This window comes from Pseudomonas sp. Irchel s3b5, from assembly GCF_900187435.1.
Lineage (GTDB): Bacteria > Pseudomonadota > Gammaproteobacteria > Pseudomonadales > Pseudomonadaceae > Aquipseudomonas.
Window position 1 is genome coordinate 115,344 of record NZ_FYDY01000001.1, and the last position, 114,800, is coordinate 230,143.

A 114,800-nucleotide genomic window follows, 5' to 3' on the forward strand; every position below is an offset into this window, starting at 1 on the left:
GTCACTCAGGGCAATCGACGACTGCGTACGACGCTGTGCCCGCAGGCTGCCATTGCGCACACCGGCGCACTGGCGGCAGTTGCAGTTCCACTGCGGAAAACCACCGCCAGCGGCGGAACCGAGAATACGGATGTGCATGGCGGATGCTCCAGAAGGCAGGCCCGGCCAACGCAGCGGCTGGCCGGGTGATCAATCAACGGTTGGCGAAATACATCGTCACTTCGAAGCCAATGCGCAGATCGGTAAACGCGGGTTTAGTCCACATGGGTCATTCCTCTTCTTGTGCCCGGGTGATTCCGGTAGAGCCATTAATGCACGGGGCGTTGAGTGCCCGAATGCTACTTTCGAAGGAGTTGGCGGGGTGATTTGGTAGGGGGTATGCGCGGTGTCAGATACAGCCATTCGCTGGCAAGCCAGCTCCTACAGGTATTGCGCATTCCTGTAGGAGCTGGCTTGCCAGCGAACGCCGTTACCCGATTTCGAGTCGGGTTAGAAGAAGCCCAGCGGATTGATGTCGTAGCTCACCAGCAGGTTTTTGGTCTGCTGATAGTGATCGAGCATCATCTTGTGGTTTTCGCGACCGACGCCGGACTTCTTGTAGCCGCCGAACGCGGCATGCGCCGGGTACAGGTGGTAGCAGTTGGTCCACACGCGCCCGGCCTTGATCGCCCGGCCCATGCGATAGGCGCGGTTGATGTCGCGGGTCCACAGGCCGGCGCCAAGGCCGAACTCGCTGTCGTTGGCAATCGCCAGGGCTTCGGCTTCGTCCTTGAAGGTGGTGATACCGACCACCGGGCCGAAGATTTCTTCCTGGAACACACGCATCTTGTTGTGTCCCTTGAGCAGGGTCGGCTGGATGTAGTAACCGCTGGAGAGGTCGCCCTCAAGACGTTCGGCGGCGCCGCCGGTGAGCAGTTCGGCGCCCTCCTCCTGGGCGATGGTCAGGTACGAGAGAATCTTGTCGTACTGCTGCTCGGACGCCTGGGCGCCGACCATGGTCTCGGTGTCCAGCGGGTTGCCGCGCTTGATCTTGACGATCTTCTTCATCACCTCGGCCATGAACGGCTCGTAGATGGATTCCTGAACCAGCGCCCGGGACGGGCAGGTGCAGACTTCGCCCTGGTTGAAGAACGCCAGCACCAGGCCTTCGGCGGCTTTTTCGATGAACGCAGGTTCGGCGTTCATGATGTCTTCGAAGAAGATGTTCGGCGACTTGCCGCCCAGCTCGACGGTGCTCGGGATGATGTTCTCGGCGGCGCAATGCATGATGTGCGCGCCGACCGGGGTCGAGCCGGTGAAGGCGATCTTGGCGATGCGCTTGCTGGTGGCCAGGGCTTCGCCGGCTTCGCGACCGAAACCCTGGACGATGTTCAGCACGCCCGCTGGCAGCAAGTCTGCAATCAGTTCGGCGAAGACCATGATCGACAGCGGCGTTTGCTCGGCAGGCTTGAGCACGATGCAGTTACCGGCGGCCAAGGCCGGGGCGAGTTTCCAGGCGGCCATCAGCAGCGGGAAGTTCCACGGAATGATCTGCCCGACCACACCCAGCGGTTCGTGGAAGTGATAGGCCGTGGTCAGTTCATTGATCTCGGCAGCGCCGCCTTCCTGAGCGCGGATGCAGCCGGCGAAGTAACGGAAATGGTCAGCCGCCAGCGGCACGTCGGCGTTCAGGGTTTCGCGCACGGCCTTGCCGTTGTCCCAGGTTTCGGTGACAGCGAGCACTTCGAGGTTCTGCTCGATGCGGTCAGCGATTTTCAGCAGCACCAGCGAGCGGTCCTGGGCCGAAGTCTGGCCCCAGGCATCTGCAGCGGCATGGGCGGCGTCGAGGGCCTTTTCAATGTCTGCGGCGCTGGAGCGCGGGAATTCGGCGATGACTTCACCGTTGACCGGCGAGGTGTTGGTGAAGTACTCGCCATTGACCGGGGCGACAAACTCGCCACCGATGAAGTTGCCGTAGCGCGGTTTGAAGGTAACGATGGCGCCTGGTGTTCCGGGTTGTGCGTAGATCATGGTGGGCCTCTGTCTGGGTCGATGCCTGTCGTACTGACAGGCGATGAACCGATACTAGAGAGCCCCGCGCGCCGAACGAATGCATCGTTGGCAGGAGGGGCTCTCGTTATTTAGTAGGAGCCGGCTTGCTGGCGAAGGCGTTTCATGGGCGATGCATGACTGAAGGGCCTCTTCGCTGGCAAGCCAGCTCCTACAAGGTATGTTGCGTACCATCAGTGCTTGGCCACGAGGTCCTTCGGCAGTTTGAAGGTCCAGAGCATGCCGCCCTGGTTGAAGTCCTTCACGCGTTTGGCCACTTCGCCACCCCACAGCGGTACCGCGCCGCCCCAACCGGAGAGCACCGAGACGTACTGTTCACCGTCCATTTCCCAGGTCACGGGCGAGCCGAGTACGCCGGAACCGGTCTGGAATTCCCAGACCTTCTCGCCGGTCTTGGCGTTGAACGCCTGCAGGAACCCTTCCGGCGTGCCGGTGAAGACCAGGTTGCCCTTGGTGGTCAGCACCCCGCCCCACAGCGGCGCGTAGTTCTTGTGGCGCCAGACTTCCTTGCCGGTTTTCGGATCGATGGCGCGCAGCACGCCGATGTAGTCTTCGTTCAACGGCTTGATGGTGAAACCGGCACCGAGGAATGCCGCGCCTTTCTTGTAGGCGATGCCTTCGTTCCAGATGTCCATGCCCCACTCGTTGGATGGCACATAGAACAGCCCGGTGTCTTTGTTGTAAGCCATCGGCATCCAGTTTTTCGCACCGAGGAATGCCGGTGCGACGAAGACCGAACTGCCCTTGACTTCGGAACCCGGAGCACCGGGACGGCCGGCTTCGTTGTAGATCGGCCGGCCGTTCTTATCCAGGCCGGTGGCCCAGGTGATCTTGTCCACGAACGGGAAGCCACGGATGAATTTGCCGTTGGTGCGGTCGAGCACGTAGAAGAAACCGTTACGGTCGGCAGTGGCCGCTGCCTTGATTTCCTTGCCGCCTTCGCTGTAGTTGAACGACACCAGTTCGTTCACGCCGTCGTAGTCCCAACCGTCGTGAGGCGTGCTCTGGAAGTGCCATTTGATAGTGCCGTCGTCCGGGTTGAGCGCCAGGCGCGACGACGAGTAGAGGTTATCGCCTGGGCGCAGGTGCGAGTTCCACGGCGCCGGGTTACCGGTACCGAACAGCAGCAGGTTGGTTTCCGGGTCGTAGTAACCGCCAAGCCAAGGGGCTGCGCCGCCGGTTTTCCAGAGATCGCCCGGCCAGGTCTTGCCCGCCTCGCCGCCGGAGATACCGTTCTCCACCGCTTTGCCGTCCTTGTAGACGAAGCCCATGTGGCCTTCGACCGTTGGACGGGTCCACAGCAAATCACCGTTTTTCGGATCGTAGGCTTCGATCTTGCCCACCACACCGAACTCGCCACCGGCCACGCCGGTAATCAGCTTGCCGTTGATCACCAGCGGTGCGGCGCTGATGGAGTAGCCTTCCTTGTGGTCGGCGACTTTCTTGCTCCACACCACCTTGCCGGTGTCCTTGTTCAACGCAACGAGCTTGGCGTCGAGGGTGCCGAAAATCACCAGGTCGCCATACAGCGCGACGCCACGGTTGATCACGTCACAGCACGGACGGATGTCATCGGGCAGGCGCGCATCGTATTGCCAGAGTTTCTTGCCGGTGCGTGCGTCCACGGCAAACACCCGCGAGTAGGAGCCGGTCATGTACATCACGCCGTCCTTGACCATCGGCTGCGCCTGCTGGCCGCGCTGCTTTTCGCCGCCGAAAGAAAACGCCCACGCCGGGCGCAGTTCCTTGACGTTGTCGACGTTGAGAATGTCCAGCGGGCTGTAGCGCTGCCCCTGGACACCCAGGCCATTGGTCACGACCTGTTCGGGGTTTTTCGGGTCCTGGAGAATGTCCTGGTCGGAAACCCCGGCCAATGCCTGGCCGGACAACAGCATGGCACTGAGCAGCAGGCTCAAGACGAAGGGCTGGCGACGTGCGGGTTGGGTCATGACGGCTTCCTCTGCGGTTTTTTGTTATTTCCGGAAAAGTTTCCCGGTGTGGAGCAGATTCTTGAGCGCCGCCGCCCTGGCAACAATTGCCCGCAATGAGGAGATTGCTAGTTCCTTGGTACAGGTTCGGATGAGATAGACGCGAGATTTTGTGAACGGCACCGCCCCCCCCTGTAGGAGCGAGCCTGCTCGCGAAAAACGTCAGGCCACCGCGTTCTTCCAGGCAGCTTGCGTTATCGTTGACGTCCATCGCGAGCAGGCTCGCGCCTACAGAAAAGCATCATTTGCCGGCACTGGAATCCACCCGCGTCATCCGCTCACGCTCGTAGCGCGGGTATAGATGGCTGATGCTGCGGATCAGTTCGTAGCGGCTCAGATTGATCCCGGCGAAACGCTCAGGGATGGGGCTGCGGATCATCTCGGCCATGTCGCTGCCATTGGCGGCGCCGTCGCGCATCAGCTGATCGAGCCAGGTCAGGTAATCGCGCATCTGCTCGAAGGGTTGTGAATCGCTCGCCACCGGGCCATGCCCCGGCACAACCTGCGTCCAAGGCAAGCCTTGCAGGGTGGCGATGTCCGCCAGCCACACTGCCAGCCCGGGACTGTTGGGCGTGGTCAGCGCCCGCTGATAAAACACCAGGTCCCCGGCAAACAGCACGCCGGTTTGCTGGTCGAGAATAGCCAGATCCGCGCCCGTATGCCCACCCAGGCTCAGCAAGCGCAAATCATGATTCCCAAAACTTTTCACGCCCGGTGTCAGCGTCTGGGTGGGTAACACCACTTCGGTGCCACGCATCCAGTCGCCGACCATCCGGTACATATTCTCGGCCATGGCATCGCCTTGCTGATGCAACAGCTCGGTGGTGCCGGCCAACGCGCCGATCGGCACGTCGGCGAAAGCTTGATTGCCCAGCACATGGTCCGGGTGGTGATGGGTCAGCAGGACCTCGATCACAGGTTTATCCGTCGTGGCGGCAATCGCCTTGCGCATCGCTTCGCCGTAACGCCTGGATGGCCCGGTGTCGATCACCACCACCCCGCGTTCGGTGACGATAAACGCGGTGTTGACGATGTTGCCGCCGTTGGCCTTGGCGAAATTATCCGTGCTGCCTTCCAGCAGCCAGGTGTCCCGGGCGATCTGCCGGGGCTTGAGTGTGTACTCGAGATCGGCCAGGGCCGGCAGACTGACGCTCAGCACCATCAACAGGATCCAGCGCATGCCACGCTCCTTGGGGTCAGGGGATCGACGCATCGAACTCATTACCGCTGTTGTCCCGTAGCAGCAGGCGCGTTTGCCCTGCCCCTTCGATGTCGAAGGCCAGGTTGGGGTTTTCGCTGACCGCCGGAAACAGCTCCAGCCGGGTCAGCACTTGCTCGTTGCTATCGCGCAGCTCCGCATGGTTGATGAAGAATTCCGGAATGCCGCTGACCATGCCGTTGTCCATGGGATGCGCCACCTGCAACCGCAAACGGCTGAATTCACCCCGGGGATAACGACCGCCCAGCACTTCGCCGATGTGTTCTTCCCAACCCGGTTGCGTGCGCACCACGCTCGGCGCGGTGCAACCGCCACCTGCGGCGTCGATCAGGGTCGAACCGACATGCCACACGCCATCGCGGGTCAACACCGCCGCGCGCAATGGCGTCGCTTGTTCGATGCGGATGCGCAGCGACAGCCACGGTAAAACCGAATTCAAAGGCTGGAAGTCGACGATTTTCGGCAATGGGTTGAGCTCTGCCCAGGCGAGGATCCTCACCACCTCGCCCTTGAACGCACGGGCATCGATTTCCAACGGCACCTGCCGGGCATCTTCGGCAAATGGCGGCGCCAGCAACTTCACCCGGTCATCGAAAACGAATGGCGCATTGCCCAGAAACTGCTGTTGATAGAAGGCCCACATCACCGATGGGACCGGGTCTTTACCGGGATCGATAGCGCCAGCCTGTGCCGCCAGGCTTAACCAGCAAGCCAACAGACAACTCCCTCGCCATTTCATCGCCTGCTCCTTATTGATACATCTCGGGCACGTCGTATTGCAGGCCGTAATGGCCGTAGATGATCTTCACCGAACCCTCGCGGATCAGCGCTTCCAGCGCCTCTTCCACGGCATAGGCCAGTTGCCGGTTGCTTTCGTGCACCGCCATGCCGATTTCCCAGAGCTGCTTGCCCATGTTCGGATAGGCGTTCTCGGCCAGTGCCAGTTGAGGGTCAGCCGCCTCATGGACTTGCCAGTCGATCTCGCCGCGCATGGCCATCACCGCGTCGACCTCACCGGCCTTCATCGCGGCAAACGCCTGTGGCACGCCAGGATAGTGATGGGTCTTGCCAGCGAGCATGCCGTTGAACACCGAAGTCAGGTAGAACGACGGCACGCTGTCGACCTCCACGCCAATCGGGTGATGCTCGAACACCGCGACGCTGGCGACTTTGTCCAGCCGCCGACGGTCATAGGCCACCTGCCATTGTTCGTTCTGGTACGGACCGAACATCACCACTTGGCCGTTGACCAGTTCGCCCAACTCGTTGCGCCTCTGCGCGTAGTCACGGTCGTAGGGCACACGCATCATCAGGTCGGCCAGTTGCTGATGGTGCAAGGCACTGGCGCGCCAGATGTAGTCGCGCAGGTCGTCATCGAGTTTTTCCCCGGCCGGTGCCCAGATCAGCGTCAGGCGCACGCCAAGTGCCTTGGCCAGGGCCTCGGCAAGTTCGACATCGACGCCGCGAGGCTGGCCGGCACTTTCAAAACTGTAGGGGGCGAAGTCCTTGTAGACCGCCACCTTCAGCTCTCCAGCGGCGATCATTTCGTCGTAGTTGCGTACTTGCGCCTGCGCCGCCTGGCAGCACAGCCACACAGCACTGATCAACACCGCGAGCAGGCGCATGGGTCACTCCTCGACGCGGACAGTGTCCAGATAGGTGCGCACCGCCCACAGGGCTTCCTGGCTCAGGTAGTCAGCCATTTTCGGCATGTACACCCGACCGTCGCGCACCGCGCCATGGCGCACCCGCTCGGCAAACCACTCATCACCCGACTCACCGACATCGAGCATGCGCAAATCGGGGGCAATGCCACCGGACTTGGCTTCCAGGCCATGGCAGGCCGCGCAGTTCTGGGTGTAGGCCGATGCACCGATTTCCACGGCTTTGTCATGCTCTGCGGCGGTGCGATATGGGTTCACCGCCGCCCAGCCATCGGCATCGAGCTGCACACCGGCGTCCTTGATCGGGGTCAGCCCCGGAGTGGCCACGGCTTGTGGTACCACGTTGCCATGGGCCCAGACAGAACCTGTGCTGATCAAACCGGCCAATAGCCCGGTCACGAGCAAGGCGTTGCGTATTGTTGTCATTGTTATGCCCTCTGGATTGCACGCAAAACCTCTTGGCAGAGGCTATGGCAGCCATCTTAGAAAGCCTTTCGCGCAGCCCCCATGCTGCTTTGGTGGTCGCTATCTACTCCCTTGGTCGTAGGGCGATCGTTGGACACGGGACGCGGGCCGTGGAGCCGGTCGACGCCGATCAGGGTCAGGATCAACAGGAACGGCAGGAGCAGTGCTTTGACGATACGCATGGTCAATCCCCTCCAGATCAGTGGCCGTGGTTACCCATGCTAGAACCGCGCCGTACGTGGCGAGCTACTACCTTGGTACTGTCTGTTCGGTACTTTCTGCATATTTTCACTGCACCACTGGCTTCCTATGCTGGCGCTAACGGTCATGGAGAGCCTTATGCGCCAGCTTGCCCCTTACGCCTTGTTCTACCTGCTGGCGATTGCCTGTGCCGCCGGCCTGGCCACCCAAAGCCAGGCTGCCGATGCGCCCTTGCAGGTGCGGATCGGCTACCTGGGTTATCGCCCCGCCCCCGGCCCGCTGCTGTCGAACGTTATCCCCGAGCCGATCGATGCCGGGCTGCGCGGTGCCGAACTGGCGATCACCGACAGCAACAGCACCGGCCGTTTTCTCAATCACGGCTACAGCCTGGTCAGCGCCAGCGTCGACAGCCCCGAGGCCTTGCTCGATGCGGCAAAGGCGCAGCATGAACAAGGCCTGCGCCTGTTTGTGGTGAATGCGCCCGCGACCAGCCTGCGCCAATTGAGTGCAGCGATGCCCGATAGTCTGCTGTTCAATGCCGGCACTCCCGATGACAGCCTGCGCACCACCGATTGCCTGCCGAACGTGCTGCACACCTTGCCGAGCCGGGCGATGCTCGCCGATGCACTGGCGCAGTTTCTGGTACTGCGCAAATGGCAGCGAGTGCTGCTGATCGTCGGCCCGACCCCGGACGATCAAGCCTATGCCGCCGCCCTGCGCCGCGCCGCCAAGCGTTTCGGCCTGCAACTGGTGGCAGAGAAAACCTGGAGTTTTGATAACGACCAACGCCGCAGCGCGCAGGCCGACATGCCGCTGTTCACCCAGACCGCCGAGTACGACGTGGTACTGGTGGCCGATGAGCGCGGCGACTTCGGTGAATACGTGCCTTACCAGACCTGGTACCCGCGCCCGGTCGCCGGCACCCAAGGCCTGACCCCGGTGGGTTGGCACAAGACCGTGGAAACCTACGGCGCCGCGCAGCTGCAAAAACGCTTCGAAGCCCTGACCGGGCGCTGGATGAATGACCGCGATTTCGCCGCGTGGATCGCCGTGCGCAGCATCGCCAGCGCCGTGAGCAAACTACGCCAGGCCGAACCAATGGCAATCCGTGCACTGGAAATCAGCGATCAACTGCCGCTCGACGGCTTCAAGGGCCGCAAGCTCAGCTACCGACCGTGGAACGGCCAGTTGCGCCAGCCGATTCCCATCGTCCAGCCGCGAGCGCTGGTCAGCACCTCACCCCAGGACGGCTTTCTGCACCCGTTCAACGAGATGGACAGCCTGGGCTACGACAAACCCGAGGTCAGCTGCCGTTTTCCCTGATCCGATCATCACAACAACAAGGAATCCGCCATGCGCCGCACCCTGCTTTCATGCGCCCTGCTCCTCGCCGCCGGCCATGCCGTTGCCAGCACGGCATGGGTCTCCAACGAAAAGGACAACAGCCTGAGCCTGATCGACCTGCAGACCCTGCAAGTCACCGACACCCTGCCCGTCGGCCAGCGTCCGCGCGGCTTGTTGCTGTCCCACGACAACAAATTGCTCTACATCTGCGCCAGCGATTCCGACCGGGTCCAGGTGATGGACGTGGCCACGCGCAAGATCATCAAGGAGCTGCCCTCGGGCAAAGACCCCGAGCAATTCGCCCTGCACCCCAACAACCGCTGGTTGTACGTTTCCAACGAAGACGATGCGCTGGTCACGGTGATCGACACCGAGACGTCCAAGGTACTTGGCCAGATCGAAGTCGGTGTCGAACCCGAAGGCATGGCCGTCAGCCCTGACGGCAAGTGGGCGGTCAACACCAGTGAAACCACCAACATGTTGCACTGGATCGACACCAGCACCCAGACCCTGGCCGACAGCACGCTGGTGGACCAGCGCCCGCGTTTCGTCGAGTTCTCCCCCGATGGCGCAAAACTCTGGGCCTCGGCGGAAATCGGCGGCACCGTGACCATTCTCGATGTCGCCAGTCGCCACGTACTCAAGACCTTGACCTTCCAGATCAAGGGCGTGCACCCGGACAAGGTCCAGCCGGTGGGCATCAAGCTTAGCGCCGATGGCAAGTACGGTTTCGTTGCCCTCGGCCCGGCCAACCATGTGGCGGTGATCGATGCCAAGACCTTCGAGATTCTCGATTACCTGCTGGTGGGTCGACGGGTCTGGCAGATGGCGTTCACCCCGGATCAGAAGCAATTGCTGGCCACCAACGGCGTCAGCGGCGATGTCTCGGTGATCGATGTCGACAGCCTCAAGGTCAGCAAATCGGTGAAGGTCGGGCGCTATCCCTGGGGCGTGGTGGTGACGCCATGAACGCCCTTGAAGTCCGCGACCTGAGTTTCGCCTACGGCGCCCGAGAGGCCTTGCGCAAGGTGAGTTTCAGCCTGGAGCCCGGACGTTTCGCTGCCCTGCTGGGGCCTAACGGTGCTGGAAAATCAACCCTGATCGCCTTGCTGACGCGGCTTTATGACGTGCAGCACGGCGATATCTTCGTCGGTGGCTGTTCATTGCGTCATGCGGTCCGCCCGGCGCTCAAGCAGTTGGGCGTGGTGTTCCAGCAAAGTACGCTGGACCTGGACCTCAGCGTCGAACAGAACCTGCGTTATCACGCCGCGCTGCACGGTTTGTCCCGGCGCCAGACTGACCTTCGGGTCGATGCCGAACTGGCCCGCCAGGCCTTGACCGACCGCCGCCGCGAACGGGTACGCGAACTCAATGGCGGCCATCGTCGCCGGGTGGACATTGCCCGTGCCCTGCTGCATGAGCCGCGTCTGTTGCTGCTCGATGAAGCCAGCGCAGGCCTCGATCCGGCGAGTCGCCTGGCGCTCAATCAGCACATCCGCAGCCTGTGTCGCGAGGAGCGCATCAGCGTGCTCTGGACCACCCACCTGCTCGACGAAGTGCAACCCAGCGATGACTTGTTGATCCTGCATCAAGGCCGGCTGGTGGCCAGTGGTCAGGCCGATGTCCTGAGCCTGGAACACGGCGGTGATCTCGGTTCGGCGTTCACCCGTCTTACGACTTCAGGAGCGATGCAATGACCGCCTACTGGCAATGCTTGCGCGGTATAGTGCTGCGCGAATGGCTGCGTTTTGTGCTGCAACGCACGCGTTTTCTCAGCGCCTTGGTGCGGCCGTTGCTCTGGCTGCTGGTGTTCGCCGCCGGTTTTCGTGCAGCGCTGGGGATCGCGATCATCGAGCCCTACGACACCTACATCCCGTATGAGGTTTACATCATTCCTGGGTTGGCCTGCATGATCCTGCTGTTCAACGGCATGCAGGGCTCACTGTCGATGGTCTACGACCGCGAGATGGGCAGCATGCGCGTGCTGCTGACCAGCCCCCTGCCCCGCACCTTTTTGCTGTGCAGCAAACTGCTGGCCACGTCGCTGATTTCGTTGTTGCAGGTGTATGCGTTTCTGGCGATTGCCTGGGTGTACGGCGTGAGGCCACCGGCCATGGGCCTGTTACTGGCGTTGCCAGCCTTGCTGCTGGTGGCGTTGATGCTCAGCGCCCTGGGCCTGTTGCTGTCGAACGCGATCCGCCAGCTGGAGAACTTTGCCGGGGTGATGAATTTCGTGATCTTCCCGTTGTTTTTCCTGTCATCGGCGCTGTATCCGCTGTGGAAGATGCGCGAGGCCAGCGAGTGGCTGTATTGGCTGTGCGCGGTAAATCCGTTTACCCATGCGGTGGAGCTGGTGCGTTTCGCCCTGTATGAACGCTTCAATCCGCTGGCGCTGGCGGTGTGCACGGGGCTGACGCTGCTGTTCGCCCTGTTCGCCGTGCTGACCTTCAACCCGCAGCACGCCGCCCTGCGCAAATCCAACTAACCCCCCCTGTAGGAGCCGGCTTGCTGGCGATCCAGACAACACGGTCTATCAATTGCACCGCGTCGCCTGGATCGCCAGCAAGCCGGCTCCTACTTTAGTACTGGTTCTACCTGTCTATCGTCGCATTCCCAATGTCCCCCGACTGGCATGTAATAGGTCCATAACTATAAGGACTGTATCCATGCCGCGTGCCCGACCTCGCCTGCTGCACCTTACTTTCAGCGCCCTGTCGCTGAGCCTGCTGCTGAGTACTGCGCAGGCCGACACCCCGCTGTTCTCCGCCGATGGCTACCGCGTCGACCTGTACCGCAGCCCGACGCCGCAACAACTGCAAGGCGCAACCATCGTCGACACCCCTGCCCTGCAAGCCCTGCTGAGCCAAAACCCGCGTCCGGTGCTCATCGATGTCTATCGCCGCCAATGGCTGAACGGGCAATTCATCGAAGACCAGCCCCACGAAAACCTGCCCGGCAGCCATTGGCTGGCCAACACCGGTGACGGCGACCTGACGCCGGACTGGCAGGCATACTTTGCGCGTCACCTGAAAACCCTCACCGCCGGCAATCTGGCGCAACCGCTGATCTTCTATTGCCGCTCCGACTGCTGGTTGAGCTGGAACGCCATCAAACGCGCGGCCACCATGGGCTATAAGACGTTGTATTGGTACCGCGATGGTCTGGACGCCTGGCAAGCCGCCAATCTGCCGGTTTCACTCGCCCAGCCCGAGCCCTTTCCCTGAGCTTTACGCGTGCACGTTGTTGCCACACCATAATCAAAATAATGAGGTGAAAGGCTATGTACAAAATTCTGATTGCCGACGATCACCCGCTGTTTCGCGAAGCCATTCACAACGTCATCAGCGATGGCTTTGCCGGCAGCGAAGTCATGGAAACCGCCGACCTGGACAGCGCCCTGGCCCTGACCCAGGAACACGACGACCTGGATTTGATTCTGCTGGACCTGAACATGCCCGGCATGCACGGACTCAATGGCCTGATCAACCTGCGCAATGAAGCGCCGACCATTCCCGTAGTGATTGTCTCCGCCGAACAGGACAAGCAGATCGTCCTGCAAGCCATCACTTACGGTGCGGTGGGTTTTATCACCAAGTCTTCACCACGGGCCCAGATGACCGATGCGATCCAGCAGATTCTCAACGGCAACGTCTACCTGCCGCCCGATATCATCCGCACCGCCAAAAGCAGCACCCACCGGCGGATGAACGACACGCCGAGCTTCCCTCCGGAACTGCTCCAGGCCCTGACCCGCAAGCAATTGCAGGTATTGGAACGTATGACCAAGGGTGAGTCGAACAAACAGATCGCCTACACCCTGGAAATCGCCGAAACCACGGTCAAGGCCCACGTCTCGGCGATCCTGCGCAAGCTCAACGTGCACAACCGGGTGCAGGCGATCCTGAGTGCCGGGGACATTGATTTCGGGTCTTATTTGCGGCGTTGAGGGTTTACCCGAGAGGCCGGGTCGCCCCTATCGCTGGCAAGCCAGCTCCTACAGAATCACCGCAATCCTGTAGGAGCTGGCTTGCCAGCGATGGGGCCGTCCCATGCAGCGGAAAGATCAAGGCCTGCCAAGCAAATGACTCATCGCCGTCTTCAGCTTCATCGGCCGCACCGGCTTGTGCATCAGCGTGTGGCCCAGCTCGCGGATCTGTAGCTTGAGTTCATTGCTGTAGTTGGCGGTGATCATCATTGCCGGAATCGGTGAGGCACGACGGGCATTGATCCTTGCCACCGCATCGACACCGTTCTGATCGTTATCCAGGTGATAGTCGGCGATCAGCAGATCCGCCTCGGCGTGGTAGTTGTCCACTTGCCGCGCCAGGTCCTCCTCCGACAACGCCGTCACCACCCGACAGCCCCAGCCCTCCAGCAGCGTGCGCATGCCAGCGCAAATGGTCGCGTCGTTGTCCAGCACCCAGACTCGCGCCCCGCGCAACCGTTCCAGCATCGGTTCGCTCATCAACAGGCCCGGCGAAGGCTTTGGCGCCGTGGCGCTCAATGGCACTTCCACCGAAAACACCGAACCCTTGCCCGGCCACGAGCGCACATGAATGCGGTGCCCGAGGATGCCGGCAATCTTCTCGACAATCGCCAGGCCCAGGCCCAATCCGCGATCCTGATCGGGGCGCTGCACGTCACCGCGCTTGAACTCCTGGAAAATCTCCTCGAGGCGATGCTCGGCAATGCCCATCCCGCTGTCCCAGACTTCGATCGACAAGCGCTGACGATGACGTCGGCAACCCAGCACCACACGGCCGCTGTAGGTGTAGCGAATTGCGTTGCTGAGCAAGTTGCGAAGAATCCGCGCCAGCAACTGGACGTCGCTGCGCACCAGTGCCGAACAGGCAACGAAATGCAGTTCAAGGCCCTCACTGCGCGCCACCTCGGTGTATTCGGCGGCTAGGTTATCGAGCAACTCACTGAGGGCGAACGGCGCGATGTCGGCCTTGATCACCCCGGCATCGAGTTTGGAAATATCCACCAGGGTGCCCAACAGGTTTTCCACGTCTTCCAGAGAATTGCTGACATTGCGCACCAGCACCTCGTTGGAACCAGGCTCGCGTCGTTCCAGCAATGCACTGGTAAACAGCCGGGCGGCATTCAGCGGTTGCAGCAGGTCGTGGCTGACGGCTGCGAGAAATTTGGTTTTCGACAGATTGGCCTGTTCGGCTTCTTGTTTGGCTTCGCGCAAACGTAACTCGACCCGGCGACGCTCTTCGATTTCACGCAACAACTGGCCGTTCAGGTTGGTCAGTTCCGCCGTGCGTTCACGGACCCGCAGTTCAAGATTCTGATAAGCCTGGTGCAGCGCTTCCGCCGTGCGCCGACGTTCGGTGATGTCGCGGATCAACACGAAGATCCCCACCACCTCGCCATTCGCCAAGCGATTGGGCACATAGGAACGCAGCATGTAGCGCTCCTGATTGTTGACGTTGGTTTCGGCGAACTCGAACGTCACGCTTTCGCCGGCCAGGGCTCTGTCCACGTAAGACTCCAGCCGCTGGTAATGCTGTTCGCTGTGCACTTCGCGCAGGCTCTGGCCGAGCATCACGCCACGGGGCCAGCAGTACCATTCTTCATAGACCTTGTTGGTGAATTCGTAGACCAGATCGGCGTTGAGATAAGCGATCAACGCCGGCACATGGTCAGTGATCAGGCGGATCCAGCGCTCGCTTTCGCTCAGTGCCTCGGCGTGCTGGTAGCGCTCGGTAATGTCGGTGAAGGTGTTGACGAAGCCACCGGTGGGCAGCGGATGGGTGCGGATTTCCAGGACCCGGCCATCGTAGAGGCGCTGTTCGCATTCCTGCACCGGACGGCCGTTGCCATCGCGGGTGGCCGGCGTCAGCAAGGTCAACTCGCTGTCGGCAATCACTTCGGCAAACGGGCGATGCGCTGCCACGGGCGCCAGACCGCTCAATTCCAGAAAGCGTCGGTTCCACAGTTCCAGAATGCCCTCGGCGTTGACCATCGCCACCCCTTGGGACAAGTTGTCGACCGCCCGTTGCAACAGATGCGACTTCTGCGCTACTGCCTGCTCGCGGCGTACAGTTTCGCTGAGTTTGACGTCGGTGATGTCGGTGAACAGGATCACCCGCCCGCCTTCCTGGGTCGGTCGTTCGCTGACTTGCAGCCAGCGCCCGTTCTGCAGGCGATACACCAGGTTCTCGTCGGCGTGCCCCCGAGGTTCTTCGGTGAACATGCCGTTGCTCATCATCAGGCGCTTGACCTCGGCCAGGCGCATCCCCGCGTTGATGCGTACGCGACTGTTGCTCCAGAACGCCTTGAAACGACTGTTGAACAACACGATGCGCTGCTCGGCGTCGAACAGCACAAAGGCGTCGGATATGCTTTCGATGGCATCAATCAAGTGTTGATGGGCGGTTTCCGCACGCAGGCGCGCTTCGCTGAGCAAATGATTGCCGGCCTTGAGCTCGGCCATGGCCTGGTTCAGGGCATCGGTTCGCTCGCGCACCTGCTCGGCCAGCACCACCGAATGCTGGAACGCCGCGTACGGGTCGTTGCCACGGGTCACCCCGGACTCGACGCGCTCGATCAACGCGCCATTGATGCGCTGCAGCTTGTGGTTTTCATGGCGCAGGCTGGCCAGTTCGGCCTGTAGCTCAGCGATGTCCGGGGGCACGGCCGCGGGCAATGGCAACGCCGGTGAAGGTCTGGTTGATGTGCATGCCATTGAACTGTTCTCCGTAGGTGTTGAAACCCATCACCCGCTGCTCACGCAAAAACGTCCCGATCTGTTCAAGACGACCGTCGTCTTCAAGCTCCAGGCGCCGCAGGAAACAGTCGCAGCCGATGGTCAGCAGCAAATCCCCAAGGCGCTCCTGCAACCCTTCGAACAGGCTTTGCAGGTTCGGCAGCATCGGGCCCGGCGTCATGGCGGTGAGAACGATGCCGTTCTCCACGGCGCAGTAGAAGCTCAAGCTGAGGTCCGGGTGCACTTGCTGAATGGCACGCACGTAATACTGCTGATTGACGCGCACGGCCAACGGATGCGCCGCGAAGACCCGGTGATCGAGTTCAGCCACGGGCACGCCGATGTGTCGGGCATATTCGGCGGCCGCCGGTTCGGCATTGAGTTCAAAAACCCGGCGCAGCGCGCTGTCGGCGCCCGTGACCACCAGTTTGTCGGCGTTGGGCTGCATGTGGTGGGTGGTGAACACTTCAAAATCCAGCCAGGTATTGACCAGCACCACCACGGCCGCGCCGCTGTGGAACTCGCCATCGAAGTACACGTGGGTATGGGTCAGGTAATTGTCGTCGCCGGCCGATCCGCCGAAATGCGGTATGTCGCCCAATGCCGCACTCAAGGCGGCCAGCACCATTTCTTCGCGGCTGGACAGGCCATCGAGCAAGGTCAACGCGAAGCTGTTGCCCTTGATGGGCGCCAGTGTGTTGCTGCGGCAGCCACTGACCAGTCGCTCGACCATTTGCTGGGCGTCAATCAGGCTGAAGTGTTCCATTTCATCGATCAGCTCGACCGCAATGGAAAAGTGCCGATGATCGAAACCGACCGCTGTCACGCAATTACGGCCGTAGCCCAACGGGGTGATTTCCCCGGCGCTGGTGCAACCCACCAGGCGAATGCCGCCAAAGCTTTGCTGCAAGGCCTGACCCAAGGCCTGCAGGTCGTACTCGGCGGAACAGAAGAACAGGACCAGGCCCAAATGCGGATGCAACAACTGCCGTGCCAACTCCTGCGCGACCTGCCGGGCATCGCTGGCCTGGGACATTGCACTGACGACGCCTTCGCTCTGCTGCATCCTTACCTCCCGCAGGTGCGTGTGTATGAGGCACGAGTGTACGAAGTCTGTGGGGTGCGACGAATGCTACTTGGGTAGCGGGTAGCCGCTTCGATGGGATGAGAGTGTTTGAGGAGGTGAGGACTTGAAGGCTATAGCTGGAGATGTGAAGCACGCGCGTTGGTGGCGAGGGAGCTTGCTCCCGCTAGACTGCGTAGCAGGCCCAAAACCGGCCGATGCGCGACCAGAATCCGGACCTCTACGCGCTCCAGCGGGAGCGAGCTCCCTCGCCACAGGGAAAGGATGAGCAGACCGGCTTTATTACCAGGTCAGCACCGCGCCCACGGCGAAGGTGTCGGTGTCTTCGTTCTGCTCGTCGGTGTCATGACCGTTGATTTCGAACTGGTTGTACTCGGCCACCAACTTGAGGTTGTCGTTCACGTCATGAAACAACGCGACCCCGCGAGTCTCGTAATCCGCGCCGCTGCCGACCACGCCGTTGCCATCGTCATTGGTCTTGCCGTAAGACAGGGCCAAGCGGTTCTTGCCCAGTTTGTAGGAGCCCTGCAACAGGTAACCGTCACTGTCGACGTTGCGCAGGGTCGGTTCGCCGGCATTGTTGGTGAAAAACGGGTTGATACCCTTGGCCTGGAAGCCGGAACCGGTGAGTGACAGGCCTCCCATTTTCGCCTGTACGCCATAGCCGACACCCTTGGAGGTCACGGTGTCGACCGTAGAGTCCGTGTTGTCCGAGCTCTGGTAGCTGCCGTTGAGCCAGCTGTAGATCTTTGCCCCGGCCAGGTCGAACTGGTAGGTGATCTCGCTCTCGGTACGGGGGTTTTCCTGATAGGCCTTGCCCGTCGGGCTGCTGTCGTTGGTATCCACCGGGTCCATGATCCCGACCGCTACGCGCAAACCGTCCAGCACAGGCGTGCGGTAAGTGATCTGGGAAGTCGGGAACGGATACGGGTAACCGGTGCCGATGTTGCCGAACGACACGCCGCCACCGTCGACCAGCCCCAAGGTATCGCTGACCTGGCCGTAACCGGCGAGCATTTCGTCGAGCAGAATGTTGGAGCGGGCAAACAGGCCGAAATCTTTACCGATCAGCACTTCACCCCACTCCGGGTTGGCCACAGTGCCGTAGAACTGCCTTACGTCGATGGCGGTGTCGGTGCCGTTGGTTTCACTGTCGTTGATGGTGACCCAAAAGGAAGAGCGGGCACCCAGCTTCAGGTCATCAACCTGCTTGCTCATGTTGAAACCCAGGTAGTTGGGCAAAAAGCCCATCTTCACCCGCGACTGGCGGCGGTCGTATTGATCGCCAGCGCGATCCACATCGCTGTTCACATAAAAGGCATTGATATAGCCGTCTGTGGAGAACGTGGTCTGGTCCTTGTCGTACAGCATGATGTCCGCCTCGGCCAATGGGACCAGGCCGAGTGAGGACAGGCTGGCAATGAAGGCCGGCAGAAAACTATGCGTGAAGTTCTTATTGTTGTGCATGGCGCGCTCCGAAACGGGGGACGAAGTGTCGGAGGCGATTATCGAAAGCTGACGGGCGGCGCCATACGCTGCCTTGGGGGTGGTTTGCAGGTGCTTTGGAAGGGACGACTGCGCGCGATAACTAAGGCGTACGACCGCTTGTTGGCAGGGCAAGCCACTAAAGTTGTAAAGAACCGCTTTTCGTAGGAGCCGGCTTGCCGGCGAAGGCGCACTTGAAGCCGGCTCCTACAGGTCAAACGCTCGCTTTTATCAGCATGTAGGCGGCGACCACGACGCAGATGCTAGCGAACCCGACCTGCAACGCCCGCGCCGGAACCCGGCTGCACAGCCTTCGGCCAATGATCATGCCGACAATGCTGGCGCCGATGAAGGTTGCACCGACGCTGTCGATACGCACCCCCGCCTGAAACGCGCCGAACACGCCGATGGCCGAAATCAGGCTGATGACCATCAGCGAGGTGGCGACGATTCCGCGCATCTGCACGTCGGTCAGTTGCTTGAACGCCGGCACAATTAGAAAACCGCCGCCGACACCGAGTAACCCTGACACCACGCCGGTGACCGCACCCAGCGCCGCGAGGGTCGCAGTGCATTTGGCGGTCCAGGAGAAACGCCCGGTCTGTTGATCGAGCATGCAGTTTTTCTGGCCCCAGTTGGCCTGACCGTGGTCGCTGGGGCCCTCCTCCTTGCGCTCACGTCGCAGCATCCGCCAGGCCACCATGACCATCAGCAGGCTGAACAGGATCATCAGGATTTTTTCCGGCAACTGATGGGCGAAGTAGATGCCCAGCGGTGAAAACACTGCACCGAGGGCCGCGATCAGCAGCGCCGCTCGATAGCGCACCAGCCGATGACGCAAACCGTCGAGGGCGCCGACCGCTGCCGCGCTGCCGACGGCAAACAACGCCACCGGCGCGGCCTGGGTCATGCTCCAGCCCAACCCCAACACCAGGGCTGGTACTGCAAGAATGCCGCCCCCGGCACCGGTCAAACCCAGCACAAGGCCCATCACCAAACCAAACAGACTTGCCAGCAACATAGGGAGTTCTCAGTCGACCTTGGATACACGTGTCAGCCACTCGCGGCCCTTGAGCATGCCGTTCCAGTAGAACCACGGTAGCAGTGTCGCCTTTAGCCACCACGCCGAGCGGCGCGGGGTCGTCGGATCAAGGGGAAAGGTCGGCAGCAACTTGCCCGCGTAACCGAACTCGGCAAGGATCACCTTGCCCTTCTCCACCGTCAGCGGACAGGAGCCATAACCGTCGTACTTCAGCGGCAGCGGCTGTTGCTTGCGCAAGGCCAGCAGGTTTTCGGCCACCACCACGATCTGCTTGCGCACCGCCGCGGCGGTTTTTGCGTTGGTAGTGCCGCAGATATCACCCAGCGCAAAGACGTCGGGATAACGCGGATGCTGCAGGCTGTGGGGGTCGACCTCGCACCAGCCGGCGGCGTCGGCCAACGGGCTACGGGCGACGAAATCCGGGGCCACCTGAGGCGGTACGACATGCAGCAGGTCAAAGGTCTTTGCCTGGCGGGTGACATTGCCATCGGCATCCTTGACGTCGAACCACGCGGTTTTCGCCGGGCCGTCGACCTTGACCAGGTTCGAGTTGAACGCCAGCCGGGCGTTGTACTTGTCGATGTATTTCATCAGTGGCGGGACAAAGGTCGGCACGCCGAACAGCGCTGCGCCCGCAAGATTGAATTCGACGTCGATGGTGTTCAGCACACCGGTCTTGTTCCAGTGATCGCAGGACAGGTACAGCGCCTTTTGTGGCGCACCGGCACATTTGATTGGCATGGCCGGCTGGGTGAACAGCACCTTGCCGCTGCGAAGTTTCTGCACCTGATCCCAGGTGTAGGTCGCGTACCGGTAGCTGTAATTGGAGGTCACACCGTGCTGGCCAAGGGTGTCCTCCAAGCCTTCGATTTTCTCCCAGGCCAGGCGCAGGCCGGGGCAGACCACCAGGTTTTGATAGCTGACCGTACGCGCATCACCGAGGGTAAGTTGGCGTTTGTCCGGATCGATACCCGTCACGGCAGCCTGCAGCCAATGGGCCCCGCGTGGCATCACCGACGCCATCGGCCGCACGGTATTTTCCACGTTGTAGGCGCCGCCGCCGACCAGCGTCCAGGCCGGTTGATAGTAGTGCCGGGAGTCGGGCTCGATGACGGTGACGTTCAGATGCGGGCTACGCTTGAGCAGGCTGGCGACAAAGCCGATGCCCGCCGTGCCGCCGCCGATGACCACGATATCTGCACTGATGGATGGGCCCCAGTGTTGATCGTTCATTGCTTGTTCCTTTTGCTGCACGCAAGGATTGATGCTAGTCCAGACACATAAGCCAATGTGGGAGTGAGCCTGCTCGCGATAGCGGTGGGTCAGTCACATTGATGTTGAATGTGCCCCCGTCATCGCGAGCAGGCTCGCTCCCACAGGTTCTGAGTGTTGGCTTGCATTCAGGGTTGAACCCAGCTTTTAAGCACCGCCCCGCAATAAAGCCCGGAGAGGGTTTTCATCACCTGGATCACTTCGTGACTGGCGAGACCGTAAAAAATGTACTTGCCTTCACGACGGGTGGCGACCAGTCCTTCATCGCGCAGGATGCCCAATTGCTGGGACAGGGTCGGTTGGCGCACACCGGTCATTTTTTCCAGCTCGCCTACGTTGCGCTCGCCCTGGGTCAACTGGCACAGGATCAACAGACGATCCTCATTGGCCAGGGCCTTGAGCAGCGCACAGGCCTTGGAGGCCGAGGCGCGCAGTTGGGCGACTTCACATTCGGTCAGACTGGATTGCATTTGCAGGATGCCTTCAACGTCACTTAAGCTGCGAACATTATGTCTTTAGATAAAGTGTTGCAACCGATGGCTGACTTTTCCTCTTCTGACTTTTCTACCCCTGCACAGGTTCGTGTCCATGCCCGCACTGATTGAAGCTTTCCTCGACCCCGCCTCCTCGACCTACAGCTACGTGGTCTACGAGGCTGATGGTGGGCAGTGTGCGATTGTCGATCCGGTGCTCGACTACGATGCAGCCGCCGGGCGTACCGCGACCACCCAGGCCGACAGGATCATCGCCTTCGTTCGCGCCCATCATTTGCAGGTGCAATGGCTGCTCGAAACCCACGCCCATGCCGATCACCTGTCCGCCGCGCCGTATCTGCGCAAGGAGCTTGGCGGCAAAATAGCCATTGGCGAATCGATCAGCAAGGTCCAGGACGTGTTCAAGACGCTGTTCAATCTCGAGCCATCCTTTTGCGTCGATGGTTCCCAGTTCGATCACCTGTTCGCCCCCGGCGAATCGTTCATGATCGGCAACCTCAAGGCGACCGCCCTGCACGTACCCGGCCATACCCCGGCGGACATGGCGTACCTGGTTGGCAATGACGCGATTCTGGTGGGTGACACGTTGTTCATGCCGGACGTAGGCACCGCGCGCTGCGACTTTCCCGGTGGCAATGCCAACCAGATGTTTGCCTCGATCCACAAACTGTTGGCCTTCCCCGCCAGCGTGCGGCTCTACGTTTGCCATGACTACCCGCCCGAAGGCCGAGAACCGTCCTGCATGACCACGGTCGGTGAACAACGCCAAAGCAACATTCATGTGCGTGACGGCATCGACGCAACAGCGTTTGTCGAGATGCGCACCCGGCGCGATGCCGGGTTGGGGATGCCGACGCTGTTGCTGCCGGCGATCCAGGTGAACGTGCGGGCGGGGAATTTGCCGCCGGCCGAAGACAACGGCGTGACCTACCTGAAAATTCCCCTGAACAAGCTCTGAACACAAAAACTTGAAATGCTGAAAGCAGCCTGCGGCCTTTCGCTGGCAAGCCAGCTCCTACACAAGGTTTGCGCACAGCCGAGGCCCCTGTAGAAGCTGGCTTGCCAGCGAAGGCTGGCGTATCAGGCGATAAAGATGCTTGTGTCTAATTGCCAAGGGTCAAGCCGTTTGCCGGCAACGGCAGCGCGGTCTTGTAGCGCACCTGCTTGAGCGCAAAGCTCGACCGAATATTCGCCACCCCCGGCACCTTGGTCAGAAAGTCCATCATGAAACGCTCCAGCGACTGAATGGTCGGCACCAGCACCCGGATCAAGTAATCCGGGTCGCCGGCCATCAGGTAGCACTCCATCACCTCGGGGCGATCGGAAATCGCCTCTTCGAAATGCTGCAACGCCTCCTCTACCTGCTTCTCCAGACTGACGTGGATGAACACGTTCACGTGCAAACCCAACAGGTCAGCATCCAGTAGCGTCACCTGCTCGCGAATCAGCCCCAACTCCTCCATGGCCTTGACCCGGTTGAAGCACGGCGTCGGCGACAGATTCACCGAGCGCGCGAGGTCGGCGTTGGTGATGCGCGCATTCTCCTGAAGGCTATTGAGAATGCCGATATCGGTACGGTCAAGTTTGCGCATGAGACAAAAACACCTGTTTTTTATGTTTATGCAGATTTTTTATCTGCAAATGATCTTGAGCGCAATGAAACAGAGAGAAATATTCTTCTTGGCCGGGCCTATGATTGTTGTAGGACAAGATTTCTTTTACCGAAGATTCCTGTCAGCTCACTACAAGAAATTCACAAGATCGAGCGTAGAAGCCATGACCCAAGCGTATGAACCGCTGCGCCTGCACGTCCCTGAACCCTCGGGCCGCCCAGGCTGCAAAACCGACTTCTCCTACCTGCATCTGACCGATGCCGGCACGGTGCGCAAACCCCAAATCGACGTTGAACCGGCTGACACGGCTGACCTGGCCCGTGGCCTGATTCGCGTGCTCGACGACCAGGGCAATGCCCTCGGTCCCTGGGCCGAAGGCGTCTCCAGCGAGATTCTGCGTAAAGGCATGCGCGCCATGCTCAAGACGCGGATCTACGACAACCGCATGGTGGTCGCCCAGCGTCAGAAAAAAATGTCGTTCTACATGCAGAGCCTCGGCGAAGAAGCCATCGGCAGCGCCCAGGCCCTGGCGTTGAACATCGACGACATGTGCTTCCCGACCTATCGCCAGCAAAGCATCCTGATGGCCCGCGAAGTACCGCTGGTGGACCTGATCTGCCAACTGCTGTCCAACGAGCGCGATCCGCTCAAGGGGCGCCAGCTGCCGATCATGTACTCGGTCAAAGAGGCCGGCTTCTTCACCATTTCCGGCAACCTCGCCACCCAGTTCATCCAGGGTGTGGGCTGGGGCATGGCCTCGGCAATCAAGGGCGGCACCAAAATCGCCTCGGCGTGGATCGGCGACGGCGCCACCGCCGAATCGGACTTCCACACCGCCCTCACCTTTGCCCACGTTTACCGCGCGCCGGTGATCCTCAACGTGGTCAACAACCAGTGGGCGATCTCCACCTTCCAGGCGATTGCCGGTGGTGAAGCGACCACCTTCGCCGGTCGCGGCGTCGGTTGCGGTATTGCCTCCCTGCGGGTTGATGGCAACGATTTCTATGCGGTCTACGCCGCCTCCGCCTGGGCTGCCGAACGTGCTCGCCGCGGTCTCGGCCCGACCATGATCGAATGGGTCACCTACCGTGCCGGCCCGCACTCGACCTCTGATGATCCGTCCAAATACCGTCCAGCCGACGACTGGAGCCACTTCCCGTTGGGTGATCCGATTGCGCGCCTCAAGCAGCACCTGATCAAGACCGGTCACTGGTCCGAAGAGGAACACACCGCCGTCAGCGCCGAACTGGAAGCCGAAGTGATCGCTGCACAAAAAGAAGCCGAACAGTACGGCACCCTCGCCGGTGGCCAGATTCCGAGCGCCGCGACCATGTTCGAAGACGTCTACAAAGAGATGCCGGAGCACTTGAAGCGCCAGCGCCAAGAGTTGGGGATCTGACATGAACGATCACAACAACAATATCGAGTTGGAAACCGCCATGACCACGACCACCATGACCATGATCCAGGCCCTGCGCTCGGCCATGGATGTGATGCTTGAGCGTGATGACAACGTCGTGGTGTTCGGCCAGGACGTTGGCTATTTCGGTGGTGTGTTCCGCTGCACCGAAGGCTTGCAGAACAAGTACGGCACTTCGCGGGTGTTCGACGCGCCGATCTCCGAGAGCGGTATCGTCGGCGTCGCCGTGGGCATGGGCGCCTATGGTTTGCGTCCGGTGGCCGAGATCCAGTTCGCCGACTACGTGTACCCGGCCTCCGACCAGATCATTTCCGAAGCCGCCCGCCTGCGTTATCGCTCGGCCGGCGAGTTCACCGCACCGATGACCCTGCGCATGCCCTGCGGCGGCGGCATTTACGGTGGCCAGACCCACAGCCAGAGCATCGAGGCGATGTTCACCCAGGTCTGCGGTCTGCGTACCGTCATGCCGTCCAACCCGTATGACGCCAAAGGCCTGCTGATCGCCTCCATCGAAAACGATGACCCGGTGATCTTCCTCGAGCCAAAACGCCTGTACAACGGCCCGTTCGATGGCCACCACGACCGCCCGGTCACACCGTGGTCGAAACACCCGGCCGCGCAAGTGCCGGACGGTTACTACACCGTGCCGCTGGACGTCGCCGCCATCACCCGTCCGGGCAAGGACGTGACCATCCTGACCTACGGCACCACCGTGTACGTGTCGCAAGTCGCCGCTGAAGAAACCGGCATCGACGCCGAAGTCATCGACCTGCGCAGCCTGTGGCCGCTGGACCTGGAAACCATCGTCAAGTCGGTGAAGAAAACCGGCCGTTGCGTGGTGGTCCATGAAGCCACCCGCACCTGCGGTTTCGGCGCCGAATTGGTGTCGCTGGTGCAAGAACACTGCTTCCACCACCTGGAAGCGCCAATCGAACGCGTCACTGGCTGGGACACCCCCTACCCGCACGCGCAAGAGTGGGCGTATTTCCCTGGCCCGTCCCGAGTGGGCGCGGCTCTGAAACGGGTCATGGAGGTCTGAATGGGCACGCACGTTATTAAAATGCCGGACATTGGCGAAGGCATTGCAGAAGTTGAATTGTCGGTATGGCACGTCAAGGTCGGCGACATGGTCGTCGAGGATCAGGTACTGGCCGATGTCATGACCGATAAAGCGATGGTCGATATTCCGTCGCCAGTGCACGGCAAAGTCATTGCACTCGGTGGCCAGCCAGGCGAAGTCATGGCCGTCGGCAGTGTGCTGATCAGCATTGAAGTCGAAGGCGCCGGCAACGTTAAGGCGTCGGCGCAACCGGCCCCTGTTAAAGAAACGCCGGTTGCAACGCCGACAGTCGAAACCGCCGTGGAAAGCAAACCGGTGGCTGCCGCAGCACCGAAAGCGGCCGTTTGCCAAGGGCCGATAGTCGCCCGCGAAGCCGATGAACGCCCGCTGGCCTCCCCGGCCGTGCGCAAACATGCGCTGGACCTCGGCATTCAATTGCGGCTGGTGCGTGGCAGTGGCCCCGCCGGGCGGATTTTGCACGACGACCTCGAAGCCTATCTGGCCCAAGGCCAATCGAACGCTTCGGCTCCCGTCGCTGCCGCTTATGCCCAGCGTCACGATGAAGAGCAGATCCCGGTGATCGGCATGCGCCGCAAGATCGCCCAGCGCATGCAGGACGCGACCCAGCGTGCCGCGCACTTCAGCTACGTCGAGGAAATCGACGTGACAGCTGTGGAAGAGCTGCGTGCGCACCTGAACGAAAAACACGGCGCAACCCGTGGCAAGCTGACGTTGCTGCCGTTCCTGGTCCGCGCCATGGTCGTCGCCATGCGCGACTTCCCGCAGATGAACGCCCGCTACGACGACGAAGCCCAGGTCATCACCCGCCCCGGCGCGGTGCATGTCGGGGTTGCGACCCAAAGCGCTGTCGGCCTGATGGTGCCAGTGGTGCGTCACGCCGAAGCCCGCAGCCTGTGGGACAACGCGGCGGAAATCGCTCGTTTGGCCACGGCTGCGCGCAATGGCAAGGCCAGCCGCGATGAACTGTCCGGCTCGACCATCACCCTGACCAGCCTCGGCGCGTTGGGCGGCATTGTCAGCACTCCGGTGCTGAACCTGCCGGAAGTGGCAATTGTCGGCGTGAACAAGATCGTCGAACGGCCGATGGTGATCAAAGGCCAGATCGTGATCCGCAAGATGATGAACCTCTCCAGTTCCTTCGATCACCGCGTGGTCGATGGCATGGACGCGGCGCTCTTCATCCAGGCCATTCGCGGCCTGCTCGAACAACCCGCCACCTTGTTTGTGGACTGATTTTTGTTGGAGAGCTCCATGCAAACTCTGAACACCACGCTGCTGATCATCGGCGGCGGCCCTGGCGGTTATGTGACGGCGATCCGTGCCGGTCAGCTGGGCATCCCGACCATTCTGGTGGAAGGCCAATCGCTGGGCGGCACCTGCCTGAACATTGGCTGCATTCCCTCCAAGGCGTTGATTCACGTCGCCGAGCAGTTTCACCAGACGCAACACCACAGCCAGCATTCGGCGCTGGGCATCAACGTTTCGGCGCCGACCCTCGACATCAGCAAGAGCGTCGAGTGGAAGGACGGTATCGTTGATCGCCTGACCACCGGCGTTGCAGCGCTGCTGAAGAAGAACAAGGTCCAGGTCATTCAAGGCTGGGCCAAGGTGGTTGACGGTAAAACCGTGGACGTTGGCGACACGCGCATCCAGTGCGAGCACCTGGTGCTGGCCACCGGTTCGAAAAGCGTGAACCTGCCGATGCTGCCGATTGGCGGGCCGATCATTTCTTCCACCGAAGCGTTGGCGCCGACCTCAGTTCCGAAACGACTAATCGTGGTCGGTGGCGGTTACATCGGCCTGGAACTGGGCATTGCCTATCGCAAGCTCGGCGCCGAGGTCAGCGTGGTGGAAGCGCAGGAACGCATCCTGCCGGCCTACGACGCCGAACTGACCCAGCCTGTTCACGACGAACTGAAAAGACTCGGCATGAAGCTTTACTTGAAGCACAGCGTGCAAGGCTTTGATTCACAAGCTAATACATTGCAAGTACTTGATCCAAGCGGTGACATCCTGAACCTGGAAACCGATCAGGTGCTGGTGGCCGTCGGTCGCAAGCCGAACACCCAAGGCTGGAACCTCGAAGCGCTGAAGCTGGACATGAATGGCTCGTCGATCAAGATCGACAACCGTTGCCAGACCAGCATGCGCAACGTGTATGCCATCGGTGACCTCAGCGGCGAACCGATGCTCGCGCACCGGGCCATGGCCCAGGGCGAAATGGTTGCCGAGCTGATCAGCGGTAAATCCCGCGAGTTCAACCCGACCGCCATCGCCGCCGTGTGCTTTACCGATCCGGAACTGGTGGTGGTCGGCAAGACCCCGGACGAAGCCAGTGCCGCAGGTCTGGATTGCATCGTGTCGAGCTTCCCGTTCGCCGCCAATGGCCGGGCGATGACGCTCGAGTCGAAAAGCGGCTTCGTGCGTGTGGTCGCTCGTCGGGACAATCATGTGATTGTCGGCTGGCAGGCGGTGGGGGTTGGCGTGTCGGAATTGTCGACGGCGTTTGCGCAGAGCCTTGAAATGGGTGCGCGGCTGGAAGACATCGGCGGCACCATCCATGCCCATCCGACGCTGGGTGAAGCGGTGCAGGAAGCGGCTTTGCGGGCCTTGGGGCATGCGTTGCATCTGTGATTCAAAGCACGCTCTAACTCTGTAGGAGCCGACTTGCTGGCGATGGCGGTCAATCTGATACACCGCGCCGCATTGATCGCTGGCAAGCCAGCTCCTACAGGGATCGCAATCTGGGCTGCGAAATAGGCCCGGAATGAAGTATTGTTGTCCCCATCCAAAAAACGTCAGAAGCCTTGAACCGTTTCGACGGTTGTTCAGTGATAGAGGGTGTCATGGGTAACGAAAGCATCAATTGGGACAAGCTGGGTTTTGACTACATCAAGACCGACAAACGCTATCTGTCGTATTTTCGCAATGGCGAGTGGGACAAGGGCACCCTGACCGAAGACAACGTGCTGCACATCAGCGAAGGCTCCACGGCCCTTCACTATGGCCAGCAGTGCTTCGAAGGCATGAAGGCCTATCGTTGCAAGGACGGCTCGATCAACCTGTTCCGCCCGGACCAGAACGCCCTGCGCATGCAGCGCAGCTGCGCCCGCCTGCTGATGCCGCAGGTCGAAACCGAGCAGTTCATCGAAGCCTGCAAGGAAGTGGTCCGCGCCAACGAACGTTTCATTCCGCCTTACGGCACCGGCGGCGCGCTGTACCTGCGCCCGTTCGTGATCGGCGTGGGTGACAACATCGGCGTGCGCACCGCGCCCGAGTTCATCTTCTCGATCTTCTGCATCCCGGTCGGCGCCTACTTCAAGGGCGGCCTGACCCCGCACAACTTCCAGATTTCCAGCTACGACCGCGCCGCGCCTCAAGGTACCGGCGCCGCCAAGGTCGGTGGCAACTACGCCGCCAGCCTGATGCCGGGCTCCAAGGCCAAGAAAGCCCACTTCGCCGACGCCATCTACCTGGATCCGATGACCCACACCAAGATCGAGGAAGTCGGTTCGGCCAACTTCTTCGGGATCACCCACGACAACAAGTTCGTGACCCCGAACTCGCCATCGGTACTGCCGGGCATCACCCGTCTGTCGCTGATCGAGCTGGCCAAGACCCGTCTGGGCCTGGAAGTGGTTGAAGGTGACGTGTTGATCGACAAGCTCTCCGACTTCAAGGAAGCCGGCGCTTGCGGTACCGCAGCGGTGATCACGCCGATTGGCGGCATCGACTACAACGACCACCTGCACGTGTTCCACAGCGAAACCGAAGTCGGCCCGGTCACCCAGAAGCTCTACAAAGAGCTGACCGGCGTGCAAACCGGCGACATCGAAGCGCCAGCGGGCTGGATCGTCAAGGTTTGACCTGACGCCAGACGCACAAAAGCCCCCCATCGGGTGACCGATGGGGGGCTTTTTCATGGCTAAAAATCGTCCAAACGCGGCCCACTCCCCGGAGCTGCCGAAGGCTGCGATCTTTTACCATCACGCTCAATGGGCAACTCAATCCCAAACCGCCCCGCGATCTCCTTTCGTCCCAACACCGTCAATGCCAGTGCACGGCTATCGAGATCCTGCGTCACCCACTTGCGCCTGAGCGCCACTTGCAACAAAGCCGCTCCCAGCGATCCACCCAGATGCAGCCGGCGCATGCTCCAGTCCAGGCAAGGGCAGGCAAAGCGGCGACGTAGCGTGTTCAAATCCTGCACGTCAACACCCAGTCCTTCAAACATTGCCGTACCGCTGTCGCTCAAGCGATAGGCCTGTTCGTCGGTTTCCTGCAGCCACCCCGCGTCAATCAGACGGTCGTGCAACAGCACCGCCAGGGTTCCGGCCATGTGGTCGTAGCACGTGCGAGCGAATTGCAGACGGTCCGGTGTGTGCGATTTGAATGTCGGCGCGGTGTTCTGGCCGATCACCATCAGTGCTTCGAGCGCCTGGGCCACGCGCTTGTCCGCCAGGCTGTAATAACGATGACGCCCCTGTGCGTGCAAGCGGATCAGCGCCAACTCCTTAAGTTTCGCCAAATGGGCACTGGCGGTCGACGCGCTGACCTCGGCCACCGCCGCCAACTCCGTGCTGGTACGAGCGTGGCCGTCCATCAACGAACAGAGGATTTTCGTCCGTGCGGGTTCCGCAATGGCCGCAGCGACCTGCGAAACGCCGATGTCGTGTTGTTCTGCACTCATACTTCGCTCCCGGACGAATCAACGCCTTTTCCGACTGGAGATAGTAGCAACACTTTCCAACAGCAAAAGGCTGCGAACCATGGACCCGATTCTCGCCGCGACCCACGCCGACCCTTATCCCTATTACGCACAACTGCGCGCCGAGGGCGGATTGGTTTTCCACTCGCAACTGAATGTATGGGTCGCCAGCAGCGCCCAAGCGGTGGCTGCGGTACTGGAAAATCCCGTTTGCCACGTGCGGCCCTCAAACGAACCGGTGCCCCATGCGATTGCCAATGGCATGTCCGGCAAGGTATTTGGCCAACTGATGCGGATGAATGAGGGCGAACGCCAACGCTGCCCAAGGTCGGCGATTGCACCGGGTCTGAAAGGAATCGATGCGCAGGAAGTCGAGGCGCTGGTCGGCGCGCGGTTGATCACGGCGGACGCCGCAGGCCTGTACAACGCCATGTTCCGGGGACCGGCCTGTGTAATGGCAGCCCTGCTGGGGTACTCCCCCGCTCAAGGTCGAGCCATCAGCGAACTGACGAGGGACTTCGTTGCGTGCCTGTCGCCCTTGAGCACTCACACTCAACTGACCGCCGCCCACGCTGCTGCAGAACAGCTGAGCGGCTACTTTGTCGAGCTTCTGGAGGATCCCGACAACCACAGCCCTTTGCTCAGTGGCATCCGCCAGCGCTTTACCGGTGGCACGCCAGAAATGCTAATCGCCAACTTGATCGGCCTGTTCTCCCAAACCTTTGAGGCGACCGCCGGACTGATCGGCAACGCGATCCTGACACTGATAAAGAACCCATCAGTGCTCCGCGAACCCGCACAAATCGACGACCTGCTGGCCGAAGTCCAGCGCTTCGACCCGCCCGTCCAGAACACCCGACGCTTCGTCGTCGCCCCGTGCGAAATCAACGGCATCAGCCTCAAGACAGGAGACGTGATCCTGGTACTGCTGGCCTCGGCCAACCGCGACCCGCAGCTCAACAACACCCCCGATGCCTTTATGCTCGACCGCCCAAACCGCCGCAGCTTCACCTTCGGCGCCGGACACCACCAATGCCCGGGGCAAAACCTGGCTTTGAGTATCGCCAGCGCGACGTTGCGACAAATTTTGAAGACAAAACCGGTGCTGGAACGGCTGAGCTGGGATTACCGGCCGTCCTTGAATGGGCGAGTTCCGGTGTTTAGCGACACAAGGCAGGTTTGATCGGCAATCAACCCAACTCCCCCACCCGCCCGGCATCCGGCCAAAACAACGCTGCCTGCCCTTTGCGCTGGCCATTGCGGTCAATCAGCGTCCACACTTTGCCTTCATGAATCATGAAGGCATTGCCCGCCTTGTCTACCCGATAGCCGCTGTAACCATGGGCAATGCCGTGGGCCGTGACCTGTTCGAGCAATGTCTGGCGCATGGCACGGTCGAGCGGCGAAGCGCTGAAGCGCGACGGCATGCCGAGGAATTCGGAGCGCGGGTATTTGAAGCAGGCCAGGGTCTGTTGGTTGGCGTAGAAAAACAGCGGATCGTCTTCGGTGCCGTGGGCTAACAGACTGTAGGGCGCGTGCGCATGAAGCCAGTGCAGGCGCCCGGTCGGGCTCAATGAGTCCGGAGCCGGCAGGTTTTTCCCGGTCCAATGCCGATAGGAGGCGTCGATCAGCTCAATCGCCGCGGTGTACTCCTCGTTCAGCAACCCTTCCGGGCAATCACGATCAATCATCGCGCGTCAGCACTTCCAGCAACTCGATCTCGAAAATCAGGTTCGAGTTCGGCGGGATCTTGCCCATGCTGCGCTCGCCATACGCCAGATGCGCCGGCACCAGCAGCTTGCGTTTGCCGCCGACCTGCATGCCCGTGATGCCTTGGTCCCACCCCTTGATGACTCGCCCTGTGCCAATCACGCACTGGAAAGGTTTGCCACGGCTGTAGGAAGAGTCGAATTCGCTGCCGTCTTCCAGCCAACCACGATACTGGGTGGTGATCAAAGCGCCTTTGCTGGCGGCTTTACCGTCGCCCACCTGAAGATCAATTATCTGAAGCTCGTCATTCATTGAATGTCACTCGTATGCTCACTCGCCCAAAAGGGCCTGATGGGCGCCGTTTTCCCAGATTTGCCTGCGATTGGCAACCGTCCCGTTTCAGCCCGTAAGCTTAAGCGCAATGCTGGTGTAGCCTGAATTAGTCTTTACGTTTGCCGAACAGCTTGCCGTTGAACGTGTGGGTGCAACATTGACAGTAAGGCTGCATGTCCTGTGCATTGAGTTGAGGATTCACAATCTGCAGGCGCTTTTGGTCATCGACATACAATCCGCTGAAGTAACTTGATTCCCCCAAACAAACTACTTCTTCTCTTTCGTCCTCATGCAGGGCGACCATCCAGAACACCGGTTCAGGGCGGTCGAGACGACTGACGGCCTCACTGAAAATTTCATCCCAGTCTCCTCCTACCCGCGAAAGCAAAAACCGGAACAACGGCGTGTAATCAAACCCATGGCGACGGGTTGAGTGCATTGAACCGCGTGACGATTCATTGCGGATTTCATATTGGGTGTGCCGTTGGTGCCTATACTCACCGGTCTGCTCGTTGCGCCACACACCCCAGGTTCGAGTGTTGACCTTGCGGTAAAGGGGTTTCTTTTCCAACGAACAGCCTCCTGATATCCATCATTTCGAACACTCTGCGGGTTTTACTTGAATGCCGGGCAAAATCAATCGAGTCTTGATGATCAATTGTTTCAAACGCATTGTTGTGTGGCGGAGTCTGAATCGACCTAGCTTGCAGTGGCTCTTCTGAACGCCTAACCCTTATCCTTGACGCCCCGCCGTACCAAGTTGATGGAGTTTTTGTTCATGCCCCATGAAGGCAATCTGCTGCAAGCCGCTGTCGTGTTTCTTTGCGCGGCCGTGCTGATCGTGCCCCTGGCCAAGCGCCTGCAACTGGGAGCGGTGCTGGGTTATCTGTTTGCCGGGGTGATCATTGGCCCTTCGGTGCTGGGGCTTATCGACAATCCGCAGAGCGTCGCCAATATCTCCGAACTCGGTGTGGTGCTGCTGCTGTTCATCATTGGCCTGGAACTGTCACCGCGACGCTTGTGGGTGATGCGCAAGTCGGTGTTCGGTGTGGGTTTGGCGCAGGTGTTGCTGACCGGTTCGACGATTGGCGTCGTAGCGCTGTTTGTCTTCGGTCAACCGTTGAACAGTGCGATCGTTCTGGGCCTTGGCCTGGCGTTGTCGTCCACCGCATTCGGCCTGCAAAGCCTGGCCGAGCGCAAGGAGTTGACCAGCCCCCACGGGCGGCTGGCGTTTGCGATTCTGCTGTTCCAGGACATTGCTGCGATCCCGCTGATCGCCATGGTGCCGTTGCTCGCCGGGGGCAGTCACAGCGCCAGTGCCGCCGAAAACCTGAACCACGGCTTGCAGGTGTTGGCCAGCATCGCGGTAGTGGTGGTCGGCGGACGTTATCTGCTGCGCCCGATCTTTCGCGTGGTGAGCAAAGCCGCGCTGCCTGAAGTGTTCACCGCCACGGCGTTGCTGGTAGTGATCGGCACCGCGTGGCTCATGGAACTGGCCGGTATTTCCATGGCCCTGGGGGCCTTTTTGGCCGGCCTGCTGTTGGCGGACTCCGAATACCGTCACGAACTGGAATCGCAGATCGAACCCTTCAAAGGCCTGCTGTTGGGGCTGTTTTTCATCAGCGTCGGCATGGGCGCCAACCTGAACCTGTTGCTGAGTGCACCGATCACGGTGCTGGGCCTGACCCTGCTGTTGATCGCAATCAAACTGCCGTTGCTGTTTATCGTCGGTCACCTGGCCGGTGGCTTGAACAAGGTCAGCGCAATTCGTCTGGGGATCGTGCTGGCCGCCGGCGGTGAATTCGCCTTCGTGGTGTTCAAGATCGGTCGCGACCATGAGCTGTTCGTGCCGCAGATGTACGACCTGCTGGTGTTGACGATCACCCTGTCGATGGCCGTGACACCTCTGTTACTGCTGGTGTGCGCGCGGCTGGTCAGCCCGAAAGTGCAACCGGTCGAAGTGCCCGAGAAATTCCGTGAAATCGATACCGACGCCCCGCGGGTGGTCATCGCCGGTATGGGCCGCATGGGGCAGATCGTTGCGCGGATCCTGCGGGCGCAGAACATCAAGTTCGTCGCCCTCGACACCTCGGTGGAAACCATCGAGCTGTCGCGCAGCTTTGGTGGTGTGCCGGTGTTCTACGGCGACCCGATGCGCCCGGAGATCCTCAACGCGGCCAAAGTGGGGGAAGCCGAGTTTTTCGTGATCGCTACTGATGATCCGGACACCAACATCAAGACCGCCGAACTGGTGCGCAAGCTCTACCCTCACCTGAAAATCATCGCCCGCGCCCGCAACCGCCAACACGTGCACCGCTTGATGGACGTCGGTGCACACGCGGTGCGCGAGACCTTTTACTCGAGCCTGGAAATGAGCCGGCAAACCCTGATCGGCCTCGGGTTGACCCAGGCTCAGGCCGATGCGCGGATCAAGCGCTTCAAGCATCACGATGAGCAGGTGCTCGAAGCCCAGCATGCCGTGTATGACGACGCGGCGAAGGTTCTGCAAACGGCACAGGAAGCGCGGGCGGAACTGGCGCGCTTGTTTGAGTCCGATGAGCTCGAAGAGCGAGCAGGAAGCAAAGAAAGGACACCTCAATGAGTGACGCTGACTCGTCTTCGCACGCGCTCAAGGAAATCTTCAACGTCAAGCGCCTCGAGCACATCGCCACCGAGATGACGGCGGTCTATCCCGGGTTCGACGCCAAGGCGTTCCTGACACTGACCCAGTCCGGCCTGGCGGACCTGAGCGTGATGCAGCGCATGGCCCGGGTCAGCGAATGCCTGCACGCGGTGTTGCCGCTAGATTACACAGCATCGCTGGAGGTCCTGCGCGCCCTCGCCCCGCGTCTGAACAGCGGCTTCGTCAGCATGTGCCTGCCGCACTACGTCGCCCGCTACGGCGGCCATGCGTTCGAGCAGTCGATGGATGCGCTCAAATATTTCACCTGCTTCGGCTCTTCGGAGTTTGCGATCCGCTACTTTCTGCGCAGCGACTTCGAGCGTTCGCTCAAGCGGATGCATGACTGGTCGCTGGATGACAACGAACACGTGCGACGCCTGGCCAGCGAAGGCTGCCGACCGCGCCTGCCTTGGTCGTTTCGACTGGAACAGGTCCAGGCTGAGCCACGCCTCGCCGTCAAAATCCTCGACAACCTGAAGGCCGACACCAGCCTTTACGTACGAAAATCCGTGGCCAATCACCTCAACGACATCACCAAGGACCATCCCGAGTGGGTGCTGGAGCTGATCGAAGGCTGGTCGCTGGATAACAAACACACCGCGTGGATCGCCAAACATGCCTTGCGCAGCCTGATCAAACAGGGCAACCCGCGCGCGCTGGCGATTATTGGTGCGGGCGGCAAGCCTGAAGTGGACATCAGCGAGTTACAGATCAATCCGCCGGTGATTGGTCTGGGGGAAAAGATCACCCTGTCCTTTGTCGTCAAATCCACGGTTGAGGACAGTCAGCGTCTGGTGATCGATTACGCCATCGATTACGTCAAAGCCAACGGCAGCACGTCGGCGAAGGTGTTCAAGCTCAAGACGCTGACACTGCCCGGCATGGCCAGCGAAACCGTCAGCCGGGGACAACAGATCAAGGAGCTCACGACGCGCCGGCATTATGCGGGCGTTCATGCCGTGCACATCATGGTGAATGGGGAGCGGCTGGCCAGCACGCAATTCGAGATCGTTTGACTGCATTTCTTCGTTAGAACCGGACCTGTAGGAGCTGGCTTGCCGGCGAATGGGCCTTGAACATGATGAAAACCTTGAGACCTCTTCGCCGGCAAGCCGGCTCCTACAGGGGATTGGGGGGCAGTAGCAGGGCTTGCTCCCGCTCACACAACTCCACCACATAATCCCACAGCACCCTTAGCCGCACAGACTTGTGCAGCTCGCGGCGGGTGCTGATCCAGTAGCTGCGCTGGATGCTTTCGTCCGGCAACAGCGGCACCAGCCCCGGATCGTCGCTGGCCATGTAACACGGCAGCACCGCGATCCCCAACCCCGACCGCGCCGCTTGTTGCTGGGCGATCACGCTGGTGCTGTGGAACACCACCTGCGGGTTACGGCAGAAGCTGTTGAGGAACATCAATTCCTGGCTGAACAGCAAATCATCGACATAACCGATCCACGCGTGGCGCCCCAGGTCTTCGCGGCTGCGCAGCGGTGGCGAACGGTCGAGATAAGCCTGGCTGGCATAGAGCGCCAGGCGATAGTCCGTGAGCTTGCGGGTGACCAGCATGTCGGCGGACGGGCGTTCGAGGTGGATGCTGATCTCCGCCTCACGGTTGAGGATGCTGACAAAGCGCGGCACCGCCACCAGTTCCACCTCCAGCCCCGGGTAGCGCTCGAACAAGCCGTTCATGCGACTGGCGAGAAACATGATGCCCAGCCCTTCCGTCACCCCGACACGGATCTTGCCCAGTGGCGCCGTGGACTGAGTGATTTCCTCCTGCGCCAGCAACGCGACGTTTTCCATGGCCTCGGCGTGTTTAAGCAGCGCTTCGCCGGCCGGGGTCAGTTCATAGCCTTGGGCGTGTTGAACAAACAACGCCGTGCCGAGGCTCTTTTCGATGGCTTCGATGTGCCGCGCCACGGTGGCGTGCGTCGTGTTCAACCGGCGTGCCGCCGTAAGCAAACGCCCGCTGCGCTGCAATTCGAGGAAAAACCGCAAGTCATTCCAGTCAAACATGATTCGTCCCTGGTTGTTCGCTGTGGATGGCGCTGTTTAAAAACGCACAGCCGCTGCGCAAAAACTAACATTCTTTTGACGAAAGCTAACAACTAGGATGACAGGCAACAAGAACAACAAACGAGGTCAGGGATGCAGACTTCCCTTGATGAATACGACTACATCGTGGTCGGGGCCGGGCCGGCCGGGTGTTTGCTGGCCAATCGACTGTCGGGCGATCCGCAGCACCGCGTGCTGTTGCTCGAAGCCGGGGGCCGCGACAACTATGCGTGGATTCACATCCCCGTGGGTTACCTGTTCTGCATCGGCAACCCGCGCACCGACTGGTGCTTCAAGACCGAGGCGCAACCGGGCCTGCAAGGCCGCGCCCTGAGCTATCCGCGCGGCAAAGTACTGGGCGGCTGCTCTTCGATCAACGGCATGATCTACATGCGCGGCCAGGCCGGGGACTACGACGGCTGGGCGGCCGATGGCAATCCAGGATGGGCCTGGCAGGACGTGCTGCCGCTGTTCAAGAAAAGCGAAAACCATTTTGCCGGTGATTCTGAGTTTCACGGCGCCAGCGGCGACTGGCGTGTCGAGCGCCAGCGTCTGTCGTGGCCGATCCTCGATGCCTTTCGTAACGCCGCCGAACAAAGCGGCATTGCCAGCATCGATGATTTCAACCAGGGCGACAACGAAGGTTGCGGCTACTTTCAGGTCAATCAGAAGGCCGGTATTCGCTGGAATGCGGCCAAGGCGTTTCTCAAACCGGCTCGGCATCGACCCAATCTCACCGTGCTGACCGGCGTTGAAGTCGACCGCGTACTGCTGGAAAACGGCCGGGCGGCGGCAGTCAGTGCCCGCTGGCAAGATCAGGCCAGGACCTTCAAGGCGCGCAAGGAAATCATCCTGTGCGCGGGCTCCGTCGGGTCGCCGAGCATCCTGCAACGTTCCGGCATCGGGCCGCGTCCGTTGCTGGAGCGACTGGGGATCGGCATCGCCCATGAGCTGTCCGGCGTGGGCGCCAATCTGCAGGATCACCTGCAGTTGCGGCTGATCTACAAACTGGAAAACGCCCGCACCCTGAACCAGATTGCCGGCAGCCTGTGGGGCAAGATGGGCATGGGCCTGCGCTACCTCTATGACCGCAGCGGCCCGCTGTCCATGGCGCCGAGTCAGCTCGGTGCATTCGCCCGTTCCGGCCCGGAACAGACTTCAGCGAACCTTGAGTACCACGTGCAACCGCTGTCGCTGGAGCGCTTTGGCGAACCGCTGCATGCGTTTCCGGCGTTTACGGCGTCGGTCTGCGACCTGCGTCCGCAAAGCCGTGGCCGGGTGGAAATCCGCTCCGCCGATCCGCAGGAAGCGCCGCTGATTCAACCCAATTACCTCAGTCATCCGGAGGATTTGCGCGTCGCCGCCGACGCGATCCGCCTGACCCGACGCATCGTGGCCGCCCCGGCCCTGAAGGCATTCAAACCGGTCGAGTACCTGCCCGGTGACAGCCTGCAAAGCGAAGAACAACTGCACGAAGCCGCCGCCCGAATCGGTACGACGATTTTCCATCCGGTGGGCACCTGCCGCATGGGCAACGACGCCGCTGCGGTGGTCGATGCGCAACTGCGCGTGCACGGCACCCCCGGCCTGCGCATCGCCGACGCCTCGATCATGCCGCGCATCACCTCGGGCAACACCTGCTCACCTACGTTGATGATTGCCGAGAAAGCGGCACAGATGATCCTTAACCCAGACACAAGGAGCGTGAAGCAGTCAATGGAACTGTCAGCAAACGCCTGAACTCGGTACACAAACATGTAGGAGCCGGCTTGCTGGCGAAAGCGGCGCATCAGTCAACGTTGATGTCGACTCACGGTCGCCTTCGCCGGCAAGCCGGCGCCTACAGGGATGTCCGATGCATCGACAGCGGCACCCGCCCACAAGGCAGGTGCCGACAGTGGAACAACAAAAACAATCACTGTGAGGGATACCGGTATGTCAGAGAACGTTCAAACCCTGGAAGCCGTGCGCAGCGCGGGCACCAGTCAGGAAACCCAGAAAGTCATCTTTGCCTCCTCCCTCGGGACGGTCTTCGAGTGGTATGACTTTTTCCTCTACGGCGCCCTCGCGGCGGTGATCAGCAAACAGTTTTTCGCCGGGGTCAACGACACCACGGCGTTCATTTTTGCCCTGATGGCGTTCGCCGCCGGTTTCGTCGTGCGACCATTCGGTGCGCTGGTGTTCGGCCGGTTGGGAGACATGATCGGACGCAAATACACCTTCCTCGCCACCATCGTCCTCATGGGCCTGGCGACGTTCTGCGTCGGGTTGCTGCCGACTTACGCCAGCATCGGCATCGCCGCGCCAATCATTCTGGTGGTGCTGCGCATGCTTCAGGGCCTGGCCTTGGGCGGTGAATACGGCGGCGCTGCCACTTATGTCGCAGAGCACGCGCCCATCGGCAAGCGTGGTTTCCACACCAGCTGGATTCAGTCGACCGCGACCCTCGGCTTGCTGCTGTCGCTGCTGGTGGTACTGGGCTGCCGTTACTTCACGGGCGACCAGTTCGAAGTCTGGGGCTGGCGCATTCCGTTCCTGTTTTCCATCGTGCTGCTGGGCATCTCGACCTGGATCCGCATGAGCCTGCACGAATCGCCGGCCTTCGTGAAAATGAAAGAAGAAGGCAAGCTGTGCAAACAGCCGATTCGTGAGTCGTTCGGCAAATGGGAAAACCTCAAAGTCGTCTTGATTGCCCTGTTCAGCATCAACGCCGGACAAGCGGTGACCTTTTACGCTGCGCAATTTTACGTGCTGTTCTTCCTCACCCAGTTCCTGAGGATGGACCCGGCGGTGGCCAATGGCTTGCTGATCATCAGCGTGACCATCGGTGCGCCGTTCTTCATCTTCTTCGGCTGGCTGTCGGACAAGGTCGGGCGTAAACCGGTGTTGATGCTGGGGCTGTTACTCGCCACCGCTTTGTACTTCCCGATCTTCAAGACCCTGGCCCACTACGCCAACCCGGCCATCGACCAGGCCAGCCGTCAGGCGCCGATTACCGTGATGGCCGACCCGGCGACTTGCACATTCCAGTTCGACCCGGTGGGCAAGGCGAAATTTGATAGCCCGTGCGACAAGGTCAAGACTTTCCTGGTCAAGCAAGGCCTGCCGTACCAAAGCGCAGCGGCCCCGGCCGGCAGCGACGTGCAGATCAGTATTGGTGACGTGAAGATCGACGGCTTCGACGAAGCGGCCCTGCGCGGCGCCGTGACCCTCGCCGGTTACCCGCAGCAGGCGGACCTGCAGCAGATCAACAAACCGATGATCGTCGCGCTGATCGTGGCGCTGATCATCATTTCCGCCATGTGCTACGGCCCACTGGCGGCGCTGATGGTCGAGCTGTTCCCGACCCGCATCCGCTACACCTCGATGTCCCTGCCCTACCACATCGGCAACGGCTGGTTCGGCGGTTTCCTGCCGACCGTGTCGTTCGCGCTGGTGGTGTACACCGGGGATATTTTCTACGGGCTTTGGTACCCGGTGGTGATCACCGGGGTGAGTCTGGTGGTGGGGATGATCTGTTTGCGAGAGACGCGTAACGTCGATCTGGACAAGAACTGAGATCGACCCGAAACCTGTAGGAGCGAGCCTGCTCGCGATGGTCGTAAACGAAAACGCGTGTTGTCTGGATAAACACGGCGTTCTCGAGTCCATCGCGAGCAGGCTCGCTCCTACACGGGCAGTGCCAATGAAAAAAATCGCGTTTAAACCTCGGCGTCGAGCAACTCGAACTTCACTTGATCCGGGTAGAACGCCACATATCCTTTAATCTGATCGACAGACACCTTGGGGTTCTCATAACTCCACACCGCATTCGCACCTTCATGCCCCGGCACCTGCAAGCTGAAATAGCTGGCATCGCCCTTGAAGGGGCAATAGCTGGTGTGATCGGTGCGGGCGAAATACTTCTCGTCGATGTCCTCGCGCGGCACGTAGTACACCGGTGGGTAATTGGCCTCCAGCAGTACCAATGCCCGCGCCGAAGCGGCCACCTGGATACCGTGAAACTTCACCAACAAACAGCCAGGCTGCTCGGCGATGGTGATGACAGGGCTAGGACCGGAGCTTTTCATGGAAAACGTTCCTCATGACGGTGATGGACCTGTAGGCAAGGCTGCCGGTGACGGTGGCAGCGCCGAAACCTATGAATGCCGACCTATCAGGTATAACCCAAGTTCCGCCATTTCGACGGCTTCACAGCCGAACGGGAGCCCTGCGCTTCAAGCATTCAATTGCGCCAGATAAGTCCAGGGATAGATGCCCCGCTCGTGGCCATCGCTGAACACCAACTGCACGCCATAGCCTTGCGGGTTCAATTCGATGACCCGAACCCGTGCATCGACCATCGGCGTCAGGCCCTGCAAACGAAAGGCTCGGCATTGCGAGCACGGGCACTGGCGGCGCAGCTCGGCGTGGTCGAGCCGTTGTTCGCGACCGTCCGGCCAGTTCAGGCGCAATTGCCGAGCGCTTGTCGAATTTCCCACTGACAGCGGATTCATTGAAGTTGACTCAAGGCGATGCGCACCGCTTTGCGCACCTCAGGATCACCATCGTCCTGCGCGGCTTGCAACGCGGCGATGGCCCGCTGATCGCTCAATTCGCCCAAGGCCAACGCCGCTTCCTTGCGCAGATTGCTGATGCGGTGGCCGAGGGTTTCGATCAGCGCATCGAGCGCGGGGGCATAGCGCAAACGACCGAGACTGCGGGTGGCGCGCAAACGCACTTGCCAATAATCGTCGCCCAAGGCCTGGACCAGGGCCGGGCCGGCGTCGATGTGTCCGACCTTGCCCAAAGTGGTGGCGGCTTCTTCGCGCACTTGCCAGGCCTGATCCTGCAATGCCTGGCGCAGTGCCGGCAGCACCTGAGCGTCGGATGCCAGACCGAGGGCACCGGTAGCGGCGCGGCGGACTTCGGTGTCCGGATCATCGCTGGCCAATTGCGCCAATGCCGGCAAGGCTTCGAGTTGCTTGAGCCAGCCCAGCACGCCGACGGCTTCGCGGCGTACACCAGCGTCCTCATCGTTCAGCGCGTTGGCAGCCGCCGTAGCGGCATCGGCGCAACGCAGCTCGCGCAATGCCCGGAACGCGGCAATGCGCACACGGAGGTCGGCATGCCCGGTCCACGGCAGAATCACCCGCCCCGCCGCTGCACTTTTCAGCAGGCTGAGGCTTTGTGCCGCGGCGGCCTGCACCGCTTCGCTCGGATCGGTCAGCGCCTGACACAACGCCTGAACCACGGGCTCGTCCTCCCAGGCTTCGAGCAAGCGCGCGGCCTCGGCGCGGACCTCTTCGATCGGGTCCTGAGAGAGTCGATCCACCAGCCACAGCAGGCCGTCCGGTTCTTCAAGGTCAGCCAGTTCGATCAGGGCAATCCGGCGCACGCCGGGGTCCTCATCGGTCAGACGTGGTTGCAGGGCGAGAATGTCGGCGTTGTCGGTTACAGCAAAAAGTGAGGTCATAGGGCAAACCGCGGCAGTTTGTTTTCAGGAGGCAGTCCGAGAGGGTTCAGGCGTGGCAGCTGCCGACCGTCTTCATGACGCAGGAGTTCGAGGCAATGGCGCTTCAAGCGCGAGAATTCGTGGCTCGTCACCAATTCGGTGGTGCGAGGCCGGGGGAAATCGAGGCGCAGGTCTTCGATGATGCGTCCCGGTCGCGAACTCATGACCAATAACCGATCGGCGAGGAACAGCGCTTCGTCGATGTCATGGGTGACAAACACCACGGTGGTGCGGATGCGCGTCCAGATATCCAGCAGCAGTTCTTGCATATTCAAGCGGGTCAAGGCATCGAGGGCACCGAACGGTTCGTCCATCAGCAACAGTCGCGGACGATTGACCAGCACCCGGGCAATTTCCACCCGTTGTTGCATGCCGCCGGAAAGCTGATCCGGCCATCGCTCGGCAAAGCCGTCAAGGCCCACCAGCGCGAGGATTTCGTCGGCGGCTTTATGTCGTTCGACTTTGCCGGTGCCGCGCATTTTCAGGCCGAAAGCGACGTTGTCGCGCACCGTTCGCCACGGGAACAGCGTGTGTTGCTGAAACACCATGCCGCGCTGCGGCGAGGGGCCGGACACCGCCGCGCCATCCACCGTGAGCGTTCCGGCACGCGGCTGCAAGTGACCGGCCAGCGCGCCGAGCAACGTGGATTTGCCGCAACCGGACGGCCCGAGAATGCACACGAACTGCCCCGGTTCGATCTGGCAATCGAGGCCCTGTACGGCTTCGAACGCCGCGTGGCCTTCGCCCAGGCTGATCGACAAGCCGCGAATATCTATTCGCCCTTCAGGGTGTTGAAACGCGCTCATCAGCTTTTCCCTCGTGGACGGTGCCAAGGCGTGAACAGCCCGCCCAGGCGTTTGATCAACAGGCTGCTGCCCATCCCCAACACCCCGATCAGCAACATGCCGACGACAATGTCGGCGTAGTTCTGGATGGTGTACGACTCCCAGGTGTAGTAACCGATGCCGTACTGGCCAGAGATCATTTCTGCCGTCACCAGGCAGAACCACGACGTGCCCATGCCGATGGCGAGGCCAGTGATGATGCTGGGCGCAGCACCGGGCAAGATCACTTCCAGCAGGATTGCCCGGCGCCCTGCCCCGAGGCTTTTCGCCGAGGCGATCAGCCGTGGATCGACGCCTTCGACGCCGTGCACGGTGTTGAGCAGAATCGGGAACAACGCGCCGGTGAAGGTGATGAACACCATCGACAGCTCGGATGACGGGAACATCAGGATCGCCAGGGGGATCCAAGCCACCGCCGGGATCGGGCGCAGCACTTCCAGCGGCGGCAGCAAAACGTCTTCGGCCCATTTCGAGCGCCCGATGGCCAGGCCCAGAGCGATACCGATGATCAGCGCAGCGAGGTAACCGGCGAACACCCGGCCGAGGCTGCTGCTCAGGTGTCGGCCGAGCTTGCCGGAGTCGCCCAGCCCCAGTGCGGCCTCGATCACGGCCAGCGGGGTCGGGACGTTGGCGAAGGTTATCAGGCCGAGGTTCCAGTGGTGGCTGGCGGCGAGTTGCCAGAACAAAAGGCAGAGCAGCAGTGAAGCGGCTCTGGGTATCCAGCGTGAATAGGATCGGTACACAGTTATTCCTCTCAACCAAAAAACCCGTAGGAGCTGGCTTGCCGGCGATAGCGGTAGTTAAGTCGACATCAATGTTGAATGTCCGTCAGCAATCGCCGGCAAGCCGGCTCCTACAGGTTTAACGAACGGCGACGGCCTGAGTCGTGGCATCCGTGAAGTCGTACACCTTGCCGCCCTGCGCCGTGGCGTACTGCTGGGCCTGGCCCTTGAGCAGGAACGCACTCAAACGCCCTTTCGCATCACTGGCAAACCACGCCTGATCCGCCAGCAACTTGATCCCGCTGTCGCTGGCCTGGGCATACACCGCGCGGATGTTTTTGCCTTCTTGCTTGAGGTTGGCCAGTGCGGCGAACGCTGATTCCGCCGAGGCGTACTGGCGGACTTTCGGCTCGCCACGCACCCAGATTTCGGCCACACGGCTGAAGTCGGTGATGGCTTTGCCGCTCGCCGCATCGCTCGCCTTCAGTGGCGTTTGTGCGTAGTTGGCCAATTGCGCGGTGTAGTCCAGGTTTGAGGCTTTGAAGGCGGTGCGGATGTATTGGTCGTCGATGAAGCTGTTCAGATCGAGTCCGCGATCGGCTTTCTTCAACAGCTTGAGCGTATCGATAGCCGTGCCCACGGCCTGGCGGTATTCCGGTTTCCAGCTCAGGTCGCGGGTTTGCACACCCAGCGGACCGTGGAACAGGTAGTTGACCTCGGCATCGACGCCGGTGACCTTGGCGATCAGTTCGCTGTACTTCTCCGGTTCCGCGGCCAACAGCTGATTGGCCTCGATGCTTGCCCGCAAGTAAGCGACGACGATTTCCGGGTACTTTTTCGCGTAGGCCTGGTCGACCAGCGCGCCGTGGAATGTCGGCGCTGCGGCCTGCGAACCGTCGTAGATCTTGCGTGCGAAACCGCGGCTCGGGAACAGTTCGGCAAACGGCACGAAGTCTGCGTGAGCGTCGATCTTGCCGGCTTGCAATGCGGAGCCTGCGACTTCCGGTGGCTGGGCGATGATGTTCACATCTTTCAACGGATCCCAGCCTTGAGCCGCCACGGCACGCAGCAACATGCCATGGGCGGTGGACGCGAACGGCACGGAAATGGTCTTGCCTTTGAGCTCTGCCAGCGCTTGCACGCCCGACGCACTCGGCACCACGATGCCGTTGCCGCTGCCTTGTGTGCTGCCCGACAGCACGCTGATAAACAGGCTGTGCTTGCCGGCCGTTTCAAACGCCACGCCGTTGAAAGCACCGGGGAAATCGGCCATGGCGCCGAAGTCGAGTTTGCCGGCCACCATTTCATTGGTCAGGGGTGCGCCGCTGGTGAAGTTCTTCCACTGCACCTCGTACTTCGCATCTTTGTATGGGCCGTCGTGGGGCAGGTATTTGTCCAGCAGGCCCAGCTCGCGAATCAACAGACCGCCAGCGGCGCAGTTGATCGTGGTGTCCTGGGTGCCGATGGCAATGCGGATGGTTTCGGCCGAGGCCGACAAGGTGAATGACGCCAGTACCAGACCGGCAAAAGCTGCACGCAACATGAGTGTTTCCCCTCGAATCATTTATAGGATGTTCGTCTCCGCCACGATCAGGGCGCGGTGGGAAACGAGGGGTGTTTTTGAATCAGGCGTCCGGTGGTGGCCGGATGGCGGTTTTTTCGTTGTCTGGGCTGGCCTCCATCCCCCTGTAGGAGCCGGTTTGCTGGCGATGGAGTGTCAGCTGAATCGATGGTGACTGGCACGCCATCGCCAGCAAGCCGGCGCCTACAAGGTTCTTGTTTCAGCGTAGGAGGTACGGAATTTCGACTTTCACAGCGCCCGTCGGGCAGTCTTTTTCACAGGGCATGCAGTACCAGCATTCATCAAACGCCATGTAGGCCTTTTGCGTGGCCGGGTTGATCGCCAGCAGGTCCATCGGGCAGACGTCGACGCACACGGTGCAGCCTTTGTGGGCGATGCATTTGTCCTCGTCGACGGTGACGGGGGCGTTGGAACGGAAGAAGATTTCCTGGGCTTGATAGGCCATTTCACGGTCTCTCTCTTGGGTGATGCTCAGGCGGCATCGGCGCGGACTCGCAGTCGGTCGTAGATCTGCATTTCTTCGGCATCCAGCGCAATGATGTAAGGCTCCACGGCTTTCTTGAAACTGGTCATCAGGCCGTTTCCATCTTTCTTCAGATGGCAATGGCAAAACCAGTCGCTGTCGTCGCGTTGCGGGTGATCGACCCGATAGTGGTAAAGCCCCCAACGACTTTCAGCGCGGAACAATGAAGCGCGGGCAGCCATTTCGGCGCAGTCGCGGATCATGCTGACTTCCATCGCACGCATCAGTTCGTGGGCGTTGTGCGCCTTGATCTGATCGAGGTCACGCTGGATATCGCTGAAGCGTTGCAGACCGATCTGCATTTTCTTGGTCACTTTCGGCGGTTGCAGGTAGTCGTTGACGAAGCGCCGCAGCTTGTACTCGACCTGCGCCGGTGGCAGGCCGTGTTCACGGTCCAGCGGTGCGTAGACCCGTTGTTTTTCGGTTTCGATCTGTTCGGCATCCAGCGCAGAAAACTCGCGGTCTGCGACAAAATCCGCCGCGTTGTTACCGGCAAACCAGCCGTAGGTAAAGGCACCCAGCATGTAGTTGTGCGGCACCGCGGCCATGTCGCCTGCCGAGTACAAACCCTTGACCGAGGTCTCGGCCTTCTCGTTGACCCACACACCGGAGGCCGAGTGACCGCTGCAAAAACCGATCTCGGAAATGTGCATCTCGACCATCTGCGTCCGGTAGTCGGTGCCGCGATTGGCGTGGAACTGGCCGCGACTCGGGCGTTCGTTGCTGTGCAAAATCTCTTCGATGTTCTGGATGGTTTCCTCGGCCAGGTGATCGAGTTTGAGGAACACCGGACCGTTGCCGCTTTCGAGTTCCTGGTGGAACTCCCACATCATCTGCCCGCTCCAGTAGTCGCACTCGATGAAGCGTTCGCCCTTGTTGTTGGCGGTGTAGCCGCCCAAGGGGCCGGTGACGTAGGCGCAGGCCGGGCCGTTGTAATCCTTGATCAGCGGGTTGATCTGGAAGCACTCCAGATTCGCCAGCTCAGCCCCGGCGTGATACGCCATGGCGTAACCGTCCCCGGCGTTGGTCGGGTTTTCGTAAGTGCCCATCAGGTAACCCGAAGACGGCAAGCCCAGACGCCCGGCCGCACCGCAGGCGAGGATCACGGCCTTGGCCTTGATCACATGGAAGTCAGCCGTACGGCAATCGAAGCCCATCACACCGTTGACCGTGCCCTCTTCATCCTTCAGCAAACGGGTGCACACGACGCGATTGGTGATGCTGACCCGTGCCCGTTTCAACTGGCGATACAGGACTTTCTTGATGTCATGCCCTTCCGGCATCGGCAACACGTAGGCGCCCATGTGGTGGACCTTTTTCACCGCGTAGTCGCCGGTCTCGTCCTTCTCGAACTTCACGCCCCAGCGGTCCAGTTGCTCGATCGTTTCGAAGCTGTGGGTCGCGTAGGCGTACACCGCGGCCTGATTGACGATGCCGTCGTTGGCGATGGTGATTTCCTTGGTGTACTGCTCCGGCGTCGAGTGGCCGGGGATGATGGCGTTGTTCAAGCCGTCCATGCCCATACTGATCGCACCGCTGCGCTTGACGTTGGCCTTGTCGATCAACAGCACCCGCAGATCGCGGTTACGTTCCTTGGCCTTGATCGCCGCCATCGGCCCGGCCGTGCCACCGCCGATCACGACGATGTCGTATTCCTGCTCAAGCGTGTTTCGAGTCATGCCTGATCCCCTTTTTGCCGGTCGATCCGCAGGCGGTACTGGAACGCATCGCCACGGTAGTAAAGGTGTTCGAAATCCAGCGGCTGGCCATTGGCGTCGTGGGTCAGGCGTTCGATGCGCATGATCGGCGAGCCGGGTTCGACGTTCAGCGCCTGGGTCAGGTCGCTGTCAGCCAGTACCGCGTCGATGGCCAGGTCGGCATGACCGAGGGCCAGGCCGCAGTCGTTTTCCAGGATCAGGAAAATGTCGCGGGTGACCAGATCAGCCTTTTCGAGGCGTTCGCCGATGGCTTTTGGCAGGTAGGTGATTTCCAGCGAGATCGGTTCGCGGTTGATCAGGCGCACCCGTTTGATCTGCGCCACGGTTTCGCCTTCGGCCACCTGCAAACGCTCGGCGACCAGTTTGTCGGCAGCAATGAATTTGAAGCTGCGCAGGCGGTTGATCACCTCGTAGCCGCGCCCGGTCATGGACTCGGCCAGGCCTTGCAGGGTGCTGACGTTCTGGAAGGTTTTCGGCTTGGCGACGAAGGTGCCCTTGCCGTGGATCTTGAAGATCAGCCCTTCCTTTTGCAGATCACCCAACGCCTGGCGCACGGTGATGCGGCTGACTTTGAACAACGCGCCGAGTTCGCTCTCGGAAGGCATCTGGCTGTCTTGCGGATATTGGCCGTCGAGGATGCGGGCACGCAGCACGTCGCGCAGTTGGGTGTGCAGCGGAACACTGCTGAGGGATAGAACGTTATCGGTCATGAAGATCACTTGTTATAACGAGTTATGACGTGATCTTAGAGACGTTATGACAAGCTTGAGAAATACCGAATGAGCATAAGGTTAGATTCTAGCGACTAGCCCTGTAAGAGCCGGCTTGCTGGCGAAAACCGGTAACGCGCTAAATCTGACACACCGCCTTCGCTGGCAAGCCAGCTCCTACAGTGATCGCCCACCTGTAGGAGCTGCGGAGGCCTGCGATCTTTGGCTTTTACTCAGCCGATGCGCAGCGCACGCAAATCGAGACGGCCATCCTTGATCGGCGGGCACCAGTAGTAGCCACCCGTGATCGGCCGGCTGATGCGATACAAGCCGTCAGTAATCCCGTCTTCCAGACCGCTCATACGTCGCAGTTGGGCTTCGAAGGCGTCGAGGGAGAAACCGAAGGCCAGGAACATCAGGCCTGCGCGGTCACCTTCGATCCACGGCATCGAACGGCGCACCACGAACGCCTCGGGGGCGAAGCTTTCCTGGGCGGTGCGTTTGACGTGAGCGGAAACCGGCGCGTCATCGATCTCTTCGTTGTCGCTCAAGCGGCGGCCCATGATGTTGTCCTTGTCCTCGGACGACATCGCGTGAAAGCCCTTCAGGTCATGCTGCCATTGCTGGATCGCGGCGAAGCTCCCGCCGACCGTGCCGTCCGCGCCCTCACCCACCAGCGCCGCAGCCACGGCGGCTTCGTCGTGCGGGTTCTCGGTGCCGTCTTCGTAGCCAGTCAGGTCATGGCCGCTCATGTGGCGGAAGGTTTCGTTCATCTGCACCAGACGCAGGGCCGGTGCCAATGCCGCTTCGATGGCGTTGCTGCGGTTGAGCAACTCGCCTCGGTCATCACCGTGCAACCAGCACCAGAGCGCATGTTGAGTCGACGGGTTGTCGACGCCGACGCCGGTCAATGCCGGGAACGTGCGCAGGCCGTCGATGTGGCCGTCCAGGGCCTTGACCAGGGATTCGCCAAAGCCGATCACCGCCGACTTGCCGTTCACCAGAGCTTGCAGTTTGTCGAGCGCAGCCGGCAGTGCAGCCGCCGATTCCAGGGCGAAGAACATATGACGGGCTTGAGGCGGAACGGGGGTGGCGAGGATGCCCGGCTGGTAATAACTCATATGAACTCCTTTTGAAAGAGTCCGAAGTTTACCTCCCACACAGTCACTTGTGTGCGCTCAGGTCAAAAGAACAGACATCACCCCCTGCCGATTGCGGTCTACGCTTCAAGCACAAGATCCAGACCCTCAACCCCTCTACTCTGCCCATCAGCGCTCAATAACGGTTAAAAAAAACCGGCATTGAGGCGTATAACCTTTGAAGTGAATTTGAACGGCAGCCGCCAGCGCATGGCTGACACCACCTACGGGGTAGCGACATGACCACAGCACCGATTCTTGGCAACCTGTTTCCCGACGCCGGCAGCATCCCGGAAAAATACCGCCTCGACGGTCCGACCGAACAGCGTGAATACCTGGTCGACGGCACGCTGAGAACCTGGTCCGGCCCGCTCGCCCAGGTCCGCAGCCCGGTTTATCTGAGCGGTCCGAACGGCGATGAACAAGCCATCCTCGGCAGCACGCCTCTGCTGGATGCCGACACCGCACTGACCGCGCTCGATGCCGCCGTCCGCGCCTACGACCGGGGTCAGGGCCTCTGGCCAACAATGCGTGTAGCCGAACGCATCCAGCACGTCGAAACCTTCCTCGCCCGCATGCGCGAACAGCGTGAAGCCGTGGTCAAGTTGCTGATGTGGGAAATCGGCAAGAACCTCAAGGACTCGGAAAAAGAGTTCGACCGCACCTGCGACTACATCGTCGACACCATCAACGCGTTGAAGGAACTCGACCGCCGCTCCAGCCGATTCGAACTGGAACAGGACACCCTCGGCCAGATCCGTCGCGTGCCCCTCGGCGTAGCCTTGTGCATGGGCCCTTACAACTATCCGCTGAACGAAACGTTTACCACGTTGATCCCGGCATTGATCATGGGCAACACCGTGGTGTTCAAACCGGCCAAGCTGGGCGTGTTGCTGATCCGTCCGTTGCTGGAAGCCTTCCGCGACAGTTTTCCGGCCGGGGTGATCAACGTCATCTATGGCAGCGGCCGCGAAACCGTCAGCGCGCTGATGGCCAGTGGCAAGATCGATATCTTCGCGTTCATCGGCACCAACAAAGCCGCCAGCGACCTGAAGAAACTGCACCCCAAACCCCATCGTTTGCGTGCGGCGTTGGGCCTGGACGCGAAAAACCCCGGAATCGTCCTGCCGGAGGTGGATCTGGACAACGCGGTCAGTGAAGCGGTCACCGGCTCGTTGTCGTTCAACGGTCAGCGCTGCACCGCGTTGAAAATCCTTTTCGTCCACGAAGACGTGGTCGAGGCCTTCATCGACAAATTCAACACCAAACTCGCCTCGCTAAAACCCGGTATGCCGTGGGAAAGCGGCGTGGCACTGACACCGCTGCCGGAGTCGGGCAAGGTCGATTACCTGCATTCATTGGTGGCGGATGCTGAGGCCAAAGGCGCCAAAGTGGTCAACCCCCATGGTGGCGAAACCCGTGCTTCGTTCTTCTACCCGGCGGTGCTTTACCCGGTCACGCCACAGATGCGCGTCTATCAGGAAGAACAGTTCGGCCCGGTGGTGCCCATCGTGCCCTATCGCCACCTGGACACCGTGATCGATTACGTCCTGGAATCGGACTTCGGCCAGCAATTGAGCATTTTCGGCACCAACCCGGTGGCGGTTGGGCGCCTGGTCGACACCTTCGCCAACCAGGTCGGTCGGATCAACCTCAACGCCCAATGCCAGCGCGGCCCGGACACCTACCCATTCAACGGCCGCAAAAACTCCGCCGAGGGCACATTATCGGTACATGACGCATTGCGAGTGTTTTCAATCCGCACCTTGGTTGCGACCAAGTTCCAGGAGACCAACAAGGACTTGATCAGCGAAATCATCAGCGGCCGTAGTTCGAGTTTCCTGACCACGGATTACATTTTCTGAGGCACTGATTGAAACTTCAGGCTCCAGCCCTGTTGCATAACGGCGGCCGCCAACAGAATCGCTGCAACCCCTACCCATTGCAGCGGTTCGAGGCGGTGACCGAAGGCGAACCAATCGACGAAAATCGCTGCAATCGGATAGATGAACGACAGTGCGCCGGTCAACGCGGTCGGCAGTTTTTGAATCGCACCGTACAGCAGCACATACATCACGCCGGTGTGCACGATACCCAGCGTCACCAGGCTGGCCCACGCATCGGGGGCTTGCGGCAGCGCGGAAAAATGCGCGAACGGTGCGAGCAACAACACGCCCGTGCTGACCTGGATCAGTGCGATCAGGTGCGGCGGCGTACCGGTCAGGCGTTTGATGATCAGCGCGGCAATCGCGTACAGGAACGCAGCACCCAGCGCCAGAACGATACCCAACAAGTATTCGCCGCCACTCTCCCCTTGCCCGCCATGGGCACTGACAATCGCCAGCATGCCGAGGAACGAAACACCCAGCCAGGCCAGTTTCTGCGCGGTGATTTTTTCGTTGAGGAACAGTGCCGCCAACCCCACCAGCATGAACGGCTGCACGTTATAAACCGCAGTGCCGATGGCAATCGAGGCACGTGAATAGGACGCGAACAACAACACCCAGTTGCCGACAATGGCCACACCGCTGAGGACCGCCAACAGAAACGTCGTGCGGGTCAGAATGCCGGGGCGCAGAAAGCCGAACGCCGCGCAAATCAGCAGCAACGTGCCGGCGCCGAACAGGCAACGCCAAAACACCACATCCAGCACCGGTTGCCCGGAAACCAGCACGAACCAGCCGATGGTTCCGGAGATCAGCATGGCGGCCGTCATTTCGAACGAACCGCGACGTATTGTGTTGTCCATCATCAGACTCCTGTGTGTGTGGGCAAAGTATGCCAATGGTCTGAGGGGCATCGCCAGCGCATAAAGCAGGCTAAACTCTGAATCTGCCTTTTTTACAAAGGCGATTGTCGATAATTGCCTAATAGAGGTTTTCGCCATGACCGATGATATCGACCAGGTGCTGATCACGGCCCTGATGGAAGACTCGCGACGCTCACTCAAGGCCCTGGCGCAGATCAGTGGCTTGTCTTCACCCAGTGTTGCCGAACGCCTGCGCCGCCTGGAGGAGCGTGGAGTGCTCAAGGGCTACACCGTGGAAATCGACCCGAAATGTTTCGGTTATCAACTGCAGGCCATCGTGCGCATACGCCCGTTGCCAGGTCAGTTGCAGGAAGTCGAACGGCAGATCATGGCCATTCCCGAGTTCACCGAGTGCGACAAGGTCACCGGTGACGACTGCTTCATTGCGCGCCTGCATGTGCGCTCGATGGAACAACTGGACACACTTCTCGACCGCCTCAATACCCACGCCGAAACCAACACCGCTATCATCAAGAAAACCTCGGTAAAACGCCGGTTACCACCGATGGAATAAGTGATCTTTGACCTTGCATCATGCAGATTGGCGATCATCTCGACGAAGGAATGACGGTATGAAAGTTCAGGTTGTGCTGGTGGCAGCATTGATGCTCACTGGGTGCGGCACGGTCCAGACAGTCGTGCGCGGTGACGACGTGGCAGTGAAAAGCCTCAAGGAGCAAAAGAGTTACTGCGGTGCGGTTCCACGAATTTACAGCGGTGTGACGTACGACTTTTGCGCGTTGAACGCTCCGCTGCAGGATGGAAGGGACGACCAGAAACATGATTTTGCTCCGGCCATTGTGCTGATCGACGTCGTTGTTTCCGCCGCGTTCGACACCTTGTTGCTGCCCTACACCATCTACCGCCAGCAGGCCGATGGCAGCATTATCATCAACGAGTAACCCTGATTCTCAGGCAAGAAAAAACCCGCCGAAGCGGGTTTTTTCATTCAGGGCTGACGATCAATCATCGCGACCCATGATGCCGAACAGCTGCAACAAGCTGACGAACAGGTTGTAGATCGATACATACAGGCTGATGGTCGCCATGATGTAGTTACGCTCGCCGCCATGAATGATGGCGCTGGTCTGGAACAGAATGCAGACCGAGGAGAACAGCACGAAACCTGCGCTGATCGCCAGTTGCAGGCCGCTGATCTGGAAGAAGAAGCTGGCAACCACTGCACCCAGCAACACGAAGAAACCTGCAGTGATAAAACCACTGAGGAAACTCATGTCCTTGCGGGAAATCAGCACATAGGCCGACAGGCCGCCGAATACCAGAGCGGTCATCGCGAACGCCGAGCTGACGACTTCAGCGCCGCCCTGCATACCCAGGTAACGGTTGAGGATCGGGCCGAGCAGGAAACCCATGAAACCGGTCAGGGCAAATGCCGACACCAGGCCCCAAGCGGAATCGCGGAGTTTATTGGTAAGGAAGAAAAGACCGTAGAAGCCGATCAGCACCACGAAAATATTCGGGTAGCCAACACGCATCTGCTGGGCAACGTAGGCCATCACACCGCTGAAAGCCAGGGTCAAGGCGAGCAAGCCATATGTGTTGCGCAGGACGCGGCTAACCTCTAGCTGCTCAGCCTGCACGCTGTTATTCACTGCGTAATCCTGTTCGCGCATGGCGACACTCCTGTTGGTTTGAAACGTTCAGTCGCAAAGATCATAACAGACACCCTGTAACAAGCTATGCAGAGAGTTTGACAGTGTGTTTCATTCAGGTATTATGGCGCCCGCAACGCAAACGGAGGTGTGGCCGAGTGGTTTAAGGCAACGGTCTTGAAAACCGTCGACTGTAACAGGTCCATGAGTTCTTATCTAAGGTTCTGTTCAGTTGCATCTTGTTAAGTGCACAGTCGGAAACACCGGGGAATTGGCAGAGTGGTTGAATGCACCGGTCTTGAAAACCGGCGAACGTTAATAGCGTTCCCAGGGTTCGAATCCCTGGTTCCCCGCCACTAATTCAGAAAAATCAAGGGCTTAGGCTAAAAACCTAGGCCCTTTTTTTATTTGCAAAGCGTTTGATGTATGGCGCCCTTTGCGCTCAATCCTGCTGATCAGTGCTACTGCCCAATAAGGCACATCAACTTTGTTGCGACTTACTGCCTCTTACTGCCTCTTACTGCCTCTTACTGCACTGTGTAAGGCCGCGCTCAAAAGGTTCATGAAGCCGCCACTCCCTCGCTTAGTACCGTAAATCAGCTCCTACGATGGCCTGATCCGCTCTTCTATTCCATCAGCGACGTACACTTTTGATCACTAGGAAAATACACGAGGTAGTAATTTCGAGTCGTCAATGGCTGTCATAAGAAGACCGTAGATACCCCCAGCAACCACTTTTTTATGGAGGCACATAGGAATTGAGTAAAGGGCTTAACCTGCGCATCGGAGCGCTTGGGGAAAAGACGGTCGAATGTGAAGTCTCTCGATAGAGGAGCTCATTGTTAGTCACTGCCTTTGAGCCATGATGCAATAGGGCCAGTGGCATATAGCCACTTCCCAACTACGCTAAGGGGCCACGCCCACCTTAGATAGGGAAATCCCGCAATGCACTCCTTAAGCAAAATACACATTCAAAACTTCCGCTCGTGCAAACAAGTGATCTTGCCGCTGGGTGATTTCACCCCACTGGTTGGCCAAAATAATGCGGGGAAATCCACCATCCTCGATGCGATCAGATTAGTGCTTGCACCAAAGGCATTTGCGAAAACAGACGCGAATGACCCCAACGAGCCAATCATTATCAGCGCTTGCGTGTCTGGGATTACAGAGGAGTTGATTGAGCAAATTCCTGAAGCCAAGCATCGAGCCGCGATTACCCCCTACTGCATCAACGGTAACCTTTGGATAAGGATTTCAGCATCAGGCTCAACAAAGCCGACCACGGAAGTCTGGGCTAATGCGGATCTAGACGAGCAAGGCCTACCTGTTTCCTGGCGCTCCTATCCGACGGGCCTGCCGCAGGCCATTTCCGCATTGTTACCGGAAGCGTTGCATATCCGCGCCATGGACGATGTCCAGGAAGACTTAGGCAAAGGCAAAGCTGGCAGCACAATTCGTGGGCTGCTGGATGAAATCATGGCGCCCATCCTCATTGCTCACCAAGAGGTTCAGGATGCGCTCACAGCGGTCAGGAATATACTAGGAGCCGACGGTGATAACCGATCCCCTCTACTGACTGAGTTCGACACCAGTGCCACCAATGCCCTCTCAAGCTTCTTCCCTGGCTTGCTGTTAAACCTGGACGTACCATCAATCGACGTTAAGGAGTTTTTCAAGAGCGGTGATCTAAACGTGACCGATGAGATATCCGGTCAAACTAGACGTTTCGACACCTTAGGTAGCGGTGCGCAGCGTGCGATACAAATGGCCTTGATCAGGCTTCTGGCCGATATCCGCAAAACCCGCGACCAAGACCTTTCCCGTCGTCTCCTGCTGATCGACGAGCCCGAGATTTTCCTCCACCCTCAAGGTGTCAGAGGCCTTAGGGAAGCACTGCATGTGCTTTCAAAGTCCGGCTACCAAGTCGTGTTCACCACCCATTCGCCATTGATGGTGAGCAGGGATAACGCGCCTGAAACGGTGATAGTGCGCAGATCTCGGGAGAATGGTTCCGAGGTTCGCATTCCGATGGGCGCGGCGGTTGCGCAAGCTATGGCAGAGGCGCAAGCACAATCTCGAACCCTTTTTGAACTCGGAAATATTGCTGAGATATATTTCGCCGAAAAGGTAATTCTCTGCGAAGGCAAAACTGATCAGAGGCTACTACCACTAATCTACGAAAAGCTCTATGGCGTCAGGCCTGAGCTCGAACGTATCTGCTTTGTAGCTCTCGGTAGCTGTACTTCCATCCCCAAGGGCTTCTCTGTCCTGACGGCCATGGGTATCAAATGTGGTGTGATTGCTGACTTGGATTTTGCATTCACTCATGCCAGGGGGCCTTGGCTGCTGAAGGAATGCGAAGAGATGATTAACGTCAAATCTGTGCTTCAAGTTATCAGCCAAACAGAAGGCTTCCAGCTCGGTGGTAATGGAATGCCTCAGAACTCCAGGAACGGATCAGCAGCGGACTGCTGGGCTGCCTTTGCGAGACATACTGACGGACAAGCTCTCGCGAACGCTGCCCATGAAGCCATGAAAGGGTTTACAACTTGGGTATGGCCTATGGGGTGCATTGAGGATGCCTTGAACATTGTGGAGAAGGGAGAGGCAGCAATAATCGCGCAGGAAGATAATATCCGGAATTGGCAGGCTGAGATGATTGATCAGGAGTATCCCGTCTTCCGAAACACACTGGACTGGATGCGTGCTATTTGATGGCAACGGGTTAACTAACGCCCCGATCTCAAACCGGGGCTTTGATGTCTATCGTCGTAATGCCCCTTCGACAAGCACATGGTCAGTTTTTTACATTCCGAAAAACATCTTCCTATCCTCCTCTTTGTGCAAGTGGTGCCTTGCAACATGATAGAGTTTAGGCTCAACAACTTCCGAAAATAATGTGAATGGGAGTTCATCGATGCAAATCTCGGCCACTACTGCACTGAAATCCTTTGCATAACAATCTTGAAGGATTTTTAAATTTGTCGAGGGGAAGCTATCCTTGAATTCCTTGTTGTACTCAGGATAAAAATATCTAATTAAAGCTGCTTCGTATAGCGAGATCTTTTCAGCTTCTGTTGTGTTCTGAGCTTTGTCGAATCCCTGCTTAATTCTGGCATTTCCACTGTCGCCATTTTTGGCAAAAGGGTTCATCATGGTTATCAACTGATTACTTGGTTCGATTGCAAGCATTAACAAGGTCAGTTTATGGCCTTGAGGAGCCCCTTTTAATGCTATTTTCTGGAGAGTTTCATGCTTCAGTAGCCTATCCACTGCGTTTCTAGAGCCATCTTGCCCATAAGCTTGACCAATATACTTCACCTTGAAGGTAACCGCTTTCGTCTGATTACTTAATCTTGAGTGAAACTCCTCAGAAGAGGGCCAGAATTTTTCACCGTCGGCGTTTTGTAGATAAAGAAACCCATCTTCGTCTCTCAGCGTTAAACCTGGAATATCAAATTTAATAATATACTCTTCCTCTAGCAAACCAAACTTAACAAAGAGCGTCTGGCCGACCTGCGTCGCTCCGATAAGGTTTATTATCGGCGTATAGCCAATAATATAAATATGGCACTTCGATATGACATCCATCATCGGCGCCAATGCTTCTTTATCGTAAATTCCTTCGGCTGGGATTGTACAATAACTAAGTGCGTACATACCAAAGGCATGTTCAACGTCAAATTGAGCATTGGCAAACACTCTGCCTTCATGCCCTTTTATAATATCTTCATCCATACAAAGCACCCCAAAAAATTAATCGGCTATTTAATGAGTATTATCCAAGCTCGCCTGCTGAGAATATGTCGAAGCAAAAATAGCGAGGATCCAATTTATGGTGTTTCTTGAAACTCTTTCAGGTGCAATAGCTATCCATGTCTCATCCAGAGGGAGCAAAGCATATTGCTTGCAACAGGAACTACATTGGACTTCACGAGGTGCGCTTCTGGATGAGATCCAGTAGCACCTGGCCATCAGGCATGGGAGACATCGTGCGCAAAAACACAACATTCTTCTGCACGGTTTTTTTAATTTCGGCTGCTGAAATGGGCTTGTCCAGAATGGTGAAATCCTTCAGTCGCTGGAAATGGCACTCATTGAGGTAGCCGTCATGCGCACGCTTTTCAGTTTCCCCAGTGCCTTGGCCATAGGCGACGATCCCCTTGCCATTCTCATACAAGAAGACCACATCACCTTTCGCGATACGGTCAATGTTGTACTTCCAGGGGGCGTAGAACGCAGCAGCGCTAGCCTCTCTGAGCATGCGGTCATGGTCTTCCAAGGAGTGACGTTTGTTCGTATTGAGAATGTGGAAGCTCGAAGGCTCGAGCAACTCGATGTCTGCCGCTGCTTGCTCTTTATCATCAAGCTTCATGGCAGCCTTGGCGGCTTCTACTCCCTTCTCGAGCAGCTTCAGCATTGTCTCCTGACGGCTCAGATCAAGCTGGTCAGCCAAGCCTTCAATAAAGGAGTAGAGCTCCTTGGGCATACGGATGGACGCGGATGCCAAGTCATTCTTGGCCTTAGCCGCGTTTTCGATGAGAGAAATAATGTCGTTCATGGGGTGACCCTCCTACTTGATGCGAAGAAGCATCCCACGACTAATCTACAAAAGCAATTAATGCTTTATAAAAAAAGCACTTTTTGCTTCCTGCAGCGAAGCACGCCAAAACGCTAGACTGCTAAGCCTGTGGGTGAGCCTTCTATTCACTGCAAACCCGCTCAATGTGATCAAGCAAGTCTGATCCTGTTGATGGTCAAGTCACGCTCATTCACCCGACCCATCAGGTAGCCGCAAGCGATACCTCGTGCAGTTAGCTGGCGTTTTTCACTTGAAGCCCGGAATTTTGCATAGAAGCAGGGATTGCTCAAAGCGGCAGGCAGGTTTATGGTGAATCTCGAACCGTGGGTCAGCCGAAAGCTGAGCCACAGTGGAGGAATTCCACATATTCTGACGAAATCGGAGTTAATTCTGATGCAAACCCCTATCTACTCGACTTTGTTCTCCTGCCTTTATGATGAGCCGGAACCAGTGGGGTACCTCGGTCGAGGAACTCACTATTCGGTCTTCCGCTCCGTTGAATGGCTTGATGTAACGCGATCTCCCCTTGCAGTACCTGAAATCCATGATTTCGCGGTGGTTTGGGATGAAGACCATGACACCCGGATCATCGATGTGATCGAAGATATCTACATGGCAGGGTTGCTCTCCCCTATCCAATTCATTGGTGAACGTAAGGGGATGCTAACAGTTATCGTCGCGGCGAAATTCTACTTCAGCGGCAGTGAAACCGATCTTGAGTCATATACTCGGCTGCTGCAGAAAATTTCCGACAACCCTCGCCATGGTGACGCCTGGCCGGTTGAGGTAGGCATGTTTGATCGGTCGCCAGGGTCTCCTCACCAAACAGAATTGCTTGGCCTGATCAGCGCTAACGAACACCGAGTTATCACGTACCTCCGGAATATCGATTCGCTCTGGGCTCTCGGCACTAAGCCATTTGCACCTAAAGCCTATCCAAGTCCTCTCCAAACTCAGCCCGCTCCTCCACCCCCACCATTTTTTACCAAACCTGCGCCACTGTCCTGAGGGGAAATACTCCAAGAAGGGCGCCGGTTGTGGGGGATTGGCTGGCCTGTAGCAGCCGCCCCAGGTTCGAAAAGGCAATATCTACAAACCAAGAGATGAGTCCAGTAAACCTCGCTGTCACTTGCACTAGACCGTCGAGAGCTCAACCATTTTGATGGTAAAGCTCTGGCTCCTCATCTCTCTGCGCCTGCCCCACTCTGGATCTAGTGTCACTCTCGCTAGACACATGATGCTTCGTCCCCTACGCCCATTCACTGCGCCCAGAACACCCATGAGATTCTGGCTCACTACTGGTTAGGGGAGTTGCTGCACCACGCCCCGCCACTCGAGTGCATGCCTCAGGACATCGATGGTCGCGCCATGCGAGGCTGGCGTGAATATGAGATCGCCAATCACGTCAAAACGGCTAGGGGTTTTCCATCTCCTGGTGCTTAGGCCGGTGGAGAATCGGGTAGTGAGGCGTCTGTTGGCTCGTCCCTTGCCCTGTCCCAAAAATTAAATCGGATTACCTGCTCGAAGATGATGGTTGGTCGGATGACACTGGCATCGCAATCCCTACCAACAGAAACGAAGAGGTTATCCATGATCAAGAAGACCGTCTCCATCGCCTGGACAGCAGGTTGCGACTCCTACCACCTGCAGCAGGCTCGTAAGAAATTCTCGGAGCCCGAGTACCTGAACGCTCTGGCCCAGGCTATCCAGGATGTGAAACCAGACACCTGCTTCCGTGACGCCATGCGTCAAGCCATCACAGTGGACGAGTACACTGTCGGCGTACTCGGCGGCCAAGAACTGGGCAAACGCACTCGAGCAATCCTCGAAGCCCAAGCTCTACCGACCATCAGCCCCGTTTTTTAACCACTGCCGGTAGTCAATGATGATCGACAAAGGAGCAGCAAAGCTCGCTAGAGGAGAGCTGGCCCGAAAGGGCCGTGCTCTCCAGAGCATCAAGAACATCCTTGGTTTTACTGACCACGGATACCAAGCTTGGTTGAACAGCATGACCGAAAAGGAGCGAGCCACACACGGCGCAGAGGTCGAACAGTACTTGAAAGTTTGCACCATCATGTCCGCCGAGCTCGTGCAGTGGTCGACTCAACTCCTACTCGAAGCACCCGAGGTTGCGGATGGTAACGATCAGTCCAGCTTTATAGGCCCACTCGGTGCTTTCCTGCTCGGAGCCATCAAGGACGGTAAGCCGCTCGCACAAAACTTGCGAAAAGCAGCTGAGCAGATCGGGGACATGGCACGCGGTAGAAAACGCTTTCTGGATGAACTTTATAGCCAGCTTCGCCCGGATGAGCGAACAAAATTCGGCGACCTTCTCGGTGCTTGCACCTTTCCGCTAAGCAGCCTTCCAGAGATCAAGCTGTGGAAGCCTTTGGACTGGCTTGATCTCAGCTGGAAAAATCGTCATCAGGACATGGTAGACCGGCTAAGGCACCTGTCTGCGCCACTCATGTTTGCTCAGATACAGGCCATGCCTCCACGTGTAACTCAGCGCACTACAAGGGCTGTGTGCCATATCCTTGAAGGCTCCGAAGTAAGTAACGATTCTCTTGCTGCACGATTACTGCTGGCCAGCATGGTCAATCGTTACCACTGGGAAATGCTTGAATACGAGCGATACGAGGACACCGCAGTCCGAAGTTTGCTTCGGCTCGTAATGGGCCTACGTGCCGCTGGACGACATCGTATTCCGGCTGAGCTGAGTCAGGATGTATTCAAAGAATGGCTGACCAGCCAGTTCTCCGGTGAATTCTTCGCCGATGAACAGGAATGGAGGCCTCTTAAGGCCGTACATATCAGCAGGATCTACGCCCAGGCTGAGTGGATCTTGGGATGGGAACGAATAGATTTTGTCGAACACGAGGCCAGCGAAACCGTACTGCTAAACATGTGCGCTCTGACGCTTGCTTGGAGCTATTGCACACTTGAGAAGCACGACATTAGGGTGCCAGATGTCAAAAATTACGACTTGGTGAACCTGAGGGAGATCGAACATGCAGAACAGGTTCCGCTGACTAGGATCAAGTATCAGCAGCGGCAACTACACACGTTGCTTGGCTGCCAAGATCAGCTCAATCCTCTGCTGATAGAGGTGAGAAGTGCTCATAATCGTGAGTTGCGTCGTCAGCGAATGCAGTTCATCCGGTCAAATTTTAGGGGGATTTCGCTGGCTCAATGGAGAACGCTATCCATACGCGTGGGGGAAATAATTTTCCCTCAGTTCTCGAGATTCTAATCCCTCTATTCTTGGACTGATGTCTGCCGAACCAGGGGGCTTCGATCCCTGCCAATGGCTATACCCGAATTGCTCATCGAGTGGGACGAACACTACCCGTAGAACTCCTACGATCTTGAGTAGATTGCGATTCAACCTACCAGCCGGCAAAACTAACGTGAGCATTATCGAGCAAACAACCGAAGCAAGCGAGCGAGGCAATAGCCAAACGCCACCATCATGTTAACATCCGCTTCATTGCCCACTACAACGTGAAAACCGTATGTTTGACCCAGATAGTATCGATCCAGATTACGTTTCATTCATGTGGAGCACGTACCGCTGCCGAGAAAATCCGTCTGCAGAAGATTATCTGGAATACGCTAGACAAGATCTGATAGATGGCACCGCACCTAGAAATTTAATCAATGGATTATCAAATGCGAAGCGAGCACTTCACCTCAGAATGGAAGATGTTTGCCTTGGATTTGGTGCGGTATCATTGAACAAGCTCAAGAATTTTCATGCTCTTTCCGAATACTTGAAAAAATGCGGGCTTCCGTCATTAGGTGTGCTGGAAAAACTAAATAAGGCCCGGAACGAAACCGAACATGATTTTGCTATTCCCGAATTGGAGATGGTTGAGATTTACATTGATGTGGCCCACTTATTCTTGAGTGCCACGGATAGATGGTCAGTCAGACACCCATGTGATATCGAAACCAACGATAAAAATGAGACTGGTGACAGGAACTTGCGTAATGTTCGTTTCAATTGGGCAAAAGGTACTGTAGAGCTGCAAATCAGTTCGATTGACAGCAAAGCTTATGAATTTCCATATAGTGTCACTTACACTAACAAAGACTCTGAGTTTTTCAAATGGGTAACCTTTGCCACTAGGCATAGCACTTGACTGCATCAAGAGATTTCAATTGGCGGACTATCTCGGGCAAAGAGAAAGACCCGTCCCTGCAGCCGAAGCTCAGCTTGAGGGCAGCCGACAACCAAGCGCTTTTAGGTATTTGCCCAGATCCTGGAACCCTGCCTCATGCATCACTTGAGCGACCTTGGCCGAGCGCTTCTCAGATTTCGGCAAGAAGATCGCACATTGTTCGGTGTAAGGCCGTGGTAGAGCTTTCCAGTAGTACGTGGCCTCAAAGTTTTGCATGGCCTTGTGAAAAGCTAAATGATGGTCGGTTGTCCAAGACATCACAAACATGTCGAAGTCGCGACGCAGGCTTGCCACCGCTACCTGATTGATACCGTACATCACGTACTTTCCGGACAAAGGCACTTTGATCTCGAGGCGCTTCGCGATGTACTTGGCCGCTGCGAAGTGATGAGAGCCACCACTGTTGATGAGGAAAACTCTTCCATCCCATTCCCACGTGGCGAAATGGTCAGTGGTCTTCTCTCGAGAAATGATGCGGATCTCATCCCATCGGAGATTTTCTGCGAATTTTTCCTTCGTGACCGGGGTGATCATTGGTTCAGAGTTCCGCATGACCATGGCGTCCATGCTCTTGAAGTTTTTCAACTCGGACTTTGAAGCAGAGAACCCATGAACATCCTGGATCTCGCAGTCCCATCGTTCCTGCTCAATGACCGTGCCGAGGTTCAACAGATCCTCACGTACGACGCTTGTGCTGCCATAGTTTTGATATGAGCCTGGGCAACGCGTCCAACCACTAAGGCGTCGACGATGGAAATGATCTTCAGTCAGTAGGTTTCCGAAATCATTCCAACGAACAATCTCGAATGCGCCGATACCCTTTTCATGCTCAACGAGGTGTCTATTCAACCCGTTGTCTTCGTGTAAGAGGTTGATCAGTGAGGCCGGATAACCCAAGTTCTCAAGCAGAGAATCTCGAAGGATTTTTACAGCCTTCCTTAGCATTTCAAGCTCCTATGTCGACTCTAGTGAAGCAGCGGTGGAGTAAAGAGTGCAGAAAAAAGCGTCACAAAACCAGTGGATATTTGGTGCAGAAAAAAGACCGACTTGCATGGCGCCGCCGAACTACAAACGTCGCTCATACGCCTGTCGCCAATGACCCATCGCACGCTTGAAGTCCTCGATATTGAAGTATGGTGATCACTCCTCGTATGGCGTCGAAGACCTGCAATCCACAAGCGGTTGCGCGGCTTGAGTGAACGGTACCTACACTTCGCTCTTCTTTCTTCAGATAGGATCGTGACAATGCCAATCCTTCCTGCGGTCGATGCCAGTGATGACGAGTGGCACGCTTTTTCAGCGCAACGTTGTGATGAGCTCATACCGTACCTGGCGGAGTTCATCCTGGATCGGTTCAACTACAAGACCAGGTACGTTCAGCAACGACTCTGGAGATCATTCGGAACTGTCTCCGCTTTCACAAGGCAGTACGACCTCTACTTTCGGATGTTCGTAAAACCCCAAGAATTCTGGCCCCGTGAATGCCTTGTGCTGGCTCGCATAGGATTCAAGCAGCAACGGGTTGGTCATGGTCGGGCGTTGGTGGAGCTGCTAGTAGATTTGGCTCCTGAACTCGGCTATCGATATCTGGCGGTCGAATGCGCCAATGCCAACGCGTCAGCGTTCGCGGAGCGGCTGGGATTCACACCCTATGAAAACAGGCGTCATTGGATCGGATCGGTAATAGCCATTCAAGACGCTCTTGATCGACAGATCTGTTGATCATCTGCTTGTAGCGTTTTTTCGTAGAGATCCACTTTGTGAGCCGTGTGTTTTGCCCAGCTATCGGCCATCAAATGTGAGCGATGGGCTCAAGAAATGTTCACTGGTGCGGCAGGCCAGATTCTTTGCGATAACGCGATTGGATTGGCAACTCAAAGCGACCTTCCACGGAAGCCGGACAAGTGACCTCGAGGAACTTTGAGCTACCTCCGATGCATATCCACTATTCGACATCAGGACGCTTATGAAAGAGCTTAGAATCGTTGCAGCTGTACTTGAACGCATCAGGTCATCAGCCAACAGAGCCATTTACAGCGAGAGATTTACGGATTGGCGTATGACCTCGAAGAGCGCGTTCACACCCATGCGGTTGCGGCCATCGTGATTATCGGGCGCACCCCAATAGAAGAAAATAAACAGCGTGCCTTTGAGCAATATCGGAACGGTTTGAAGGTCGTTTTGGTGGTGACGTTCGATGAACTGCAGGCTCGACTCGAAAGCATTCATCAAGCTCTGATGCCGAAGCCCCAAGATGAACCTGAGCCAATTGAGGGCGAAGACTTACCCTTCTGAATTTGCTCGATATTGGCCTTCCATCGAACTGCCTCTCATCCGTAACGCCGAAAATAACCGTGAATATCTGGACGAACCTTCAAAGCAAAGCTCATCACAGCCATAGACTGGCGGAGAAGCACATCGCTCCTTTCTGACCCTTCGACGAAATCCGGATGACCGGCGCCGCCATCTTGATATTTCGCGCCGTGGACGAGGTTGTTCCTCACACGGCGAATCGCAACAAACAGATCCGACGTGCGCGCCACAGCATTTGTATCTTTCCACCCAAGCATCCCATCATCGAGCTTCACTTGTTTTTTGGGAGGGTTGGCTACTAGGACAGGGGCAATATCTAGCGCGAGGACATCGCTGAGGAATCTCGGCCCGAGATCTCGCGCAAATTTATCCCAATCAGGACTCACTCCATTTTCGTCGCCAATTGCATAGATGCCAGACCGCTTCAGTGCGCATTCGAATCTCGAGAAAACGACGAAGAAGTCTACTGCCAGCTTCGGGAGCTCTGCTCTGAGTGCCTCTTCAACCAAGTCCATATTTCCCCCAACAAATTGGTTAATCCTTGAGCAAGCGTTGAGTGCGGCATCATGCCGCGATCACCTTCTCCACCATGGGCCTACACCTGATTCGGAGGCAACCGTTTTATAACCATCCGGCGAAGTCACCTAACTCATCAGACACATCGCTCGCCGTCACTATCGAGAGTTGGTTCGACGGCTATGGAATGACCCGTACAGAAAAGGACTGCTGGTCAGAATAAAAGAACGCGTAGAAATGAGCCAGATAGCTACTGTCGATAAGGATTCGCAGGAGCCTTTGCCTGAAAAGCATCCAGGTAAGCTCGCAATTGGATTACCAATCGGGCTCTGGCTCTGTACCCAGATGCATCGACATAACCAGCGCACGGCGGTAATGCAGAGGGGTGGAGTTCAACTCTAGGGATAAAAGTCGGTCGGCTGCACCTACCAAGGTATCAATCCGCTCGCGAGGTACTGCTATATAAACAACCAACCGTTTCCCGCTTGCTGTCATAGACCCAATCCCTTTGGGGGGATCTTTGTCTTGCGCCAATCGAGGGTCTGCGTACAGCTGGCATTCAACCTCTGGATATTTGAAGCTTTCTGGGTAGAGCACCTCGCCTTTCAGCGTGAGTAGCATGTGTTCATCATAATGACCTTCGTTAGCCCTCAGATTATTGGGCAAGGCCAGGCTAAACGACCATGTAAAATCCCACTCCGACAGCTTGATTTGATAGAGGGTTCGTTGAGTTTCGAGCCTCGGACGGCCTCGTCGAGTGTTGGGTTTCTGCTGGGCTGTTCGAGCCATAGCGACCTCCTCCAGAAAAAAGGCCAGCGTTGTGGATAGGATTCCGAGAGACCTCAAAAGCATAGTCATAGCAAAACGCTGGAGGCTGCTCTCAGCTCTTGGAAGGAGGTAAGCGCCTGGGGGTATGTAACCCTGATCAGTTCAGCACGTTTGAGTGAAGGAAGGCCGAAATCGCTCACCCGAAAGCGCCAAAGCCTGCGCTGGCACCTTCTTGAGCAATTGTTAGAATTGCTCTGCGGTACAACAGCGTGCCGATGGAAGCGGTGGTGCTGCTAACCTCCGTCCGCTCGCGCAAGCCTATCGAGTGGAAATATCCAATTTCAGGCATAACCGCGTGCTGCCGTTGCATCATAATGCCGCCCAGCTCTATTCATAATCGTGTTACGTACCGTTTCAGCAACCGCCAAGCACCACAGGGAACTTCAAACAATGTCGCAAGCCTCTAACAATCTGGCCGCTTTCATCTGGTCATTGGCTGATTTACTCCGTGGGGATTTTAAGCAAAGCCAGTATGGCCGGATAATTTTGCCGTTCACCCTGTTGCGGCGGCTTGAATGCGTGTTGGAGGCAAGCAAAGCTGCGGTGCTGGCTGAGCATGCACGCATCCAGCATCTCAATATGTCCGAAGAAGCGCAGGAAAAGCTGCTGCTTCGCGCCACGAAACTCCCTGGTCAGTCAGACGGACTATCATTTTTCAACACCTCAAAAATGGACATGTCCAAGCTTGGTGAGGCTGGCATCAAGGCCAATTTGGAATCCTATCTGCAAGGTTTCTCCAAGGATGCTCGGGATATTTTTGAACATTTCAAATTCACCGAGTTTCTCGGCCAGCTCAACGATGCCAATCTGCTTTATAAGGTCGTGCAGCGAGTTCGGCAGACTGACTTAAGCCCCGCAGCTGTTTCCAACCACGACATGGGCTTGGTGTTTGAAGAGTTGATCCGCCGCTTTGCCGAAGGATCGAATGAAACCGCCGGGGAGCACTTTACCCCTCGCGACATTGTGCGCCTAACCACCTCCTTAGTGTTTATGGAAGACGATGATGCGCTGACCAAGCCCGGCATCATTCGCACCATCTACGACCCTACGGCAGGTACGGGCGGCTTTCTCTCCTCGGGCATGGAATACGTGCATGAGCTGAACCCGCAGGCGGTTATGCGAGCTTATGGTCAGGAGTTAAACCCTGAGAGTTATGCCATCTGCAAAGCTGACATGCTGATCAAAGGGCAGAACGTAAGCAACATCAAACTCGGCAACACGTTGTCGAACGACCAACTTTACGCTACCGAGTTTGACTACATGCTCTCCAACCCGCCCTTTGGTGTGGATTGGAAAAAGATCGAGCAAGAAATCAGTGAAGAGCACGCGCAAAAAGGTTTCAGTGGCCGTTTTGGCGCAGGTTTACCACGGGTCAGCGATGGCTCCTTGTTGTTCCTGATGCACTTGCTCAGCAAGCTACGCGACGGTTCTCAAGGCGGCGGGCGGATTGGCATCATCCTCAATGGCTCGCCGTTGTTTACCGGTGGCGCCGGCTCAGGCGAGTCGGAAATCCGTCGTTACATTCTTGAAGCAGACCTGCTCGAAGCCATCATCGCGCTGCCCACTGACATGTTCTACAACACGGGTATTTCGACCTATATCTGGGTGCTGTCGAACAAAAAAGCCCAGGAGCGTAAGGGCAAGGTGCAGCTGATCAATGCCGTGAACCTTTTCGGAAAAATGCGTAAATCCCTCGGTTCCAAGCGCAATGAAATGGACGAAAACGATATCGCCACGGTGATCCGCGCCTTCGGCAGCTTTGCCGCAGTAGATGCCTACGAACTGGACAAACAAACCGCACAAAAAAGCAATCGAGGCCGCCAGGCTGCCAACCCGAAAGTCGAGACTGCCAAGACCTTCGCTAGCAAGATCTTCAACAGCCATGAGTTCGGCTATCGCCGCATCAGCATTGAGCGACCATTGCGTCTGTCTTACCAGTTTAGTGACGAGCGAGTGGCTACCTGCCGCTTTGCCCCCGGCGCCCTCAACATCGCTATGCGTTGGGTTTACCAAGAGTTCAGCGCAGTAGAAGGCGAAAGCTGGAGCGACGGCGACAACTGCAGGCGTTACGGTGACCTAAGCGCCCATGAAGACGTTATTCGGCGTTACTGCAAGCTGCACTTCCCCGATCTAAAAGAGAAACACATTAAAGATCTGCTCAACAGAACAACATGGATGGATCAGAAGCGGCTGTTACTCAAGGCGCAAAGTCTGCAGGCCAGCATTGGCACCGTCCAGCATGATGACTTCAACATCTTTGACGAGGCAGTCAAAGCAGTCTGCAAGCAACAGGGCATTGTCCTAGACGCCAAAGACAAAAAACAAATCATCGATGCAGTGAGCTGGAAAAACCCAGAAGCGGCAAAGGTCATCAAAAAGGCGCATAAGACCAAAGAAAATCCCTTGTACGGATTGTTTGCCGTCAACGGTGAGGTGCTGGAATATCAAACCGATAGCGAGCTGCGTGACAACGAGAACGTCGCGCTCGATCCGAGTCAAAGCGTAAATTCAATTAACGAGGCTTACTTCCTAAAAGAAGTGCAGCCGCACGTGCCCGATGCCTGGATTGATGCCAGTAAGAAAGACGCAAAGGATCAGCAAGTCGGAATCGTCGGCTATGAAATCCCCTTTAACCGACATTTCTACCAGTATCAACCCCCACGGGATTTGCTCGAAATAGATGCGGATCTGGATGCCGTATCAGCCGAAATTCTGCAGCTGCTGCAAGAGGTGCATTCGTAATGGCGGTGCGATATAAGCCGTACCCTCAGTATAAGGACTCAGGAGTTGAGTGGCTTGGAGTAATTCCGAGCACATGGCCTATAGCGAGAATGGATGATCTTGCAGCCACCATAAAAGATCAGATCACTCCTAAAGAGCTAGAGTCAAAAGTTGTAATTCACTACAGCATTCCAACAGTGCAGGAAATAGGCATTGGCAGAGCAGAAGAAGGAGATACCATTGATAGCAATAAATTCATAGTTGCAGCCGGTGATGTTTTATTTTCAAAATTAAACCCACGCAAACAAACAATATCAACTGTCGCCTCGCACGCTCAAATGGCGGTAGCTTCGACTGAATTTGTAGTTTTGCGACCAATAACACAAGGTCAAAAATACCTACATTACATGCTGCACTCCAAAGAGTTAAACTCTTTCGTGTGCAGCCAAGTTGAGTCCGCAACAAAAAGCCATCAAAGAATCAATCCATCTGTAATTTCAAAGCTAAAATTTGCATTGCCTCCAGAAAATGAAAGATTAAGCATTTCTAATTTTCTCGACCACGAAACGGCTAAAATCGACAACCTGATCGAAAAGCAACAACAGCTTATCCAACTGCTGAAAGAAAAGCGTCAGGCCGTGATTAGCCATGCCGTTACCAAAGGGTTAGACCCCAACGCCAAGCTGCGCGATTCGGGGGTTGAGTGGTTGGGGGAGGTGCCGGAGCATTGGGAAGTAAAACAAGCAAAATATATTGCTGACATTACACGGGGTGCTATTTTAAGGCCGGTTGATGCGCCTGAATATTTTGATGATGAGGGTGAGTGGGCTTATTTAAATATTTCCGACGCCACAGCATGCGATAAATATTTATTTAAGTCTAAGTTGAGGCTCTCAGTGTTGGGCAGCACTAAAAGTGCAAGGGTGTACCCGGGCAATGTGATAATCACAGCCTCAGCAACAATAGGCAAGGCATTTATAAACAAAATCAAGGTGTGTATTCACGATGGATTTATTCCATTCTGCAACCTAAAAATCGACAACGGCTATTTGTATCACTATCTATCAAATCCGTTTCTTTATGCTGCCATGGGAAAGTCTAATACGCAAAAAAATATATACCTTGACGAGGTTAAAAACATGCTCGTTACAGTTCCTCCAAGCTGCGAGCAGTTAGAAATTGTTAAACAAATTGAATTTAGCTCAATGCAATTTAACTCCCTTTTAGGAAAAGCTGAAAATGCTATTCGGCTAATGCAAGAGCGTCGCACGGCCCTAATCTCCGCCGCCGTCACCGGCAAAATCGATCTAAGAGACTGGATCGCGCCACAAACAAGTCAGACTAACAAGGAAGTTGCCGCATGAGTGCATTGGGTGGCAGTAAGGCCAACGAGCTGACGTTTCAGAACGACATGCTCAAGCATTTATTGGCCAGTGGCTGGCTATTGGGCAATGCGGAACACTACAACCGTGAACTGGCCTTGTACCCCGACGACCTGCTGGGTTTTGTCAAAGAAACCCAGGTTGAACAGTGGCAAAAGTTCTGCACGCTCTACCCGAGCAACCCAGAGCGCCACTTTCTTGAACGTGTTGCTACCCAGCTGAATAAAACTGATCCCAATGCCGCCAGCAAAGAAATGCGCACCTTCGGCACGCTGGGCGTGTTGCGCCATGAACTTCGTCACCGTGGCACCCGGTTCAGTCTGTGCCAGTTCAAACCTGAACACGATCTAAACCCCGATACCTTGGCTCGCTACGCTAAGAACCGCTGCCGTGTCGTGCCTGAGGTGGCTTATTCGCCTTGGGCAAGCAAAGAACATCTCGAAAAGTCCGGCAGCAAGGCCAAAGCCTGGCGAATTGACTTGGTGCTGTTTGTAAATGGCTTGCCGGTCGCCACGCTAGAGCTGAAATCCGAATTCAAGCAGGCTGTGCATAACGCCATTAAGCAATACAAAACCACACGCTTTGCCACCGACCCAATCACCAAAAAGCCAGAGCCACTACTGACCTTCAAGCGTGGTGCTCTGGTGCATTTTGCCGTGAGCCAGTACGAGGTCTATATGGCCACGCGACTGGAAGGCGCTGAGACCTTCTTCCTGCCATTCAACAAGGGCACCACAGTTGGCGGTGCCGGTAACGATGTGCCGGAAGACATCAACCAGTACGCCACCGATTATTTGTGGAACGAAGTCTTACTGCCCAAGAACTTGCTGGCGATTCTCGGGCGCTTTGTGCATCTGCAGATTGAAGAGAAAGAAGACTGGGAAGGCCGTAAATACAAAAAAGAAAGCCTAATTTTTCCACGCTACCACCAATGGGATGTAGTGAATAAGCTGGTCACGGCGGCCCGCACCGAGGGCCCCGGCCATAAGTACCTGATCCAGCACAGCGCCGGTTCCGGTAAGTCCAATTCGATTGCATGGGTAGCGCATCAGCTATCGGCGCTTTATGACGACCAGGGCTGCAAGCAATTCAACTCCGTGATTGTGGTAACGGATCGCACCGTGCTGGATGATCAGCTGCAAGACACCATTAACCAATTTGAACACGTCGATGGCGCGGTTGGCCGCATCAATAATCAGGAAGGCGACGGCTCCAAATCGGAAAAGCTCGCAACCGCGCTGGAAAACTCACAGCCGATTATTATTGTCACCATCCAGACCTTCCCCTACGTGCTACGCGCCATCGAGAATAGCGTCAGCCTGAAAGAACGCAGCTACGCGATCATTGCCGACGAAGCCCACTCCTCGCAAACTGGTTCTACAGCGCGTCAGCTGAAAGAAGTGCTGATGATTGAGGCCAAGGCTGATGGTGAGGACGAACTCAACTCTGAGGACATCCTCGATGCCGCCGTGGCGTCACGCAAGGCGTCAAAAAACCTGAGTTATTTTGCCTTCACCGCCACGCCAAAAACCAAGACGCTGGAGCTGTTTGGCCGTTTGCCCAAGCCTGCTGAGCAACCCTCTAAATCCAATAAGCCCGAGGCCTACCATGTGTACAGCATGCGTCAGGCCATTGAAGAGGGCTTTATTCTCGATGTGCTGAAGAACTATACCAACTACAAAGTGGCCTACAACCTGGCGCAAAAAATCGATAAGGCCGATCAGGAAGTTGAGAGCAAAAAAGCGAAGGTCAAGCTCAACCAGTGGGTGCGCCTGCACGAGTACAACATCGCGCAAAAGGTGCAGGTTATCGTAGAGCACTTCCGCAGCAACGTCATGGGCCTACTAGGTGGGCAAGCCAAAGCCATGGTGGTCACCAGCTCTCGCAAAGAAGCTGTGCGCTACAAGCTGTGTTTTGACAAATACATCGTCGATAAGGGCTACAAAAAAATCCATGCCATGGTGGCGTTCTCGGGCGAGGTGGAATTTACCGATAAAGACCCGAACGCCGTCGCGCTACTTGGCACCAAATATACCGAGAGCAACATGAACCCCAACCTCAAAGGCCGCGACATGCGCAAAGCCTTTGATAGCGATGATTATCAAGTGATGATCGTTGCCAATAAATTTCAGACCGGTTTCGACCAGCCCAAGTTATGCGCGATGTACGTGGACAAAAAGCTCGGCGGTGTGGAGTGCGTACAGACCTTGTCGCGCTTGAATCGTACTTATCCGGGCAAGGCGGAAGTTGGCACCTTCATCCTGGATTTCTTCAACGAGCCGCAGGAAATCCTCGACTCATTCCAGCCGTATTTTCAGACGGCAGAGCTGGCGGATGTCTCAAATCCAGACTTGATCTTCGATCTGTTTGAGAAGCTCAACGCGGCGGGCATTTATAAGTCGAGCGAGGTTGAGCAGTTCTGCGCAGCATTTTTCGTCAAAAACAAAAGCAATGCGGCGATTGCCAACATTTGCAAGCCAGCGGTCGAACGCTGGACGAAAAGCTACAAGCAGGCGGTTGAGGCCTATGCGCACTCGAAAGAAATATTTGAGCGGATTAAAAAGACCCAAGATGCGGTGTTGATCGCCAACGCGGAAAATGACCTGAAGGAATGCAAGCAAGCCAAGGACGCCCTCGACATCTTCAAAAAGGATCTTGGTACCTTCGTGCGTTTCTATGAATTCATGTCGCAGATCGTCGATTACGATGACAAACAGTTAGAAAAGCTCAGTCTGTACGCGCGCAACCTAAGTCCAATGCTGCGCGAAACCGCTGTGGACGAGGATGATATTGACCTCAACAGTATCGTGCTCAGCCACTACCGCGTTTCGAAAATACGCCAGCAAGACCTGAAGCTAATAGAAGACTCGACCGACCATAAACTGGTACCAGGAGAGGGACTTGGCTCAGCAACGGCAAAGGACATCAAGGAAGAGCTGCTTTCGCAAATATTAGAAAGGCTCAATGAGCTGTTTGTGACTGATCAGCTGACTGAGAAAGACATGGTGAATTACGCCTACACCATCCGCGACAAGGTCAGTGAAAACCAATTGGTCATGCAGCAACTGGCCAACAATACCGCTGAGCAAGCACTGCTGGGGAACTTTGCCAACGCGGTAGATGACGCAATAATGGACAGTGGCGATGCTCACCAGAATCAGATGATGCAACTGTTATCTGATCCAGCTAAAGCCAGTAAATTTGCGAAGGTGGTTTTTGACCTGCTTAACCTGACAACGTAATTACAGGCTCCACTATTTGAGAAATGGCTTTTTATGGGCGTAACAGGGCACTCAACGGGACATCCGCTGACGAGACAGCCGATTAACGTCGGCGTTAGGCCTCACGAAGATACACTGATTCCACGGAGAAAATTTTCATGCCACGAAAAAGTAGACCACTTGCATGTGAATTAGAAGACTTCAAGAACATACCTATCGAAGTTCGCAGTTTTGCGAAGGCTTTTCACGATTTTTCTGCTGCAATGTTGGCGTTGATGCGATTTTGACCCTAGCTACCGGAATTCATTGACCCGCCCGAACACTCAGTGATGTCCTTGCGCAGGATTTCAGAGGCCGCATATAGGTCAGTCAAAATCAGCAGCCTGGGTCAAAATCGCATCCGCCCCAACACCTAAGCCTTTGGAGGCACGGAAGGTAGGCTTTACCTAAGCCAACGTGTAGCGATTATGATGATCTGACCTCGCCAGCCAAGTGAAGGCCCGTTGACAATGGCGGTATGATGGCATGATACTTTCTGCGTGAAGCTTACAGGCAGATTTTTTGCCGCGTTTCGCGGCATTTGAAACCATCGTGTCGGAGATTGCTCCTACGCGACTCACAAGTTGGCGGTTCGGAATACCCTGCCGGGACGCATTTGAGTGCCTGTAAGCTTCCGCTCCCAAACAAGGATGTTGCATGTCAAAGCTGCATCAACTTCAGAAAGCAACCTCGCTTCATGATTTAGCGGCCATCCTCAATTACACGCCAAGCGCATTATCATACTTGGTATATAAGAGGCCCGGTAAGTACACTCAGTTTTCAATTCCCAAAAGCAATGGCTCACCTCGATTAATTAGTGCTCCATGTGATGAGTTAAAAGCTCTTCAGAAGCAGGTAAAAGTTCTTTTAGATGAGTGCTTGGCCACTATCGAGAAAGTTGGGGCCGAACGAGGAGCGATATCTCATGGCTTTAAAGACGGCTATTCGATAGTTACCAATGCGGAAGTCCATAAAAAACGACGTTTCGTATTTAATGTCGACCTTCAGGGGTTCTTTGATAGTATCCACGGGGGCAGGGTACGTGGGTTCCTCATAAGCAATAAAGATTTCAAGCTTCATCCCAAAGTGGCAACCGTTTTGGCGCAAATCATGTGTCATGACGACAAACTACCCCAAGGAAGCCCCACCTCACCTGTCGCGTCCAATCTAATCGGCCACTTACTGGATTTGAGACTCGTCCAACTATCAAAAAAAAATGGTTGCTCTTATTCTCGTTACGCGGACGATTTGACATTCTCAACGAATAAGAAGATTTTTCCTGCGGAAATTGCTTCTTCCGATAACGGCAGTAATCCATGGGTAGCTGGCCCGGCTCTTGCTAAAATTATTAAGAAGAGCGGGTTCAAGCTTAATCATGATAAAACACGGATGCAGTACAGAACCAATAGACAATCTGTCACCGGCCTCACAGTTAACCAGATTACCAACACGCCTGTTGAGGTTCGGCGAACCGTGCGAGCAATGGCTCATTGCTTATTTAACAACGGCTTCTATTTCGTCAAAGACAAAGCCTCAGTGTCTGACAAAAAGAATAAGCCCGAAATAAAAGATCACACCCAGCTGGAAAAGATTGACGGCTATTTTAGCTACATATACATGGTCGACCAATTCAATCGTAAAAAAATAGTTGATAATAGCAGTGTAAAAATAGAATCAATCAAAAAAGCCGCTCTAGAGAAAATTCACGGCGACTTCTTGTTCTATAAGAACTTCTATGCTTCTTCTCAGCCGACAATTTTATGCGAGGGTAAAACAGATAACGTTTATTTAACCTGTGCAATGAAGTCTTTGATGGACAGGTTTCCTCGCTTATGCAAACCAAATAAAGATGGTAATCCAGCTTTACGGGTTCGCTTTATTAACTATAGCGAGCTTACACACAGGGTGCTTGATCTGAATGGTGGATCTGCAGATCTCGCTGCGTTCATTCGCTTCTACGCAAAAAATTGCGCTAAATATAAGGCGCACCCACCTCTACATCCAACCATCATAGTAGTTGATAATGACAGCGGCTCAGACCCAATATTCAAGGCAATAAAAGAGTCTACTGGTAGTCGTTACTCTATTGCGAACGGCAAAGGAACAGTTCTGGATAAATCTCAAACAATTTACTATATCGCTCAGAACCTATACGTTGTTTTAACTCCCTTGAAGGGTGGGCAGCCGACCATGATGGAGGATTTTTTCCCTTCGTCTACCTTGCAAAAAGTATGGGAGGGTAAAACGTTTGAGGTTCTGAGCAAACCATCCAAGACCACATATAACAAAAACACATTCGCACAAAGAATCGTGAAGGCCAATCGTACCGATATTGAATTTAAAAGGTTTGCGCCAGTTCTTAGATCGATAAGCGAAGCCATCAAGGATTACCCAAGAATCAAGAAGTCTGTAATTGAGCAAAACTTGGCGCTAAAATCGAAAGCTTAACTTTAAAGCACTCGTTGCAGATTGCGTTAACGTTCACATCGCCAAAACGAGGCGATGTCGAAGTTTTCGCTAAAGTTACGTCCTCATAAGCTCAAGCCAGTATGCCGGGCTACCTCGTGAGCACTTATAAAAAACCATGCATCGACTCTCTGACCATTCGGGTTTTGGCCGCCTGGAGCTTCTATGCCTGCGTACGATTTCCGGTCGCATGGACGATGCGCACTCTGACCATGTTACCGGGCTTCAGCCTAAGTGAGGAAGAGGCCATCGGCGGCTAAGTGGTAGAAAACATCATAATTTTTTGTGCAGCATCTCAGGCACCGTCGACAAGATCGTGACCGGTTCACCGAGCCTGTAACGTCGTTTCTTTCGCTGTAACGTTGGTTACGTTACAACGAGCAAAACTACGTTACAGGACACAATAAAAAGCCTCCCGAAGGAGGTCATGATCACTGTCGCCAGGATTCGACCGCCTCGGCACCGTGCTCAGCCTTCCACGCTTTCAGTGTTGCGTGGTTACCACCCTTGGTCTCAACCATTTCGCCGTTGTGAGGGTTTTTGTAGATCTTCACTTCACGCGGCTTGCGAGTGGTTTTTTCCTGACTGACCGGCGACTGCTGACGGACGCTAGCCTTAGGATCAAGGAGATTAATCACGTCGCGCAGAGAGAAACCGTACTCGGCCAGCAAAGCTCGAAGTTTGTTTTCAAACTCCATTTCCACCTGGATAGCGGTATCGCCCTTCATGGCCTCAAGTTCAGCTAGCTGTGCAGCGAGTTGTTGTTCGAGGCGGCGGTATTCGGCAAGACGAGACATAGGGTTATCCTTGGAGTGATAAAGCGACAAGACTACAGGGTGTCCGTGAGCAACGGCTATCCCATGGCCTTAGAATTCCATCGCCTAAAACAACTCGCTCACCGGAACAAATACTGAGCCAGTCTCAGCCGCTGCACGCACCTTGCGCTCAATGACGTCTGCGAAAGGGATCTGCTTTTCCAGGGCTTCGTTAATATCCTTGCCCGAAATGCAGACCAGGCTTTTTCCGCGCCCGAACGCTTCTAGCCCGACATCCGTGAAGCCGTAATAGCTGATGAAGACTCCTCGCGTCCAAGTGGCCTTCTCGCTGATCTTGCCCTGTAGGATATGGAGCTCTCCAGCTCCAACGGGATTGGCCACCCACTTCGCCTCAACGAGATAGATATCCCCGCGACACTGGAAGCTCCCGTCTATTTGCTCACCAGTATTTCTAAACGGTGCACGGGGCTGAAGATTGGAAGCCTCGAACAACTGCTGCAGGAAGGTCTCAAACGCGTATCCACGAGCTTGGGGGGCGAGCTTATGAATATACCATAAGGACTTTTTCAACTGAGCCGCCTGATCGATGCTGACATGCCGCACCGCAGCGAAGGGATCGCCCACGACATCATTACCTAGTGAGCCAGACTCCAAGCTTTGGATCAAGGTCAAGAAGCGTCCCTCGGCATTCACCACCGTGTCATCTTTGCACTGGTTGGACAGGGATGCCTGGCGATACTGCCACAGAGCTTTCAGCGTTCGCACACAGGTTGTCGTGTCCGCAATCGCTAGAAAACTGCGAAGACGCCTGGCCTTGGACGTACCATCCGCCGCGAAGAGCGGAGCATCAATATTGATCTCCAATTCCCCAAGGAAGAACTGTCCGAATGTACGATTCGAGAAGTCCAACACGTACCCCTTTTCCATATCGAAGAGGATATCCAGCAGTTTCATATCCAACGGTTTTATCTTGGGCATCCCACGCGTCCTTGATCAAGCCAGCGATCCGAGCATACGACATCATTTAGGAATCACGTAGAGTAAATCACATGAAGAAGCACGCTCTCGTAGGTAGCAAATGCGTACGCCACTTGTGATGAAGATGCTTGATGCGCGCAAATTCGGATTGCCCGATCCCTTCGCCAGAGAAAGCGCATTTTCGGTGAAAGAACTCTGCAGCCAAGCCGGAATACCTTGCCGTGCATTTGGTCATCATGCCGATTTCAAAATGATCGCGATGATTGATAGCGAGGACAATTATCTGTTCATGGGTGATGACGGCCCTTTCTACAGCGTTGGCCGAAAGTTGATTACAGAGACGGCCCCGGCTGACGTGGCGCTGAGGGTCTTGGAGGTAATGGCATATACCTTCCACGAGTATTCTTCGAGAGAGTGCTTGAATGGACAGGGCCTGTTTACTGTCTCGCCAGGCGCCTATGGAAATGAGCACTGAGTTTCGATTACCACCCAGCCCAGCCATCCCCAACAGACATGCCCAACAGATAAGCATCGGAAGTTACCGAGCAGCGCGCTGATCGTGCGTACGAGCCACTACACCCTGGGCACAAAGGTCATACGTCTTGCGCAATAAAAACTCGTCGTCAGAGCAGACGCTCGAATGTGTGAAGATCGTAGATAAGAAGCGCTTGCGCTCGACTCTGCCGATCTCAGACCAGAGCCGTGGCTGACCTTGAATGTCTGGAGTCGCCAGACGATCTAAAAAATACGCCTCAAGGCTGTGTAGACGTTGCTGGCCGTCCAGTAGGATTTGACTGTTTTCCGCCAAAGCCCTGCCAGCATCTGGATATCCGCACCACTCGTTGGTGATGTAACTCCCGAGATCCGTACCTGACCAGACTGCAAGAATAAATCGAGATTGCTGTCCTGCATTCCACACCAGTCCCCGCTGCCACGAGGGAACCGGGATGCCCAAAACAAATCGCGCAGCCCAAGGATACTGAGCGTGGAAACTCGTAGGATCCGCTTGGTATTTTTCGAATCCGCAGGCCAGTAGGTCGATGGGGAAATGATGGGATGCAGTAGCTAGAGGTCGCTGAGGCATCTGAATGCCGGAGTCTAGGATTTCGTCATCTGCGTAACGCAAAAAAATGGAAGACATGTGTTTCCTTAAACGAGGATGTTTACAGGCTGGCTGGTAGGTTTGATTGAATTAGGTGCCGTCGCCATGCGTCCACAGTCGCAATGATCAACAAGTCACGGTCTGTGGCATGGGTGTCGATCTGTTCACCATCTACAAGTGCTTGGGCATAGCCCTCAGCTCGCGCCGCTGCGTTGTCAAACTCACAGAGGGAGGCGGATGATCCGATGTAATTGATCAGGCGTTCCCACGCTCGTCGCTGACGGTTGCCTCGCGTCGTGTTGGAAAACGATATAGCGCCTTGCAGGCGTTGGATGAATACGCTGGTGGAGTTCAAGGCTGTTTGCTCATCGTGTACATATAGATGACCAACGGATCGTTTTAAGAAACCTTGAGCGAATCGAAGAAATATTTTCGCAGTGGCGAGTCTGGGGAGTGAAGTCTGCCGAAGGGCTATGCATGGACGCGCTAATGGCACTGAGCTATTGTCCTCAGCACAATTACGCGCAAGTTCGCGGGATGTCATTGGGGAGGATGGGCGCGATGATTTACCAGTGCAATGGATGCAGCAGGACGACTTTCGAGACAGCCTGCCCCTGGTGTATGAGTTCCCAGGTTTCGCCGTCGTCAGAGATCACTCTTCGGCATCTTACCCCGCTGGATCCCTCGTTCTACCCCGACTTCCAATACCGATCAAAAGGCTTGATTCAAGACTTCTTCGGTAAAAAGAAGGAGCAAGCCCAGCTCAACGATCTTCTGAACAACGTTTTGAGAAAGTACGCGGAGCTGAAGCAGCCGTACTTCACGAACTTCATTCATACAACCCGCGAAAGCGCGGGGAGCAGTGATGACGCGAGTGCGCCAGGGCCACGATTGGACGGTGTGTATACCGAGCGGGAGTTGTTCAGGGAGGTCTTGATTCGCAAAGGCTTTGACGAGCTTGAGGGGCTTCCATCTCTCTTGGATAAGCTGCTGCAGACCACTGCTTTTAACTCAGCCTACCTAGGTTTCTCAAGAGAGTTGACGCGCCACATTCGATTCGATTTGGCCGACACCTTACGTTCATGGATTGAAGAGGCAGGGACAACGTTCAGATCAGACTTGGCCTTGTTCTATTACTATCTCTGGGAAAATGATGTCACATTTCCTAACGTCCAATTCAATCCCCAAGCCGCATCCACCTCTGGTGTTCCACTACTTCCATTACAGGCTTTTCGAAATGGCTTGAGCCTCTGCGAAGAGATTTACTTCGACATTCTTGTCGAGCGTCTGGGATCCCAGTTGGAGCATTTCAATCCGAACCAATTCATCACAATGTATCTGGTGGATGCCATGGACGGTTTTCAGTTCGAGGCCTTCTTGGTCGAGATCTTCCAGACCATCGGATACGACGTGAAGGAGACCAAGAAGACTGCAGATCAAGGCGCAGATCTCTTCGTGAGTCGGTTCGGAAAAAACATGGTGATCCAGGCCAAAAATTACTCAGGTTCGGTGGGCAACGCAGCCGTCCAGCAAGCCATCTCGGCCAAGGCCTTCTATGGTTGCGACGAAGCCATGGTTGTCACCAATTCTTACTACACAAAGTCTGCAAAGGAATTGGCCGGCACAGCGGGCGTGCGGCTGATTGACCGGGAGGGGCTTCAGAGCTATCTGGACGACTACAACCAAAAGCTCATCGAAGTTTTCCAGGCCGAAGAGGAAAGTGCTTAGGGCCACTGGTATACATTGACCACCTGGCCGGCGTTAATGAGACGTGCTAGATGAGCGCGCGATTGGCGTATAGATATTGAACAACTTCCTCAAGCCCTGTGCGGAATTTGATGAGATCACGGGGACGGCCACTCAGTCCGCTATTCGGGCTGTCTAACCAGTTCCTTGCCTTTCCCTCGTCGCCTACTACTGCCAGTAGTGATTGATGCAACTGGATCAAGAGCAAGACTCGACTCCTGGCCTTCGAGCCTGTTTGAAGCAGCTCGTGCCCTTGGCGTAGAAGCAGCACTTGCTCGCCCAATACTGCTGATAGTTGAATTTCATCGAGCCCAAGCGCTTCGCCAGCACGTATGAATGCTGTCCTTAGTACCGCGCTTTCCGAACTAGATCTGACATCCATGCACCACCCTCTGTGAACGACACACGCCCTGGCAGCATTATTTGGGTCTTGCACCTCGGCCTTCGATATCTACGGCCACGCTGCAATCGCTTTCCTCCCTATCGCACCTTCGAGCCGTAGGCGCGGCTAACACAGAGTGAGTCTCTAAGATGATCGAGCGCATTGCCCGTCAACGGAGACTTATGGCTATCGCACGAAATGCTTGAGCGAATGACGAGCCGCAATCACTTCCTCACGTATCTCTGCGGCATCGATAGACATGCCACCCTCTGGTGTCACCCGAAGAGTTTTCAGTCGGTTGACTGCGCTGACGAATTCCTGCTCTCTGATGCGCTCAGACGCCGGCCTATCGTCTTTGAAAAAAAATCTGATGCATCGCGCAAAAAAACTCATGCCTATCTCCTAGTGCTACTCCTGCAACAAGGCACGAATAGGCTCCTTCCCAGGCGCAGGTTAAAACTCATTACAGGCGGTCAGGTGGGGACGTAGTGATTTTTCGAAAGACGTTGAAATTCCCGCAGGCTGCGACGTCCGAAATCTCTCCTGAACGTGACCACAACGTATCGGGAGTTCACAGTCGTAATGACCCAAAACCTTCCCTCTTTCTCGACTTTCTGAATGTCTGCCGTCCGGATCAGATGGCCATCTGCAAAACGCCCATAGGGCCCAGGGTGGGCGTGACCAAACACGACGCCCAAGGCACTGCGCGCATGGAAATTGACGTTTACGAGGTACGCCGTCACAGGCGCCTCATAGCCATGGCCTACGGCCCGAACAATGCGAAGAAGGTCGAAATCTGAGTATCGTTTGGTATGGAAGTCGATAACCACTGAATTGGGCCGGGTCATGTCTACGCACCTACAGTCCTGTAACTCGATCTATGACCTCATCAGACGCTGAACACCGGTACAATTCTTTCAGTCCTGTGAGCGATTGAACGCGAAAATCAGGGTCAAAAGAGTCCGTGTAAAGGCGACCGTTTTCGACTTCCAAAATACAAATCGGCACCTCCGCGCGATCAAAGCCCATAGACAAAACCTCGAGTTTTTCCATCCGCCAACCGGACATTTTGTTAATGCGGCGGGGGGTCATTACCTGCACCTCGTCGACAATAAGGTCTTCACCTTGGGAGCAAAGGAGTTGCACCAAGCGAGGTTCGTCATTGAGAAATTCTTCGTAGGGGAAGAAGCGATCCTCATGTCGACGTTTGATACTGACGTGATACCAGTGGGTGGGCAGCCCACGCGATACTGAATGCCAATGTGCGAGGCCATCGCCAAACATACCTACAAAGCCAGCTTGGTCTTCCATGCTTGTACGGAACATCGTGAATCTCACCTCAACGGTCTCAGTTACGAGATCGGCAGTTAACATAAAGCGAATATTGTCTTGAGCGATGCAGTCATCTCGCGACCTTCGCCGACGAGCACGTAAACCGTGTTCCTGGTTTCAAACAGGCAAACGTCATCGAACGAAACACACAAAGTCGAACGCACCCAGCTTCCAGGGGTGAACCGGCCATGCCCATCCCAGATCACACAATGGGAATAGAGAAACATTGGCAGCAAGCCTTGAGCGCGCACTTTTGCGAGGGATTCGGCAGGTTCGTCGACATGGAAAATGAGCCAGTCCTCCACCAGGCAATGCGCCTTTTGGGGAAAACGATCTGCGACCATCGCATCGATTTCCGGTCGAGACATCTCGGTGCCTGCTGACGATATCCGCTGGTTTTGGAGCAGCTCGAGCTCCACAGAGCTATTAGTCACCAACTACCTCGGTATCCAAAATGACGAAAGATGCACATAAAGAATCGTAGCGTTAGACCGCCAATGACTCACTCGTACCAATATATCTGTTTGTGTGGGTCATGGCAAACAAGGCATACCGTCTCCTTTTACGGAGGCAGCGAAATGTCGCTACGCCACTCTTTTGCTGCCGTGCTCCAGTCACTGCGAAGCCAGCTAGGGCTGTCTCAACAGGACGTCTCTGACCAAGTATCTCAACAGACCGTCAGCGCCCTCGAAGCTGCACGCTCCACGGCAACCATCGATACGTTGAAAGATTTAGCGACCTCACTACATGTCAGCCCAGCGAGCCTATTCGCGATGGTTGTAGCATCAGAAAAACAGAAGACGACACGACAAGTGCTACTTGAAGCACTCGCTGAAGTGGAAGCTCTGGGTCGAGCTGACGAGATACTGGAGCGCCTGCCACGCGAGATTGAGCATCCACGAATAGTCGCAGCTAGAGAGAAGTGGAAGGCAGTGCAGGCTCTAAAAAAAGACGGCCTGACGCAAGCAGAAGTGGTACGAGCATTGGGTTATTCGAAAGGTACAGTCTGGCGCCTCTGGGAACGTGAACCAGGCATTTAACCCGCGCCCCATCCTGCTTGGCGCACCTTAGCGCAGACGGCATGAGCTTATCTTCTTGACCCATGGACAAAGCGATTCACGCGACTCCATTACCTACCCGAAAATTTCGTCGGGGTCGACGGAGATGCCACCGTTCAGTTTCACAGTGAAAGTATTGAGACCGTTCAATGCCTGGATGAACTCGCGTGCCCTCTGCTTTTACCATTCAGGCCGTAGATCAAGGAAAATCGTTTCCAGATGCGTGATAAAAAGTTTCAAATTTATGCGCGTGCCCCCAAAAGCTTGATCCCTCTTCAAAACTACTGACTTCGCTTTGGCCGTCACCTCAGCCACCGGCGGCTCATAAGGCTATTAGCGTTCCAATGACCTTACATCCCCACCGTCAACAACCGGTCTAGGAAAATTTAATCGGGGAACAAAAAGCCTGAATATAGTGGAAGGAAGCACTCTAAAGCCAGGTCGCTGACGATTAATATGAAAGCGGAGTCATCGCGATCTAATACTCATACCCACCTCGTCACGCAGTTTTTCGAGATCTTTAAGCTCTTCGAGAGTAGCAATCAAATTCATTGGCCCATAGAAGCCTGGTTCTGAATACCGTGGGTCTTCCTCCCCATCTAGAACGGTTACGAAAACCCCTGGAACGTCGTTATTCATGTCGTCAATGAGTCTCAATAGAAACCTAACATTATCTCTCAAATATTCAACTTTTTCCTCTAGTTTGACACTTTGATCCGAGTCAGTTGGTAAATTACCTGCGTCAAGGTTAATAATCGTCTGTTTGAGCAATGATACTTTCGCTTCGAGGCCGGCATTCCTTATTTTGAGGGCCTCGAAATCGGAGGAGCTAATGGTAACCGCGACGCAGTCCTTCTCTGAGATATTGAGACTATCTTTGAGTAGCGCACGATACTCGGCGTTTCTTAAAAGAGTTACGTGACTAACCGGCTTTATTTCTTTTGGTCTTTCAGCGAGTGGTAAAGCCTCGTAATTCTTTAGCTCAATCTCGGTGACAACCTTCGACACATCCTTAGCCAGCCTTGTAATATTTGAATAACTTGAATTAGAAATAATTTTCAGAGCACTCTGAATATTAGAAATTCTTGCGAGCTTCTGCTTTTCTCTATATTCATCAAATGTATCAGTTCGCCTTGCCAAAATCAGTCCTCCTGCAGAACAACTCCGATTGTAGCAGATATCATTGGCGTAGGCTTGCCCTGCAAATGCGTTGAGCCAGAAGCGTGATTGATCCTGAAAATATCCTGTACGCTCAAAGCCCCGGTAGTCATCATACTAGAAATTTGTGATGCTAGCTGATGGCATGCGGGCCGATCATCAACTTTAAGCAATTCACTAATCCTATTTTGTTGAACCAGCATCACGTTTCTAAGATAAGCGAACTTCGCGTCAAGTTGCGGACTCAATACGTTTGGAAAATTAAGTACATCAACATATCTTTTCAAAACATGCTCCGAGTCAGTCAAGTTTATCTTAGCGTAATGCGCCATCAGCCCATCTTTTTCCTTGAGAAAGAAGCTTTTTGAATCACCATTCTGCGCCATGATGTATAGCTGTTGCTCGATTGCCTCCAAAGCGTAAGCTTCCCTCGCATATCTATCGTACTCCTCATTAAGACTCTCAAGTACCTGGGGGTTGCGCGCGGTTCGTTTGAGGGCTCTGTACTCACCAAGTTGCGACATTATACCCGCCATCATTTCCTTAGCCTTGTCTTTCTCGGCACTAACGGCCCCTAAGTGATCAACTCCACGAATCGCATATGGGCAAAGAGCGCAAGGCCTCCCAAATCCAATTTGTGCCACGACCTCCCTAGGGCAATGGTTATCGAACGGACAGATATGGCAGTTATTATAGGCCAGCTTTGTATAACGTTTCGCACGCAAAACCTCAATACCGCTCTGTTCTTCCGTCACCCCGGTCAAACTCATTAACCCATGAATCTCAATTGCTTTAACAGGATCCTGCTGAATACTGCTCATCAATCTGGCGTTCATTTTTAAGACAGCTTCGGCGAGCTCAGGCGCGTCTCCCTGCCCAAACCTGTCCATATTTTTAAGCATATAATCCGCCAGTAATTTTTGATGATCCGGCATATTTTGATCATCAAAAATAGTGTAGTACCAAACTAGCTCTTCGGTCTGACCAGTCATGTACTGACCAATGATTGAAGGAGGCAGGAATCTAATAGCTTCCGAAACGAATCCAGCTCGCAGAGCATGTGGGGTATGGGGGCTGGTCAGATCATTCACGCTGATCCTACTAATGAAGACCTGATCATAGCCAGCAATAGGTTCATCAGCAGCACCTGGGCACTTTAAAAAAACCAAATCTTCTCCTGAGTCATCCTGCATTACTTCTCGGATGAAATGCTGCAACATCAAAAGATAAATTGGAAAATGCCGATAATTAGCCCAGCTGCTTGCGGTATTATTGGAATTTCTAAAAAGCGGCTTGTATTGTCCGAATTTCGAGCCTTCCTTCATACCATACCAAAGATCCTGTTTATAAGCCTCTGAAGAGTTGGAGTTATACCAAGCACGCTGCCTATCCATCACGTCAATTACGTGACGAGATACAATTGCTGTCCATTCGCCGTGAGACTTATCACTACTAACGAATAAAGGAGCCAACTGACTTTTACTATAACGATCAAGCACGCAGTCATACCTATCCTTGTCAAGCCAGATGATATGGTGCTGACGAAGCCCAGTCTCACACATTAACTGTGTAACGCGTACTTCATTAGGAGATATCCGCTTTACAAGCTCATTATTGATTTCGAAGTCGATGATGGAATAAAATCTAGGTATAAAATCGAAAGATTGGACTCTGCCCTCATGATAAAATATCGGACAATAATTTAACAAATCGGTATTCACTACCCCAATACCTTTAACCTCCTTAGCGATCAAACCAGCCCACGTATGACTCTCTAGAAGATCAACCATTGACGGCTGGTAAAGTTCTCCATTAAGAACACCACACACTTCACCGGCAGCCATCTTATTAATATGCTCAACAATATACTCTAAGCTATAGAGCATACTAAGAAATGTAGCAAAGTATGGTCGTGGAATAGGTTTCTTAACCGTTCCAGATTTTTTTTGCACGACAGGATAACATGCGCTAGTAAAAGTATTACTGAAGTCAGTGGCATTTGGAAGCACGAGACGATTTGACTGCAAATATTCGCAAAACTCGTCCACAACCAAAACGCGGGAGTACTGAGTTTCGTTGACCCAACAGTTTACTTGGGAGAAAGCTTCTAAATAACCAAGAAAAGTCTTGGGGGGATTTTTTTCATATGCGATCACGCCATCAACAAAAATCGCCTCACGGGTAAAATACAAAGTGCAATGGAATTCATTTATGGTACTCGGATAGTTTTCCAAAGTGCCATCACGACGTATAAAAAAACCGGGCAAATATGAAGATAGATAACTCAAAAGCAAATTACATACAAAAGTCTGATTTCCAGATCGCTGTAATCGCTTTGACTTCACATAGGATTTGAAACACTTATCTACCATCGTAATAAATCTTAGCACCTTAGGATGCAATGTTTGATAGAAGGGGCTAAGAGCGCCATCATACAAAATTCCAAACAATGATTTTATTCGATGAGGGACATAATGAGTTTTGAATACCACATCAAAGTCAAACTCATGCAATCCAAGAGCAAGATCTTTGGCGGCGACGAGTGCAGCCTCGGATAAGATGGACGCCTCTGACTGTTTTAATGATCCAGCACAGGCTAACCGCTCCTTAGAATTCTTTTCAATTTGTTCTCGCTTCGATATTTGGTAGTATTCAATAATACCCTCTACAAGCTTTTGTTTCTCAACACTAGCGCTAGAGAGCGTTAAAAGAAAATCGCTTACATAGTACCGTCGGAGTGGGAGCAAACCAATACCGTTAGCACCGTCAAACAGTGCTTGGCAATCTTTGTGATTCATATCCGAAACATTGTAAAAAGTGGTGCTGAGGAGCAAACGCAACCAAAAGTTTACCCGACTACTGCCATCATTAAACTCCGCCCTTTTAAAAATGCTGACTAAATTCGATCCTGGATGAACAGACCGAATAATTGTCAGGCACTCTACGCCTAATTTCTCACACAGAGCATCTAGGCTTTGATCTTGGTGAGTTATTGTTTGAATCGACAAAGGGGCCAAGAATACCCTTTGCCCCCACAACACCACAAATACCATTTTAAAAAATGCTGACAACGACTCATTATATGTTACAGGAAGTAATCTTAGTGATGCATCAATATCACCCATTGTTAGTTTAGAGTTTCTGAACGTGCTCTCCAGAACGCGCTGTATCTCAATCACACTCCAAGCACGCACATCTAACCCATGCCTAAATGCGGCATCGACCTTATAACCAGAAGTAGATTTACCAGAAGCACCTTGCTCTTTCCGATAAACCTGCCTAACAAGCTCAACTGCCTTCCTGAACTCTTTGGAAACTTGTTCATCCGGAACCAACCAAACGGCCCGATCCTTATGCAAATTAATCACTTGCAACTCCTTTAGAAAGCGACAACTTGAGTTGTTCCAATTCATTCTCTAGATGCTGAATTTGCACTTTTGCCAAACTATAATTAGGCGTGGACATCCTTATCATATTGATCGCCGCAAAGGTCGCCTCAAGCATCTTCGCATCCTTACGGGCGTAACGCTCAGTCGACTTAATAGATTTATGGCCCAGCAACTTTTGTACTAACTTCAACTCAAGGCCGAATTGTTTATTTCGCCCCGGACTCGGACAGTGATTGACCAAGTAGTATGCGTACATATGGCGCAACGAGTGAAAGCCATAGCTTTCCCCAGTAATGAGACGCGCGGCCTTGTTAAAACGTTCCCATACCGTCTGATAAGACGAAGGAATAGGCGCTCCACTTCGTAGGTTGCGAAATAAAAATCTATGCGTCACAGGACGATGGCAGGCCTTTTCCTTTGCTTTTTCCTCTTCGATATAAAGATCTAGATAATACCAAAACATTGAAGCAAACGGTTCAATCAGAAAAGTATCAGGCGTATCTCGCCCTTTGTGCTCCAGCTTATTTAGTTTTTTTTCTGAGATATACTTAATCAGGATATTGCGGCGACTATCTGGGTCAATGATAAGAAATTTATTATTCTGAGGCATATCTGGATCAATAACCAAATCATCCTTTAATACAGTTAGTGCCTCCGATATTCTGCAGCCTGAAGCCGCAACCAAACTCCACAACACTTTATCGCGAAGACAGTCTGTGCTTTCAATAAGAGCCTTACACTTATCAATCGGGAACGCCTTTTCGTCCCCGCCAAATTCATCTGTATGAGCAAGTGTCGACGCTTTCGATACTGCCGAAATATTCGTCCTTTTGATTTTCTTGGCTCCGCCGGCCAAGCACCCTGCAAGCCAACTATTGGCCTTAATAGCAGATTTAATATTTCCTGGCGCCTGGACGTGTGTGGATGCAGGAAGCGGCTGCGCCGAGATATTCAAGACAGAAATATATCCGCTGCGCTGCATCTGTAGCAGGCCATCTCGCATCGCCTCGCTGGCCGCGAGAAAGTTGTTTACACCGGCAAAATGTGTTTCGACGGAAGCACCAGAAAAGTTTTTTGAGCCAAGGATTTTTGCTGCCTCGCGTGCAATGAACGATTCGCTTTGTACTCCGAAGACCAAAAAGCTTTCGTAGCTGTCCAGCGCCTCATTCATCAGTTCCGGCGTTAACCCCCCATTCTGAAAACCTACCGTGTGAACAAAGTTCACGATGTCCTTGGCGGAGTAGCAGTAGCTCTTGACCGTGTTTGCTTTCTTTTTTTTTGTTAGCTGATAAGCCCAGCCATCGAAAAACTCTGCCATGGCGGAATCGGTACAAAGGAGGCGATAAGTGAGTTTTCCGTTACGTGTCGTTTCGAGCAGTTCAGCGTGGTTCATCATGCGTGTGAGGCCTATACGGACTAGAGAGGCCGCACATAGCGTGACGGCTGGGACGCATAATTTCACAATGCGCAACCGTCCGCAATAGAATGCAACTTTTTTGTTGCATCTTAGAGTATGCTCACAGAATACTCATAAATGCTGATCACTGATGCTCCTGTGAATTTTCATCTGGATGGCTTGGTGACGCGGAGACAAAACCTCCTCTGAGCATGCGGCCCTGGCATAGGCTCTCGCTGGTTCCACCCATAGCGTCCATCAAGTCGAGATAGGCAAAGCGCATTCAGGACTTGCCTGGAAGGGTATTGCTTGGATTTGAGTTCTCGAAGGGCTCTGTAGGTGCTAACCAACAGGGCGAAGCCATTTCCCATAAAAGGTGCAACGCCATAAGACGCAACGAGTTGCACCCTATAGCTCATTTTCAAGAATCTTGAGTAGTACCCGTGCAGGTATTGTAAATGGGGGGTTGACAGGGCCAAGGCGCAACTGGGAGGATATATTCGCTGACAGGTAGAGAGGACTGAACCTTATATAAGAGTTCGAATCCCATCGCCTCCGCCATATTTGTACTGACAAAGCCCTGATTATTCAGGGCTTTGTCGTTTCTGGGATCGGGCAATCCGGTGTGCCGTCAGAGCGATCGTTTCCGCATCTTTCTGGCTATTTCCGAAAACCACTTCGCTCTCGAAGCGGGGAGCCGCAGATGTCGTCGAAAACGTATTAGCGTTAGTCACTCACATAGCGGTCACGGCCTTGCTGTTTGGCTTGGTAAAGCAGTTGATCGGCACGGATAAGCATGGCCTGAATGTTGTCTTCAGGCCCACGCCAAGCGGTGACACCTATGCTACAGGTGACGCCAATACGTGTTCCGGCATAGTCCAGCGTCGAGTCGCGCAGGATCTGCAACAAGCGCTCGGCCATCGTATGTGCGCCCGTCAAGTCGGTATTTGGGAGCAGGATGAGGAACTCTTCCCCGCCGATGCGGGCAACCAGGTCATGTTGACGCACAACCTGGTTAAGTAGCTGGGCAAAAAATTTCAGCACCTCATCTCCCCCGTCATGGCCGTAGGTATCATTGACCCGTTTGAAGTGGTCGATATCCAGCATCAATATGCTCAACGAACCGGGGGTGCGGATTACCCTGGCCAACTCCGCCTCTGCCAGTGCCATCGCCTCCCGTCGGTTGTACAATCCGGTAAGAAAGTCGCGGGTCGCCGCTCGATGCTGTATCCCGTAGGCGTCAATCAATTTCCCCGACAGCCAAATGATCAACAGCACACTGGCAAGCATGCCAACCAGCATTGACAACCCGAGACCATTCCAGCTCAGGAACAGTGACAGGAAACTCGGTGTCAGGATTTCACTATAGAACTGCAGATGCAGGGCATGTTGTGGGTCCTCTATGTCTCGGACAAAACGCTCCTGGCCTTGCTCCTCGGAAATGTGTGTCGTGGGCCAGTTGGCGGCTGTGACAGGAATCAGATCTGCCTTGTCGCCGGTGAAATGAATGTCGACATACAAGGGGGGTTCATGGCCGTGGCTCACAGCGACATGCACGATAAGCGCATCGACAAACGCCGGTCCGATCGCCGAGCGCGGCGGCAGTGGTAACGGCTGTAACCGGGTCTGTGTTTCCCGGATCACCGCGTTACGCCCGCTGCAGCTGTAGCCTAGAAGTTGTCGACTGGTCATCTGAATGCCGCCATTCGTCAGGCGCATTTGTGGTGCCAGCGGACTGGGCAAATCCGCTACGTGATTTATGGGTACTCGCGATGTGTACTGAGTGAGCTCTTCGATACCTTCAGTCAGGGTCTTTGTAGCGCGCCGCTGCTCGGCAATAGAGTGGTCTGGCAGACACCCGGTCGGTAGGGGATTTGCCCGAAGCAGTGAAAGTTGCAGTTCATGGGTCGCCAGTTGGCGTACCAAAGTGTCATAGCCCCAGCTGCTTCGATGAGCCAGCAATGCTTGCTGCCCCTCCAATAGCAGAGCGCGCTGACGGTGATAGCGGTCGGCCACCCCGATAACGGCGATAACGATCAAGATTGTCCCTATAATCCAGCTGCCAACCTTGACGGCGCGCGCAGACTCGATCACCCACCTCATGATTGCCTCTCCAAAATGGCATTTGGGGAAACCTGTCTTGCGCTCCTGTTACCAAGCATCTGACCTCCTGCTCTCGCCAATGGGCTCATTGGTTGCAGCATAGGCACGGCGCAGGGTTCTCACTTCAAATTATTGTCCTTTGGCTGTACTGACGACCAGCGACCGACCGTTTGTGGACGGTAGAATTCAACCTGATGCGACAGGGTAACTTTGGGTCGACTGCAGCGCTTCGCGAAGGCAACAACAGCCAATAGCGCCACGCTCGTCCCTTGCACCCCATATTGGGGACTGAAAAGACCTAATCCATTGCTTTAAAAGAAATACCATCACTATTGATGGTGGCAAAAAATACATTTTTTTGTGATTTCGCAAACGATAATCCGCGGCTTCCAGCGGAGGTTTTGCGCACAACAATCCTCTCTCCCTGCCAACTTTTTGCCCCTTCCCCTACCCGCCCCGATCAACACCCGCTGCTACGCTAAAATCTCCACGGAGGATTTCGCTTTGCCAAACTCTGACCTGCTCCCTTCCCTGCTCTACAAGCTCAACGAAAACCAGCTCGCCCTGGAAGCCGCCATCATGGAGCTTTCGAATTGGGTCGAGCAGAGCGGATCGGCCGACGTTGCTGACAACGTGCGTGACGCCCTGGAAGTCATCGATAGGAATGAAGAGTTCATCAAAATGACGCTCGCCGTGATGATGGCGCCGGAGTGATTACTATCGACTGCAGCCCTTCGCACAGGCATCAGATGTCCAATAGCGACCTACCGTGGCCCCGCGCCTCCAATGTAACCGTGACTTTCTCCTGACAAAAAATCCGGCGCCAGGCGGGACTCTATGGTTAAGCTATACGCTTCACGCATGGAGAGCATTTATGAAGTACACAACAATTATTCTGGCTACCGCTTTACTAGGTGGATGCTCCTCGTACAGTGAGCGCGGTACCGGTGAAGGCGGAAGAGAAATAACCAACAAGGGCTACACCGTCCGTTGTGATGCAACGCCGGCCAATCAGCCAGGTTGCTACACGCCACCACCATCGTGGTCTTGGTGGCCCTCAAACAACATAAAGTTTAAATTGGGCGCAAACTGACGCGTTCCTCACATCCTACAATGATGACGCCGGATTGATTTTGCAGTATCAAAGCTTGGGATGCCGCGCAATTCAACACAATCCGCCCATCGCAGTAGTGAGTCACCGATTCAACGCTGGTATTCTCGCCGCCACGTTCGCCAGGCATTAAGGGGTGCGGGCGAAAATAGCCAAATCCTGCCCTGCTCCCTGCCCGACTGTTCAAACTCAATGAAAACCAGCTCGCCCTCGAAGCCGCCATCATGGAGCTTTCGAACTGGGTCAAGCAGCACGGATCGACGGCCGTCGCCGACAACGTGCGCGGCGCCCTGGAAGCCATCGACAAGAAAGAAGAATTCATCAAGATGACGCTCACGGTGATGATGGCGCCGGTGTGACAGTAATCGGCAAAGCAGCCATTCGCATACGGGCTCTTCACGGCACAGATCAAGCGGGGGCGATGGTCAAAACGGCCTACAGTGAAAATTGGTACCTGAGGTGCTGGATATGTGCTCTAGGAATTCACCACCGTCCGTTAGGATCTCAGCTCACTAACGGAACAGGAGTGCGGTTCGTGAGCAAGTACAGTTCAAGCGTCGACAGCGTTCCCAAGGGCATATTGCTAATCAGCGCTGCTGTATTTCTCCTTTCTCTGGCCGATGCAGCGGTCAAATATTTTAGCGCCAGACTACCGCTCTGGCAGTTGTTCCTCATCGTTTCCTGTCTGTCGGTTCCCACTCTTGGAGCCTGGCTAGGCAGGGACATCAAATCGGGTCGACACGCAATTGCTTCGGTGTTTTAGGTGACAACCAGGAGCATTCTGCTGTTGTTAATGTGGGTAACGTACTACTCGGCATTACCGTTGATACCGTTATCAGTGGCTGCCCTGGCAATCTACACGACTCCCCTTTTCATAGCGCTTTTCTCCACACTTTACGGAGTTGAGCCATTATCACTGCGTGGCTGGGTGGCGATGGGAATAGGTTTCATGGGTGTCTAGAAAATCCGGGGCGATTCACCTAGACAGAATCGAGCGTCAGTTTTGGGTCGACTTCTGCCGGTCATGAAAGGCAGAAACCGGCCAATAACGAACGCTCGATTACAACCAATTCACCTGCTGAGGCGCTAAGGCAGCCCAATGGCGTGCTCATGCAGACGACGCAGATGGAATTCGTCGAGGAGGTCGTTCGCTGGAAAACCAGTGAGCTGCCGCACTGATATTTTTTCAATCAGCTGCATCCGGTCGGTCTTCTGGCGGGTAGTACAGATAGTAGCCACAGCGCTGCTGAACTGATCACCTTTCTGGAGAGAAGGCATGAACGCTAAACGAATGCTCTGCATTGTCAGCACTACGCTGGCTGCAACCTGCTTGTTGGGCACAACGCCCACTGCCTACGCGCAAACAGATCTGCCCGACAGCATCAAGGTCCCGGACGGTCATAAGATCGCGCTGGAAACCGTGGGGACGGGCGAAATCACCTATGAGTGTCGCGACAAGGCTAACGCCGCTGGCCAGACCGAATGGACGTTCGTCGGCCCCAAAGCGGTACTCAGTGACCGCAGCGGCAAACAGGTTGGCACTTACTTCGGGCCGCCTGCTACCTGGCAAGCCAAAGACGGCTCGAAAATTACCGGGACGCAACTGGCAGTTGCCCCCTCAAGTACTGGCGACCTCCCTTATCAGTTGGTAAAGGCCAATCCGGCTGAAGGTAAAGGCGCTATGAGCGGTCTCAGTTATGTCCAGCGTGTGGCCGTTAAAGGGGGTGTGGCGCCCATGACAGAGTGCTCCGCCGCAAATAAAGGCAAACGGGAGGTCGTGCAATATCAGGCGGATTATATTTTCTGGGCCGCAAAATAAGTCGCAGGTACGGAGCAGGTTGTCAGCACACAAAGTCGTCTACGCTGCTCCCATGGAACCCCGGCCTTCGGGCTGGGGTATTGACCTCACGCTGACGGCTGAAAACCTTGTCCTTGCCTGAATCCCTTTTTGACTATGAGGCCTGCCTGATTGCTTGCGCCCGAGGCGAGCAACTGGCACTGCGCAACTTATATGAGCAGGAAAGTGCGCGTCTTCTAGGGGTTGCCAAGCGAATCGCTCGCGATGACGCCCTAGCCGAAGATATCGTGCACGATGTCTTTATCAGGATATGGACCCGTGCCGCCAGTTTCGATCCGCAACGAGGCTCCGCGCGTGGCTGGATCTTCAGCGTGACGCGGCATTTGGCGCTCAACTTCATGCGTGATACCGCCAGGGAGGTACACGTCAGCGAGCAAAGCGAAATGGCGCAGCAAGCGTCAGCCTCCATGGAGACATCGCGAGAGAGTATGGATCGCTTCGATTTTCAGGCCCGCTCAGGGCGTATTTACAGTTGCCTTGAGCAACTGGAACCAGTGCGGCGTAACTGCATACTTCATGCGTATGTAGACGGCTATTCGCACTCGGAAATAGCGCGAAAGCTGGATGCCCCATTGGGGACTGTCAAAGCCTGGATCAAGCGCAGTCTTGTGGCATTGCGCGAGTGCATGGGATGAGCATAAACCCGGAGGGTGAAAGCCCCGACCGCATTGACGAACTGGCCAGTGAGTATGTGTTAGGCACCTTGCCAGCCGAGCAACGCATCGAGGTACAAAAGCGTCTCTCTCAGGACGCCGATTTGCGCGCGGCTGTGGACGCGTGGGAACAGCGGTTGCTTGCCTTGACCGAACTGGTTGAACCGAAAACACCCACTCCACTGCTCTGGGGGCGAATCGAGCGCAGCTTGAACAGCAATGACCGGCGTGCGCCACGGGTGACCGCCGCTACGCAGCAAGTCTCATGGTGGAACCTTGTACCTTTATGGCGTGGGCTCGCGGCAGCAGGTTTTGTCTCAACCTTATTGCTCGGAACAATTCTGCTGACACGCACTGCTCCGGATACCACCTACGTGGTTGTTCTGGTGGCTCCGCAGAACCAGGCGCCCGGCTGGGTCATTCAGGCGAGCAACCCAAGGGAAATCCAGCTGATACCGTTAGGGGTAGCGCAAGTCCCAAGCGACAAAGTACTTGAGTTCTGGACCAAAGCGGATGGTTGGCAAGGGCCGGTATCCCTTGGGTTGGTCAAACCCGGGCAAACGCTTTCTGTCCCTTTGGATAAATTGCCAGCACTGGAACCCAATCAGCTTTTTGAGCTGACCTTGGAAAACCCCAACGGCTCGCAGACTGGCAAACCCACAGGACCGGTACAGTTCATTGGTCGGGCGGTCAAAGTGATTTGATGAACATATCGTGACCTGGCTTTCGATTTTTACTTTGGATCAACTTAGTTACTGCGACAGGCAGAAATCGGCCAGAAGTGGACACTCAGAAACTCAACCGCGAACCAGGTAGGCCCCTGAGGGAACTCGATATCGAAGCTTCTTGCATTTGCCGGGTGCAGGCTGATGCCCCGGAGGACGATCAGGAAACCAAATTCGGCATTTGCCCGGAGGTGGCATATGGCCGCGGGGAATATCAACCTCAGCGTACGCTCGCACTGGCTCGACATTAGCCATTTGCAATTTTCCTTCGGGCCCGGCAATGCCAGCTGTTGGTGCATCCGAAACCCGATCTGCCTCTGCGCTAGCGAAGTTGCCAGCGTCGCGTCCAGTGTCCGGAGTGGATTGCTCAACAACAGCCATTTCCTCTTCGCGGCGCCTTTGGGTCTCCTCTTCCAGCCCCTTCTGTACTGCGACCAGGTCCTCTTTGGCATTGGGTGGGGTACCCGAAGATTGGGCCTGTTGCGCCGCCTGGATCAGTTGGAAGTTACGGTTGCGCAACTCGACGTTGCGACCCACTCGCATGTTCGAGCGCGCCGCCAAGGTTTCAGCCTGCTGGTACTGCCCCTGCTGAAGACGCAACACACCGAGGTAATGCAGCGTTGCGGGATTGTTCGGCTGGATATGCAGAGCACGCTCCAACGTGGCGGCGGCCTGGTCCAGTTGGCCATTTTCATACTGCCGCGAGGCTGTTTCGATCAGGGTGGTTGATGCGCTGTTGCTTTGCGCGGGCGCTCTTCGCTCGGCAGCGACGGAACAAAACGACGCGACGGCGCAGAACACCAGGATGAGGCCCGGCAGAAAACTCTTGGTTGGCATCAGGGGGCTGACTCGACTGAACTCGGACGGCACTGCCGTAAAAACGGCCACAGCGCTGTTCGGCATTTCCGATACAGGGCCGCTATTGACCTGGCCAATACCCTGAAGTTCCTGCCGCAACGGCCGTCGCAACCAGTATCATTTTTTACCACCCCAACATCTAAACATGATCTGTTGCTGCACTTCACGCGGGGCAGAAAACGGCCATTTGCAGCCCTTCGCGTAAGGCAGAAATCAACCAAAAGTGACCGGCAAAAATCGGCCAGAAGCGAACATTCCCCACAAGCTCAGGTGAGAGGGTACTCGTAACGTGTGCGGCAAATCATCTGACGGGACTGACTGGCATGGCGCCCAATCCCAATAGTAACCAGCGGACGACCTCAGTCGCCCGTCGACAGGAGATGCAGGCCCCGGTAATGTTACTCACCAACCGAAAGCTCACCACATAACTTAGGGAGTTTTGGCGCCCTGAGAGAATACTCAGCTATAAGGAATTTATGGACAGCACAGCAATTCAATCACAGCTAGATGCAAATCGACGATCCGTATCTTTTGATAGCTACGATGTCACTGTCAGACAGCTTTACGACATGATCTCGGAAGACATTATTGATGTTACACTGAATATCAAAAACACTTCGTCTGGAATCAGGAAAGACAATCTCAGTTGATTGAGTCGATTTTGCTAGGGATTCCGGCTCCAAGCTTGTTTATGGCCACAAATAAGGATTCTACTTGGGAGGTCATTAATGGTCTTCAGAGGCTGACAACAATTGTAAATTTTATTGGCAACACAGACGCAATTGAAAAAATCAGTGAAGGCTGTAAGCCATTGCAATTAAAGGGCCTCGATAAGCTTGACACATTAAATGGATTGAAATTTGACCAAATTCCAAAATCCATCCAGCTTATGTTTATGACGTGCCCAATAAGGATTACCGTTCTAAACGACCGAAGTGATTTCGATCTTCGCTTTGATCTTTTTGAGCGACTGAATACCGGCGGAGTTATTCTCCACCCCCAGGAAATTAGAAACTGCGTGTATTTAGGCCCGTTTAATCAGTTCATACGGGAATGCTCAAAGTTTCCATCATTCAAAAACTCGGTAAAGGTTGGCACTAACGCTGAAAAGAATGGGAATCTTGAAGAGCTGGTTTTAAAGTTTTTCGCATATTACGAAAGTCGCGACCAGTTTGTGCATAGCGTAAAAGGATTCCTCAATGACTACATGACACAAAAAACACAAACTTTCAAAATAAAAAAGAGCTAAAATCGTTATTCGAATCGACGTTTACTCTGATAGAAAAAATGCTGCCCGATGGGGTTGTTCGGTCGAACAGGAAAAACACTACCCCGTTGATTCTCTTTGAAGCCATAGCCATAGGGGTCGCTGATGCCTTGAAGGGTGGCACGGTGGTTGACGCCCAGAAGCTTAAAGATCTGTTAGATAATAAAACTCTGACAACACTAACAACGGGAGCAACTAACAGCAGAAAAAACTGCTTGAAAGAATAAAGTTTGTAAGGGATAACGTACAATATGCCTTTCGAGGGTGTGAGAGTTTTATCTAGAGAGCGACTGGCAGAAGTCCAGCAACTTTTAAATCATATTGTCTCTTTAGAGCCAGTCGATGTAACTACCCCTCACCCGCCAGAAGTAAAAATATTGCGAGGTTTTTCCTACGTACACCTTTACGCCGCCCTCGAAAAAAGCATTAATAAAGTTGTGCAGTTGACTTTAAGGCTGATCGCCTCACACAACACTCCTGCCAAGGACTACAAACTTAGCTTTGGAAGTGTGGCCGCTCGCGGACGGCTTCAAGCGTTTAAGGGTTGTAGATATAAGGCATATAACGATAATGCATCCTCGATATTTTCCAGTCTGGAATCGAACGAGATCATGAATATCGATGAGTTTCAATTTTCAGATGTGTTAATGAACGTATGGACAAACTCCATATTGGAGGTTTTTAATTCCTTTGGAATTTCAAGCTTCGTAGTGGAACCGCGAGTGCGCACTACGATAGATGAGCTCGTAGAAAATCGAAACAAAGTGGCTCATGGGCGCGAAAGTGCATTAGTGGCAGGGGAAAGGCATCGATCAAAAATTTTGCGGGACAAATTTTCAATTGTCACAAGTTTAATAGATTCCGTCATTGCTCATCTCGAAGATTTTTACAACACCAGAGCCTTTTTAAGAGTGAATTAACGAGGCGCTGAATTGCGCTTGGTCCCAAATGCTTCTGGCTGCCTGCGTTTTACCGAATTCTGCCGAAGTCGACTGTCCACTTTGGGTTGGACGCAGCCTTTCCTGACATGTGGTTACGACCTAAGCACTGCGAGTAGTGGAAATCGACCCGTCTGGTTAGATGAGCATGACTTCGGGACGGTTCGCAGGTAGACAGGCGTTAGATTTGAAGATTTGCAAAGTATCACGCAAGCCGCGAGTGGGGGCTCACACGGCGGTTCCGCAATTTGTTAGGGCCGAGGTTTGAAAACTCAAAAAACTCCATTTCAGTGCAAGAAAGGAGCAAGACGCCCGACAAATACCGAGCACGCCAGACACAGCGCTTGATGTAGCACCGATTGGATCAAGCGCGTAATTGCATCCGTGCGATTTGAGAAGCTGCGGATGCCTGGGGTCATTTCAAGGCCAGTCAACGATGACCGCCTGCGGATCCCCCTGACGCAACTGGTTCAGTTCAGCGTCTGCCTTGGCTTGAGTCGGATGACAGAACTCAAAGGCATTCTGGGTTTTTCCGGTCGGCCCTCTAGCCTCGGCCATGCAAACAACCGCACCTGGTGCACAAACGGCAGAGTTGAGTGTGAAATTCCCCCAAACGCCAGGCTGTTCCTGTTTCACTTTGGCGATGTAGCTCTTCAGCGAGGGTTGCATGTCGTTCGCTGCGCCGGCGATCAATTTGACCGGGCTAATGGTCGCGCCATAAGAATGCTGCGTGGACACCGCTGCGGTGCAATAGAGCGCGTTGGCCAATGGCGTAGCCGTTGCGCCGTTTGCCGGCACAGGCGTCACTGACACCTGGGTTCCTCCAGGGCCCACGACAACTGGCACGATGCTAAACGCCTCGCCCCGCCAAACCTTCAGATTGGCCCGCGAACCGATGGCGACTTTGGCGAGTTCGACTCTGAAATCGATTGAATCAGCGATCGCCTTGTTATCGACGGCCACGATTATGTCCTGCGGCAATATGCCTGCCTGTTGAGCACCGCTACCCGGAACTGTCGCCAGCACTACCACACCTGCCGGAGGCTGTGACAAGGCCATCGCCCGCTGCGGATCGATCGTGTCCATGCTTATGCCGACCCTGCCGCGAGGCAAATTGGAGGACTGGCAGTGCTTCTCAAGCCATACCGGGCTGGCCGCTTCTTTACGAGCATTGCCGACCTGCTTCATCACTGGTTCAGCACTCGCTTGGTACATCGGCACCTCGCTGAGAGCCATCTCAATGTAATCGCACGACTTGGAGCGATACCGTTCCGGCGTTTCCCGCGTGACCAGTTTTTGCAGGTCAATGGGTGGCATACCTTGTGGCGCGGCAACCGTGGAGGTCGCAGGGGAAACGCTGGCGGAGTCCGCAGTGGCCACCGAAGAAACGACGTAGGCACCGGCCGCGACGCCGACGGCGGTGGTCACTACGCTAGTGTCCAGTCCCGCCGGCATCGGCAGCAGCATCGCGCCGAATAGCGCGGCATCGCCTAGCCCCCCATCAGAGGCGCAACCCGTCAGGCTGGAGAGAGACAATGCGCAGGCAAAGCGAGTGGTTGACTTGAAGACATGTGCAAGCATTTCGCTTCCCTGTGATGAGTTCGAACGGATCGTGCCGCATCATGGCAAAGTGCCGCCAAGTTGTATATCGCGCGGAGGGGTGGCCGAATGCCACTCGTCCAATTGCAGCTTTCGGCGGATTTCTGAACCCGGCGTTGGACAGCATGATGGCCAAACGCTAACTTGCTCGAACTTGTCTCAGCGCCCCAGCATCAGGGAAGACCATGTCGACTAAACGCTTTGCCTTAACGCTTGCTCTGCTCCCGCTGCTGGCATCGTGTGTCAATCCTATGTACAGCGCTGCGGAGCGTGCTGAGACAGCGGAGTACCTGCGAAAGACAAAAGACCCTGCGACCTACTTCGCAATGGATTGTGAAACTTTCCTGGCGACCAAAAGAGGCTGGGAGCAATATCCCAACATGGCGAACGATCCCGTTAACCTGGTGATTCAGCAAGTAGCGACACAACGCAATTGCTCTGTCAGCAGCCCTCCTGCTTCAGTTGCGACTACGGTTCCAGGCATTGCCACGCTGTCAGAGGCAACGACTGTACCGGTGGCCAATCAGACGGGAACTCTAGGTTTACACGTCACCGCCGTTACACCCACAGTGGCCAAGCAGTTCGGTTTACCCTCGGCCAGCGGTGTGTTGGTCTTGGGGCCAAAGCCAGGATCCGGCGGGGAAAAGGCAGGTATGCTGGCCGGCGATATCGTTTTGCAAATCGCAGGTACGCCGGTCAACAGCCCGGCAGAACTAGATGCCGTTACCAGTCGTATTCGACCTGGCTTCTCGGCTCCATTAAAGGTGTGGCGTTACCGGGCCAACATCGACGTGCTGGTTGAAATCAGCGGTCCAGCGGATACCGTAAAAGGGGCAGTTCCTCAGCTTCCAGTCGCCGCTGCACCGACGCCAAGAACACCTGAGATAGCTCCCGATGCAGCCCCTGTCAGCAGCGCGACAAACAGTTCATTCTGCTTTGCCCTGTTCGAGGCCAGACAAAACCAAGGGTTGGGCGATTATCCTTCGAGGGGAATCATTAGCCAGATATGGCAGGGGCCGGGACTCAGTAGCACACCGGCTCGCGTCGCTATGCCCGAGTTCCAGGCATTTACCCGATCCCAAGGTTATGACGTGGAAATGCAACCGATGTTCTGCCAGAACATCAGTTCCATTGAGCAATGCCAATCGCTGGGTTCTGAAGACTTCCTACTGACCATGCGAAGCTTTTCCTCGGTGGTCAATTGCGCAGATACCTTGCAGGGTGCAGAAGCCGTGCGCGCCCAAATGCTCAAGCAATGGCCTTTCCTTCAAGCCTCGACTTGGCGACCTGTTGGCAGGTAGATCACCAGCACTCGACACTTTGATGCGTTTAATCAAGGGTTGGTGTACCCCGCCTACGGGGAGAAAGTTCTGCACCCTATGATGTGAGCAGTTCTGAGCGGTTTCCGTTCATACCGTTAGCTCAGGTTCAATTTGATCACGGCCCACGTTGACCGGTGTTCGATCCGGAGATTCTGGTAATCCTCTGGAGGCCTTGCGGATCAAGGCCTGCGAGGTCTTTCAGAAAACAACCATAGGTGAGGATTTAGAAGCGATCTGCGATTCTCCTGGTTGTTGGCACCTGTGAAACTGGCACAGTCAGGGCAATGAACCGACTGAACTGCTTCTTAACATGAGCCGAGATATCACAGCCTTCTAAGCTGTTATGCCGAATGCAGGGGTGCTAACGAACCAGTATCGATGTCGTACCACTCACCGATCACAAAAACGAATCCCCCCCTTCGCTTTCAAGTGGCTCGGTGCCTCGACAATTTGCACCGTCACGATTTCTGCCGGTATTTCGTAGCTTTCCACCACGGCCTCGGTGATCTTTTTCAAAAGCAGATGTTGCTGCTCTACAGTCTTACCGGCGGCGGCATAGACGATGACTTGCGGCATATTGGTTTCCTTCAATTCAACAGAGTGGTTAGCGCTGTGGGCCCGACGATCCACAAGAAGTCAGCGACTCGGTTATCACTGACGTAACGCTTGCGAATTAACGAGATCCCGAGGCCACTGACCTTCGAGCCCCACCAGCAAGTTGTCCAAGGCACGCTTGGCCATTGCGTCGCGGGTGTCATTTGTTGCCGAGCCAATGTGAGGGACCGTAACGACGTTTTTCAGCTTAAAAAGCCTGGAATCTGTTAGTGGCTCTTTCACGTAGACATCCAGGCCAGCGCCCCGAATCGTCTTTTCCTCAAGCGCTTGGATGAGCGCGTCCTGATCAACCACCGGACCACGAGAAACGTTGATCAAAATGCCCTCTGCCCCGATCAGCGCCAGCTCTTTTTGGCCGATGAGGTTTCTCGTCTCTGCGGTCAATGGCACGACCGGACAGACAAAATCAGACTCGCTTAACAGCTGTTCCTGCGGGACAAATCTTGCGCCGAGCTCTTGCTCCAGCTGTGGTTTACGAGTTTTGCCGCTGTACAAGATATTCATGCCGAAGCCGAAACGTCCTCTGCGAGCGATGGCCTCTCCGATTTTGCCCAGGCCGATAATGCCCAAGGTCTTTCCATGCACATCACATCCAAAATGGGAGGCGTCGATTGTTTTTGACCAATTCCCATCTTTTGTCCAAGCATCAAGCTCTGGGATACGTCTCGCTGTGGCGAGGATCAGGGCAAAAGCGAGATCGGCAGTGGTTTCGTTCAGCACATCTGGTGTATTGGTCAACATGATCCCTTTGCTATTGAGATAGCTGAGATCATAGTTGTCGTAACCCACCGAAATGCTGGAGATGATTTCAAGGTTTTTAGCCGACGCCAGCTCAACTTCACCCAGACGACGATTCCCACCGATCAGTCCATGAGCGTTGGGAAGGGCTGCTTCAAACTGAGCATCCATGTCACCAATCTCTGGGCTCATGATGACGATGTCGTACTTATCTGCGTAAGGCTCTAGCATGCTGGGTGAGACTCGGCTGAAGGCCAGGATTGTCTTTTTCATGACGCTTTATTCCACCTGCCTCAAGTTCAATTGGCGCCGTTATCTGACTTCAAATAGGTTTTTGCCCATTCGCGGTAGTTGTCCGAAAGTGTGTATTTTGAAAGCAGCTCAGCGTCAGGGCGGCAACGCCGGCCTTCTGTAACTCCGTGACTGTTCGCATCACATTGAGCGCGTTTCCGAATCCATGGTCGGCATCCCCAATGATTGGGATTTGACTGGCGCGTCCGACCCTGGAAACCTGCTCTGCATACTCATCGAGCGTGAGTAACGAGATGTCCGGGGCACCAAGCACCTGGAACGAGGCGACCGATCCACCCTGGATAGCGACTTCAAAGCCAAGGTCAGAAGCCATTCGAACAGAGATCGGATCGAACACCGATGCTGCAAATTTACAGACGGCGCCATGAAGCAAATCACTGAACGCCTGTCTTAGTTCATGATGAGATCGCTCAATCATTTTTCTGCTCCATCACATTTCAACTGAGTACATCGCTGAATCGTCCTGCGAGAACGAGACATAAATTGGCTACCGGTCATTGCGCCCTATTCGAAGAGGAATGACCGGCAAGCGATGCCGACTACTTTTGCGCTACCAGGGCTTTACGCTCTGCCTTTTCGTTTTTCATTGCAGTAATTTCACGCTCGCAGGCCTCGACATCGAACGAGTTGTCCCACTTGGCAATCGCGATGGTGCCGATACCGTTGCCGATCAGGTTGGTCACGGCTCGCGCTTCGTTGAGGAATCGGTCAATGCCCAAAAGCAGGACAAGGCCTACCAGCGGAATTGAGTGGATGGTTGTGAGCGTTGCCGCCAAGGTGATGAATCCGGCACCCGCTACCCCCGCAGAACCTTTCGAGGTCAGCAAAAAGACGCCCAACAGGATCATCTGATCCACAAATGTCAGCGGTGTATTGGTTGCCTGCGCGATGAAAATCGCCGCCATGGTGAGGTAGATGCAGGTGCCATCCGCATTGAAGGCATATCCAGTTGGTAGCACCATGCCCACCACTGACTTCTTGCAACCCAGTTTTTCAAGTTTCACCATCATTCGCGGAAGCACGGCTTCGGTTGAGCAGGTGCCAAGCGTGATGAGAATTTCATCTTTGAAATAACGAAGAAATTGCATGAGCGGCATGCCCGACCATCTAGCAACTGTGCCCAGCACTACCACGATGAAAATCAAGGTCGTGATGTAGAGCGCGACCAGCAACTGGCCCAGTGACAGCAACGTACCAATCCCGTATTTGCCAATGGTAAAAGCCATGCCGGCACCGGCACCAATCGGGGCCAGACGCATTACCATTGCCACGATCTTGAACAGCCCTTGCAGAAACAGATCGATGGTATTGATCAGCGGCTTGCTGGTTTCACCCATTTGAACCAGAGCAACACCCATCAAGACCGACAGCAAGATGACCTGAAGCATGACGCCATTCGAAAACGCGCCGATGAAGGTGTGCGGGATGATGTTAAGAAAGAACTCAACGGTGCCGCCCTGCTCACTCGCGGCCTGGCTGTACTTGTTGATTGCACTGGCGTCCAGCGTGGTAGCGTTGATATTCATCCCAACGCCTGGCTTTGCGATATTGACCACAATGAGGCCAATGACCAGCGCAATGGTTGAAAGGATTTCAAAGTAGAGCAGCGCTTTGACGCCAATCCGCCCAACTTCTTTGATGCTGCCCATCTTGGCAATACCAACGACGACGGTACCGAAAATAATGGGCGCCAACAGCATCTTGATCAGTTTGATAAAGCCATCAGCAAAAGGCTGGAGCTTGGCTCCGATATCGGGGACGAAGTAACCGATTGCGGCACCGATCACAATGCCGATCAGCACCTGCACATAGAGCTGGCTGTACCAGCGGGACTTGGAGATTTCCACGGAAGCACCTCATTTTATTTTTGTGATGGGCGTGTGGCGTGGCGTCAGCGGATGACGCCGGATAACTGTGGCCTCAAGGGCAGAGGCCACAGTTCGGGGCTATCAGCCCTCGCCCAGCTCGCGCATAACTGCGTATAGAGCTGACTTGGCTTCGAAGCCAACACCTGGGATGTCAGGAAGGCCTACGTAGCCGTTTTCAACCTGTATGCCGTCAGCGAACCCACCGAATGGCTGGAATACGTCTGGATAAGATTCGTTACCGCCCAGATGCAGGCCTGCAGCGATGTTCAGGGACATCTGGTGACCACCGTGCGGCACTACGCGGCGAGAAGACCAACCCATTTCTTCCATCACCTTCAGGGTGCGCATGTACTCCACGAGGCCGTAGGACAATGCACAGTCGAACTGTAGGTAGTCGCGATCAGGGCGCATACCACCGTGGCGCAGCAGGTTACGAGCATCCTGGTGGGAGAACAGGTTTTCACCAGTAGCCATTGGTAGTTCATAGTGATTTGCAAGTTCCGCCTGCAATGCGTAGTCCAGCGGATCGCCAATTTCTTCGTACCAGAAGAGGTTGTACTTCTTGATGGCCTCTGCGTACGCAATACCTGTTTTCAGATCGAAGCGACCATTGGCATCGACAGCCAGTCGACGACCGTCACCCACCACTTCAAGTACTGCTTCGATACGACGGATATCTTCGTCCAGTGGCACCGCGCCAATCTTCATTTTGACGACGTCGTAGCCACGATCCAGATAGCTCTGCATCTCTGCCTTGAGCTTGGTCTGGTCTTTGCCCGGATAGTAATAACCACCCGCCGCGTAAACCCAAACCTTGTCATCTGCCACGCCGTCGCGGTAACGGTCGGCCAGCAGGCGGTACAGTGGTTTACCTTCGATCTTTGCAACGGCATCCCACACGGCCATATCAATGGTGCCAACGGCAACTGAACGTTCGCCATGGCCACCTGGCTTTTCGTTGGTCATCAGGGCCTTCCAGATGGCGAACGGATCCAGGTTGTTGTTCTCATGGTCGATAAGAGTATCCGGATCAGCTTCCATGATTCGCGCCAGGAAGCGATCACGCATCAAAGCGCCTTGACCATAGCGACCGTTGGAGTTGAAGCCGTAACCGATGACTGGTTTACCATCGCGAATCACATCCGTGACAACAGCGACGACCGAACAGGTCATTTTGGAAAAATCGATGTAGGCATTGGCGATTGGGGAAGCAATCGAAACTGTTTTTTCACGGATGTCTACGATACGCATGACGGGTTCCTCTTGTTGTTGGTGGCCCAACGTTATGCTTTGCGATGGGACTCGCCCAATGCTATTAATGCCGCGCCCTATGCACAGGAGGCATTGCCCTTGGAACTCGTCTGGCTCGAAGATTTTTCAGCGCTTGCGGAATACGGCAGCTTTGTTCGTGCCGCAGAAGCGCGGCACGTTACTCAGCCGGCATTCAGCCGCAGAGTCCGTTCACTGGAGAATTGGATGGGCGTACAGCTGTTCGTTCGCACCCCTCAAGGGGCGACCCTGACCGAAGCCGGGAGGCAAATTTTGCCAAGTGCTCAGGAGGCAGCCAGGCGCTTGTACAGGATGCGCAACGAAGCTCAAGAGGTGGCGGGAATGGCCGCTAAATCCCTGCACTTCGCTGCAACTCACTCCCTGTCGTTTACTTTTTTTCCACGGTGGCTTCGCAGCACAGAAAACGGCGCTCCAATCGAGGCTGTGCAACTGCACTCAGATAGCATGGCTGTCTGTGAGCAGATGCTGATACATGGCCAGGTTCAGTTTCTGCTCTGCCACCGCCACCCCGACGTTCCACCATTACTGGCCCCTGATCAGTTCATTGGCAAGAAGGTTGGAGAGGACGTTCTCGTTCCTCTGGCGAGTGCTTCCGCCAACTTCGGCAATTCCCCGGCGGCATTGCCCTACCTCGCTTACACCCATGAGTCCGGACTGGGGCGTATCGTCGCTCACCGACTGCATGGCAAGGAAGATTACCTTCACCTCAAACCACTTTTCAGCAGCCACCTCGCGGCAGTGCTGATGTCCATGGCCTTGGAGAGCAAAGGTGTCGCATGGTTACCGAAAAGCCTTACAGAACAGGAAATGGCTGACGGTCGGCTGGTCAGGGCACTCGACGAAAGCTGGGATATTCCCTTGGAAATTCACCTCACTCGTCCCACAGCCCCAATCAGTCCCTCTGCCGAAGAGTTCTGGGCCAAGCTAGGCGACTAGACACATTGGGCCGCAGCCAGTCTTCATTCGCCAAAGGCGTTCTGGTACCGAAAAAATCCAATACGCCACGATTCGTGAAGTGTTTGATCACTCAATCGCCATTGTTTGAGGCTAGTCATCTAATTACGCTCGGGGCCGCGATTTTTCCAACAACAGCTAGTGCGGCCTGGCGATGTCATCGTCATTGACGGTAGTGCAGACCTGACGCGCGCCGTCTTTGGGGGAATCATGCGGGCAATGGCGTTGAAGGCGGGAATCGTTGGAGTGGTAAGGGTCAATCCCAGCCCTTCGTGAAAGGCAGTACTCGGCCAACGCCCGCAACCCAAAAGACCACTGATCTCTCTTTGGAAATACTTGCTGCCTCATAGGGCGCGTATCGAAAATTGATTGTCGCCCCCCATGTACCTTTTAGACTCAACCCCGAAAAGGTGGGTCAGTATCTCCAGAAAACCGGCGTTACGAGCACCAACACCGTCAGGATTTCCAGTCGCCCTAGAAGCACCTCTTCTGAATCACAGCTCGAGGATGGATCAACTGCTTCAAACTGCTTACCAGTAGCGCGGCAGCCACCTGAAAACGGAAGATCTTGAGACCGCCTGCGGTGGAGCCGGAACATCCACCGACGAAGGTCAGATAGAAACCAAGAAACCCGCGTACCTGGTGATCTTGAACCAGCGCACGCCGATCGCCTCGCAATGTCGCGACGTACAACGTGAACGGCAGGCTACCCAGAATCATGATGGCCACTGCCACCCAGTGAATCGCTGGTTGCGCCCAATGCCCAAGTGAAGCGTCCGACGTTGAAAATCCCCCGGTGGAGATCAACGACATTGCGTGATTGACCGCTTCAAATGGCGTCATTCCAGTGAGCCAGAGCGCCAGCGCTCCAATGCCAGTTAGCCCCAGATAGAGCAAAAGAATGTACTTGGCTGCGACATGGGAACGCGGTGTCACTTTCTCCGACCAGTCTGAGGACTCTGTCTGGAACAGACGCATGCCGCCTACTCGCAACAGCGGAAGGATCGCCACAGCCATGCCGATAAAACCGATGCTTCCCAACCAATGCAGCATGGAGCGCCATATCAACAAGCCGGGAGATGCGGTATCCAGGCCGGTGAGTTCGGTCGAGCCAGTGGTTGTGATGCCGGACATCGTTTCAAAGAAGGCGTCGGTGTAGCTGATATCGCTGATGAACACCATCGGCAACGCTGCGAAGCTGCACACAACGACCCAACTGCCAGTCGTCAGCAGATACATATCCCTCGGCCGAAGCTGACCCGTATCCGAGCGCCCCCGCACAATCAACACGAAGCCACAGATGAAGGTATTCAAACTCGACCAGAGAAAGGCCGACAGCAAACTGTCCGATGCTGGTTGCTTACAAATGCCCGTAGATGGCACAGGCAAATCGGGCGTCACCTGGCCTGACGCGACGGATAAATACCGGCAAGCCGCGCTATCACGACCCCCACATAAAAGACGCCTGAAAATTCCTCCACCATCACCAGTGAGCGAGCGTGGTTGGTCAACGGAATAACATCGCCGTAACCGGTGGTAGTAAGCGTTGTGAAGCTGAAATAGATCAGCTTAAAGAAAGTGCCGGGTTGTCTGAAATCGAAGTTGCCAGGTCCGAAGGAGCCAGTGGCGGAAATCTCGACCAGGGCATAGATGAAGGACCAGACAAAGGCCAGCATGATGTAGCCAGCAAGCGCGCCATGCAGTTTGTCGGCTGTAATTGGCCCGCGCTTGAGAAGGTAGCGAAGCACTCCGCTGAACGAAACCGCAAGAGACGCCGCATAGGTTATCCCGGCAAGTTCAAGCGTCGCGATGCTCTCCGTCCACAAGGCCGCCCATTGAAGGCCAATCCCAAACAACGCCAGGCACAGTTTGAAGATGAACCCCGACCGGGTTTGCCTGGTGGCAAAAGCGCCCACGAGCAGCACGGCCGAAAACAGAATGCCCAGCAACGTGCGAGCAATCAGTCCCTCCTCCAGAAAGGGAAACAGAAGGATCAACCCGAGCAAGAGCAACAACAGATAAGTGCAGGGCCCCAGCCCTATCACCATCTGAGCTAAATCCGCGTCGGAATCGGCTTTATCTTGCAGATGTGTCATACCGGTTTCCCTAATGCCGAAGCAACGCTCGATACCTGATGTTACTCGGGTGAATTCTGATCTTGCTTCAGAATAGTTGGGAGTGAAGCGCTAGTCGCGTATACCTGTAAGAGTTTTCGACCTGACTGGCAGCTTCACACCCAGCAAAAAACGCCCTCTGCTACGCTGAAGTCTCTACGGAGAATTCACGGTAGAAAGTGCAGTTCTGCTGCCTTCTTTGCGATCAACTTCATGATTGAAGTCAACACCCTACTCACCGAGGGCAGGCAAAGTTGTACGCCGCAGGAAAATTGGGTTAAGCCCAAATCGGCGCCAATGCGACGGGCTATTGGTCCCCTACCCGTAGATCTACTTAAACAGATGACCCTATGAAAGACTCCATTCGCTACGCCGACTACATGCAGATGATCGGCGCCGGTCGCCGCGAAATACCCATGCGAGAAATGGTATCCGCACCGGTTCGCAATGCCGATGGCCACTGGCAGGCCGCTCCTCACAAAGCTGCAAAATTGCGCGGAGTCGAGGTCGCCGCCATCCTCAGGCCCTACCTCAATGTCCGGCTGAAAGAGCAGCTTCGCGCCGTGGCGCCGTTAGCGATGTACCTCGTACTGTTTCAGATCATCATCCTGCGCCAAGTGGTGGAGGACTCGCTGATTGTCGCGGGCGGCCTGTTCGCTGTGATCGTCGGACTGATGCTGTTCATGGAAGGGCTGAAACTCGGTCTGATGCCGTTGGGCGAAATAATTGGCAGTAACCTTCCGCGTAAGTTATCCCTGCCTGTGGTGTTGCTGATTACCCTGTTGCTGGGCATCGGGGTGACTTTCGCTGAACCCGCTATCGGGGCGCTGCGCGCTGCGGGGCAGAACGTTTCTGCAGAGCGTGCGCCCTACCTCTGGGCGTTACTCAACCAGTGGACCGGCGAACTCGTCCTGGTTGTGGGGGCCAGCGTCGGCCTGGCCGCTGTAACCGGTACGCTCCGGTTTCTCTATGGCTGGAGCCTGAAGCCGCTGATCTATTTAGCGCTGGCACCTGTGCTGCTGTTGACGGTTTACATGACCCGGGACCCTGAGCTTGCGAAGATTATTGGCCTGGCCTGGGACGCTGGCGCGGTCACCACCGGGCCGGTCACCGTACCGCTGGTGCTGGCGTTGGGTATCGGCATTGCGGCTGCCGCTGGCAAGGGCGGCTCCGGTCTGTCCGGGTTCGGCATTGTCACCCTGGCCTCGCTGTTTCCCGTCATGGGCGTCATGCTGCTCGGCCTGTACGTGGCGGCGCTCTCCTCGCCAGCGGAAATAATCGTCGCAGCGCAGGCCATGACCGGCGCCGGACAACTGGCTGCACCCTGGCACACGGTCAGCCCCGGACTGGAGGTTGTTTCGGGGCTGCGAGCCATTGTGCCTCTGGTGATATTTTTACTGATCGTGCTGAAACTTCTGCTGGGCCAGCGCCTGCCGCGACGTGGCGAGATTTTCCTCGGCATTGCACTGACCGTAGCCGGCATGTGTGTGTTCAATCTCGGGTTGACGTACGGCCTGTCGAAACTGGGTGGGAGTGCGGGTTCGCTGATTCCGGCGGCCTTCATGAAAACACCTGGCACAGACGACTCTCCGCTTTATATGTATCAGGTGGGACTGGTACTGGCCTTGGGTTTCGCCTGGGTGCTCGGGTATGGGGCGACCATTGCCGAACCCGCGCTCAATGCGCTCGGCGTCACAGCAGAGTCCCTGACCAATGGTTTTATCCGCAAGCGCAGCCTGATCCGCGCAGTTTCAATAGGCGTCGCCTGCGGTATTGCGGTGGGCGTGGCCAAATTGGTATTCGACCTGCCTTTGGTCTGGCTGGTGGTGCCGCCCTACCTGTTTGCCGTGGTACTGACGTTTTTTTCGACGGAAGAGTTTGTCAATGTGGCTTGGGACAGTGCGGGAGTCACCACTGGGCCGATCACCGTTCCGCTTGTTCTTGCCATGGGGTTGGGACTGGGCAATGCCACCCACGCAGTCGAAGGTTTCGGCATTCTCTGCATGGCATCCGTTGGTCCCATCATCAGCGTCATGCTCCTGGGACAGTGGGCGCGCTTTCAGTCGTGGAAACAGACAAAGGCTGCCGCGCAACAGCCGGCAAATACATTATTGAGCACGGGAGAAGCGGGATGAAAGCTGACGGGATTACCTACCTGACTGATGTGGCACTGATCACCTGCATTGTTCCCGTCGGTCGCGCCGACCAGGTGATCCGTGCGGCCCAGGGTATGGGCGCGCCAGGCGCCATTGTCTACCACGCCCACGGTGTAGGCCCCCGCGAGCGGCTCGGCTTGCTCAGCGTTGCTATCGATGCGGAAAAAGAAGTGGTCAGCCTGCTGGTGGCGGTCGACTACCAGGACGCGGTACTCGAAGCCATCTACCACGCGGCCAACCTGAATGTTCCCGGAGCGGGAATGATCTATGCGACACCGGTGGAAAAAGTGGCCACCTACATTCCCCGCGAAATGCTTGAACAGGGGAATATCTCGTGAGCGTGGTGACGGCGTGTATACCGGGTGGGGCTGCGAAACTTATCACCTGCGTGTTGCCGGACGATGGTACGGAGCGCAGGCTATTGCAGTTGTTGCGCGATACACATGGCATTACGCGCGCGGACAGCGTTAGCTGCCGCGGTGTGCCCGTGCTGCAGGCGGCTCAAGCTCCCCGTCATGAAGTGCCCGAGGCGGTACTGTCCCGACTAATCAATGTGGTGGTGGATGAGGCCGAGGCCGAAGCGGTATTCGAATTCATCTGCGCCCACGCCGGGCTGACCGAGCCAGGCCGGGGTTCGGTGTACATGATTGCGTTAAATTTCGCGACGCCCATGGCTATGCCTGCTGGCGTCGCGTAAGAGTCCGGGTGGTCGCTGATACGGACCATCACACTGCCCTTGCAATTGCGCCTGAAGTCGGCCATGCGCTCGTAGTTCTCAAACAAAAAAAACCACGTCTTGATGATTTTTGATTTCCATCAATCTCCAGTATGCGGCGCTCAATGGCAACATCACAGAAGCAGAGGCTGTTCATCAGTCAATAAATCGAACCCTTAACAACCTGTTTGATTTCAACTGACGATCTTGTATGGGTGCCGCAAAAAAATGCGAGGGTGGTTTCCTGCACCACCCTCGCATTCGTTCACGCGCGCGACGCCTCAGGCGCTAAAGAAGAGGTCGCTATCCTGAAGGTCGACCCCGACCACGGTGATGGTCGTTACCTGTCCTGGCTCGGTCACCGTCACGATGCTGTCAAAGCCGGTATTGTCGATCTGGAAGGTGTTCTGTACACCGTTGATCACCAGTTTGTCGTGCACGTCCGGCCCCACATCGAAACCGGTGACCTGGTACAGGTTGTCATTGATCGACAGGTCGATGTTGAACGCATCTTGCTCGCCGATCGTGCCCACCAGCGTGTAGTCGAACTGTGCATTGGCCGCGTCATTGGCGAACAGGTTGGCGTCAAACGTACTGGTCGCCGAATCCCCATCCTTGTCGGTCAGTGTCGCGCTGAACGCCAGTTTCACATCGTTGGCCAGGCTCTCGCTCTCCGAGATGAACTGGATGACCGGGATCTTGATATCGCCCCGACCCATCGTCAGTTGAACCGCGTCGATCAGCAGTGCGCCCTCCTTCTGAATGAGAAAGGACACCTGCCCACCCGCCTCCGATGTCACTGTGTTCACCTCGATGCGATTCGAGAACGTGCCATTTTCGTAGAAGATCCTGTAATACAAATCCTCGGTCGCGGTGTTGTAACCCCCTACGGAGTTGTCGATAAAGACCTTCATGCCCGCCAGCAGGGTTTCCGGATTGATCACGAAACTTTCATCGGCGGCGCTGATTGCCACCTGGTTGTCTCCCTGGAACACGTTGTTGCCGACGCCGATGCCGGACGTGCTGACGTTCATGGAGGCGGCGTCGATGTACGCCGGCAGCGGGTTGGTCTGTAGCGTGGCTTCGGTAGGGTCGGAGGCTCCGAGCCCGATGCCGCTCAGGATCTGATCAGTCGTCGCAAGCGACTCTGCGGAAAAGAACACAATTTCCTCGGAAGTCGAAGGAATAGCCGGGTTGTTCGTCTGCGGAATCAGCAAGGTGCGCACTGGATCCGGGCCGCCGGCTGCAAGCGAGCCGTCGGCACTGCTGAGCACGATCGTCGAATGGAAGCCTTGCACCAGATCGAGTGCATAAGTGCCATCGGCGAAGGCGGTCAGCGTGTAGTCGACGCTGGTATTGGCCGTTGCGGCGTTGTTGTCGAAATCACCGGTCAACGTACCCGCAAAATGGTACGCGCCGTTGATATCCGGTGAGCTCCCCTGCTCGGTCAGCGAGCCGACTCCGAGCAGGGTCGTGTTGTCCGGCCTGACGAGGGTGAACTGGTTGTTCACCAGCGAAATATTCAAGCCGGTCGCGCCCAGCCCGTCGGCTCCCGCCGCGCTGTTCCAGTACCCGTATTGTGGAAGGAGGCTACCGGTCCCGATCAGGTTGCCGAACGCGAGTGATGGCCCGTCATCCTTGAACACCAGGTTCTGCCCGATGTTGAGGGTCGCCTGGGCACTGTCGCCGTCCCCATCGGTCCTGGTCGCTATCAGCGTCACCAGATTGTCCGAGGCCAGAGTCGTCGAGTCATCGGGATCGTTGATATTGGGATGCACCACCGCCCGGAGCTGATCGAGCGTAACGCTGCCATCGGCGGCCACGCTGACCGTGAACACCAGATCGTTGCTCACGGCTGTGCGGCCTTCGACCACCGTACCGTTAAGCGACAGGATCACGGTTTGACCCGTGGCCGTATCCGTCAGCCCGGTGGCGCCGACGCCTATGCCCAGCGAATAGGTCAGGGGCCCCGCCCCATCGGCGCCAGGACCAGAGCTGAAGTTTGCGGTAAAGCTCTGGGTGGCATCGCCCCCCAGGGCCGAATCGTCCACCGTCATTGTGGGTTCCGTGCCGGAAGTGTTGACGCTCGGCCCATCGTCCTTGAACACCAGGTTCTGCCCGATGTTGAGGGTTGCCTGGGCGCTGTCGCCTTCCTTGTCGGTCTTGGTCGCCGTCAGGGTCACCAGGTTGTCCGAGGCCAGGCTCTTCGAATCATCGGGATTGCCTGTGTTGGAATGCACCACGGCCCGGAT

The 114,800-nt window shown here is 55.8% G+C and carries 107 protein-coding genes, 1 tRNA gene and 2 pseudogenes (2 of these 110 cut by a window edge); 50 read left to right on the forward strand and 60 right to left on the reverse strand.

Annotated elements, in window-relative coordinates:
* From pqqB to CKW15_RS28425, 9 genes are all read right to left on the reverse strand, one after another.
* Window positions 1–138 carry the 5' end (the start) of a pyrroloquinoline quinone biosynthesis protein PqqB gene (gene pqqB / locus CKW15_RS00475; RefSeq protein WP_095151252.1) on the reverse strand. The gene continues 777 nt to the left of window position 1, outside the view, so only the first 138 of its 915 coding nucleotides appear in the window; its start codon is at window positions 136–138; its stop codon lies off the left edge, out of view.
* A gap of 55 nt (window positions 139–193) precedes the next feature.
* Window positions 194–265, reverse strand: a complete 72-nt coding sequence (pqqA, locus tag CKW15_RS00480) for a pyrroloquinoline quinone precursor peptide PqqA (protein ID WP_003253598.1) — start codon at window positions 263–265, stop codon at window positions 194–196.
* A 224-nt stretch (window positions 266–489) separates the two neighbouring features.
* Window positions 490–2,010, reverse strand: a complete 1,521-nt coding sequence (locus CKW15_RS00485) for an aldehyde dehydrogenase family protein (protein ID WP_095151253.1) — start codon at window positions 2,008–2,010, stop codon at window positions 490–492.
* A gap of 212 nt (window positions 2,011–2,222) precedes the next feature.
* Window positions 2,223–3,998, reverse strand: coding sequence for a PQQ-dependent methanol/ethanol family dehydrogenase (locus CKW15_RS00490; protein WP_095057814.1), 1,776 nt, complete (start codon window positions 3,996–3,998; stop codon window positions 2,223–2,225).
* 280 nt (window positions 3,999–4,278) lie between these two features.
* Window positions 4,279–5,217, reverse strand: coding sequence for a quinoprotein relay system zinc metallohydrolase 1 (locus CKW15_RS00495; protein ID WP_095151254.1), 939 nt, complete (start codon window positions 5,215–5,217; stop codon window positions 4,279–4,281).
* A gap of 16 nt (window positions 5,218–5,233) precedes the next feature.
* Window positions 5,234–5,995, reverse strand: a complete 762-nt coding sequence (locus CKW15_RS00500; protein WP_095151255.1) for a quinoprotein dehydrogenase-associated SoxYZ-like carrier — start codon at window positions 5,993–5,995, stop codon at window positions 5,234–5,236.
* Window positions 5,996–6,005: 10 nt separating this feature from the next.
* A complete protein-coding gene (locus tag CKW15_RS00505; RefSeq protein WP_095057811.1) occupies window positions 6,006–6,881 on the reverse strand; it encodes an ABC transporter substrate-binding protein in 876 nt (291 codons plus the stop codon).
* A gap of 3 nt (window positions 6,882–6,884) precedes the next feature.
* Complete coding sequence (gene pedF / locus CKW15_RS00510; RefSeq protein ID WP_095057810.1) at window positions 6,885–7,346, reverse strand: cytochrome c-550 PedF; 462 nt, start codon at window positions 7,344–7,346, stop codon at window positions 6,885–6,887.
* Between the two features lie 56 nt (window positions 7,347–7,402).
* Entirely contained in the window at window positions 7,403–7,567 is a 165-nt protein-coding gene (locus CKW15_RS28425) for a hypothetical protein (protein ID WP_177408796.1), read from the reverse strand.
* Window positions 7,568–7,724: 157 nt separating this feature from the next.
* Here CKW15_RS28425 and CKW15_RS00515 point away from each other — a divergent pair, with 157 nt between their 5' ends.
* From CKW15_RS00515 to CKW15_RS00540, 6 genes are all read left to right on the forward strand, one after another.
* The gene (locus tag CKW15_RS00515) at window positions 7,725–8,909 is read left to right on the forward strand and encodes an ABC transporter substrate-binding protein (RefSeq protein ID WP_095057809.1); all 1,185 of its coding nucleotides are present in this window, start codon (window positions 7,725–7,727) and stop codon (window positions 8,907–8,909) included.
* Window positions 8,910–8,939: 30 nt separating this feature from the next.
* Window positions 8,940–9,899 carry a YVTN family beta-propeller repeat protein gene (locus CKW15_RS00520; protein ID WP_095057808.1) on the forward strand — a complete coding sequence of 320 codons (960 nt, stop codon included), beginning with the start codon at window positions 8,940–8,942 and terminating at the stop codon, window positions 9,897–9,899.
* Complete coding sequence (locus CKW15_RS00525) at window positions 9,896–10,627, forward strand: ABC transporter ATP-binding protein (protein WP_095057807.1); 732 nt, start codon at window positions 9,896–9,898, stop codon at window positions 10,625–10,627. The genes CKW15_RS00520 and CKW15_RS00525 overlap by 4 nt, the downstream gene beginning before the upstream one ends.
* Window positions 10,624–11,415: an ABC transporter permease gene (locus CKW15_RS00530; RefSeq protein WP_095057806.1), complete on the forward strand. Its 792-nt coding sequence runs from the start codon at window positions 10,624–10,626 to the stop codon at window positions 11,413–11,415. The genes CKW15_RS00525 and CKW15_RS00530 overlap by 4 nt, the downstream gene beginning before the upstream one ends.
* 181 nt (window positions 11,416–11,596) lie before the next feature.
* Window positions 11,597–12,154, forward strand: coding sequence for a PQQ-dependent catabolism-associated CXXCW motif protein (locus CKW15_RS00535; RefSeq protein ID WP_095057805.1), 558 nt, complete (start codon window positions 11,597–11,599; stop codon window positions 12,152–12,154).
* 56 nt (window positions 12,155–12,210) lie between these two features.
* Complete coding sequence (locus CKW15_RS00540; RefSeq protein WP_007976602.1) at window positions 12,211–12,876, forward strand: response regulator transcription factor; 666 nt, start codon at window positions 12,211–12,213, stop codon at window positions 12,874–12,876.
* 117 nt (window positions 12,877–12,993) lie between these two features.
* On the opposite strand, the gene nahK is transcribed toward CKW15_RS00540, so the two are convergent.
* The 6 genes from nahK to CKW15_RS00570 form a co-directional block, all read right to left on the reverse strand.
* Entirely contained in the window at window positions 12,994–15,627 is a 2,634-nt protein-coding gene (gene nahK / locus CKW15_RS00545; protein WP_095151256.1) for a hybrid sensor histidine kinase/response regulator NahK/ErcS', read from the reverse strand.
* On the reverse strand, window positions 15,557–16,714 hold the full coding sequence (nosP, locus tag CKW15_RS00550; protein ID WP_095151257.1) for a nitric oxide-sensing protein NosP: 1,158 nt from the start codon (window positions 16,712–16,714) through the stop codon (window positions 15,557–15,559). Before nosP ends, nahK begins: the two co-directional genes overlap by 71 nt.
* A gap of 300 nt (window positions 16,715–17,014) precedes the next feature.
* On the reverse strand, window positions 17,015–18,199 hold the full coding sequence (locus CKW15_RS00555; RefSeq protein ID WP_095057802.1) for a porin: 1,185 nt from the start codon (window positions 18,197–18,199) through the stop codon (window positions 17,015–17,017).
* Between the two features lie 232 nt (window positions 18,200–18,431).
* Entirely contained in the window at window positions 18,432–19,238 is an 807-nt protein-coding gene (locus tag CKW15_RS00560) for a sulfite exporter TauE/SafE family protein (protein ID WP_095151258.1), read from the reverse strand.
* 9 nt (window positions 19,239–19,247) lie between these two features.
* Window positions 19,248–20,492 (reverse strand): FAD/NAD(P)-binding oxidoreductase, encoded by a 1,245-nt coding sequence (locus tag CKW15_RS00565; RefSeq protein ID WP_095151259.1) that lies wholly within the window; start codon window positions 20,490–20,492, stop codon window positions 19,248–19,250.
* 167 nt (window positions 20,493–20,659) lie between these two features.
* Entirely contained in the window at window positions 20,660–21,001 is a 342-nt protein-coding gene (locus tag CKW15_RS00570; protein ID WP_007976596.1) for a helix-turn-helix transcriptional regulator, read from the reverse strand.
* A gap of 118 nt (window positions 21,002–21,119) precedes the next feature.
* On the opposite strand from CKW15_RS00570, the gene CKW15_RS00575 reads away from it, so the two are divergent.
* Entirely contained in the window at window positions 21,120–21,983 is an 864-nt protein-coding gene (locus tag CKW15_RS00575; protein ID WP_095151260.1) for an MBL fold metallo-hydrolase, read from the forward strand.
* 145 nt (window positions 21,984–22,128) lie between these two features.
* Here the strand turns inward: CKW15_RS00575 and bkdR are convergent, their stop codons facing one another.
* A complete protein-coding gene (bkdR, locus tag CKW15_RS00580) occupies window positions 22,129–22,617 on the reverse strand; it encodes a Bkd operon transcriptional regulator BkdR (RefSeq protein WP_007915088.1) in 489 nt (162 codons plus the stop codon).
* Between the two features lie 184 nt (window positions 22,618–22,801).
* Between bkdR and CKW15_RS00585 the strand changes: the two genes are divergently transcribed.
* From CKW15_RS00585 to CKW15_RS00605, 5 genes are all read left to right on the forward strand, one after another.
* Window positions 22,802–24,037 carry a 3-methyl-2-oxobutanoate dehydrogenase (2-methylpropanoyl-transferring) subunit alpha gene (locus CKW15_RS00585; RefSeq protein ID WP_095151261.1) on the forward strand — a complete coding sequence of 412 codons (1,236 nt, stop codon included), beginning with the start codon at window positions 22,802–22,804 and terminating at the stop codon, window positions 24,035–24,037.
* Window position 24,038: 1 nt separating this feature from the next.
* On the forward strand, window positions 24,039–25,097 hold the full coding sequence (locus tag CKW15_RS00590) for an alpha-ketoacid dehydrogenase subunit beta (protein WP_053158507.1): 1,059 nt from the start codon (window positions 24,039–24,041) through the stop codon (window positions 25,095–25,097).
* Entirely contained in the window at window positions 25,098–26,372 is a 1,275-nt protein-coding gene (locus CKW15_RS00595) for a dihydrolipoamide acetyltransferase family protein (protein WP_095151262.1), read from the forward strand.
* Between the two features lie 18 nt (window positions 26,373–26,390).
* Window positions 26,391–27,773 carry a dihydrolipoyl dehydrogenase gene (gene lpdA, locus CKW15_RS00600; protein WP_095151263.1) on the forward strand — a complete coding sequence of 461 codons (1,383 nt, stop codon included), beginning with the start codon at window positions 26,391–26,393 and terminating at the stop codon, window positions 27,771–27,773.
* Window positions 27,774–27,985: 212 nt separating this feature from the next.
* Entirely contained in the window at window positions 27,986–29,005 is a 1,020-nt protein-coding gene (locus CKW15_RS00605; protein WP_095151264.1) for a branched-chain amino acid aminotransferase, read from the forward strand.
* Between the two features lie 59 nt (window positions 29,006–29,064).
* Here the strand turns inward: CKW15_RS00605 and CKW15_RS00610 are convergent, their stop codons facing one another.
* Entirely contained in the window at window positions 29,065–29,829 is a 765-nt protein-coding gene (locus tag CKW15_RS00610; protein ID WP_095151265.1) for a helix-turn-helix transcriptional regulator, read from the reverse strand.
* Window positions 29,830–29,908: 79 nt separating this feature from the next.
* Between CKW15_RS00610 and CKW15_RS00615 the strand changes: the two genes are divergently transcribed.
* On the forward strand, window positions 29,909–31,030 hold the full coding sequence (locus CKW15_RS00615; RefSeq protein ID WP_095151266.1) for a cytochrome P450: 1,122 nt from the start codon (window positions 29,909–29,911) through the stop codon (window positions 31,028–31,030).
* Between the two features lie 7 nt (window positions 31,031–31,037).
* Here CKW15_RS00615 and CKW15_RS00620 read toward each other — a convergent pair whose 3' ends face one another.
* From CKW15_RS00620 to CKW15_RS00630, 3 genes are all read right to left on the reverse strand, one after another.
* Window positions 31,038–31,538, reverse strand: a complete 501-nt coding sequence (locus CKW15_RS00620; protein ID WP_095057792.1) for an MEKHLA domain-containing protein — start codon at window positions 31,536–31,538, stop codon at window positions 31,038–31,040.
* Window positions 31,531–31,869: an FKBP-type peptidyl-prolyl cis-trans isomerase gene (locus CKW15_RS00625; protein ID WP_095057791.1), complete on the reverse strand. Its 339-nt coding sequence runs from the start codon at window positions 31,867–31,869 to the stop codon at window positions 31,531–31,533. Before CKW15_RS00625 ends, CKW15_RS00620 begins: the two co-directional genes overlap by 8 nt.
* Before the next feature lie 127 nt (window positions 31,870–31,996).
* Window positions 31,997–32,461, reverse strand: coding sequence for a hypothetical protein (locus CKW15_RS00630; protein ID WP_095057790.1), 465 nt, complete (start codon window positions 32,459–32,461; stop codon window positions 31,997–31,999).
* Window positions 32,462–32,668: 207 nt separating this feature from the next.
* Here CKW15_RS00630 and CKW15_RS00635 point away from each other — a divergent pair, with 207 nt between their 5' ends.
* Together CKW15_RS00635 and CKW15_RS00640 are read left to right on the forward strand one after the other, a co-directional pair.
* Window positions 32,669–34,492, forward strand: a complete 1,824-nt coding sequence (locus tag CKW15_RS00635) for a monovalent cation:proton antiporter-2 (CPA2) family protein (RefSeq protein WP_095151267.1) — start codon at window positions 32,669–32,671, stop codon at window positions 34,490–34,492.
* Complete coding sequence (locus CKW15_RS00640; RefSeq protein WP_095151268.1) at window positions 34,489–35,589, forward strand: DNA alkylation repair protein; 1,101 nt, start codon at window positions 34,489–34,491, stop codon at window positions 35,587–35,589. Before CKW15_RS00635 ends, CKW15_RS00640 begins: the two co-directional genes overlap by 4 nt.
* A 103-nt stretch (window positions 35,590–35,692) precedes the next feature.
* Here the strand turns inward: CKW15_RS00640 and CKW15_RS00645 are convergent, their stop codons facing one another.
* The gene (locus CKW15_RS00645; protein WP_095057787.1) at window positions 35,693–36,589 is read right to left on the reverse strand and encodes a LysR family transcriptional regulator; all 897 of its coding nucleotides are present in this window, start codon (window positions 36,587–36,589) and stop codon (window positions 35,693–35,695) included.
* A gap of 132 nt (window positions 36,590–36,721) precedes the next feature.
* On the opposite strand from CKW15_RS00645, the gene CKW15_RS00650 reads away from it, so the two are divergent.
* Together CKW15_RS00650 and CKW15_RS00655 are read left to right on the forward strand one after the other, a co-directional pair.
* Window positions 36,722–38,368, forward strand: coding sequence for a GMC family oxidoreductase (locus CKW15_RS00650; protein WP_095151269.1), 1,647 nt, complete (start codon window positions 36,722–36,724; stop codon window positions 38,366–38,368).
* A 195-nt stretch (window positions 38,369–38,563) separates the two neighbouring features.
* The gene (locus tag CKW15_RS00655; protein ID WP_095057785.1) at window positions 38,564–40,186 is read left to right on the forward strand and encodes an MFS transporter; all 1,623 of its coding nucleotides are present in this window, start codon (window positions 38,564–38,566) and stop codon (window positions 40,184–40,186) included.
* 143 nt (window positions 40,187–40,329) lie between these two features.
* On the opposite strand, the gene CKW15_RS00660 is transcribed toward CKW15_RS00655, so the two are convergent.
* The 10 genes from CKW15_RS00660 to CKW15_RS00705 form a co-directional block, all read right to left on the reverse strand.
* Window positions 40,330–40,698 (reverse strand): DUF427 domain-containing protein, encoded by a 369-nt coding sequence (locus CKW15_RS00660; protein WP_095151270.1) that lies wholly within the window; start codon window positions 40,696–40,698, stop codon window positions 40,330–40,332.
* A 147-nt stretch (window positions 40,699–40,845) separates the two neighbouring features.
* On the reverse strand, window positions 40,846–41,124 hold the full coding sequence (locus CKW15_RS00665; RefSeq protein WP_095151271.1) for a gamma-butyrobetaine hydroxylase-like domain-containing protein: 279 nt from the start codon (window positions 41,122–41,124) through the stop codon (window positions 40,846–40,848).
* Window positions 41,121–42,083 (reverse strand): HEAT repeat domain-containing protein, encoded by a 963-nt coding sequence (locus CKW15_RS00670; RefSeq protein WP_095151272.1) that lies wholly within the window; start codon window positions 42,081–42,083, stop codon window positions 41,121–41,123. The genes CKW15_RS00665 and CKW15_RS00670 overlap by 4 nt, the downstream gene beginning before the upstream one ends.
* Entirely contained in the window at window positions 42,080–42,928 is an 849-nt protein-coding gene (locus CKW15_RS00675) for an ABC transporter ATP-binding protein (protein ID WP_095151273.1), read from the reverse strand. Before CKW15_RS00675 ends, CKW15_RS00670 begins: the two co-directional genes overlap by 4 nt.
* Window positions 42,928–43,710: an ABC transporter permease gene (locus CKW15_RS00680; protein ID WP_095057780.1), complete on the reverse strand. Its 783-nt coding sequence runs from the start codon at window positions 43,708–43,710 to the stop codon at window positions 42,928–42,930. The genes CKW15_RS00675 and CKW15_RS00680 overlap by 1 nt, the downstream gene beginning before the upstream one ends.
* 118 nt (window positions 43,711–43,828) lie before the next feature.
* Entirely contained in the window at window positions 43,829–45,253 is a 1,425-nt protein-coding gene (locus tag CKW15_RS00685) for an ABC transporter substrate-binding protein (protein WP_177450530.1), read from the reverse strand.
* A gap of 217 nt (window positions 45,254–45,470) precedes the next feature.
* Complete coding sequence (locus CKW15_RS00690) at window positions 45,471–45,716, reverse strand: ferredoxin family protein (RefSeq protein WP_008050632.1); 246 nt, start codon at window positions 45,714–45,716, stop codon at window positions 45,471–45,473.
* Window positions 45,717–45,742: 26 nt separating this feature from the next.
* Entirely contained in the window at window positions 45,743–47,473 is a 1,731-nt protein-coding gene (locus tag CKW15_RS00695) for a fumarate reductase/succinate dehydrogenase flavoprotein subunit (protein ID WP_095151275.1), read from the reverse strand.
* Entirely contained in the window at window positions 47,470–48,222 is a 753-nt protein-coding gene (locus CKW15_RS00700) for a GntR family transcriptional regulator (RefSeq protein ID WP_053158449.1), read from the reverse strand. Before CKW15_RS00700 ends, CKW15_RS00695 begins: the two co-directional genes overlap by 4 nt.
* A 233-nt stretch (window positions 48,223–48,455) precedes the next feature.
* Window positions 48,456–49,343 carry a Dyp-type peroxidase gene (locus CKW15_RS00705; RefSeq protein WP_095151276.1) on the reverse strand — a complete coding sequence of 296 codons (888 nt, stop codon included), beginning with the start codon at window positions 49,341–49,343 and terminating at the stop codon, window positions 48,456–48,458.
* 257 nt (window positions 49,344–49,600) lie between these two features.
* Between CKW15_RS00705 and CKW15_RS00710 the strand changes: the two genes are divergently transcribed.
* On the forward strand, window positions 49,601–51,226 hold the full coding sequence (locus tag CKW15_RS00710) for an NADP-dependent glyceraldehyde-3-phosphate dehydrogenase (RefSeq protein WP_095151277.1): 1,626 nt from the start codon (window positions 49,601–49,603) through the stop codon (window positions 51,224–51,226).
* On the opposite strand, the gene CKW15_RS00715 is transcribed toward CKW15_RS00710, so the two are convergent.
* A complete protein-coding gene (locus CKW15_RS00715) occupies window positions 51,214–52,110 on the reverse strand; it encodes a DMT family transporter (RefSeq protein WP_095151278.1) in 897 nt (298 codons plus the stop codon). The two genes, CKW15_RS00710 and CKW15_RS00715, sit on opposite strands and share 13 nt — an antisense overlap.
* Window positions 52,111–52,246: 136 nt before the next feature.
* On the opposite strand from CKW15_RS00715, the gene CKW15_RS00720 reads away from it, so the two are divergent.
* Entirely contained in the window at window positions 52,247–52,684 is a 438-nt protein-coding gene (locus CKW15_RS00720) for an Lrp/AsnC family transcriptional regulator (protein ID WP_095057773.1), read from the forward strand.
* Between the two features lie 58 nt (window positions 52,685–52,742).
* A complete protein-coding gene (locus tag CKW15_RS00725) occupies window positions 52,743–53,072 on the forward strand; it encodes a YceK/YidQ family lipoprotein (RefSeq protein WP_095151279.1) in 330 nt (109 codons plus the stop codon).
* Window positions 53,073–53,132: 60 nt separating this feature from the next.
* On the opposite strand, the gene CKW15_RS00730 is transcribed toward CKW15_RS00725, so the two are convergent.
* Window positions 53,133–53,804 carry a Bax inhibitor-1/YccA family protein gene (locus CKW15_RS00730; protein ID WP_095057771.1) on the reverse strand — a complete coding sequence of 224 codons (672 nt, stop codon included), beginning with the start codon at window positions 53,802–53,804 and terminating at the stop codon, window positions 53,133–53,135.
* Between the two features lie 244 nt (window positions 53,805–54,048).
* Here CKW15_RS00730 and CKW15_RS00735 point away from each other — a divergent pair.
* Window positions 54,049–54,139, forward strand: a tRNA-Ser gene (locus CKW15_RS00735).
* Between the two features lie 589 nt (window positions 54,140–54,728).
* Window positions 54,729–56,498, forward strand: a complete 1,770-nt coding sequence (locus CKW15_RS00740; protein ID WP_095151280.1) for an ATP-dependent endonuclease — start codon at window positions 54,729–54,731, stop codon at window positions 56,496–56,498.
* Between the two features lie 90 nt (window positions 56,499–56,588).
* Here CKW15_RS00740 and CKW15_RS00745 read toward each other — a convergent pair whose 3' ends face one another.
* Window positions 56,589–57,521 (reverse strand): hypothetical protein, encoded by a 933-nt coding sequence (locus CKW15_RS00745; protein ID WP_095151281.1) that lies wholly within the window; start codon window positions 57,519–57,521, stop codon window positions 56,589–56,591.
* Between the two features lie 193 nt (window positions 57,522–57,714).
* Entirely contained in the window at window positions 57,715–58,344 is a 630-nt protein-coding gene (locus CKW15_RS00750; protein WP_095151282.1) for a hypothetical protein, read from the reverse strand.
* 327 nt (window positions 58,345–58,671) lie between these two features.
* Between CKW15_RS00750 and CKW15_RS00755 the strand changes: the two genes are divergently transcribed.
* Entirely contained in the window at window positions 58,672–59,373 is a 702-nt protein-coding gene (locus CKW15_RS00755; protein ID WP_218239559.1) for a hypothetical protein, read from the forward strand.
* A 126-nt stretch (window positions 59,374–59,499) separates the two neighbouring features.
* On the opposite strand, the gene CKW15_RS00760 is transcribed toward CKW15_RS00755, so the two are convergent.
* Window positions 59,500–59,646 carry a DUF4113 domain-containing protein gene (locus CKW15_RS00760; protein WP_095151283.1) on the reverse strand — a complete coding sequence of 49 codons (147 nt, stop codon included), beginning with the start codon at window positions 59,644–59,646 and terminating at the stop codon, window positions 59,500–59,502.
* Window positions 59,647–59,955: 309 nt separating this feature from the next.
* On the opposite strand from CKW15_RS00760, the gene CKW15_RS00765 reads away from it, so the two are divergent.
* The 3 genes from CKW15_RS00765 (at window position 59,956) to CKW15_RS00775 (ending at window position 62,510) form a co-directional block, all read left to right on the forward strand.
* Window positions 59,956–60,231: a hypothetical protein gene (locus CKW15_RS00765; RefSeq protein WP_095151284.1), complete on the forward strand. Its 276-nt coding sequence runs from the start codon at window positions 59,956–59,958 to the stop codon at window positions 60,229–60,231.
* A 19-nt stretch (window positions 60,232–60,250) separates the two neighbouring features.
* The gene (locus CKW15_RS00770; RefSeq protein WP_095151285.1) at window positions 60,251–61,618 is read left to right on the forward strand and encodes a hypothetical protein; all 1,368 of its coding nucleotides are present in this window, start codon (window positions 60,251–60,253) and stop codon (window positions 61,616–61,618) included.
* 262 nt (window positions 61,619–61,880) lie between these two features.
* On the forward strand, window positions 61,881–62,510 hold the full coding sequence (locus CKW15_RS00775) for a hypothetical protein (RefSeq protein ID WP_143498310.1): 630 nt from the start codon (window positions 61,881–61,883) through the stop codon (window positions 62,508–62,510).
* Window positions 62,511–62,579: 69 nt separating this feature from the next.
* Here CKW15_RS00775 and CKW15_RS00780 read toward each other — a convergent pair whose 3' ends face one another.
* On the reverse strand, window positions 62,580–63,494 hold the full coding sequence (locus CKW15_RS00780) for a DUF6685 family protein (RefSeq protein WP_256583014.1): 915 nt from the start codon (window positions 63,492–63,494) through the stop codon (window positions 62,580–62,582).
* A 300-nt stretch (window positions 63,495–63,794) separates the two neighbouring features.
* On the opposite strand from CKW15_RS00780, the gene CKW15_RS00785 reads away from it, so the two are divergent.
* Both CKW15_RS00785 and CKW15_RS00790 read left to right on the forward strand, forming a co-directional pair.
* Window positions 63,795–64,271, forward strand: coding sequence for a GNAT family N-acetyltransferase (locus tag CKW15_RS00785; protein WP_095151287.1), 477 nt, complete (start codon window positions 63,795–63,797; stop codon window positions 64,269–64,271).
* Between the two features lie 330 nt (window positions 64,272–64,601).
* A complete protein-coding gene (locus tag CKW15_RS00790; protein ID WP_095151288.1) occupies window positions 64,602–64,844 on the forward strand; it encodes a hypothetical protein in 243 nt (80 codons plus the stop codon).
* A gap of 35 nt (window positions 64,845–64,879) precedes the next feature.
* Here the strand turns inward: CKW15_RS00790 and CKW15_RS00795 are convergent, their stop codons facing one another.
* Together CKW15_RS00795 and CKW15_RS00800 are read right to left on the reverse strand one after the other, a co-directional pair.
* On the reverse strand, window positions 64,880–65,377 hold the full coding sequence (locus tag CKW15_RS00795; RefSeq protein WP_095151289.1) for a hypothetical protein: 498 nt from the start codon (window positions 65,375–65,377) through the stop codon (window positions 64,880–64,882).
* 316 nt (window positions 65,378–65,693) lie between these two features.
* Window positions 65,694–66,167 carry a hypothetical protein gene (locus tag CKW15_RS00800; protein WP_095151457.1) on the reverse strand — a complete coding sequence of 158 codons (474 nt, stop codon included), beginning with the start codon at window positions 66,165–66,167 and terminating at the stop codon, window positions 65,694–65,696.
* Window positions 66,168–66,596: 429 nt separating this feature from the next.
* Here CKW15_RS00800 and CKW15_RS00805 point away from each other — a divergent pair, with 429 nt between their 5' ends.
* The 4 genes from CKW15_RS00805 to CKW15_RS00820 all read left to right on the forward strand — a co-directional run bounded on the left by CKW15_RS00805 (window position 66,597) and on the right by CKW15_RS00820 (window position 76,017).
* On the forward strand, window positions 66,597–68,948 hold the full coding sequence (locus CKW15_RS00805; protein ID WP_095151290.1) for a class I SAM-dependent DNA methyltransferase: 2,352 nt from the start codon (window positions 66,597–66,599) through the stop codon (window positions 68,946–68,948).
* Window positions 68,948–70,291 carry a restriction endonuclease subunit S gene (locus tag CKW15_RS00810; RefSeq protein WP_095151291.1) on the forward strand — a complete coding sequence of 448 codons (1,344 nt, stop codon included), beginning with the start codon at window positions 68,948–68,950 and terminating at the stop codon, window positions 70,289–70,291. Before CKW15_RS00805 ends, CKW15_RS00810 begins: the two co-directional genes overlap by 1 nt.
* Window positions 70,288–73,551 carry a type I restriction endonuclease subunit R gene (locus CKW15_RS00815; RefSeq protein ID WP_095151292.1) on the forward strand — a complete coding sequence of 1,088 codons (3,264 nt, stop codon included), beginning with the start codon at window positions 70,288–70,290 and terminating at the stop codon, window positions 73,549–73,551. Before CKW15_RS00810 ends, CKW15_RS00815 begins: the two co-directional genes overlap by 4 nt.
* A 675-nt stretch (window positions 73,552–74,226) precedes the next feature.
* Entirely contained in the window at window positions 74,227–76,017 is a 1,791-nt protein-coding gene (locus tag CKW15_RS00820; RefSeq protein ID WP_095151293.1) for a retron Ec67 family RNA-directed DNA polymerase/endonuclease, read from the forward strand.
* Between the two features lie 449 nt (window positions 76,018–76,466).
* Here CKW15_RS00820 and CKW15_RS00825 read toward each other — a convergent pair whose 3' ends face one another.
* Together CKW15_RS00825 and CKW15_RS00830 are read right to left on the reverse strand one after the other, a co-directional pair.
* On the reverse strand, window positions 76,467–76,832 hold the full coding sequence (locus tag CKW15_RS00825) for a histone-like nucleoid-structuring protein, MvaT/MvaU family (RefSeq protein WP_095151294.1): 366 nt from the start codon (window positions 76,830–76,832) through the stop codon (window positions 76,467–76,469).
* 84 nt (window positions 76,833–76,916) lie between these two features.
* Complete coding sequence (locus CKW15_RS00830) at window positions 76,917–77,789, reverse strand: restriction endonuclease (RefSeq protein ID WP_095151295.1); 873 nt, start codon at window positions 77,787–77,789, stop codon at window positions 76,917–76,919.
* A gap of 100 nt (window positions 77,790–77,889) precedes the next feature.
* Here CKW15_RS00830 and CKW15_RS00835 point away from each other — a divergent pair, with 100 nt between their 5' ends.
* Window positions 77,890–78,264 carry a hypothetical protein gene (locus tag CKW15_RS00835; protein ID WP_095151296.1) on the forward strand — a complete coding sequence of 125 codons (375 nt, stop codon included), beginning with the start codon at window positions 77,890–77,892 and terminating at the stop codon, window positions 78,262–78,264.
* 63 nt (window positions 78,265–78,327) lie between these two features.
* Here CKW15_RS00835 and CKW15_RS00840 read toward each other — a convergent pair whose 3' ends face one another.
* On the reverse strand, window positions 78,328–78,930 hold the full coding sequence (locus CKW15_RS00840) for a DUF262 domain-containing protein (protein WP_095151297.1): 603 nt from the start codon (window positions 78,928–78,930) through the stop codon (window positions 78,328–78,330).
* A 522-nt stretch (window positions 78,931–79,452) separates the two neighbouring features.
* On the opposite strand from CKW15_RS00840, the gene CKW15_RS00850 reads away from it, so the two are divergent.
* Window positions 79,453–80,619, forward strand: a complete 1,167-nt coding sequence (locus CKW15_RS00850; RefSeq protein ID WP_095151458.1) for a restriction endonuclease — start codon at window positions 79,453–79,455, stop codon at window positions 80,617–80,619.
* Between the two features lie 46 nt (window positions 80,620–80,665).
* Here the strand turns inward: CKW15_RS00850 and CKW15_RS28965 are convergent, their stop codons facing one another.
* From CKW15_RS28965 to CKW15_RS00875, 4 genes are all read right to left on the reverse strand, one after another.
* On the reverse strand, window positions 80,666–81,019 hold the full coding sequence (locus tag CKW15_RS28965; protein ID WP_095151299.1) for an MbcA/ParS/Xre antitoxin family protein: 354 nt from the start codon (window positions 81,017–81,019) through the stop codon (window positions 80,666–80,668).
* Window positions 81,020–81,492: 473 nt separating this feature from the next.
* Complete coding sequence (locus tag CKW15_RS00865) at window positions 81,493–81,867, reverse strand: hypothetical protein (protein WP_095151301.1); 375 nt, start codon at window positions 81,865–81,867, stop codon at window positions 81,493–81,495.
* 10 nt (window positions 81,868–81,877) lie between these two features.
* Complete coding sequence (locus CKW15_RS00870) at window positions 81,878–82,345, reverse strand: hypothetical protein (RefSeq protein WP_095151459.1); 468 nt, start codon at window positions 82,343–82,345, stop codon at window positions 81,878–81,880.
* 41 nt (window positions 82,346–82,386) lie between these two features.
* Window positions 82,387–82,719, reverse strand: coding sequence for a hypothetical protein (locus CKW15_RS00875; RefSeq protein WP_256583015.1), 333 nt, complete (start codon window positions 82,717–82,719; stop codon window positions 82,387–82,389).
* Between the two features lie 210 nt (window positions 82,720–82,929).
* Between CKW15_RS00875 and CKW15_RS00880 the strand changes: the two genes are divergently transcribed.
* Window positions 82,930–83,391, forward strand: coding sequence for a helix-turn-helix domain-containing protein (locus CKW15_RS00880; protein ID WP_095151303.1), 462 nt, complete (start codon window positions 82,930–82,932; stop codon window positions 83,389–83,391).
* A 486-nt stretch (window positions 83,392–83,877) separates the two neighbouring features.
* On the opposite strand, the gene CKW15_RS00885 is transcribed toward CKW15_RS00880, so the two are convergent.
* The 4 genes from CKW15_RS00885 to CKW15_RS00900 form a co-directional block, all read right to left on the reverse strand.
* A complete protein-coding gene (locus CKW15_RS00885) occupies window positions 83,878–84,549 on the reverse strand; it encodes a hypothetical protein (protein WP_095151304.1) in 672 nt (223 codons plus the stop codon).
* A gap of 2 nt (window positions 84,550–84,551) precedes the next feature.
* Entirely contained in the window at window positions 84,552–87,935 is a 3,384-nt protein-coding gene (locus CKW15_RS00890; RefSeq protein ID WP_095151305.1) for a hypothetical protein, read from the reverse strand.
* The gene (locus CKW15_RS00895) at window positions 87,928–89,352 is read right to left on the reverse strand and encodes a site-specific integrase (RefSeq protein WP_256583016.1); all 1,425 of its coding nucleotides are present in this window, start codon (window positions 89,350–89,352) and stop codon (window positions 87,928–87,930) included. Before CKW15_RS00895 ends, CKW15_RS00890 begins: the two co-directional genes overlap by 8 nt.
* A 726-nt stretch (window positions 89,353–90,078) precedes the next feature.
* Complete coding sequence (locus CKW15_RS00900; protein WP_095151306.1) at window positions 90,079–91,455, reverse strand: GGDEF domain-containing protein; 1,377 nt, start codon at window positions 91,453–91,455, stop codon at window positions 90,079–90,081.
* A gap of 504 nt (window positions 91,456–91,959) precedes the next feature.
* Here CKW15_RS00900 and CKW15_RS00905 point away from each other — a divergent pair.
* The 7 genes from CKW15_RS00905 to CKW15_RS00935 all read left to right on the forward strand — a co-directional run bounded on the left by CKW15_RS00905 (window position 91,960) and on the right by CKW15_RS00935 (window position 95,781).
* Window positions 91,960–92,169 carry a hypothetical protein gene (locus tag CKW15_RS00905; protein ID WP_095057769.1) on the forward strand — a complete coding sequence of 70 codons (210 nt, stop codon included), beginning with the start codon at window positions 91,960–91,962 and terminating at the stop codon, window positions 92,167–92,169.
* 561 nt (window positions 92,170–92,730) lie between these two features.
* Entirely contained in the window at window positions 92,731–92,925 is a 195-nt protein-coding gene (locus CKW15_RS00910) for a hypothetical protein (RefSeq protein WP_095057768.1), read from the forward strand.
* A gap of 176 nt (window positions 92,926–93,101) precedes the next feature.
* The gene (locus tag CKW15_RS00915; protein WP_095057767.1) at window positions 93,102–93,329 is read left to right on the forward strand and encodes a hypothetical protein; all 228 of its coding nucleotides are present in this window, start codon (window positions 93,102–93,104) and stop codon (window positions 93,327–93,329) included.
* 30 nt (window positions 93,330–93,359) lie between these two features.
* On the forward strand, window positions 93,360–93,527 hold the full coding sequence (locus CKW15_RS28970) for an EamA family transporter (RefSeq protein WP_371856279.1): 168 nt from the start codon (window positions 93,360–93,362) through the stop codon (window positions 93,525–93,527).
* Between the two features lie 315 nt (window positions 93,528–93,842).
* Window positions 93,843–94,385, forward strand: a complete 543-nt coding sequence (locus CKW15_RS00925) for a DUF3455 domain-containing protein (protein ID WP_095151308.1) — start codon at window positions 93,843–93,845, stop codon at window positions 94,383–94,385.
* A 107-nt stretch (window positions 94,386–94,492) separates the two neighbouring features.
* Window positions 94,493–95,059 (forward strand): sigma-70 family RNA polymerase sigma factor, encoded by a 567-nt coding sequence (locus CKW15_RS00930; RefSeq protein WP_177450532.1) that lies wholly within the window; start codon window positions 94,493–94,495, stop codon window positions 95,057–95,059.
* Window positions 95,056–95,781 carry an anti-sigma factor domain-containing protein gene (locus tag CKW15_RS00935; protein WP_095151309.1) on the forward strand — a complete coding sequence of 242 codons (726 nt, stop codon included), beginning with the start codon at window positions 95,056–95,058 and terminating at the stop codon, window positions 95,779–95,781. Before CKW15_RS00930 ends, CKW15_RS00935 begins: the two co-directional genes overlap by 4 nt.
* 93 nt (window positions 95,782–95,874) lie before the next feature.
* Here the strand turns inward: CKW15_RS00935 and CKW15_RS00940 are convergent, their stop codons facing one another.
* Window positions 95,875–96,639: a tetratricopeptide repeat protein gene (locus tag CKW15_RS00940; protein WP_095151462.1), complete on the reverse strand. Its 765-nt coding sequence runs from the start codon at window positions 96,637–96,639 to the stop codon at window positions 95,875–95,877.
* A gap of 667 nt (window positions 96,640–97,306) precedes the next feature.
* Between CKW15_RS00940 and CKW15_RS28600 the strand changes: the two genes are divergently transcribed.
* Window positions 97,307–97,909, forward strand: coding sequence for a DUF262 domain-containing protein (locus CKW15_RS28600; protein WP_256583017.1), 603 nt, complete (start codon window positions 97,307–97,309; stop codon window positions 97,907–97,909).
* A gap of 269 nt (window positions 97,910–98,178) precedes the next feature.
* Window positions 98,179–98,847, forward strand: coding sequence for an MAE_28990/MAE_18760 family HEPN-like nuclease (locus CKW15_RS27820; RefSeq protein WP_143498323.1), 669 nt, complete (start codon window positions 98,179–98,181; stop codon window positions 98,845–98,847).
* Between the two features lie 438 nt (window positions 98,848–99,285).
* Here CKW15_RS27820 and CKW15_RS00950 read toward each other — a convergent pair whose 3' ends face one another.
* The gene (locus CKW15_RS00950; RefSeq protein WP_095151310.1) at window positions 99,286–100,446 is read right to left on the reverse strand and encodes a PDZ domain-containing protein; all 1,161 of its coding nucleotides are present in this window, start codon (window positions 100,444–100,446) and stop codon (window positions 99,286–99,288) included.
* A gap of 203 nt (window positions 100,447–100,649) precedes the next feature.
* Between CKW15_RS00950 and CKW15_RS00955 the strand changes: the two genes are divergently transcribed.
* A complete protein-coding gene (locus tag CKW15_RS00955; protein WP_095151311.1) occupies window positions 100,650–101,765 on the forward strand; it encodes a S1C family serine protease in 1,116 nt (371 codons plus the stop codon).
* Window positions 101,766–102,176: 411 nt separating this feature from the next.
* On the opposite strand, the gene CKW15_RS00960 is transcribed toward CKW15_RS00955, so the two are convergent.
* From CKW15_RS00960 to CKW15_RS00980, 5 genes and pseudogenes are all read right to left on the reverse strand, one after another.
* Window positions 102,177–102,362 carry a tautomerase family protein gene (locus tag CKW15_RS00960; RefSeq protein WP_095151312.1) on the reverse strand — a complete coding sequence of 62 codons (186 nt, stop codon included), beginning with the start codon at window positions 102,360–102,362 and terminating at the stop codon, window positions 102,177–102,179.
* Window positions 102,363–102,437: 75 nt separating this feature from the next.
* The gene (locus CKW15_RS00965) at window positions 102,438–103,412 is read right to left on the reverse strand and encodes a D-glycerate dehydrogenase (protein ID WP_095151313.1); all 975 of its coding nucleotides are present in this window, start codon (window positions 103,410–103,412) and stop codon (window positions 102,438–102,440) included.
* Window positions 103,413–103,500: 88 nt separating this feature from the next.
* Window positions 103,501–103,869: pseudogene (locus CKW15_RS00970) on the reverse strand (isocitrate lyase/phosphoenolpyruvate mutase family protein); the annotation flags it as partial.
* Between the two features lie 121 nt (window positions 103,870–103,990).
* Window positions 103,991–105,298: a C4-dicarboxylate transporter DctA gene (gene dctA, locus CKW15_RS00975; RefSeq protein WP_095057764.1), complete on the reverse strand. Its 1,308-nt coding sequence runs from the start codon at window positions 105,296–105,298 to the stop codon at window positions 103,991–103,993.
* A 102-nt stretch (window positions 105,299–105,400) separates the two neighbouring features.
* On the reverse strand, window positions 105,401–106,570 hold the full coding sequence (locus CKW15_RS00980) for a mandelate racemase/muconate lactonizing enzyme family protein (RefSeq protein WP_095057763.1): 1,170 nt from the start codon (window positions 106,568–106,570) through the stop codon (window positions 105,401–105,403).
* Between the two features lie 99 nt (window positions 106,571–106,669).
* Between CKW15_RS00980 and CKW15_RS00985 the strand changes: the two genes are divergently transcribed.
* Together CKW15_RS00985 and CKW15_RS00990 are read left to right on the forward strand one after the other, a co-directional pair.
* On the forward strand, window positions 106,670–107,545 hold the full coding sequence (locus tag CKW15_RS00985; protein ID WP_095057762.1) for a LysR family transcriptional regulator: 876 nt from the start codon (window positions 106,670–106,672) through the stop codon (window positions 107,543–107,545).
* Window positions 107,546–107,704: 159 nt separating this feature from the next.
* On the forward strand, window positions 107,705–107,839 hold the full coding sequence (locus CKW15_RS00990; RefSeq protein ID WP_256583019.1) for a hypothetical protein: 135 nt from the start codon (window positions 107,705–107,707) through the stop codon (window positions 107,837–107,839).
* Between the two features lie 207 nt (window positions 107,840–108,046).
* On the opposite strand, the pseudogene CKW15_RS00995 reads toward CKW15_RS00990, so the two are convergent.
* Together CKW15_RS00995 and CKW15_RS01000 are read right to left on the reverse strand one after the other, a co-directional pair.
* Window positions 108,047–108,952, reverse strand: a pseudogene (locus CKW15_RS00995) (TrkH family potassium uptake protein); the annotation flags it as partial.
* A gap of 8 nt (window positions 108,953–108,960) precedes the next feature.
* Window positions 108,961–109,659 carry a potassium channel family protein gene (locus tag CKW15_RS01000; RefSeq protein WP_095057756.1) on the reverse strand — a complete coding sequence of 233 codons (699 nt, stop codon included), beginning with the start codon at window positions 109,657–109,659 and terminating at the stop codon, window positions 108,961–108,963.
* Window positions 109,660–110,027: 368 nt separating this feature from the next.
* On the opposite strand from CKW15_RS01000, the gene CKW15_RS01005 reads away from it, so the two are divergent.
* Genes CKW15_RS01005 through CKW15_RS01015 form a run of 3 tightly spaced genes read left to right on the forward strand, consistent with a single transcriptional unit; the run spans window position 110,028 to window position 112,530 of the window.
* Window positions 110,028–111,812, forward strand: coding sequence for a DUF1538 domain-containing protein (locus tag CKW15_RS01005; protein ID WP_095151314.1), 1,785 nt, complete (start codon window positions 110,028–110,030; stop codon window positions 111,810–111,812).
* The gene (locus CKW15_RS01010) at window positions 111,809–112,171 is read left to right on the forward strand and encodes a P-II family nitrogen regulator (RefSeq protein WP_095057754.1); all 363 of its coding nucleotides are present in this window, start codon (window positions 111,809–111,811) and stop codon (window positions 112,169–112,171) included. The genes CKW15_RS01005 and CKW15_RS01010 overlap by 4 nt, the downstream gene beginning before the upstream one ends.
* Window positions 112,168–112,530, forward strand: a complete 363-nt coding sequence (locus CKW15_RS01015; protein ID WP_095151315.1) for a hypothetical protein — start codon at window positions 112,168–112,170, stop codon at window positions 112,528–112,530. The genes CKW15_RS01010 and CKW15_RS01015 overlap by 4 nt, the downstream gene beginning before the upstream one ends.
* A 299-nt stretch (window positions 112,531–112,829) precedes the next feature.
* On the opposite strand, the gene CKW15_RS01020 is transcribed toward CKW15_RS01015, so the two are convergent.
* Window positions 112,830–114,800, reverse strand: the end of a protein-coding gene (locus tag CKW15_RS01020) for a DUF5801 repeats-in-toxin domain-containing protein (protein ID WP_095151316.1). 2,541 nt of this gene lie beyond the right edge of the window; 1,971 of the gene's 4,512 nt are visible here — the last part of the coding sequence; its start codon lies off the right edge, out of view; its stop codon occupies window positions 112,830–112,832.

Excerpts from the sequence above, each read along its gene's own strand:
- CKW15_RS00530 (WP_095057806.1), top strand. The coding sequence starts at position 10,624 with ATGACCGCCTACTGGCAATGCTTGCGCGGTATAGTGCTGCGCGAATGG.
- CKW15_RS00725 (WP_095151279.1), top strand. The coding sequence starts at position 52,743 with ATGAAAGTTCAGGTTGTGCTGGTGGCAGCATTGATGCTCACTGGGTGC.
- CKW15_RS00810 (WP_095151291.1), top strand. The coding sequence starts at position 68,948 with ATGGCGGTGCGATATAAGCCGTACCCTCAGTATAAGGACTCAGGAGTT.
- CKW15_RS00745 (WP_095151281.1), bottom strand. The coding sequence starts at position 57,521 with ATGGATGAAGATATTATAAAAGGGCATGAAGGCAGAGTGTTTGCCAAT.
- CKW15_RS00785 (WP_095151287.1), top strand. The coding sequence starts at position 63,795 with ATGCCAATCCTTCCTGCGGTCGATGCCAGTGATGACGAGTGGCACGCT.
- CKW15_RS00780 (WP_256583014.1), bottom strand. The coding sequence starts at position 63,494 with ATGCTAAGGAAGGCTGTAAAAATCCTTCGAGATTCTCTGCTTGAGAAC.
- CKW15_RS00940 (WP_095151462.1), bottom strand. The coding sequence starts at position 96,639 with ATGCCAACCAAGAGTTTTCTGCCGGGCCTCATCCTGGTGTTCTGCGCC.
- CKW15_RS00625 (WP_095057791.1), bottom strand. The coding sequence starts at position 31,869 with ATGAATGACGAGCTTCAGATAATTGATCTTCAGGTGGGCGACGGTAAA.
- CKW15_RS00570 (WP_007976596.1), bottom strand. The coding sequence starts at position 21,001 with ATGCAATCCAGTCTGACCGAATGTGAAGTCGCCCAACTGCGCGCCTCG.
- CKW15_RS00955 (WP_095151311.1), top strand. The coding sequence starts at position 100,650 with ATGTCGACTAAACGCTTTGCCTTAACGCTTGCTCTGCTCCCGCTGCTG.
- CKW15_RS00830 (WP_095151295.1), bottom strand. The coding sequence starts at position 77,789 with ATGCCCAAGATAAAACCGTTGGATATGAAACTGCTGGATATCCTCTTC.
- CKW15_RS00795 (WP_095151289.1), bottom strand. The coding sequence starts at position 65,377 with ATGGACTTGGTTGAAGAGGCACTCAGAGCAGAGCTCCCGAAGCTGGCA.
- CKW15_RS00965 (WP_095151313.1), bottom strand. The coding sequence starts at position 103,412 with ATGAAAAAGACAATCCTGGCCTTCAGCCGAGTCTCACCCAGCATGCTA.
- CKW15_RS00865 (WP_095151301.1), bottom strand. The coding sequence starts at position 81,867 with ATGACCCGGCCCAATTCAGTGGTTATCGACTTCCATACCAAACGATAC.
- nosP (WP_095151257.1), bottom strand. The coding sequence starts at position 16,714 with ATGCAGCAGAGCGAAGGCGTCGTCAGTGCAATGTCCCAGGCCAGCGAT.
- CKW15_RS00575 (WP_095151260.1), top strand. The coding sequence starts at position 21,120 with ATGCCCGCACTGATTGAAGCTTTCCTCGACCCCGCCTCCTCGACCTAC.
- CKW15_RS00660 (WP_095151270.1), bottom strand. The coding sequence starts at position 40,698 with ATGAAAAGCTCCGGTCCTAGCCCTGTCATCACCATCGCCGAGCAGCCT.
- CKW15_RS00610 (WP_095151265.1), bottom strand. The coding sequence starts at position 29,829 with ATGAGTGCAGAACAACACGACATCGGCGTTTCGCAGGTCGCTGCGGCC.
- CKW15_RS00870 (WP_095151459.1), bottom strand. The coding sequence starts at position 82,345 with ATGTTCCGTACAAGCATGGAAGACCAAGCTGGCTTTGTAGGTATGTTT.
- CKW15_RS00750 (WP_095151282.1), bottom strand. The coding sequence starts at position 58,344 with ATGAACGACATTATTTCTCTCATCGAAAACGCGGCTAAGGCCAAGAAT.
- CKW15_RS00605 (WP_095151264.1), top strand. The coding sequence starts at position 27,986 with ATGGGTAACGAAAGCATCAATTGGGACAAGCTGGGTTTTGACTACATC.
- CKW15_RS00775 (WP_143498310.1), top strand. The coding sequence starts at position 61,881 with ATGTTTGACCCAGATAGTATCGATCCAGATTACGTTTCATTCATGTGG.
- CKW15_RS00960 (WP_095151312.1), bottom strand. The coding sequence starts at position 102,362 with ATGCCGCAAGTCATCGTCTATGCCGCCGCCGGTAAGACTGTAGAGCAG.
- CKW15_RS00555 (WP_095057802.1), bottom strand. The coding sequence starts at position 18,199 with ATGCACAACAATAAGAACTTCACGCATAGTTTTCTGCCGGCCTTCATT.
- lpdA (WP_095151263.1), top strand. The coding sequence starts at position 26,391 with ATGCAAACTCTGAACACCACGCTGCTGATCATCGGCGGCGGCCCTGGC.
- CKW15_RS00685 (WP_177450530.1), bottom strand. The coding sequence starts at position 45,253 with ATGATTCGAGGGGAAACACTCATGTTGCGTGCAGCTTTTGCCGGTCTG.
- CKW15_RS00590 (WP_053158507.1), top strand. The coding sequence starts at position 24,039 with ATGAACGATCACAACAACAATATCGAGTTGGAAACCGCCATGACCACG.
- CKW15_RS00850 (WP_095151458.1), top strand. The coding sequence starts at position 79,453 with ATGATTTACCAGTGCAATGGATGCAGCAGGACGACTTTCGAGACAGCC.
- CKW15_RS00700 (WP_053158449.1), bottom strand. The coding sequence starts at position 48,222 with ATGACCGATAACGTTCTATCCCTCAGCAGTGTTCCGCTGCACACCCAA.
- CKW15_RS00490 (WP_095057814.1), bottom strand. The coding sequence starts at position 3,998 with ATGACCCAACCCGCACGTCGCCAGCCCTTCGTCTTGAGCCTGCTGCTC.
- CKW15_RS00840 (WP_095151297.1), bottom strand. The coding sequence starts at position 78,930 with ATGTCTTCCATTTTTTTGCGTTACGCAGATGACGAAATCCTAGACTCC.
- CKW15_RS00755 (WP_218239559.1), top strand. The coding sequence starts at position 58,672 with ATGGTGAATCTCGAACCGTGGGTCAGCCGAAAGCTGAGCCACAGTGGA.
- CKW15_RS00900 (WP_095151306.1), bottom strand. The coding sequence starts at position 91,455 with ATGAGGTGGGTGATCGAGTCTGCGCGCGCCGTCAAGGTTGGCAGCTGG.
- CKW15_RS00565 (WP_095151259.1), bottom strand. The coding sequence starts at position 20,492 with ATGAACGATCAACACTGGGGCCCATCCATCAGTGCAGATATCGTGGTC.
- CKW15_RS00635 (WP_095151267.1), top strand. The coding sequence starts at position 32,669 with ATGCCCCATGAAGGCAATCTGCTGCAAGCCGCTGTCGTGTTTCTTTGC.
- CKW15_RS00675 (WP_095151273.1), bottom strand. The coding sequence starts at position 42,928 with ATGAGCGCGTTTCAACACCCTGAAGGGCGAATAGATATTCGCGGCTTG.
- CKW15_RS00715 (WP_095151278.1), bottom strand. The coding sequence starts at position 52,110 with ATGGACAACACAATACGTCGCGGTTCGTTCGAAATGACGGCCGCCATG.
- CKW15_RS00720 (WP_095057773.1), top strand. The coding sequence starts at position 52,247 with ATGACCGATGATATCGACCAGGTGCTGATCACGGCCCTGATGGAAGAC.
- CKW15_RS00800 (WP_095151457.1), bottom strand. The coding sequence starts at position 66,167 with ATGGCTCGAACAGCCCAGCAGAAACCCAACACTCGACGAGGCCGTCCG.
- CKW15_RS00760 (WP_095151283.1), bottom strand. The coding sequence starts at position 59,646 with ATGGGTGTTCTGGGCGCAGTGAATGGGCGTAGGGGACGAAGCATCATG.
- CKW15_RS00620 (WP_095057792.1), bottom strand. The coding sequence starts at position 31,538 with ATGATTGATCGTGATTGCCCGGAAGGGTTGCTGAACGAGGAGTACACC.
- CKW15_RS00535 (WP_095057805.1), top strand. The coding sequence starts at position 11,597 with ATGCCGCGTGCCCGACCTCGCCTGCTGCACCTTACTTTCAGCGCCCTG.
- CKW15_RS00615 (WP_095151266.1), top strand. The coding sequence starts at position 29,909 with ATGGACCCGATTCTCGCCGCGACCCACGCCGACCCTTATCCCTATTAC.
- CKW15_RS00835 (WP_095151296.1), top strand. The coding sequence starts at position 77,890 with ATGCGTACGCCACTTGTGATGAAGATGCTTGATGCGCGCAAATTCGGA.
- CKW15_RS00695 (WP_095151275.1), bottom strand. The coding sequence starts at position 47,473 with ATGACTCGAAACACGCTTGAGCAGGAATACGACATCGTCGTGATCGGC.
- CKW15_RS00805 (WP_095151290.1), top strand. The coding sequence starts at position 66,597 with ATGTCGCAAGCCTCTAACAATCTGGCCGCTTTCATCTGGTCATTGGCT.
- CKW15_RS01010 (WP_095057754.1), top strand. The coding sequence starts at position 111,809 with ATGAAAGCTGACGGGATTACCTACCTGACTGATGTGGCACTGATCACC.
- CKW15_RS01000 (WP_095057756.1), bottom strand. The coding sequence starts at position 109,659 with ATGACACATCTGCAAGATAAAGCCGATTCCGACGCGGATTTAGCTCAG.
- nahK (WP_095151256.1), bottom strand. The coding sequence starts at position 15,627 with ATGGCATGCACATCAACCAGACCTTCACCGGCGTTGCCATTGCCCGCG.
- CKW15_RS28965 (WP_095151299.1), bottom strand. The coding sequence starts at position 81,019 with ATGGATGTCAGATCTAGTTCGGAAAGCGCGGTACTAAGGACAGCATTC.
- CKW15_RS00520 (WP_095057808.1), top strand. The coding sequence starts at position 8,940 with ATGCGCCGCACCCTGCTTTCATGCGCCCTGCTCCTCGCCGCCGGCCAT.
- CKW15_RS00740 (WP_095151280.1), top strand. The coding sequence starts at position 54,729 with ATGCACTCCTTAAGCAAAATACACATTCAAAACTTCCGCTCGTGCAAA.
- CKW15_RS00770 (WP_095151285.1), top strand. The coding sequence starts at position 60,251 with ATGATCGACAAAGGAGCAGCAAAGCTCGCTAGAGGAGAGCTGGCCCGA.
- CKW15_RS00485 (WP_095151253.1), bottom strand. The coding sequence starts at position 2,010 with ATGATCTACGCACAACCCGGAACACCAGGCGCCATCGTTACCTTCAAA.
- CKW15_RS00765 (WP_095151284.1), top strand. The coding sequence starts at position 59,956 with ATGATCAAGAAGACCGTCTCCATCGCCTGGACAGCAGGTTGCGACTCC.
- CKW15_RS00665 (WP_095151271.1), bottom strand. The coding sequence starts at position 41,124 with ATGAATCCGCTGTCAGTGGGAAATTCGACAAGCGCTCGGCAATTGCGC.
- CKW15_RS00690 (WP_008050632.1), bottom strand. The coding sequence starts at position 45,716 with ATGGCCTATCAAGCCCAGGAAATCTTCTTCCGTTCCAACGCCCCCGTC.
- CKW15_RS00640 (WP_095151268.1), top strand. The coding sequence starts at position 34,489 with ATGAGTGACGCTGACTCGTCTTCGCACGCGCTCAAGGAAATCTTCAAC.
- CKW15_RS00645 (WP_095057787.1), bottom strand. The coding sequence starts at position 36,589 with ATGTTTGACTGGAATGACTTGCGGTTTTTCCTCGAATTGCAGCGCAGC.
- CKW15_RS00880 (WP_095151303.1), top strand. The coding sequence starts at position 82,930 with ATGTCGCTACGCCACTCTTTTGCTGCCGTGCTCCAGTCACTGCGAAGC.
- CKW15_RS00650 (WP_095151269.1), top strand. The coding sequence starts at position 36,722 with ATGCAGACTTCCCTTGATGAATACGACTACATCGTGGTCGGGGCCGGG.
- CKW15_RS00595 (WP_095151262.1), top strand. The coding sequence starts at position 25,098 with ATGGGCACGCACGTTATTAAAATGCCGGACATTGGCGAAGGCATTGCA.
- CKW15_RS00495 (WP_095151254.1), bottom strand. The coding sequence starts at position 5,217 with ATGCGCTGGATCCTGTTGATGGTGCTGAGCGTCAGTCTGCCGGCCCTG.
- CKW15_RS00505 (WP_095057811.1), bottom strand. The coding sequence starts at position 6,881 with ATGCGCCTGCTCGCGGTGTTGATCAGTGCTGTGTGGCTGTGCTGCCAG.
- CKW15_RS00815 (WP_095151292.1), top strand. The coding sequence starts at position 70,288 with ATGAGTGCATTGGGTGGCAGTAAGGCCAACGAGCTGACGTTTCAGAAC.
- CKW15_RS00540 (WP_007976602.1), top strand. The coding sequence starts at position 12,211 with ATGTACAAAATTCTGATTGCCGACGATCACCCGCTGTTTCGCGAAGCC.
- CKW15_RS00875 (WP_256583015.1), bottom strand. The coding sequence starts at position 82,719 with ATGTCTCGACCGGAAATCGATGCGATGGTCGCAGATCGTTTTCCCCAA.
- CKW15_RS00730 (WP_095057771.1), bottom strand. The coding sequence starts at position 53,804 with ATGCGCGAACAGGATTACGCAGTGAATAACAGCGTGCAGGCTGAGCAG.
- CKW15_RS00825 (WP_095151294.1), bottom strand. The coding sequence starts at position 76,832 with ATGTCTCGTCTTGCCGAATACCGCCGCCTCGAACAACAACTCGCTGCA.
- CKW15_RS00500 (WP_095151255.1), bottom strand. The coding sequence starts at position 5,995 with ATGAAATGGCGAGGGAGTTGTCTGTTGGCTTGCTGGTTAAGCCTGGCG.
- CKW15_RS00980 (WP_095057763.1), bottom strand. The coding sequence starts at position 106,570 with ATGCGTATCGTAGACATCCGTGAAAAAACAGTTTCGATTGCTTCCCCA.
- CKW15_RS00925 (WP_095151308.1), top strand. The coding sequence starts at position 93,843 with ATGAACGCTAAACGAATGCTCTGCATTGTCAGCACTACGCTGGCTGCA.
- bkdR (WP_007915088.1), bottom strand. The coding sequence starts at position 22,617 with ATGCGCAAACTTGACCGTACCGATATCGGCATTCTCAATAGCCTTCAG.
- CKW15_RS00515 (WP_095057809.1), top strand. The coding sequence starts at position 7,725 with ATGCGCCAGCTTGCCCCTTACGCCTTGTTCTACCTGCTGGCGATTGCC.
- CKW15_RS28425 (WP_177408796.1), bottom strand. The coding sequence starts at position 7,567 with ATGCGTATCGTCAAAGCACTGCTCCTGCCGTTCCTGTTGATCCTGACC.
- CKW15_RS00950 (WP_095151310.1), bottom strand. The coding sequence starts at position 100,446 with ATGCTTGCACATGTCTTCAAGTCAACCACTCGCTTTGCCTGCGCATTG.
- CKW15_RS00820 (WP_095151293.1), top strand. The coding sequence starts at position 74,227 with ATGTCAAAGCTGCATCAACTTCAGAAAGCAACCTCGCTTCATGATTTA.
- CKW15_RS27820 (WP_143498323.1), top strand. The coding sequence starts at position 98,179 with ATGCCTTTCGAGGGTGTGAGAGTTTTATCTAGAGAGCGACTGGCAGAA.
- CKW15_RS01005 (WP_095151314.1), top strand. The coding sequence starts at position 110,028 with ATGAAAGACTCCATTCGCTACGCCGACTACATGCAGATGATCGGCGCC.
- CKW15_RS00895 (WP_256583016.1), bottom strand. The coding sequence starts at position 89,352 with ATGATGAACCACGCTGAACTGCTCGAAACGACACGTAACGGAAAACTC.
- CKW15_RS00560 (WP_095151258.1), bottom strand. The coding sequence starts at position 19,238 with ATGTTGCTGGCAAGTCTGTTTGGTTTGGTGATGGGCCTTGTGCTGGGT.
- CKW15_RS00655 (WP_095057785.1), top strand. The coding sequence starts at position 38,564 with ATGTCAGAGAACGTTCAAACCCTGGAAGCCGTGCGCAGCGCGGGCACC.
- CKW15_RS00935 (WP_095151309.1), top strand. The coding sequence starts at position 95,056 with ATGAGCATAAACCCGGAGGGTGAAAGCCCCGACCGCATTGACGAACTG.
- CKW15_RS00705 (WP_095151276.1), bottom strand. The coding sequence starts at position 49,343 with ATGAGTTATTACCAGCCGGGCATCCTCGCCACCCCCGTTCCGCCTCAA.
- CKW15_RS28970 (WP_371856279.1), top strand. The coding sequence starts at position 93,360 with ATGTGGGTAACGTACTACTCGGCATTACCGTTGATACCGTTATCAGTG.
- pedF (WP_095057810.1), bottom strand. The coding sequence starts at position 7,346 with ATGACAACAATACGCAACGCCTTGCTCGTGACCGGGCTATTGGCCGGT.
- CKW15_RS00670 (WP_095151272.1), bottom strand. The coding sequence starts at position 42,083 with ATGACCTCACTTTTTGCTGTAACCGACAACGCCGACATTCTCGCCCTG.
- CKW15_RS00710 (WP_095151277.1), top strand. The coding sequence starts at position 49,601 with ATGACCACAGCACCGATTCTTGGCAACCTGTTTCCCGACGCCGGCAGC.
- CKW15_RS00585 (WP_095151261.1), top strand. The coding sequence starts at position 22,802 with ATGACCCAAGCGTATGAACCGCTGCGCCTGCACGTCCCTGAACCCTCG.
- CKW15_RS00525 (WP_095057807.1), top strand. The coding sequence starts at position 9,896 with ATGAACGCCCTTGAAGTCCGCGACCTGAGTTTCGCCTACGGCGCCCGA.